General features: G+C 69.9%; 55 protein-coding genes and 12 pseudogenes. 35 read left to right on the top strand and 32 right to left on the bottom strand.

Features of this window, described 5'->3' with window-relative positions:
• Positions 1-792: RNA-guided endonuclease InsQ/TnpB family protein (locus ACWDAS_RS34600; RefSeq protein ID WP_450398765.1), on the top strand; the 792-nt coding region annotated here is incomplete at its 5' end.
• 194 nt (positions 793-986) lie between these two features.
• A pseudogene (locus ACWDAS_RS34595) lies at positions 987-1,358 on the top strand (transposase domain-containing protein); the annotation flags it as partial.
• A gap of 297 nt (positions 1,359-1,655) precedes the next feature.
• Here the strand turns inward: ACWDAS_RS34595 and ACWDAS_RS34590 are convergent.
• From ACWDAS_RS34590 to ACWDAS_RS34575, 4 genes and pseudogenes are all read right to left on the bottom strand, one after another.
• Positions 1,656-2,066: pseudogene (locus ACWDAS_RS34590) on the bottom strand (CoA-binding protein); the annotation flags it as partial.
• A 670-nt stretch (positions 2,067-2,736) separates the two neighbouring features.
• Complete coding sequence (locus ACWDAS_RS34585) at positions 2,737-3,450, bottom strand: deoxynucleoside kinase (protein WP_450398764.1); 714 nt, start codon at positions 3,448-3,450, stop codon at positions 2,737-2,739.
• Between the two features lie 556 nt (positions 3,451-4,006).
• Positions 4,007-4,399: a type II toxin-antitoxin system death-on-curing family toxin gene (locus ACWDAS_RS34580; protein ID WP_450398762.1), complete on the bottom strand. Its 393-nt coding sequence runs from the start codon at positions 4,397-4,399 to the stop codon at positions 4,007-4,009.
• Complete coding sequence (locus ACWDAS_RS34575) at positions 4,396-4,707, bottom strand: hypothetical protein (RefSeq protein WP_450398760.1); 312 nt, start codon at positions 4,705-4,707, stop codon at positions 4,396-4,398. The genes ACWDAS_RS34580 and ACWDAS_RS34575 overlap by 4 nt, the downstream gene beginning before the upstream one ends.
• 230 nt (positions 4,708-4,937) lie before the next feature.
• On the opposite strand from ACWDAS_RS34575, the gene ACWDAS_RS34570 reads away from it, so the two are divergent.
• Positions 4,938-5,471, top strand: a complete 534-nt coding sequence (locus ACWDAS_RS34570) for a GNAT family N-acetyltransferase (RefSeq protein ID WP_450398758.1) — start codon at positions 4,938-4,940, stop codon at positions 5,469-5,471.
• Between the two features lie 241 nt (positions 5,472-5,712).
• Here ACWDAS_RS34570 and ACWDAS_RS34565 read toward each other — a convergent pair whose 3' ends face one another.
• Entirely contained in the window at positions 5,713-6,744 is a 1,032-nt protein-coding gene (locus ACWDAS_RS34565) for a serine protein kinase RIO (RefSeq protein WP_450398756.1), read from the bottom strand.
• A gap of 584 nt (positions 6,745-7,328) precedes the next feature.
• Between ACWDAS_RS34565 and ACWDAS_RS34560 the strand changes: the two genes are divergently transcribed.
• Positions 7,329-8,798, top strand: coding sequence for a DEAD/DEAH box helicase (locus ACWDAS_RS34560; protein WP_450398754.1), 1,470 nt, complete (start codon positions 7,329-7,331; stop codon positions 8,796-8,798).
• A gap of 180 nt (positions 8,799-8,978) precedes the next feature.
• On the opposite strand, the gene ACWDAS_RS34555 is transcribed toward ACWDAS_RS34560, so the two are convergent.
• Complete coding sequence (locus ACWDAS_RS34555) at positions 8,979-9,530, bottom strand: 2'-5' RNA ligase family protein (RefSeq protein WP_450398753.1); 552 nt, start codon at positions 9,528-9,530, stop codon at positions 8,979-8,981.
• Positions 9,531-10,366: 836 nt separating this feature from the next.
• On the opposite strand from ACWDAS_RS34555, the gene ACWDAS_RS34550 reads away from it, so the two are divergent.
• Genes ACWDAS_RS34550 through ACWDAS_RS34535 form a run of 4 tightly spaced genes read left to right on the top strand, consistent with a single transcriptional unit; the run spans position 10,367 to position 16,897 of the window.
• Positions 10,367-11,584: a glycosyltransferase gene (locus ACWDAS_RS34550; RefSeq protein WP_450398771.1), complete on the top strand. Its 1,218-nt coding sequence runs from the start codon at positions 10,367-10,369 to the stop codon at positions 11,582-11,584.
• On the top strand, positions 11,581-13,236 hold the full coding sequence (locus tag ACWDAS_RS34545) for an ArnT family glycosyltransferase (RefSeq protein ID WP_450398752.1): 1,656 nt from the start codon (positions 11,581-11,583) through the stop codon (positions 13,234-13,236). The genes ACWDAS_RS34550 and ACWDAS_RS34545 overlap by 4 nt, the downstream gene beginning before the upstream one ends.
• Positions 13,237-13,238: 2 nt before the next feature.
• Positions 13,239-14,438: a glycosyltransferase gene (locus tag ACWDAS_RS34540; protein ID WP_450398751.1), complete on the top strand. Its 1,200-nt coding sequence runs from the start codon at positions 13,239-13,241 to the stop codon at positions 14,436-14,438.
• Entirely contained in the window at positions 14,438-16,897 is a 2,460-nt protein-coding gene (locus ACWDAS_RS34535; RefSeq protein WP_450398749.1) for a galactose oxidase-like domain-containing protein, read from the top strand. Before ACWDAS_RS34540 ends, ACWDAS_RS34535 begins: the two co-directional genes overlap by 1 nt.
• A 709-nt stretch (positions 16,898-17,606) precedes the next feature.
• Here the strand turns inward: ACWDAS_RS34535 and ACWDAS_RS34530 are convergent.
• Complete coding sequence (locus ACWDAS_RS34530) at positions 17,607-18,200, bottom strand: TetR/AcrR family transcriptional regulator (protein WP_450398747.1); 594 nt, start codon at positions 18,198-18,200, stop codon at positions 17,607-17,609.
• 110 nt (positions 18,201-18,310) lie between these two features.
• On the opposite strand from ACWDAS_RS34530, the pseudogene ACWDAS_RS34525 reads away from it, so the two are divergent.
• Positions 18,311-19,322 (top strand): annotated as a pseudogene (locus tag ACWDAS_RS34525) (NADP-dependent oxidoreductase).
• Between the two features lie 82 nt (positions 19,323-19,404).
• Here the strand turns inward: ACWDAS_RS34525 and ACWDAS_RS34520 are convergent.
• Positions 19,405-19,585, bottom strand: a pseudogene (locus ACWDAS_RS34520) (IS982 family transposase); the annotation flags it as partial.
• 8 nt (positions 19,586-19,593) lie between these two features.
• A complete protein-coding gene (locus ACWDAS_RS34515) occupies positions 19,594-20,460 on the bottom strand; it encodes a helix-turn-helix transcriptional regulator (RefSeq protein WP_450398745.1) in 867 nt (288 codons plus the stop codon).
• Positions 20,461-21,224: 764 nt separating this feature from the next.
• On the opposite strand from ACWDAS_RS34515, the gene ACWDAS_RS34510 reads away from it, so the two are divergent.
• From ACWDAS_RS34510 to ACWDAS_RS34500, 3 genes and pseudogenes are all read left to right on the top strand, one after another.
• Complete coding sequence (locus ACWDAS_RS34510; protein ID WP_450398743.1) at positions 21,225-21,695, top strand: VOC family protein; 471 nt, start codon at positions 21,225-21,227, stop codon at positions 21,693-21,695.
• A gap of 353 nt (positions 21,696-22,048) precedes the next feature.
• A complete protein-coding gene (locus tag ACWDAS_RS34505; protein WP_450398741.1) occupies positions 22,049-23,521 on the top strand; it encodes a dihydrolipoyl dehydrogenase family protein in 1,473 nt (490 codons plus the stop codon).
• Positions 23,522-23,887: 366 nt separating this feature from the next.
• Positions 23,888-24,879 (top strand): annotated as a pseudogene (locus tag ACWDAS_RS34500) (PP2C family protein-serine/threonine phosphatase); the annotation flags it as partial.
• A 279-nt stretch (positions 24,880-25,158) separates the two neighbouring features.
• Here the strand turns inward: ACWDAS_RS34500 and ACWDAS_RS34495 are convergent.
• The 10 genes and pseudogenes from ACWDAS_RS34495 to ACWDAS_RS34450 form a co-directional block, all read right to left on the bottom strand.
• Positions 25,159-26,061, bottom strand: a complete 903-nt coding sequence (locus ACWDAS_RS34495) for an ABC transporter substrate-binding protein (RefSeq protein WP_450398739.1) — start codon at positions 26,059-26,061, stop codon at positions 25,159-25,161.
• 137 nt (positions 26,062-26,198) lie between these two features.
• The gene (locus tag ACWDAS_RS34490) at positions 26,199-26,927 is read right to left on the bottom strand and encodes an SDR family NAD(P)-dependent oxidoreductase (RefSeq protein ID WP_450398770.1); all 729 of its coding nucleotides are present in this window, start codon (positions 26,925-26,927) and stop codon (positions 26,199-26,201) included.
• A 254-nt stretch (positions 26,928-27,181) separates the two neighbouring features.
• Positions 27,182-27,529 (bottom strand): annotated as a pseudogene (locus tag ACWDAS_RS34485) (alpha-hydroxy-acid oxidizing protein); the annotation flags it as partial.
• Between the two features lie 46 nt (positions 27,530-27,575).
• The gene (locus ACWDAS_RS34480) at positions 27,576-27,896 is read right to left on the bottom strand and encodes a DUF7507 domain-containing protein (protein ID WP_450398737.1); all 321 of its coding nucleotides are present in this window, start codon (positions 27,894-27,896) and stop codon (positions 27,576-27,578) included.
• Positions 27,893-28,270 (bottom strand): FG-GAP repeat domain-containing protein, encoded by a 378-nt coding sequence (locus ACWDAS_RS34475; RefSeq protein ID WP_450398735.1) that lies wholly within the window; start codon positions 28,268-28,270, stop codon positions 27,893-27,895. Before ACWDAS_RS34475 ends, ACWDAS_RS34480 begins: the two co-directional genes overlap by 4 nt.
• A gap of 484 nt (positions 28,271-28,754) precedes the next feature.
• Positions 28,755-30,584: a choline/carnitine O-acyltransferase gene (locus tag ACWDAS_RS34470; RefSeq protein WP_450398733.1), complete on the bottom strand. Its 1,830-nt coding sequence runs from the start codon at positions 30,582-30,584 to the stop codon at positions 28,755-28,757.
• The gene (locus ACWDAS_RS34465) at positions 30,581-31,489 is read right to left on the bottom strand and encodes a class I SAM-dependent methyltransferase (RefSeq protein WP_450398732.1); all 909 of its coding nucleotides are present in this window, start codon (positions 31,487-31,489) and stop codon (positions 30,581-30,583) included. Before ACWDAS_RS34465 ends, ACWDAS_RS34470 begins: the two co-directional genes overlap by 4 nt.
• A gap of 68 nt (positions 31,490-31,557) precedes the next feature.
• The gene (locus tag ACWDAS_RS34460; RefSeq protein WP_450398730.1) at positions 31,558-32,241 is read right to left on the bottom strand and encodes a HalD/BesD family halogenase; all 684 of its coding nucleotides are present in this window, start codon (positions 32,239-32,241) and stop codon (positions 31,558-31,560) included.
• Between the two features lie 484 nt (positions 32,242-32,725).
• Entirely contained in the window at positions 32,726-33,391 is a 666-nt protein-coding gene (locus ACWDAS_RS34455) for a GntR family transcriptional regulator (protein WP_450398728.1), read from the bottom strand.
• Positions 33,392-33,759: 368 nt separating this feature from the next.
• Complete coding sequence (locus ACWDAS_RS34450) at positions 33,760-34,365, bottom strand: PadR family transcriptional regulator (protein ID WP_450398726.1); 606 nt, start codon at positions 34,363-34,365, stop codon at positions 33,760-33,762.
• 64 nt (positions 34,366-34,429) lie between these two features.
• Here ACWDAS_RS34450 and ACWDAS_RS34445 point away from each other — a divergent pair, with 64 nt between their 5' ends.
• Positions 34,430-35,644 (top strand): FAD-dependent oxidoreductase, encoded by a 1,215-nt coding sequence (locus ACWDAS_RS34445; RefSeq protein ID WP_450398725.1) that lies wholly within the window; start codon positions 34,430-34,432, stop codon positions 35,642-35,644.
• A gap of 111 nt (positions 35,645-35,755) precedes the next feature.
• Here ACWDAS_RS34445 and ACWDAS_RS34440 read toward each other — a convergent pair whose 3' ends face one another.
• The gene (locus ACWDAS_RS34440; protein WP_450398723.1) at positions 35,756-36,745 is read right to left on the bottom strand and encodes a class I SAM-dependent methyltransferase; all 990 of its coding nucleotides are present in this window, start codon (positions 36,743-36,745) and stop codon (positions 35,756-35,758) included.
• Positions 36,746-37,503: 758 nt separating this feature from the next.
• Here ACWDAS_RS34440 and ACWDAS_RS34435 point away from each other — a divergent pair.
• From ACWDAS_RS34435 to ACWDAS_RS34400, 8 genes are all read left to right on the top strand, one after another.
• Positions 37,504-37,686: a hypothetical protein gene (locus ACWDAS_RS34435; RefSeq protein WP_450398721.1), complete on the top strand. Its 183-nt coding sequence runs from the start codon at positions 37,504-37,506 to the stop codon at positions 37,684-37,686.
• The gene (locus ACWDAS_RS34430; RefSeq protein ID WP_450398719.1) at positions 37,677-38,873 is read left to right on the top strand and encodes a glycosyltransferase; all 1,197 of its coding nucleotides are present in this window, start codon (positions 37,677-37,679) and stop codon (positions 38,871-38,873) included. The genes ACWDAS_RS34435 and ACWDAS_RS34430 overlap by 10 nt, the downstream gene beginning before the upstream one ends.
• Positions 38,870-40,303, top strand: a complete 1,434-nt coding sequence (locus ACWDAS_RS34425; protein WP_450398718.1) for a sugar transferase — start codon at positions 38,870-38,872, stop codon at positions 40,301-40,303. Before ACWDAS_RS34430 ends, ACWDAS_RS34425 begins: the two co-directional genes overlap by 4 nt.
• A gap of 68 nt (positions 40,304-40,371) precedes the next feature.
• Positions 40,372-41,715 carry an O-antigen ligase family protein gene (locus ACWDAS_RS34420; RefSeq protein ID WP_450398717.1) on the top strand — a complete coding sequence of 448 codons (1,344 nt, stop codon included), beginning with the start codon at positions 40,372-40,374 and terminating at the stop codon, positions 41,713-41,715.
• Positions 41,712-43,379: a murein biosynthesis integral membrane protein MurJ gene (murJ, locus tag ACWDAS_RS34415; RefSeq protein ID WP_450398716.1), complete on the top strand. Its 1,668-nt coding sequence runs from the start codon at positions 41,712-41,714 to the stop codon at positions 43,377-43,379. Before ACWDAS_RS34420 ends, murJ begins: the two co-directional genes overlap by 4 nt.
• Entirely contained in the window at positions 43,369-44,133 is a 765-nt protein-coding gene (locus ACWDAS_RS34410; protein ID WP_450398715.1) for a polysaccharide deacetylase family protein, read from the top strand. Before murJ ends, ACWDAS_RS34410 begins: the two co-directional genes overlap by 11 nt.
• Entirely contained in the window at positions 44,130-45,302 is a 1,173-nt protein-coding gene (locus tag ACWDAS_RS34405; protein ID WP_450398713.1) for a glycosyltransferase, read from the top strand. The genes ACWDAS_RS34410 and ACWDAS_RS34405 overlap by 4 nt, the downstream gene beginning before the upstream one ends.
• Entirely contained in the window at positions 45,299-46,000 is a 702-nt protein-coding gene (locus tag ACWDAS_RS34400) for a lipopolysaccharide biosynthesis protein (protein ID WP_450398712.1), read from the top strand. Before ACWDAS_RS34405 ends, ACWDAS_RS34400 begins: the two co-directional genes overlap by 4 nt.
• Positions 46,001-46,041: 41 nt before the next feature.
• Here the strand turns inward: ACWDAS_RS34400 and ACWDAS_RS34395 are convergent.
• Positions 46,042-47,040 (bottom strand): annotated as a pseudogene (locus ACWDAS_RS34395) (glycoside hydrolase family 26 protein); the annotation flags it as partial.
• Positions 47,041-47,191: 151 nt separating this feature from the next.
• Here ACWDAS_RS34395 and ACWDAS_RS34390 point away from each other — a divergent pair.
• The gene (locus tag ACWDAS_RS34390) at positions 47,192-48,514 is read left to right on the top strand and encodes a carboxylate--amine ligase (RefSeq protein ID WP_450398710.1); all 1,323 of its coding nucleotides are present in this window, start codon (positions 47,192-47,194) and stop codon (positions 48,512-48,514) included.
• 23 nt (positions 48,515-48,537) lie between these two features.
• Positions 48,538-49,845 (top strand): NAD(P)-binding domain-containing protein, encoded by a 1,308-nt coding sequence (locus ACWDAS_RS34385; protein WP_450398708.1) that lies wholly within the window; start codon positions 48,538-48,540, stop codon positions 49,843-49,845.
• Between the two features lie 497 nt (positions 49,846-50,342).
• On the opposite strand, the gene ACWDAS_RS34380 is transcribed toward ACWDAS_RS34385, so the two are convergent.
• The gene (locus ACWDAS_RS34380; RefSeq protein WP_450398707.1) at positions 50,343-50,639 is read right to left on the bottom strand and encodes an Imm1 family immunity protein; all 297 of its coding nucleotides are present in this window, start codon (positions 50,637-50,639) and stop codon (positions 50,343-50,345) included.
• Between the two features lie 88 nt (positions 50,640-50,727).
• On the opposite strand from ACWDAS_RS34380, the pseudogene ACWDAS_RS34375 reads away from it, so the two are divergent.
• Positions 50,728-51,124 (top strand): annotated as a pseudogene (locus tag ACWDAS_RS34375) (DDE-type integrase/transposase/recombinase); the annotation flags it as partial.
• A gap of 130 nt (positions 51,125-51,254) precedes the next feature.
• A complete protein-coding gene (locus tag ACWDAS_RS34370; protein ID WP_450398706.1) occupies positions 51,255-51,818 on the top strand; it encodes a dihydrofolate reductase family protein in 564 nt (187 codons plus the stop codon).
• A 50-nt stretch (positions 51,819-51,868) separates the two neighbouring features.
• Here the strand turns inward: ACWDAS_RS34370 and ACWDAS_RS34365 are convergent, their stop codons facing one another.
• Complete coding sequence (locus ACWDAS_RS34365; RefSeq protein WP_450398705.1) at positions 51,869-52,219, bottom strand: helix-turn-helix domain-containing protein; 351 nt, start codon at positions 52,217-52,219, stop codon at positions 51,869-51,871.
• 1,502 nt (positions 52,220-53,721) lie between these two features.
• Between ACWDAS_RS34365 and ACWDAS_RS34360 the strand changes: the two genes are divergently transcribed.
• The 3 genes and pseudogenes from ACWDAS_RS34360 (at position 53,722) to ACWDAS_RS34350 (ending at position 54,275) form a co-directional block, all read left to right on the top strand.
• Positions 53,722-53,868 carry a helix-turn-helix domain-containing protein gene (locus ACWDAS_RS34360; protein WP_450398703.1) on the top strand — a complete coding sequence of 49 codons (147 nt, stop codon included), beginning with the start codon at positions 53,722-53,724 and terminating at the stop codon, positions 53,866-53,868.
• A pseudogene (locus ACWDAS_RS34355) lies at positions 53,868-54,065 on the top strand (site-specific integrase); the annotation flags it as partial. The gene ACWDAS_RS34360 and the pseudogene ACWDAS_RS34355, both read left to right, overlap by 1 nt.
• Complete coding sequence (locus tag ACWDAS_RS34350; RefSeq protein WP_450398768.1) at positions 54,039-54,275, top strand: tyrosine-type recombinase/integrase; 237 nt, start codon at positions 54,039-54,041, stop codon at positions 54,273-54,275. The pseudogene ACWDAS_RS34355 and the gene ACWDAS_RS34350, both read left to right, overlap by 27 nt.
• A 131-nt stretch (positions 54,276-54,406) precedes the next feature.
• Here ACWDAS_RS34350 and ACWDAS_RS34345 read toward each other — a convergent pair whose 3' ends face one another.
• From ACWDAS_RS34345 to ACWDAS_RS34325, 5 genes and pseudogenes are all read right to left on the bottom strand, one after another.
• Entirely contained in the window at positions 54,407-55,072 is a 666-nt protein-coding gene (locus ACWDAS_RS34345) for a hypothetical protein (RefSeq protein WP_450398702.1), read from the bottom strand.
• Positions 55,073-55,150: 78 nt separating this feature from the next.
• A pseudogene (locus ACWDAS_RS34340) lies at positions 55,151-55,351 on the bottom strand (helix-turn-helix domain-containing protein); the annotation flags it as partial.
• 57 nt (positions 55,352-55,408) lie between these two features.
• The gene (locus ACWDAS_RS34335) at positions 55,409-56,392 is read right to left on the bottom strand and encodes a DUF6881 domain-containing protein (protein ID WP_450398700.1); all 984 of its coding nucleotides are present in this window, start codon (positions 56,390-56,392) and stop codon (positions 55,409-55,411) included.
• A 17-nt stretch (positions 56,393-56,409) separates the two neighbouring features.
• The gene (locus tag ACWDAS_RS34330; protein WP_450398699.1) at positions 56,410-56,889 is read right to left on the bottom strand and encodes a hypothetical protein; all 480 of its coding nucleotides are present in this window, start codon (positions 56,887-56,889) and stop codon (positions 56,410-56,412) included.
• 649 nt (positions 56,890-57,538) lie between these two features.
• Entirely contained in the window at positions 57,539-57,973 is a 435-nt protein-coding gene (locus ACWDAS_RS34325; RefSeq protein WP_450398697.1) for a winged helix-turn-helix domain-containing protein, read from the bottom strand.
• A 318-nt stretch (positions 57,974-58,291) separates the two neighbouring features.
• Between ACWDAS_RS34325 and ACWDAS_RS34320 the strand changes: the two genes are divergently transcribed.
• Both ACWDAS_RS34320 and ACWDAS_RS34315 read left to right on the top strand, forming a co-directional pair.
• On the top strand, positions 58,292-59,830 hold the full coding sequence (locus ACWDAS_RS34320) for a replication initiator (protein WP_450398695.1): 1,539 nt from the start codon (positions 58,292-58,294) through the stop codon (positions 59,828-59,830).
• A 1-nt stretch (position 59,831) separates the two neighbouring features.
• Positions 59,832-60,371: pseudogene (locus tag ACWDAS_RS34315) on the top strand (site-specific integrase); the annotation flags it as partial.
• 860 nt (positions 60,372-61,231) lie between these two features.
• Here ACWDAS_RS34315 and ACWDAS_RS34310 read toward each other — a convergent pair.
• From ACWDAS_RS34310 to ACWDAS_RS34300, 3 genes are all read right to left on the bottom strand, one after another.
• Entirely contained in the window at positions 61,232-71,899 is a 10,668-nt protein-coding gene (locus ACWDAS_RS34310; protein ID WP_450398694.1) for a LamG-like jellyroll fold domain-containing protein, read from the bottom strand.
• Between the two features lie 333 nt (positions 71,900-72,232).
• Positions 72,233-72,784 carry a BMP family ABC transporter substrate-binding protein gene (locus ACWDAS_RS34305; RefSeq protein ID WP_450398692.1) on the bottom strand — a complete coding sequence of 184 codons (552 nt, stop codon included), beginning with the start codon at positions 72,782-72,784 and terminating at the stop codon, positions 72,233-72,235.
• A gap of 444 nt (positions 72,785-73,228) precedes the next feature.
• The gene (locus ACWDAS_RS34300; protein ID WP_450398767.1) at positions 73,229-74,917 is read right to left on the bottom strand and encodes an FAD-dependent monooxygenase; all 1,689 of its coding nucleotides are present in this window, start codon (positions 74,915-74,917) and stop codon (positions 73,229-73,231) included.
• Positions 74,918-75,157: 240 nt separating this feature from the next.
• Between ACWDAS_RS34300 and ACWDAS_RS34295 the strand changes: the two genes are divergently transcribed.
• The 5 genes from ACWDAS_RS34295 to ACWDAS_RS34275 all read left to right on the top strand — a co-directional run bounded on the left by ACWDAS_RS34295 (position 75,158) and on the right by ACWDAS_RS34275 (position 80,404).
• Positions 75,158-76,729 carry a carboxylesterase/lipase family protein gene (locus ACWDAS_RS34295; RefSeq protein WP_450398690.1) on the top strand — a complete coding sequence of 524 codons (1,572 nt, stop codon included), beginning with the start codon at positions 75,158-75,160 and terminating at the stop codon, positions 76,727-76,729.
• 348 nt (positions 76,730-77,077) lie between these two features.
• Positions 77,078-78,115 (top strand): hypothetical protein, encoded by a 1,038-nt coding sequence (locus tag ACWDAS_RS34290; protein WP_450398688.1) that lies wholly within the window; start codon positions 77,078-77,080, stop codon positions 78,113-78,115.
• Positions 78,116-78,170: 55 nt separating this feature from the next.
• Entirely contained in the window at positions 78,171-78,917 is a 747-nt protein-coding gene (locus ACWDAS_RS34285) for a S8 family peptidase (RefSeq protein WP_450398686.1), read from the top strand.
• Between the two features lie 92 nt (positions 78,918-79,009).
• On the top strand, positions 79,010-79,546 hold the full coding sequence (locus ACWDAS_RS34280; RefSeq protein WP_450398684.1) for a hypothetical protein: 537 nt from the start codon (positions 79,010-79,012) through the stop codon (positions 79,544-79,546).
• 192 nt (positions 79,547-79,738) lie between these two features.
• Positions 79,739-80,404: a hypothetical protein gene (locus ACWDAS_RS34275; protein ID WP_450398683.1), complete on the top strand. Its 666-nt coding sequence runs from the start codon at positions 79,739-79,741 to the stop codon at positions 80,402-80,404.
• A gap of 359 nt (positions 80,405-80,763) precedes the next feature.
• Here the strand turns inward: ACWDAS_RS34275 and ACWDAS_RS34270 are convergent.
• A pseudogene (locus ACWDAS_RS34270) lies at positions 80,764-80,909 on the bottom strand (MarR family transcriptional regulator); the annotation flags it as partial.

Raw genomic sequence — 80,909 nt, 5'->3', positions numbered from 1 at the left:
GAGGGCAGCTCGGTGCCGCAGCAGCAGACCATCCGGGACTTCGCGAAGTCCCGCGCCAAAGCCGTGAAGGACATCACGGCACGCCTGCCCATGAGACAGCGGGCCGGGATGCCCCGCATCAAGCGCAAGCGCGAGGCCGCACCGACGCTGAACTACACCACCCGCGGTTTCAGGCTCAAGGACAGGCGCCTGCACCTGGCCGGCGGCATCGTGCTGACGGTGGTGTGGTCCCGCGACCTGCCGTCCGCGCCGTCGTCGGTACGCCTGTACCGGGACAGCCTCGACCACTGGTACGCCTCGTTCGTCGTCGCGGTCGAGGTGCAGCCGCTGCCCGCCACCGGCGCAGTGATCGGTATCGACTGGGGCGTGCGTGAGACCGCGACCACGACCAGCGACGTCCACGACCTGCCCCACGCTCAGCACGGCAGGAGCGCCGCGGCGAAGCTGGCCCGCTACCAGAAGATGATGGCCCGCCGGCGTACCGCGAGGAACACGCCCGACACCGGCGGGTACCGCAAGGCCCGCCGGGCCGCCGCGAAGGTGTCCAAGAAGATCGCCCGCCGGCGGCAGGACACCGCCCGCAAGTGGGCCAAGCGCGTCGTGCGGGATCACGATGCGATCGCGGTCGAGGACTTCCGGCCGAAGTTTGGTGGTGTGCGCGGGATGCACCAGGCGGACATCCCGCCCGTGCTTGCGGCCCATCTCGATCAGGGCCGTCTTCGTGGCGCCGATCGCGGCGTCCGCCGCCTTGCGCGCCATGGCGGTCCGGGCCAGGATCCCCAGCCCACGTGAGCCAGGAATCCCCGCCCTTTAGGGCAAGGCCGTGATGGAGTGCGCGTCGTGCGGAGCGAGAACCAAGCACGCACTGCCTCTTTCGGAACGTACCTACACCTGCACCGCGTGCGAAGTTACGGCTTCGGTCCTGGTCGCGGGGTGAGTGGTTCGCTGCGTTGATGGCCTGACGCGGAAGCGGAGCCCCGGTAGAACTGGCAGTCGACCAAGACAAGCCGTTCACACAACCGGAGGCTCCGCTGTCGGGCCAGTGTGTCATCAGCCGCGAGATCGCGGTAGCTGAAGGTCTCTTCGCCCCGGGCCATCTGGGCGAGCTCACGCAGATCGTGCCGTTCGAGATGGTCGATGCGGTGCTCGCCGAGTGCGGGGCCGTCCAGCAGCGGCTGCGCAAACTGCCCGCCCGGGTGGTGGTCTACCAGCTACTGACCGCCGTACTGTTCGCCGAGTGCGGTCATGTGGCCGTGTGGTCCAAGCTCACCGGCGCTCTTAAGTCCCTGCCGCTGCCGCACATCACCGCCACCGGGTTGTGGCAAGCCCGCGCGAGACTCGGCGTGCGTCCGCTGCAAGCCCTGTTCGATCTGCTGCGTGGACCTGCGACCGCGATCCGCACCACCGGGGCCCGCTGGGCCGGCCTGCTGGTGGTCGCCATCGACGGCACTCACCTCGACGTGCCCGACGACCCCGCCATACGGGCCCGGCTGGGCAAAGGCACCAACCAATACGCCACCTCCGGCTACCCGCAGATCCTGCTGGTGGCCCTGGTCGCCTGCGGCACCCGGGCCGTCATCGACGCCACCTTCGGGCCACGCACCAGCGGCGAGACCACCCACGGCCGACGCCTGACCCGTTCCCTGCACACCCAGCCCCAGCCGGGGTATCTCCCGTCCTGGGGAGCGGTCCATCACCATCAACAGGCCCGCATCGCGTGTCCTTGCGTAGGCGGCCTCGTCAATGACGTCCAGCTGGAACCAGACCGCCTTCGCGCCGATCGCCACGGCCTGGTCGGCGATACCCCCGGCGAGGGCGGAGTTGACGAACACGTCCACCACATCCACCGCAAAAGGGATCTCCGTCAAGGACGCGTAGCCCGGCTCGCCGTGCACCGTCTCGCCCTTCGGGTGGACGGGTACCACCCTCTTGCCCAGGCGCTGCAGCTTTCCCGCCACGCGGTAAGCAGCCCGCTCGGGGTTGTCGGACAGGCCCACAACGGCCCAAGTGTCGCCGGCAGCGGTGAGTATCTGCCGTATCGTCGCGTCGTCGCCGTACGTCGTCATGCCCGGCACCGCCGTGCGCGGGTGAGCTCCGCGCCACGTGCCGCCAAGCTCACGATCACCGGGAGGGCCAGGTCCTTGGGCTTCATCTGCGGCATGGAACGACCCTAACCGCCCTGGAATACTGTATGCAACGGTCTTGCCTGGTTCATTCGCCTGGCGAATGGCTGCTGCCCGAACGCCGATTCACGGACGGATCTGGGTGAAGAGCGCCCCACATCCCCCGTGCCGGGACGCTGCCTTCGGCGTGCGGCTGCCGCCCGTCCCGGCAGGCTCTCCGGTTCCCGCGCGGCAACACGCCACCCGGCACGCCACCGGCACCACGCCCCCTCCATGCCGGAGGGGGCGCCGCCACATCCACCACACCACACCGCCGGCCGGCACGAGCATCCCCACCGCGACTCACACCCGACCCTGGATCTGCAACTTCAAGCTGCACCAGGCTCAACGGGGTCGCCCCTCCCTCGAACGGAGCTCGCAGCCCTTCGGACTGCACTGCGTAAAGGTCACCGACGTGAGTCTCTGGGCAGCCGACGGGACGAGTCCGGAAGGGTGGGGTCGCGCGGCGGATTGACGTAGCCCCCGCTCGGAACAAGGCCACGGATCCACCCCTGCTCACAGGGGTGGATCCGTGGCCTTGCGGGACGTCGCGCGAAGGGAGGGTGTCCGCCGCTCAAGCGGAGACCGCCGAGGGCGTCTCGCATTCGGCGGTCTCGCCGGTGGCATTCGCCCGGCGCCCCACCGCCGCCAGGGCTTCCTTGACCTCGCGCGCCACGCGGGCCGCGTCCTCGGGGTTGTTCACCACATCTGTGTGATTCATGTCGACGACGAGGACCTCGCTGGCCGAATAGTGCTTGTGCACCCAGTCGTCGTAGCCGGACCACAGCGTCCGGTAGTACTCGACGAGGCTCTCGTCCTGTTCGAAATCTCGGCCCCGCAACCCGATGCGGTGCAGCACCGTCTCGAAGTCCGCCTTGAGGTAGACCATGAGATCGGGTGCCTTGCGGTACGGCAGGCCGTCGATCTCGCGCATCATCTCGTCGAGAAGCCCCTCGTACACCCGCATCTCGAGGGAGCTGATCCGGCCCAGCTCGTGGTTGACCTTGGCGAAGTACCAGTCCTCGTAGATGGACCGGTCGAGGACGTTGTCGCCCTGCTTGTACGCCTTCTTGATCGAGGCGAACCGCGTCTGCAGGAAGTGGAGCTGAAGCAGGAAGGGGTACCGCTTGGCCTGGATCTCCTCGGGGCTCGCCGTGTAGAAGAGCGGAAGGATCGGATTGTCTTCCACGCTCTCGTAGAAGACTTCGCTGCCCAGTTCCTTGGCGAGCAGTTCGGCCACACTCGTCTTGCCGATTCCGATCATGCCTCCGACGCAGATCACTGACATACCTCACATCTCCGTGGCGGGTCTTCTATTCACGGGCGGGTGGGCAGGGCGCCGCAGACCGCCTGGCCGCGCGTCGGCGGTCACGCGATTCCCGGGGACCCAGGCCCTGACACCGGCCGCTCTCCTCGACCGGCCGACCTGGCCGTTCCGCAGTCGCCACACAGCAACGAGCCGCAGCCCCCGCGGCCGCCCTGAACTTTAACCGATCGTTTCAGAATGACGTACGGGAGTCGTCGCAGGCAGATGATGCCGCGGGCGAGTTCCAGCAGGCCCTGGTTGAGGTCAGCGCGGCGTTCGTCACGGTCCGGGGGCGCTTGGACTTGTGGAGCCGGGCCAAGGCTCGCTCGACGACCAGCGGATCTCGCCCGGGCCGGATCCAGGCGCGACGCCGCGTCGCGCGATGAGGGGTTCGATGCCGCGCCCTACGCCCCTCCGCCGACTCCCGACCGAGCTGCAGGAAGCCGGCGGAGGGGCCTCGGGGACGGAGCGGAAGGGCTCGCGCAATCGCTCCCGGTACTGCGAGGTCGAGGGTGCTCCCGCACTCCGGCGAGTTCCTTCAGGCGGTACCCCATTGACGAAGTTGCAGGGCGATCTCCTTGACGGACTTCTCGCCGGAGATGGCGTCGCGGACCAGGACAGCGGCGTCCTTCGGCGGGTAGGTCAGGGTGTGGCCGTTCACGCGGAGGAATGCGACTGCGGCGAGCCATCCGAACTGGCCGTTGGAGTGCTCGAGGGCCGGGAGCCTCACCAGGGTGTGGAGCAGCGCGGCAGCCTTGAGCCAGATCGACCCGTAGACATCCTGGCCCATGGCCTCCGCGCGGTGGCGGGCGACCGCGGCGGGAAGTACTCCCAGGTCGTCGGCCTGCGGATCGCCGAGAATGTGCTCGGCGACCTGCAGCAGCATCGGCACCTCCGCGTAGATCACCCCGTCGGGGCGGGGTGCGCTCACGCGGCGGTCCCGTGCGCCTGGTCGCCGTCGAGCTCGGCCAGGCGGCGGCCGGCCTCCGCCTCTGCGGAGCGGCGCTCCTCGTTCGGACGTCCGTCCTCGGGCAGGATCTCGGCGAACGCGTCCTTGACGTGGACGTGCGCCTCCACCGCGGCCCGCAGGAATTCGTTCGGGACGGCGTTGGCGAAGCTGAGCGCGGCCCGGCGGATGTACTCGCGGGTGGACAGGCCCGCGGCCGTGGCCGCGCGGCGCACCTGGTCCAGTTCGTCATCGTCCGCGAACGGGACGTTCATACCCTTGGAAGTCGGCATGTACTGACGGTACCGCCAGTACAACCAGGGCGCGAGTGCTTCAGTGCTTCCGGGCCCGATCCGCACCGTGGCAGCAGAGGCGGCGAGACGATCAGCACCCCAGCCCACCTGCGGATCCGGCCCCGCCCGAGCGGGGAGAAGACCTCCGCGTAGCGTCCTGCAGCGCCGGCGGACGGCGTCGGCCGCCACCCCGATCACCGTTGCGGCGTCGCCTTCGACAGGATGAACCCATGACCGAGATCCAGACCCCCCGCCTGCTCCTGCGCCGCTGGCAGGACGACGACCTGGTCCCCATGGCCGAGATCAACGGCGACCCGCAGGTGATGCGCTGGGTCGGTGACGGCTCCGTACGCGACCTGGAACACACCGCGGAGGCGATCGAGCGGTGGGAGGAGGAGTGGGACGAGGAGGGCTTCGGCCTGTTCGCCGTCGAGTTGCTGGCCTCGGGTGAACTGGCCGGTTTCACCGGCCTGTCCCTGCCGGAGTTCCTGCCGGAGGTGATGCCAGAGGTGTCCGTGTGCTGGCGGCTGGGCCGACAGTTCTGGGGTCAGGGCTACGCCTCGGAGGCCGCCCACGCCGCGATGGAGTTCGCGCTCCAGGACCGCGGCCTGGAACGCCTGATCGGCATCGCCCGGATCGGCGACGACGCCTCGGAGAACGTCATGCGCAAACTCGGCATGGCGCCGCAACGCGAGACCACACACCCGGAGTACGGTTTCCCGCTGCGCGTCCACGCCATCGACCTCACCGAATTCCACGCCTGAGCCCGGCCGACCGTCCCCGCCGACAGGCCGCGGTCGGCCACCGACCTCTACCGGCAAGACGCCGTCGACCGGCCTGCGGAGACACCTGGACCCCGACTGCCACACACCGGCCGGCCTGCAGGCCGTACCGTGCAAGGCGCGCAGCCCCCGCCGGCGCGGGCCCGGGAGTGGCTCCCGGGCCCGCGCCGCGCGTCGGCGTGCGTGTACAGCGACTGGGGACGCGCCGATACACAGACGACGTTCAGTCCAGCCGCGCGTCGAAGGCCAACGCCCGCGCCAGCTCCTCGACACGTCGCTCGGCGAGGCCCCTGGAGACGAACCAGGCACCCACGTTGCGGACATCGCGCTCCAGGAAGGACAGACCCCGCGGGTTCGCGACGACGTCGACGATCTGAGGCACATCGATGACGACCAGGCGGCCCGCGTGGACGAGGATGTTGTAGGCCGACAGGTCGCCGTGCGCGTAGCCGTCACGCGCGAGCAGCGACAAGCTGCGGCCCAGCTGCTCCCACAGGTCCTCCAGATCGGCCTCTTCCGAGCGGAGCTGGGCGAGACGTGGCGCGGCCGTCCCCGACCGGTCGCCGATGAACTCCATCAGGATCTCGGTCCCGAGGATCTGCACGGGGTACGGCACGGCCACCCCCGCCGACCACAGCCGCGACAACGCCGCGAACTCGGCGCCGGCCCACTGGCCGGCGATGGCCTCCTTGCCGAAGGCCGTGCGCTTGGCCATGGCCCGGCTGATCCGGGACTCCTTGTGGGCACGCCCCTCCAGGTATCCGGAGTCGCGGTGGAACATGCGGTGCTGTCCGTCGCGGTAGCGTTTGGCGGCCATCAGAGTGCGGCGGTCGGTTCCGGGCACCGCCCGTTCGATCAGGAAGACGTCGGCCTCTTTGCCGGTCTTGACGATCCCGAGTTCGAAGTCGACGGCGGCCAGGTCCGTCACCACCCATGCGGGGCGCGGCTCGGGGCCCTTCTCGGTCGGGGTCGACCGATCCCAGGTGGACCAGCGGTCACCCTCGGCAGGGCCGTCGGTCGACTGGCCGGGCGTTGGTTCCTCAAGGGTGTCCTCGTCGTCCTCGGCACCGGTATCGAGGACGGTGGAACGGGCGTCCGGGGTGCTGCGGGCATCCCCGGCCACCGAGGGCCGGCGTGCCGCGTACTCGGGGAAGGCCTCCTCGAAGGCCTCGTCACCGTCGCGGTGACTGCGTCGTCTGGTGCCCTTGGGGCGGATGCGGGTGAAGGACTCGCCGTCGGCAAAGCGCTCACGCATGGTGATGATCTCCAGTGGAAGGACCCACCGGACGGAGCGTCAGCGAACGCGCGTCATCAGCCGGTGGGCAGGTAGCGGGAAAAGGCGTCTGGCGCGCACACACGAGCGCGCCGCGTCACGGCGGCGTCCACGAAGACGCACCTCCTCTCCCACTACGCCGGGCCGTTATTCACGCCCGGCACTCCAGATCGGCACGATCTTAGCCAGCCCCGCAGCCCGCGCAACCGGTTTTCTCAGGCCCCCGCAGGCACGGCTTGACGAGCACCGGAGGGGGCGACACCCCGTTGCGCGGGCGCCACCGGGTCCTGGGTACGCCGTCGTCCCGGCCGGTCCAAAAGGGCGCCGCCCCGTGCGGGACCGCGGACCCGCCGGGGGAGTCGGACCGGGCGGGTAAACTCGTGGGGAAGTGCGATCCGCACGTCGGTACCCGGCGCCGGCGCGCACGACGCAGCTCGACCCCACGCCGTACGGACGGGACCACCCGCTGTCGGTCACCGTCTTGTCTTCGGCTCGTTCTGGCGACTCCCCGGCCGCGCATCCACCGGGAATTCCCTCGATGCGTGCCCGTCGAGGAAGGTTCGCCCATGAACCGTTCGCCCCGGAACGACCAGCGCTCCGGCCAGTCCGGCCGTTCCCGCCCGCAGATTCCCGGCCGCTCCGGCGGCAAGGGACGCCTCACGGCCCCGCAGGGCGAGTTCGCGGCACCCGTGACGGTGACCCCGGCCCTCCCGCCGATGACGGCCTTCACGGAGCTCCGGCTCCCGCCGGCCCTGCTGCAGACCCTGACCGACCTCGGCGTGGACGAACCGTTCCCCATCCAGGCCGCCACACTGCCTGACGCGCTGGCCGGCCGGGACGTGCTCGGCCGGGGACGCACCGGCTCGGGCAAGACCCTGGCCTTCGGCCTGCCGCTGCTGGCCCGCACGGCCGGACAGCGTGCCGAGCCCAAGCGGCCCCGGGCACTGGTCCTGGTGCCCACCCGTGAACTGGCGCAGCAGGTCACGGAAGCACTCACCCCCTACGCCCGGGCGCTGGACCTCAGGCTCGCCACCGTGGTCGGCGGCCTCTCGATCGGCCGGCAGGTCGGAGCGATCCGGGCGGGGGCCGAGGTCGTCGTCGCCACGCCCGGACGTCTGAGCGACCTCGTCGCGCGCCGTGACTGCCGCCTGGACCACGTGCGGATCACGGTCCTGGACGAGGCGGACCAGATGGCCGACATGGGCTTCATGCCCCAGGTCACCGAACTGCTGGACCAGGTACGGGCCGGCGGCCAGCGGATGCTGTTCTCGGCCACCCTCGACAACAACATCGACCTCCTGGTCCGTCGCTACCTGACCGATCCGGTGGTCCACTCGGTCGACCCCTCGGCCGCGACCGTCGTCGCCATGGAACACCACGTGCTGTACGTCCACGCCGCCGACAAGTACGCCACCGCCACCGAGATCGCCGCCCGTGACGGCCGGGTGATCATGTTCCTGGACACCAAGCACGCGGTCGACCAGTTCACCAGGCACCTCGAGGGTTCCGGGGTTCCGGCGGCGGGCCTGCACAGCGGGAAGTCCCAGCCGCAGCGCAGCCGGGCCCTCGCACGGTTCAAGACCGGCGAGGTGACGACCCTGGTCGCCACCGACGTCGCCGCCCGCGGAATCCACATCGACGACCTGGATCTCGTGGTCAACGTCGATCCGCCCGGTGACTCCAAGGACTACCTCCACCGCGGCGGGCGGACCGCGCGGGCCGGCCGGTCCGGCAGGGTGGTGACCCTCGTGACCACCCACCAGCGCCGCGACATGGCCAGGCTCATGTCCGACGCGGGCATCCGGCCCACCATCACCCAGGTCCGTTCCGGCGAGGCGGCGCTGAGCCGGATCACCGGGGCCCAGGCCCCGTCCGGCATTCCCGTCGCCGGTGCACCGGCCGCGAACGCCCCGGCACGCGGTGGTGCCCCGTTCCGCGGCCTGGGCACGCGTCCCGGCCGGGAGTCGCGCAAGACGGCCGAGGCCCGCCAGATGGCCGCGGCCCGCGAGGCCGCCCGCATCCGCCGGGGCAACTGATCCCAGGCACGCTGCGCCGGCCCACCCGTCGGCTGGCGCCGGACATTCCGTGGATGCCCGTGCTGCAGGGCTGGACGCTCGCCGACTACTGGTACTGCTACGCGCGGTACGAGGCGGCCGGTGTCGGCCTCGCCGCGGCGCCGTCGGAGCCAAGGCGGCCACGGGGAGCTGACCAAGTCCTCAGCGCCGACCGAGCAGGGGGAACTCGGCGCGTCGATGCCAGCGGTCACCGTCGCTGACGAAGAGGCTGACCGACGAAACGCTGGCAGTGACAGGCAGCCGTCCAGCCAGTGCCGCTTCCACTTCGTCGAAGACTTCACGCTGCTGGCCATGGGCGACGGTCAGGTGCGGAATGATCTCGGTGAACTGTCCTCCGTAGGGCGGCGCTTCGGGCCAGCGTGCCGAGACTGCCTCGGTCAGTGCGCGAAACGGCTGTTCGGGGGTCGGCGCGAGATAGAGCACGTCAGGGAAACGCCGGCACCTGTCGAACCGGATGGTGAACGGGCTGCGCCCGCCGATCAACATCGCCAGCTCGTCGATCACTGATACGTCGATGTGACCGATGTCCAGGAACGGAAAGAGCACGGTCACGTGTGCGGGGACCCCTGCCGATGCGGAGGAATCGAAACGTCGCCGCCAGTGCCCGACCATGGGCTCGGCCTCTTCCAGCGCGGCCAGCAAAGCTGTCTCGCCTGCTCGGTACTGTCCTGAAGTGCCGTCCGATGGCTCCACTGCACCCCCCTTTGCCGGTATCCGCTCGGTCGTTCCAACGAGCGGGAACTCCGACAGTTCTGCCCGGCGCACAGCAACCGGCAGGAGTGTAAACGGCCTCCCCATGCCCCCAACTGCCCTCGCACGCCATGGGCGGTTGTCCGGCGGGAACTTGGCGGGAGGCCGGCGGGCCGGGCTGACTCGTACGAGTGAGCCCGGGTCCCCGTCCACCGATGGCCGCGCCGCGCCCATGCGCCACTCACCTGCTGGTTTCTCCGTTCCGTGAAAGTGACGCGGAAACCCCTTGCAGGAGTGACTTGCACGGCGATGCGCACAGCAACTAGCGTCCAATGTCGCCGGACACATCGTCCAACAATACTGGACAGGATTGCGTAAACTCCGAATACGCCGCACGTCTTCCTGTGCCCGTCACGAAGAGGAATCACCATGCTCGTCCGAGAACTCGACAGCGAGTCCACGGGGCTGTTTCCAGCCTCGAGGCTCTGGGCAACGGTCGGAGGAACCCGCCAGACCTGCCCCGGGCCGTCGCGGAGGACGTCTTCGCGACGAGACCACGAGCACGCGAGCTGTCCGGTTTAAGGGCGAGGCCGCATCCGGTTGCCGTACGAGGGCGGTTGCAGGGCGCGGGCCACACGGATCCGCTCGTCGTCGCAGGTGACGCCGTGCAAGGCAACCGCCGGCTGCTGACGCGGCAGCCCGCGCCGACCGGACGGATGGTCGCTTCCTTTCGTTCTCTCCACGGGGATCCGTTCACAGCTGTGGCGCTCCACAGCCCATCTGAGGGGCCTTTCTTGCTTTCCGCGCTCATCACCGCCACGTCGCTGGCGCTCTTCTGGATGGCTGCTTTCACCCTGTGGTGGCAGATGCATGCCTGGCGCACACCGGAGACACTGGCCGCCACCCGCTTCGCCCGCCCCGAGGGGGAGGCCGGACTGTCGTTTTCGCTGCTGGTGCCGGCCCGGCACGAACAGGCGGTCCTGGAGCACACGGTCAACGGACTGCTGCGGTCCGCCCACGGCGACTACGAGATCATCGTCATCGTCGGCCACGACGACCCGGGCACCACCGAGGTCGCGCAGCGTGTCGCGGCCTCCGCCCCGGACCGCGTGCGGGTCGTGGTCGACACCAGCGAGACCAAGAACAAGCCCAAGGCCCTCAACACCGCGCTGCCGCACTGCGCCGGCGCCGTCGTCGGGGTCTTCGACGCGGAGGACCAGGTCCACCCGGCGCTGCTCGCCCACGTCGACCACGCCTTCCGCACCACCGGCGCCGACGTGGTCCAGGGCGGGGTGCAGCTGATCAACTTCCACTCCAGCTGGTACAGCCTGCGCAACTGCCTGGAGTACTTCTTCTGGTTCCGCAGCCGACTCCACCTGCACGCCCTCAAGGGCTTCATCCCGCTCGGGGGCAACACCGTCTTCGTCCGCACCGAGGTGCTGCGCGAGGCGGGCGGCTGGGACGAGAACTGCCTCGCGGAGGACTGCGACCTCGGCGTCCGGCTGTCCAGCAGGGGCAAGCGGGTGGTCGTGGCGTACGACTCCGAGATGGTCACCCGCGAGGAGACACCGGGCACCCTGGTGAGCCTGCTGAAGCAGCGCACCCGATGGAACCAGGGCTTCCTGCAGGTCTACCGCAAGAGGGACTGGAAGCAACTGCCCACGATGGGCCAGCGGATGCTCGCCCGCTACACCCTCATGACGCCGTTCTTCCAGGCGTTCACCGGTGTGATCATCCCGGTCAATGTCGCGGTGGCGCTGTTCCTCGACGTCCCGGTAGGCATCGCGGTGTTCACCTTCCTGCCCGCTCTGACCGCCATCGTCACCTTCGTCTTCGAGATCGTCGGCCTGCACGACTTCGGCCGCCAGTACGCGCTGCGCGTACGCCTCGTCCACTACCTCAAGCTCATCGCGGGCGGACCGTTCTACCAGCTCCTCCTGGCCGGGGCCGCGACGCGCGCCGTGTGGCGGGAGCAACGCGGCCGCACCGACTGGGAACTGACCCGCCACGTCGGCGCCCACCTCACCGAAGCGACCGGGAAGGATGTACTGCGGTGACCGTCACCCGGCCACGGGCCACTGTGCCCACCGCGACTTTGCCCGCCGGGGCTGTACCCGCGCCGCGCAGCGGCGCCCACCCCGTCGCGAAAAGCCCTGCTCCTCGATTCCGCTTCCGCACCTCTCGCCCGGATCTCCTGCTGTGCGGCGCCCTGTTGACGGTGATCCTGACCGTCCAGGGCTGGAACATCACCCGCTTCCCCACGTTCAGCGACGACGAGGGCACCTATCTCGCCCAGGCCTGGGCCGTGCAGCAGGGGTCGGGCCTGGCCCACTACACCTACTGGTACGACCATCCGCCGGTGGGCTGGATCCAGTTGGCCCTGGTCACCTGGCCGGTCTCGCTGCTCGACCCGGGCGTCATGACGGTGGCGACGATGCGGTACGCGATGCTGCTGGTCAGCGGGGCCAGTGCGGTCCTGCTCTTCGTGCTGGCCCGGCGGCTGGGGCTGCCGCGCTGGGCGGCGGGGCTCGGCACGGCCCTGTTCGGGCTGTCGCCGCTGGCGGTCGTGCTCCAGCGGGAGATCTTCCTCGACAACATCGCGGTGCTGTGGATGCTGCTGGCGTTCTGCCTGGCCGCGTCCCCGAGTCGGCATCTGTGGCACCACTTCGGGGCCGGGCTCGCCGCCGGCGTCGCCGTGCTCAGCAAGGAGACCATGCTGGTGGTGCTGCCCGCGCTGCTGGTGACGATGTGGCGGCACAGCCACCGCGACACCCGCAAGTTCGCGGTGACCGGCGCGGTGGCCGCCTGCGGGCTGACGGGGCTCGGCTATCCCCTGTACGCGCTGCTCAACAGTGAGCTGTTCCCGGGCGGCGGTCACGTCTCGCTGGTCGAGGGCATCACGTACCAGATGAGCCGCGACGGCTCGGGCTTCATCCTCACCAAGGGCACCGACGCGCACGCCGTCTTCGAGTCGTGGCTCTACTACGACCGCGTGCTGCCGCTGGCCGGACTCGCCGGCGCCGTGCTGCTGCTGGTCACCCTGCGCTGGTCGGTGACGGCCAGAGCGCTGGCCGGTCCCGCGCTCGCCGTGGCGACCCTTGCTCTGGTCATCACGCGTCCGTCGGGCTATCTGCCCGCCATGTACGTCATCCAGGCGCTGCCCTTCCTCGCGCTGATCACCGCCGGAGCGGCCGCGAGCGTCACCCACGCGGTGCTGCGCAAGCGCCGCAGGGCCGACGAGCCCACCGGGCTGAGGGCGACCCGCCGAGGGCTCACCGTGGTCCTCGCCGTGGCCGCCGCCGTCCTGGTCGTTCCGCACTGGTACAACGGCGACCGCACCGCGCTCACCGACGACGCCAACGCGCCCTACCGCGCGGCCGCGGCCTGGATGCGCGACGGCGTGCCCGACCCGGGCCGTACCCGGGCCCTGGTCGACGACGCCCTGTGGCTCGACCTCGTGCACGCCGGATACCGACCCGGCGACGGCGCCATCTGGTTCTACAAGGCCGACCTCGACCCGGCCGTCGCCAAGACGCTGCCGAACGGCTGGCGCGACATCGACTACGTGGTCGCCTCCCCCACCGTGCGCCGGGACGCCGTCGACCTGCCGACCGTCGAGGCGGCACTGCGGCACTCGACCCCTGTAGCGGTCTTCGGCCGGGGCGAGGACCGCATCGAGATCCGTCGTATCTCCGGAGGAACCAGGTGACCGTGTTCAGCACCGGAACCGAACAGCTCGACGACCCCGATCTGCACGTCGGAGCGCCCGCTGTGCCCGGCACCGTCACCGTGGTCATCCCCACCTTCAACGAGTCCGGCAACATCCGCGAACTCCTGGCGCGGCTCGCCGGGTCACTGCCCGGGCGGCTGAGCGCCTGCGAAGTCGTCCTCGTCGACGACAGCACCGACGACACCCCCGCCGTCGCCGAGGCGGCGGCCCGCGACTGCCCCTTCCCCGTCACCGTCATCCACCGCGACACCCCGGCCGGCGGTCTCGGCGGGGCCGTCGTCGAAGGTCTGAAGGCGGCCCGTTCGGAGTGGGTCGTGGTGATGGACGGCGACCTGCAGCATCCGCCGTCCCTCGTCCCGGAACTCGTCGAGGCCGGCACCCGCAAGGGCGCCGACCTCGTCGTGGCCAGCCGCTACACCGGCGGGGGCAGCCGCGCCGGTCTGGCCGGCGCGTACCGCGTCGCGGTCTCGCGCGGCGCGACCTGGCTCACCAAGGGCCTGTTCCCGCGGGCCCTGCGCGGCATCAGCGACCCGATGAGCGGCTTCTTCGCCGTCCGCCGCGACACGGTGCGCGAGCAGCGGAACAACGGCGCGCTGCGCCCGCTCGGCTACAAGATCCTGCTGGAGCTGGCGGTGCGCTGCCGCCCGCGCACGGTGACCGAGGTGCCGTTCGTCTTCCAGGACCGGTACGCGGGCGAGTCCAAGTCGACCGCAAGGGAGGGGATGCGCTTCCTCGCCCACCTGCTGGGGCTGCGCACCGCCTCCCCCGTCGCCCGGGCGGTGCTCTTCGGCCTGATCGGGCTCACCGGTTTCGTGCCCAACCTGGCCGCGCTCGCCGCGTTGACCGCCATGGGCATGCACTATGTGCCGGCCGAGATCGTGGCCAACCAGTCCGGCGTGGTCTGGAACTTCCTGCTGATCGAGGTGCTCATCTTCCGCGACCGGCGCGGGCACCGCCACTGGGTGGACCGCATGGGCCGCTTCGCGCTGCTCGCCAACGCCGACCTGCTGCTGCGCATCCCGCTGATGGCGCTGTTCGTCGCGCACCTGGGTATGGACGTGCTCGCGGCGACGGCGGTCGCGCTGGTGGTCACCTTCTTCCTGCGCTTCGCGGGCACCGAGGTACTGGTCTACCTGCCGCGCCGCGCTCGCCGCGGCCGCGCGGCGGCCGGGGAGTCCTGATGCCGACAACCGCCCGCGGCCCCTTCGCGGTCGCCACCGCCTTCGTCCTCGCCGCCGTGGCGGCGCCCTTCGTCCTGCTGTCGGCGCCGCCGCAGGCCCAGGCGGGCACCAACCTCGTCGTCAACCCCGGCTTCGAGCAGGCCGGCACCGGCGACATGCCGGCCTGCTGGGAGAAGTCCGGCTGGGGCGACAACGACTTCACTTTCTCCGCCACCGCCGACGCGCACTCCGGGAGCACGGCGGTGACGGTCGCCCTGACCCGCCGTGCCGACGGCGACCGCAAGGCGATGATGACCGAGACCGCCGACTGCGCCCCTCATGTGACGGAAGGTCAGCAGTACGACCTGTCCGTCTGGTACAGGTCGACGACGGTCGACACCGCCGTCACGCTCTTCCGGCACGACACCGCCAACGGCTGGCAGTACTGGACCGACCTGACGAACCCGCCGCTCAGCGCCGCGTGGTCGCGGGCCGAGGTGCGCACCCCGCCCGTCCCGGCGGGCACCGACCAGCTCACCTGGGGTGTGTCGGTCTACGGCGTCGGCAGCGTCACCACCGATGACTACGCCACCGAACTCGTCGCCGGTACGGCCCCCGAGCCGGTGTGCACGGGCACCGCCGCGCAGTGCGAGGACGGCCAGTGGGACGTCCTGCCCGCGCAGAACCCGGTGCGCTCCATGCACTCCGTCGTGCTCAAGAACGGCAAGGTGCTGCTCATCGCCGGCTCCGGGAACAGCACCGACAATTTCGCGGCCGGCTCCTTCACCTCCGCCGTCTACGACCCGGAGAACGGCACCTACAAGGTGATCCCCACCCCCGACGACATGTTCTGCTCCGGGCACGTGCAGCTGTCCGACGGCCGGGTCCTGGTCATGAGCGGCAACAAGGCCTACCCGGCCGCCGACGGCTCGCACGGCTACGAGGGGTACAAGGCCTCCTACGTCTTCGACCCGGACACCGAGACCTACACCCGGACCAACGACCTCAACGACGGCCACTGGTACCCCTCGGCCACCGAACTGGGCAACGGCGACGTCCTGTCCTTCGGCGGCCTGCGCGAGGACTCCACCGGTTCGGTCACCGCCGAGCGGTGGTCGGCCGCGCAGGACAAGTGGCTCCCGCTGTGGCAGGTCAACCAGACCTGGTCGTACTGGGGCCTGTACCCGTCGATGATCCTCATGCAGGACGGCCGGCTCTTCTACTCCGGCAGCCACGTCTTCGGCAACGGCACCCCCGGCACCGGCTCCGCGATCTACGACTACGACGCCAACACCGTCACCCCGGTCGGCGGGCTCCAGAACAAGGACGAGCGCGACCAGTCCGCGAGCGTGCTGCTGCCCCCCGCCCAGGACCAGCGGGTGCTGACCCTCGGCGGCGGCAACATCGAGACCAACCCCGACGCCAACCGGCTCACCGACCTCATCGACCTCAAGCAGCCGAACCCGGTCCACACCCCCGGCCCGCCGCTGCCCCAGGGCACCGTCGACCTGCCCACCGGCACGGTCGCCCAGACCGGCGCCCAGGGAAAGATGTACGTCTCCGCGGTGCTGCTGCCCGACGGCAGGGTCCTGGAGACCGGCGGCGGGCTGCACAACCGGGCCGACCCCGTCCACGAGTCCTCGGTCTTCGACCCGCAGACCGACACCTTCGACCCGGTCGCACCCGACCCCGAGGCCCGCGGCTACCACTCCTCGGCCTTCCTGCTGCCCGACGGCCGCGTGATGGCCACCGGCGACAACCCGGGCAACGGCACCTGGAACCACAACGTGTCGATCTACACCCCGGCGTACCTCTTCAAGGGCCCCCGCCCACGGATCACCTCGGTCGCCGACGGCCACTGGACGTACGGCAGCACGCAGCGGATCACCGTCGACCGCGCGATCACCAAGGCCGAGCTGATCCGTCCCGCCGCGGTCACCCACTCCTCCGACCCCAACCAGCGCTTCGTCGACCTGCCGCTGACCGTCGACGGCGGCACGGTCGACCTCAACGTCACCAGCAACCCGAACCTGGCTCCGCCCGGGTGGTACATGCTCTTCGCGGTAGACGTGAACGGCGTGCCTTCGGTGGCGAAGTGGGTCCATCTGGACGCCGCGGCGACGGGGTCCGGGTCCGCGGCACGCTCCGCGACCGGCGTCGCCGAACAGCCCTCCCCGCACATCCACGACTTCGCCGGGGACCTCGCGAGCGAGCCCCTGAAGCCCGGCAGAAAGCGGGCCTCGGCACCGGTCGGGGTGAGCGTCTCGGGCTGCGACCGCGGCTACGGCACCGCGGACGTCTGCGCCCCCGTCGCGTTCCCGAAGGCCGTCGCCCGCACCTCCGCCGCCCGCTGCGGCTGGCTGGACGCGCAGGGCTACCGACTCCCCCTCAAGGTCAACGACAAAAGGGACCCGCTGCGGCTCGATCCGAACAGGAACGGCATGGCCTGCGACCGCGGTGACCTCACCACACCCAGGTGACCTTGCGGGTACGTGTCCGGCTGTTCGCGACAGCCGCCGCATCGGCGGCCACGGGATCGAGGGCGGAGCGGCGGAGTTCGAAGCAGACGGATTCGCCGGCGGCCGCCGCGGGCCTCGGGCAGATCGCAGCCGGTCTGCTGCTCTGCGCAGGAGCGCTCACCCCCTGGCGGCCACCATCGCAGGCGGAGTCATGACGGTCGCGATCACGGTGAAGTGGCGCAAGGGGCTGTGGGTGCAGAACAACGGCTACGAGTACCCGCTCGTGCTGCTGATTCTGCCGGCCGCGCTGACGCTGACCGGATCCGGCCGCTGGTCAGTCGACCACGCCATCGGGCTGCTGCCCTGGGCCCCATGGTGGACCGCCGCGGCCGCAGGCCTCGGCGTCTCCAGCGGACTGACGACTCGCGCCCTCCTCCACCGGCCGACCCGGCGCGACACCCGCCGGTCGCTCGGGTCCCCACTCCCCCAGCAAGTCGCACTCCTGCGGCCCGCACACGAGACGGCATGCGTGGCCTCAACTGCCCTTTTTCCAGGAGCTTTCATGGCGCCTGCCTCTGTGAAAGGGACCTGGAACGTGGAGGGCGAGGGCCTCGCACCCCAAGGGTGCGGCCCGCTCGATGCCGGTGACCTCGACCGCCCTGGCGAACTCGGCGTCGATCCGCTCTTGCCGAGCACCGGCCGAGTTCGCCGTTCCGCGTGCGCGACGATTTCAGCCATGAGCGCGAGGGCGGTGTTCACCCTCGGCATCGCCGCTCGCTGCGCCGGTCAGGATCGCGCTTGCGACAACGTCGAAGAGGTGATCTGCACGTGGCGCGAGCGAGCGTTGATCGCCGAGCCACGCGAGCGCCGCCACCAGCGCGAACAGATCGGCGCCGTCAATGTCGGTCCGCGCCATGCCCTCGTCCTGGGCACGGGTGAGGAGCCGTGCACCGGCCGCGCGCAGAGTGACGCACGAAACGTGGAGTGCGGACTCGGTGTCCTCGATGGCGGCTGCCATCAGCACGACCACGCCCCGGTACTCGGTTGTCCACCTGACGCAGTCGCGCAGCCACGAGACGAGGGCATCGCCGGGCGAGCCGGACGTTTCGAGGACGCCCGCCTTGGCGGTCAGCTCGTCGAAGCTCGTGCGGAGCAGGGCATCGAGCAGCGCCTCGCGCGTCGGGAAGTGACGCAGCAGCGTCGCCAGTCCGACATCGGCCCTGCGCGCGATGTCGCGCAGTGACACGTCGACGCCTTGCTCGGTGATGGCGGTGCCCGCCACTGCGAGCAGGTGGTCGCGGTTCTTCCTGGCGTCGGCGCGCACCTGTCCCCTTGACTATCCGGATCAGTGGTCCATATATTCGGATCAGTGGTCCACTTATGTGGATCGCTGATCCGAATAAGCCTATCCCGCAGCGCGGGCAGGAGAAAACCATGCCGACACACACGATGAGGGCGGTCCGGCTCCACGAGCACGGCGGCCCCGAAGTTCTGCGTTACGACGAGGTGCCGATTCCCGAGCCGGAGCCGGGCGAGGTGCTCGTTCGCGTGCACGCGGTCGGCGTCAACCCCCCCCGACTGGTACCTGCGCGACGGGATGTCCAACCTGCCTCCGGAGGTGCGGCCGAAGTTCAGCCTGCCCGTGATTCCGGGGACGGACCTGTCAGGCGTCGTCGAGGCCGTCGCCGCGGATGTGGACGGCCTCTCCGTCGGGGATGAGGTCTTCGGTCTCCTTCGCTTCCCCAGTTTCGACGGCAGCACTTATGCCGAGTACGTGGCCGCGCCCGCGTCGGACCTCGCGCTCAAGCCCGCCGGCATCGATCACGTGCACGCCGCCGGGGCCCCTATGGCCGGGCTCACCGCGTGGCAGTTCCTGATCGAGCTCGGACACGATCACCCGTCGCCCTTCCAGGCGGCGCAGCATCGTCCGGTGCCACTCGACGCCAACGTGACGGTGCTCATCAACGGCGCCGCGGGCGGTGTGGGGCACTTCGCGCTGCAGCTGGCGAAATGGAAGGGTGCACGTGTCATCGCGGTGGCGTCGGGCGCGCATGAATTGTTCCTGCGCGAGCTCGGCGCCGACGAGTTCATCGACTACACGAAGAGCCGTCCCGAGGAACTCGTGCACGACGTCGACCTCGTTCTCGACGCAGTCGGCGGCCCCGACAGCAGGCGCTTCCTGCGCACGCTCAAGCGCGGCGGCTCCCAGTTCCCTGTGTTCTTCGGTGAATTCGACGAAGAGGAGACCGAGAAGCTGGGCGTCACAGTCACGGGCACCCAGGTCCGCTCGAACGGCGCGCAGCTCGCCGAACTGGGTCGCCTGCTCGACGCGGGCACGGTCCGCGTCGCGATCGACAGCACGTTTGCGCTCGCGGATGCCCGGGCCGCGCACGAACGCGCCGCCCGAAGGCACATCCAGGGCAAGATCGTGCTCACGGTCGCTTAGGAACGAGCCGTACCACCGACGCGTCCGGCGCTCGTCCGCGGGGCACCGATGGCCATCGAGACGCCGATGTGGAGAGTCTGGCCACCGGTGCGGAGTCCACGACCCACACGTCGTCGCTCCACAGCGCCCTATCGGCTGCGAGCACCCCGATCGCTGTCCGGTCAGCTCGGCGGCTCGGCGCAGCCGCTTGTTGTAGCCGGGCCGCAGGGGCAGGTACGAAACAGGTGCCGCAGCCGGGCGTGGCGGTGCCGCACCCAGCGGGCTCGATCATCTAGGTGTCCAGGTTGCCGATCCGGCCGGCGAGAGTGCGCAAGGCTGCAAAAGACCGTGAGCCGGGTTCAGCTGTGCTCACGAACAACCACTGGCCCGGGTCGCCTGGAAATATAAGGGTCTCATAGTTCAGGGTGATTTCGCCGAGCAAGGGGTGCCGGTAGTGTCTGGTGCCGTGGGAAAACTCCTCCACGTCGTGCGCGGCCCACCATCGGCGAAATTCTGCGTCCGCCGCCGACAGTTGATCGATCAGCTCGGCCAGTTGCGGATCGTTCGGATGCCGACCCGCATGCAAGTGCAAACCCGTGACAAGCATGCGGGCGGCCATGTCCCAGTCGACAAATAGTTCACGTGCCGCAGGGTCGAGAAACATGAATCGCGCCAAATTGCGCTCGCGAGCCGGCATGGCCTCGAAATCGACGAATATCGCGCGCGCCATCGCATTGAGGGCGAGGACGTCCATGCGGCCGTCCAGGATCATGGCAGGGGTATCCCGAAGCGCCTCAAGCAGTGCGTACGCACCCGGGCGCACTCGCCTCGGACGGGCAGGCCGGCTCACCCTGGCCGCGGAGTGCGGCCTGGCCAGGTTGAACAGATGCGCACGCTCGGCATCATCCAGCCGCAGAGCGCGGGCTACGGCCTCCAGCACTGCTTCGGAGGCATTGGCCACCCGTCCGCGCTCCAGGCGGATGTAGTAGTCCGCGCTCAATCCGGCGCAGAGGGCGACCTCCTCGCGGCGAAGTCCTGGAACACGGCGGCTCGCCCCCGGTGTGACCCCGGCCTGCTCGGGAGCGACCCGGGCGCGCCGCGAGCGCAGAAAATCGCTCAGCTCCTTGTTGTCACCCGAAGCGGACGATGCCTTGGCCATATATTGAGGCTAGCCCTCGGCGCGCCACCACGGCAAGACACGCAGTGGAATGGTACGGCCACTTAAGCTGGTCCCCGTCAGCGAGAAGGGAGCTGGAGCAGCCGCCCGGAAAAGCAGAATGGAGTCGCGCTGTTTTCTGCCGTACAAGCGACTGAAGTCGGCGGGCGGGCGTTCTTCGGTAATCCTGGCGGGTGAAGGACGGCGGATTCGCATCGCCTCCATGAATTTCCGTGAAAGTGGACCGTCGAGGAAGTTACTGGGGCAGCTGGCCATGTGCCCGGCACGGGATCGCCTTCCGCGTCTGTCCGGGCTGAGACGCCGCGCTCCCGGGGTACCCGCAAATGTGCGAGCCGAGGCTGGGTTACCGCCCACGGCCGCACACACGCTCCGGCAGTCGCTGCCGCGAGCCGCCCGCACCGGCCGCCGCCGTCCGGCCCGCCGGCGGCGGCGGCCAGGTCCCCGGTCCCGGGCGCCCACGACGTACTGCGGGCGGAGCCGGCGGGGGGGTCGAATGACTTGCAGTCCTCCAGGCGCCGTCCCGGGGGCCGCGTCGGCAACCTCTTCGCCCGCCTCCGTGCCGGCGAGGTCGAACTGCGTTCCCCGAAGCACCCACCACTCATTGCTCAGCGATGGGGCTGGGGGGGGCCTGCCAGTACCTGGACCAGTGGGCCACGGCCGAAGCAGGCCTGCTGGACCGCTCCCCCACGGCCTCCCGGCTGGTTCTCTGGCATTGCACGCCGACGTCAAGAAGCAAGGACATCCGCATGGATCTGAAGCTCGAAATGATCGTGCTCCCCGTCTCCGACACCGACCGGGCCAAGGCCTTCTACGAGAAGGCCGGATTCCGCCTGGACGTCGACTACACGGCGCGTGAGGACTTCCGGGTCGTGCACTTCACGCCGCCCGGCTCCGAGTGCTCGATCATCTTCGGCGAGGGGATGACGCCCGTCGCACCCGGCTCGTTCCAGGGCCTGTACCTCATCGTCTCCGACATCGAGGAGGCCCGCGCGGAGCTCGTCGGCCGCGGCATCGAGGTCAGCGAGATCTTCCACGACGCAGGCGGCCTATTCCACGGCCACGGGGGCGGAGACGTCACCCACCGCGGCCCCGGCCAGGAGCGGCTGGCCGGCCTGCACCCCGAGCGCGCCTCCTACGGCTCCTTCCTCACCTTCAGCGACCCGGACGGCAACGGCTGGGTGCTCCAGGAGGTCTCGAAGCGCCTCCCCGGCCGCTGACAATCCCACAAGCCACCGTCCACGGGCTGCAACGGGCCGTGTCCGGCCCGGATGGCAGCCAGTCCGGCCCAGCGGTGCTCGCGGTCCTGACCGAAGGCCGGCACCGGACCGCCGGGCGAGCGCAAGGGGGGTCTCCGCTGTCCAGCTGCCGCAGGGCCGCGCCGGCCAGCGGGCACCGCGGGCACCCCGCAGGCACCGACAGACGGCTCTGCCGCCGGGGCCGTCCCATCCCGTGACCGGCCCCTCGACCCCGTGCGGTGCGGCGGCCCCGGCGCCGTCCGCGCCGGTGAACGGCAGACGCGGCCGGCAATGGGCCGCGGCCGCCGCAGTGTCCGGCCCGACTCACGGAAGCAATGAGGAACGAAACAGTGAGGAACACAGCAGTGACGAACGAGACAACCCGCACCTACGACGTGATCGTCATCGGCGGGGGGCCGGTCGGCGAGAACGTGGCCGAACGCGCCCGCGCCGCAGGGCTCAGCACCGTGATCATCGAGCGCGAACTGCTGGGCGGTGAGTGCTCGTTCTGGGCCTGCGACCCCAGCAAGGCGCTGCTGCGGCCGGTGGTGGCACGTGCCGACGCGAGCCGCGTACCCGGACTCGACCCGGCGGTGGCCGGCCCATTGGACGTCGAGGCGGTCCTCGCTCACCGCGACAAGATGTCCTCGTACTGGAAGGACGAGGACCAGGTCGACTGGCTGAACTCGGTCTCCGTCGACCTGATACGCGGCCACGGCCGCCTCACCGGCCCCAAGCAGGTGGCCGTGCAGACCCCTGAGGGCGACACCATCGCCCTGACCGCCCGGCACGCCGTCGCCGTCTCCACCGGCACCCGCGCCGCACTGCCCCCCATCCCCGGGCTCGACACCGTCGGTCCCTGGACCAGCCGCGAGGCCACCAGCGCCGACAAGGTGCCCGGTCGCCTCGCCGTCGTCGGAGGCGGTGTGGTCGCCGTCGAGATGGCCACCGCCTGGCAGGCCCTCGGCTCCCAGGTCACCATGCTCGTCCTCGAGAACGGGCTCCTGGAGCGGATGGAGCCGTTCGCCGGCGGACTGGTCGCCGACGGACTGCGCGAAGCAGGCGTCGACATCCGCTTCAACACCACCGTCACCTCCCTGGCCCGCGCGGGCGGCGAAGACGGCGAGGTGCGGATCACGCTCTCCGACGGCGGGCAGCTGGCCGCGGACGAGATCCTGCTGGCGACCGGCCGCGCCCCGCAGACCCGCGACGTCGGCCTGGAGACCGTCGGTCTCACCCCCGGCGACTGGCTGACCGTCGACGACACCTTCCGTGTCACCGGCGTCGACGGCGGCTGGCTCTACGCCGTCGGCGACGTCAATCGCCGCGCCCTGATGACCCATCAGGGCAAGTACCAGGCCCGCATGGCCGGCACCGTCATCGGCGCCCGCGCCAAGGGAGAGCCCGTCGACGACGCCCCCTGGGGCGCGCATGTCGGCACCGCAGACCACTCGGCCGTACCCCAGGTCGTCTTCACCACCCCCGAGGTCGCCTCCGTCGGTCTGACCAGCCGCGAGGCCGAGCAGAGCGGGCGCCGCATCGAGGTCGTCGACTACGACCTCGCCCACGTCGCCGGCGCCCACCAGTACGGCGAGGACTACCGCGGCCGGGCCCGCATGCTCGTCGACACCGACCGCAACACCGTCGTGGGCGTCACCTTCGCCGGCCCCGGCGTCGGGGAACTGGTGCACTCGGCCACCATCGCGGTCGCCGGCGAGGTGCCCCTCGACCGGCTCTGGCACGCCGTCCCCGCCTTCCCCACCCTCGGCGAGGTCTGGCTGCGGCTGCTGGAGACCTACCGCGGCTGAGCATGCTCCATCCGCCGAACGAGGCTCCGGCATGGCCCGGGGGCGGGCGCTGCGGGGCTTCGCTGCCCCTCAGCGCCCGCGCCCGGGCCTGAAAGCACTCGCACGTGGGGCTGTCGACGGCACCGGCCAGGATGCCCGGCCGACGGCAACCGCGCCTCTCAGGCGCCACTTCCTGTACCTCCGCTGGTCACACCCGGTGACCGCACGTCCTCGTCCGGCGCTGTGCGTCGTCGGTCGTCTCAGGAGACTATGGAAGCACCAGAACGGCACGGAAAACATTCCAGCGCTGCAGCTCCAGGGCCTGCGCTGGGCGCGCGTCGGCCTGGCAGGTGGAAGGAGCACCTGGGATGAGTGGAGCGGGATCCCTCCGACCGACTGCCCACCCAATGCGTACGGACCGGTCAGCCGATCACGGTGGCTCGTGTGGACGAGTGGGATCTGGCGCGCATCGCCCGTGACGCCGCGGCCGCCGCCGTCCTGGCCAGTGTCGGCATCGCGCGATACCGCTGGCCGCCCAGGTCCGGGCACTCGGCGTCCTGGGGCTGATGCGCGGCCGCAATCAACTGCCCTTCAACGCGGACGACGTCACCCTGGCCGGTGAGCTCGCCGGCCGAACTGCAGTGTCCCTCGACAACGCGCGCCTGTACCAAAGCGTCCGCAACACTGCGGTGACGCTCCAGCGCAGCCTGCTGCCCCGGCCGACGCCGCCCGAGAGTCTGGAGGTCGCCACCCGGTACCAACCCGCCGTAACCTCCACCGAGGTCGGTGGCGACTGGTTCGATGTCATCCCCCTCGCGGAGGACAAGACCGCGCTCGTGGTGGGCGACGTGATGGGCAGCGGCATCGATGCGGCCGCCACGATGGGCCGCCTGCGCACCGCCACCGCGAACCTGGCCGACCTCGACCTCCCGCCCGCCCAGGTGCTGCAACGCCTCGACAAGATCACCGCCGGTTTGGATCCCTACATCGCCACCTGCATCTACGCCGAATACGACCCGCACAGCGACCTGTGCCGCATCGCCGCAGCCGGACACCTGCCCCCCGTACTGACACCTGCAGGCAGGCCGCCCGAGCTGCTCGACCTACCCTCTGGTGCGCCACTCGGGGTCGGCGGCGTCCCCTTCGAAACGACCACCGTGCCCTTGCGCCGCGGCGATCAACCGGTCCTCTACACCGACGGCTTGGTCGAAACACGCCGCGATGCCATCGACGAACGACTCGGCCTCCTCCTGCGCGTACTCGACGGCCACGACCTCTCCCTGGAAGAGACCTGCGACCGGCTCCTGGAAGCACTGCGCGATCCGGACGACCACGACGACGTGTCCGTACTCATCGCCCGGCCCAGACCCCGGCCCTGACTCACCGCCGACGGCTGCCGGGGTACAGGACTCCTTGACTCCTTGCGGTGATGGACGGCGGCCGCGGCAAGGAGGACATCCCGGTGGACCGGGCTGCCGAAGTACGTGGCGTACAGGATCGCCGCCAGGTGTGGAGCGAGCCCGGGGTGCCGGGACAAAGCCGCCCGCGCCATGCGCTCGGCGTACTCGTCAGGGGCGCGGGCTCGGGTGGGGCTGATCGGGGTGGGGTCTCCGAGGAGAACAGCACCACGTGCGGGCGGTCTTGAGGTACGGCGTGCGTCACGGCGCCGTCGCCGCCGACTCCTGGGATGTGCTGGTCGCGGTGCGGTAGAAGTCGGCTGCGGCGACGGTGGCGGGGACGCCGAGTTCGGCGGCGACCGCGGTGATCGCGGCGGCGCCGGCGGCCAGGTCGGCATGGCCGCCGGTGGTGAAGAACGGTGCGATGAACTTCTCGTAGTGCGCTCGGGCTTCCTCCTCGGTCTGTCCGCCGAGGAAGGTCCGCATGTGCCGTACCGTGGTGTCGGGGTCTTCGCGGATGACCTGCAGGGCGTGCCGGTGGGCTCGTACGACGGCCTGGACCGCGGGGTCGTCCGGGTGGATGTGGGTGGGGTCGACGGCCACGCCGACGGTGGGGATCCGGAAGTGTTCGCCGACCCAGGCCAGCACCTGCCAGCCGTTCTCGGCGGCTACCGCCTCCGGCGCCATGGTGCTGCCGACCAGGGCGGCATCGAGTGTGCCCTCGCGCAGCCCGCGCAGATCCATGCCGTAGTCGCCGGGCATGCGGACGACGGTGTGGAGGTCACGGTCCGGGTCGAGGCCGGCCTTGCGCAGCACGATCCTGGCGAAGCACCCGGGTGCGGTGCGGGGGGCGTGCACAGCCAGCCGCCGGCCGGCCAGATCGGCCAGTGAGGTCAGGCCGGGGCGGGCGAGGAACCAGAAGAGCGGGCGGTCGGTGTTGACGTGGAGTGCCACCCAAGGGGTGCCGTCGGTCAGCCGTGACAGCAGTGCCCGGCCGAGGCCGATGGTGGCGCAGCGGCGCAGCCGCTCCTCGTCCCAGGTGCAGCCGTCGCGCAGTGAGACGTGGACGCCCTCGTCGGCGTAGTAGTCCTGCTGGTCGGCGATGTAGGCGGCCAGCTCCTCGTGCAGGCCGCGTCCGACGTAGGCAAGGTCGATGGTGTGCATGGACGCCCTTCGTTGATCGTGTCACCGCCGCTCGCCGCGCGTTTCGCGGGCGTCGCGGTCGTGGTGCTGAGGGGCCGGTGTGCCGGGTGCGTGCCGGACCGGGACGGTCCCCGTGCGCGGGGGTCAGCAGTGGTACGTCAGTACATGGACATCCCGCCGTTGACCGGAGCCGTGGTACCGGTCATGAAGGCGTTGTCCTCGCCGGCGTAGAAGGCGACCGCCTGGGCGACGTCCACCGGGCGCGCGAGCCGGCCCAGGGGTGTGGCGGCCACCTGCCGCTGCTTGAGCGCATCGTCCAGCACATTGGCCGTCATGCGGGTGTCTTCCACGGGACCGGGAGCGACGACGTTGACGGTGATGCCGTGCGGGCCCAGTTCCTGTGCGAGGTACCGGGCGAACTGTTCCAGTGCGGCCTTGGACGTGCCCAGTGCGATCATGCCTTCCCGGGGCCGGCGGCTGAGGCCGGTACCGAGATAGACGATGCGTCCCCACCCCTGTCCGGTCATGGTGGGCAGGACGGCCTTCGTGACCGCGAACGCCGCACGCATCTCGGCGTCGATTTTGCCGCCGAGTTCCTCCCACGTCATGTCCTGGAACGACTTGACCGCATAAGGGATCAGCGCGTTGTGCACGAGCACGTCGATGCCGCCCCATGCCGCCCGGACCTGCTCGACCATGCTGTCGACGGCCGCTGCCTCGCGCACGTCGGCCTGCACGGCCATGGCCTGGCCGCCTGCGGCCTCGATGCCGGCCACCACATCCTCGGCCGCCTTGCCGCTGCTGAGGTAGTTGACCACCAGACGCATCCCTCGCGCGGCCAGAAGTCGCGCGGTGGCCGCCCCGATTCCGCTGCTGGCCCCCGTCACCAATGCCACCCTGCCGGTTGCCCCAGTCATGGCCCGCTTCCTCCTCTTCTGCCGGGCGGTTCCGCGCGGGCGTGTGGAGGCATCTCGCGCGGGACGGCATGTCCAGGATGCGCGCCGATTCGGGGCGCCGCGCGGTGTACGTCCCTCCATGTGGATCAGCCGCTGACGGTCTTTCCGTAACAGGCGTGGCAGCCGGGCGGCAGACATCCGCTGAGGGGGCGGCCCGCGGTGTCAGGTGACACGCCGCAGGCAGTGGGGGTGAGGTCGGCGAGGGTGGGGTAGCCGTCGACGGCCGTGATCAAGTCGGCTTCGGCGAGCAGGGCCCGCAGGACGTGGACGATGCCGGCTTCGCCGCCGTAGGCGAGGCCGTAGGCATAGGGGCGGCCAACGCCGACGGCAGTGGCGCGCAGGGCGACGGCCTTGATGATGTCGGCTCCCGTACGGACACCGGAGTCGAACAGGGCGGGCGTCCGGGCGGCGGCGTCGACCACGGCGGGCAGGGCTTCGAGGGCGGGCAGGCCGCCGTTGGCCCGGCGTCCGCCGTGGTTGGAGCAGTGGATGCCATCCACGCCGGCGTCCTTGGCGCGACGGACGGAGGGCGGCCCGGGCCAGTGGCGCACGGGCCGCCCTCAGCGGCGTCCTCGGTGCTCAAAGGAGCATGCGGTGGCTCCGGGAGGTGCCACGGGCGGCGCCGACGACGACGTCCCACCAGCGGTGGTCCCAAGGGGGCCCCTCGGGACGGCCGTTTTGGCAGCCTCCGTGGTCACGGTCCTCGCACGGGGTGCAGGCCACGACGGTGAGCCGGTTGCTGGTGGCGGTGACGGTGGGGCCGCCGGGGCCGCCGGCGATGGCGGTGGCGGTCGCGACGTCGGTGATCCTTCCCGCGGCGACGTCGGCCGCGGTCGAGGTGTAAGCGGCGGTGCAGGCGAATGACGCACCCGGTGCCAGGGTCCCGGCCGGGCACGTCACCGTCGGAGTCCCGGGGCCGTCGTCGGTGACGCTGAGACCGCCGCCACCGGCGCCGTGCCGCGGCCGGCCGCGTAGTCCCTGTGGCCGGAGAATGTGCCGCCGCCGTTGTTCAGCACTACCGGGACCTCGCCCTCGTCGGCGCCGGCCGTCACGATGTCGGCCTTCCTGTCACCGTTGAAGTCGCCCACCGCCAACGCCACCGTTGGCCGGTGGGCCGCGATGGGGCGGGCGACGTGCGAGGCGGAGCCGACGCCCACGGCGACCTGCGCCGGGCCTGCGGCGCCAAGGGCCAGCGGCAGCGCGGCCGCGGCGACCGGCAGGGCGAGCCACGGGCGTCGTGTCCCTTCGGGGCGGTTCCGGCCGTATCTCGTCACGAACTGGGGCGGTATTATGATCGTCTCCGTGGCGGCGGTGATGGGCGCCCATGACAGGTCCGGATGTGGTCGCTGACGACCTCGTGGCTCATGGGGGGGTTCACCCCGGGCAGGCAGCCCTGCGGGCCGGATCCGCGGGCGCTCGCCCCGTCGTGTGACGCGCGATCGGTCCGCCTTGCGGCTCAAGGGCGTACTGCTCGAAGCGCATGCGGAGATCAGCGGATAACCGCAGATGGAAGTGGGTTTCCGTTGATCCGGAACTCAGTACAAGCGCAGCCGCGACCCGGGGCAAACTGATGGCCGCCAGTCGTGGATGTCCCGTGTGCGCGAGGGCCGAAACGGTCTGGGTGCGTTCAGCTCCGGTCTGCCCAGCGCGCAGGATGCGGGGCGAACCCCGCATCCAGCCCGGAGAAGCCGGCCCTGGTGCACGCACGCGTGCTGCCCGGTCCGCCACCCGCTGCGGGTGGCGGACCCAGGGCGGGGTTCAGGTCCCGGCCCGCTCGGAGGCCAGCAGGTCGCACAGTTCGGCCACCGCCTCGCGGAGCCTGTCGGCGAAGGCGCGCATCTGGTCGGCCACCGGCAGCGGTGTGCTCAGGTAGAGGTGGAACCGCTCGGGCAGCAGGACATAGGCCACGCCGATGCAACGGCTGCTGGTCGACCCGAAGCCGAAGTACTGGATGCCGGCGGACGGGGCGGAGCTGGTGCTCAGGTAGTCGTCCCGCATCGTCAGCCAGCCCGGGGTCCGGTACAACGCGGGCTGCTCGGGCACTGCCAGTTCCGTCCCGCGCCGCCGCTGGATCAGTTCCAGTTCCCACAGGTGCTGCTCGGGCGCCTGCCCGGCCTGACACTCTTTCGCGCGTTCCACATGTCTGCCTGCGGCGGCCCGGAACGCGGCGCGCCGGGTCGCCGCGTCCGCCGCCGGGTCGTCCATCACGGTCACGAAGGCGCGCATCTCGGGGGTGACGACGCGCATCGCCTCGGTCCGCCCGTGGCGGTACTGGCGGGTGGCGATCGATTCATACGTGGCGCCCAGCAGCCCCTTGGCGCGCCAGTGGGCGAGCTGGTAGGCGACCTGGACGAACGCGTCCGGCGACACGCCCAGCGCCTTGGCCGTGCCGCTGCCGAAGCCGCTGAAGGAGACGGTGGCGGTGGCGGTGTTCTCGCCGTACGCGGCGAACGCTTCGGCGGCAGAGCGCACCTGGGCCCGCAGGGCGTCGTCCAGCTCGAACACGATCGGCTCCAGCGCCGGTTGCCCCTGGGCGCGGGCTCCTGACTGCCGGGAGTGCTCCTCGGCCGGGGTGCCGAGCAGGGCATCGGTGAAACTGAGAATGGTGGTCCCGTCCAGCTCGCAGTGTTCGACGTTGATCCCTGCGCGTCCGTCGGCGAACACGATCAGGGACACGGCCTTGTCGAACCAGCGGTTGCCTCGGTCTCCGTAGAGCAGCTCGTCGCAGGCGTCCTGGATGTCCGCAGGCGCGAAATCCTCCAGGCAGACGCAGAACAGGGCAGTCTCGACGTCGTCCAGCGCCTCCGCGTTGCGCGGGTGGCGGGCGAGCAGGGACTCGCGGGCGGCCGCCCATTCGGCGCGGGCCATGGTGGTGAGGTGGCCCACCGAGGTGTCCGGGCCGGCCGGCTCGGAGCCGGCCTTCATCACGGCGCGCAGGCCGGCCTCGAGGTCGTCCAGGCTGTGCGGGACGCCGCCGGGGCCGAGTACGTCCAGCCGGAACATGCTGCCCCGGTGGAAGACGACGATGTGCCGGGCCCTGGACGGACCGGGCGACTGCTCGCTGTAGGGGGCGCGGACGGTGTCCTGCTGCGCGCCGGGGATCCGGGTGGTGGAGAACAGGAACTTGTTCTGCACCATCGACTGGGGCCGGCCGCGCAGAGTCACCGGCGCGATGAGCTCCTGGTCGAGCTGGCGCTTGTAGTTGAGGGCGCCGGCGATGAGTCCGGCCGCCCGCTCCACCTGCGCCTGGCCGGTGTCCTGGAACAGGAAGAAGAAGTTGGCGTTGAGCGCGATCCGGTCCCTTCGGCCCAGGTATCGGTACGGCCAGAACGTGTCGAGCCAGCTGTGGACGCCGTCTGTGGCGTCGTACTCCTCCAGCGCGGCGTGCAGCACCCGGCCTGGACTGTCAGGCCGCAGAAAGGCGGCCACCTCCGCCTGGGTGGCTGCCAGTTCCTCGGCGGTCAGCAGCGGCGCGCACCACGCGAGGAACCTCTCGCAACTCGCCTCCAGCGTCGGCAGCGGCACGCGCGGCAGGCCGTCCTCCTGGGCGAAGGTCGCACCGACCGCGCTTTCCTGACTGGTGTTCAATTCGGCTCTTTTCTCGAGTCGTGCGGACCTGTGGTGTCCTCGCAGGAGGCGAGCCCTCCGGCCCAAGGCTCCGATGTGCCGTCGCCCGGCCGGGAGAGGTAGAGCTGCGCGTGGAGCCAGCCTTCCGTCTCCAGACCCCGAGCATCCACCCCGGCGGCCGACATCGTCTCGAGTACGAGGGCCTGTTCCTCCGGGGAGGCGAACCGTCGCTGTCTGAAGACCTCGTCGACCCGGATCGTTTGGTACCCCAGTTCGGCCAGGGCGCGTTCGACGGGATCGAACGGGAACATCCGGAGCACGAAGTGCGCCATCCAGGGCCTGCGGCCCTCCTGCGCCCGGACCACGTGGGTGAGCGTCCGCTCGGTGACGTATCCCAGGCACCCCGTCGAGATCACCAGGTCCGTCCCGGCGAGCTGGGCGCGCTGCCGGGGCGTGGGGGCGTGCTCCTCCAGGTCGGCGTGCACCCCGGCGTCGAGGAACCCGGCATCGAGCGCGTAGGACAGCGCGCTGCCGGAGGTGTCCAGGCCGACGAAGCGGATGTCCTGCGCGGGCCGCCGGGACCGGGCCAGCTCCCGGTCCCGGGCCAGGAGTTCCGTGCGCGTGCCGGCATCGGCAGCCGTCGCGGCACCGCCATCCGGGCCGCAGTAGCGCGCGTACAGCTCGTCCATGGTCGCGTCGTACTTCAGCAGGGCGGCGTTGATCCCGTAACTGCAGCCTATGTCCAGTACCTGGGGCACCGCGACGTGCCGGGACTCCCGGTACTCCTTGATGAGCTTGGCGAAGTAGGGCTTGGCATGCTGCGGCACGCAGTAGCCGAGAGGGCGGAGCACGCGGAAATAGCTGCGCGGATCGGGCTGGGTGTAGATGTGGTCAAGGGAGACCTTTCCGGTCGTGTCGAAACGCACGGGGCTCTATTCCTCCGTGGATCGCAGAGTGAGGGAAACGGCCGGCGACCGCGGGACCTCGCCGCCAGTCAGTCGAGCAGTCGGTCGCCCCGTACGGCCCGGCCCTCGGCCGCCAGGTGCTCGGGCAGCACCCGGCCGAAGAGCTGCCGGGTCCGGGCCACGCTCCCGATGACGCCGGGGCGCTCGCTGTAGGCGAAGATCGCGGAGTGGCGCGCGGCCTCGCCGCGCACCGGGCTCACGCGGTGCAGGGAGTAGCGGCCCTTGAACAGCTGCAGGTCGCCAGGTTGCAGGGCGAGCCGCCGGATCAACCTCTCGCCCCGGCCTTCCAGCACGTGCCGTACGTCGTCGAAGCACTCGTCCTGGGCGGACCTGATGTTGGGGCAGTACTCGAAGACGCCGCCGGCCTGCGCCTCCTGTGTGAGCATGCTCACGGTGAACTCGTTGGTGTCGAAGTGCCACGGGTGCTCCATGCCCGGCAGGACGACATTGAGGACCAGTCCGGAGAGCGGGTCGGCCAGCTCGTGCAGCCGAGGCAGTCCGAAGCAGCGGGCGACGAAGTCCTGGAACGCCGTGTCGCAGTAGAGCCGGCTGATGAGGGAGCTCGCCGGGACACGGTCCCGCGCGACGAAGGCGTTGCCCGCCGGAACGTCCTGCGGCCGGGGTGGTCCTGCGGCAGGTCCGAGTCCACCGCGATGTTGTAGACGTTGACCGTTTCGGCGTCGTAGTGCGCCATGGGGGCGATGGCCGAGCACTCCTGCCGCAGGACGTCGCGGAGCGACGGACGGATGAAGTCAGGCAGGACGGTGCAGCCGAGAACCGCCAGTTCGCGCCGGGCGTGGGAGACCACGGCCTGCCCTGCGGCGCTGTCGAGTTCTGTCAGCGGATACCGAGCGGTGTCGACCACTTGGTCAAGCGCGATGGCTTCCGAAGTGCTCATGCGACCCTCTCCACGTGCGGGCAGACCGTCCCGAGGAATCCTGGATCCCCCCTGGCTCGTCGGCAACTCCCCCGAGAGGTACCCGGGTTGAAGCTCTCATAATGGCCGCCACGTTGTCTGTAACACACGACACTGAGTGGCCGCCTCCCCGGCCTGAAGGCCCGGGCATCCTGGGAGAGATCAGGTGAGTAGCCCGCACGAGGCTGTCCTCACCTGTATCGAGCGCCGGACCCTGCGGGACGCGAGGCGGCGTCAACCGTGTGCGGCCGGGAAACCCTCCTGCCGTCAGCGTGGCGACGTCAACTGCGTGGCCTTGGCGGGAAGCGTGTCCTGGCGTTCTCGGTGTGGGCGCGCATGACCTGCTGGGCGCGTACGTCATCGCGGGCGGCGATGGCCGCGATCAGCTCGCGGTGCTCCACCCAGGCCTGGCGGGCGATGGGTGTGTAGTACCGGCGGACCCTGCGCTCGACATGGGCGGCCAGCTCCGCGAGCACCGCGTTCCCGGCCAATTCCATGACACAAGCGTGGAACGTGGCGTTCGCGATCACCACCGCGTCCACGTCGTCGTCGGCGACCGCGGCCTCGCCAGTCGCGCACAGCTCGTCCAGCCGCTCAAGTCCCTCGGCGGAGGAGCCGACCGCGGCCAGGCGCGCCGCCTCGGTCTCCAGCAGAGCGCGGACAACGAAGAGTTGGTCGGTCTCGTCGCCGGTCGGCTGGTGGACGAAGGCACCCCGGGCGGGGCGAAGGTCCACCCACCCTTCGGTGTTCAACCGCTGCAGCGCCTCGCGTACGGGCTGCCGGGAGACGCCGAGGTGGTCCGCGAGCTCGCTCTCCGCCAGGTGCCGGCCAGGGTGCAGTGCCCCTGAGCTGATCAGCTCCAGCAGAGCCTCGTACACGCGCTCGCGCAGCGGTTTGGGGCGCTCCAGCTTGAACATCGATCCCTGCGGCAGTCCGTTGAACAGCATCGTGGCCTCCCCTGAGCTCTCCTGTTTCATTGATCCATGGGCCTCACTCGGCGTGAGGGAGAGTATCGAACGGCGAGATCGGATCGTGGCCCTGGACCGTGCGCCCGGCGGACACGACACTCCCACACGGCGACGTCAACGTCTTCGCCCGGCGGCTTGTTCGGGGGTGCTGGGCGCGTTGCCGGCGGTCCAGCCGGCGAGGAACGCGGTGGAGTTCCCCGGCCTGACGATCAAGGGCCGGTCGGGGAGCGCCACTCGGGCAGCGACCACCTCACCGACACCAGTGCCGCCGTGCCCCGTGTCCCACGGGGCCTGCACCGGTAACGCACGGCCGCGACGGGTCCGGTGCTGCCCAGCCGCCTCGGCGATCACTCGTCATCGCCTGCGTGTGCGAGCAGTTCCTCGGGTGACCAGGCCAGGCGTCCCTCTGCGAAATCGGCCAGCACGCCCCGGACCCACGCCAGCTCGGCCGCCGTCATCGTGCGCAGGTACTCCAGCTCCAGCGTCGAGATCCGCGGCAGCCCGCTTTCCGCTTCCCGGGCGAGGTCCGCCTCGTGCTGGGTGAGGGCCGCTTCCAGGGCCTTGGCGCGGCGGCTGAGGGCATCCCTCAGCGCCTCCGGGGTCAGCATCATGAGCAGCGACAGCGCGGCGGGAAACTCGGGGAACTCCCGCTTGGGCGTGGAGAGCATCTCGTCCAGCCAGCGGTGTGCCGTCTCGCTGCCCGCGTCGGTGACCTCGTAGACCGTGCGCTCCGGGTACTGCGCGTCCCGGCCCGTCTCGCGGACGGCGATCAGTCCGGCAGCGAGCAGGCGGTCCATGGTCCGGTACAGGCCTGCCCGCTGACCGACGTTGACGACCTGGTCCTTGCCCCATTCCTTGAGCAATCGCTGGATGCCGTAGGGGTGCAGCGGCTTGTAGTGCAGCAGGGCCAGGACGGTCAGGGCGAGGGGGGAACTCCGGGGCGCAGTGCTCATGGCCCGATACTACTCACGGTCGAACTAGTTGACTAGAGACTAGTAACAGTGCAACTATTTCGCCATGACGAACTCGACTGGCACGACGAACGGCAAGGTTCGCTCCGCACTGGTCATCGGCGGCGGTATCGCCGGTCCCGTCACCGCGATGGCGCTGCAGCAGGCGGGCATCGAGGCGACGGTCTTCGAGGCGTACGACGGCCCGGCCGACGAGGTCGGCGGCGGCATGGGCCTGGCGCCGAACGGATTCCAGGCGTTCGACGCGATCGGCGTGGGCGATGCGATCCGCGGGGTCAGCACCGCGATGAACGGCATCGTGCTGCGGAGCTGGAACGGCAAGAAGCTGGCCGAGTTCGGCACGCTGCCCGGTCTCGACCCGATGCGTTTCGTGATCCGCGCGGAGCTGTTTCGCACCTTGCGCCAGGCGGCCGAGGAGCGGGGCGTGACCACGCTCTACGGCAAGCGCATCGTCGACGCGCACGAGGACGCCGGCGGTGTCACCGCGCGCTTCGAGAACGGCAGCGCTGCGACCGCGGACGTGCTGATCGGCGCGGACGGGCTGCGCTCCACGGTACGCCGCCTGATCGACCCGACCGCTTCCGCGCCTCGGTTCGCGGGTACGGCGGGGTTCGGCGCGATGGTCGCCGACGCCGGCGTCGCGCCCACCGACGGCATGATGCACATGGCCTTCGGCAAGCGGTGCTTCTTTGCCTGGCAGGTTTTCGCCGACGGCACGGGCATGTGGTTCATCAACCTGCCGGTGGGGCAGCCGCTCTCGGTCAACGAGCAGCGCGAGCGCGGCGGCGCCTACTGGCTGGAACACCTGGCGAAGGTCTGCGAGGGCGACGCCACCCCGGCCGAGCCGATGCTGGCGGCCACCGACCCGAAGACGATGCTCTTCGCCGGCAGCACCGAGAACATGCCGCGGTCGGTGCGCTGGAGCCGCGGCCGGATGGTCCTCACCGGGGACGCGGCCCATGCGCCCTCCTCCAGCTCCGGCCAGGGCGCCTCGCTCGCCGCGGAGAGCTCCGTCGAGCTCGCCCGGTGCCTGCGCGACCTGCCCCTGCCTCAGGCGCTCGCCCGCTACGAGGAACTGCGCCGGCCCCGGGTGGAGCGGATCATCAAGGAGACCGCCCGTACCAACGCCCGCAAGGCCGCGGGCCCGGTCGCACGGGTGATCCGCGACGCGCTGCTGCCGACGATGTTCAAGCTCATGAAGCCCGAGAAGAACGCCTGGCAGTTCCAGTACCCGATCGACTTCGACTCCCCCGTGGCGTGAGGGCTGCCCGCGCGGCGACGCCGCCCGTGGACCGCGCGTCCTCGACTGGGCCGCCACATCGCGCGCGGGGGCCGGCGGCGCGGAACTGCTGTGCGGTCGGACTCGGCCGCGCTATCGGAGCGTTGACCGCTCGGCGGGTACCGAATGCGTTCCGTCCTTGAGCCGTGCGATCACCATCAGCTTGTTGCCGCGGCCGATTCGTCGCGACATTCCCTCGAGTACGGGCCAGACGTGAGCCAGGACCCTGCTCTGCACGGACGTCTTGGAGTACTCGCTGAAGATTCTCTGCATCTTGGCCCGCGGAGACGTGTCGCGGCGCAGCGAGATCATCTCGCAGCCGGCGCGGCCGAGGATCTCGCGCATCCCGGCCTCGGTGAAGTAAATCTTGTGTTCCCAGTAGTACATGTGCCCCGTGAGATCCACCCGCCCGCCGGTGATCGCTTCCAGTCCCAGCAGCAACGGACGAACGGGGAAGGCTGCATCCGGGGTTTCCATCAGCAGGAGCCCGCCCGGCCGCAACTTCGTCAGCGCCTGCGCAACGACCGGCAGAGGGTCATATAGGTGCTCGATGACATCCCAAAGAGTCACCGCGTCAATGGAGTCGTCCGGAACCAATTCGAGAAGGTCGTCACTGTGGCAGACATTCAGTCCGCGTGACCGGGCCGCGGCGACCGCGTCACGGTCCACGTCCACCCCGTAGGCGGACAGGCCGAGTTCCTCCGCGTAGGAGACGAAGTTCCCGATGCCGCAGCCGATGTCCAGTACGGAGTCAATGCGGTCCAGCTTCGCGGCGTGGTCGAGAGTGGCGGCGTAGCGCTGCTGGTACCCCTGGCGGACCGCGTCGTCCGCGTACATGTCGAACTTGTAGGCCTCCCAGTATTCGCTGACCGCGGTTGTGCCGGTGCCGCAACTCAGCCGGGGGTCCGGGCGGAAGTACTCCGTGCGGCAGCGCACACAGCGAATGAGGCGGTAGCGGGCGTCCACGACCAAGTGCAGGGGGCGGCCGTTCCCCAGGCAGGCGGGGCAATGCGTGTCCGGCATTTCGGCGGTCAGGCTTTCAACAGCCTCGTTCTCGGTGGACTCTGCCGAGGTGGCGCTCATTCCTGCCGTCCTTCCGGTGGCCAGAAGTGCTCTCGCCGCCTATTAGTTGGATTTGCATCATGTCGTGCGCGCCGGGCATTGCCGCTCATGACTTCGGCCGCCTTTGAATGTATCCGACGCGGTCGCCTGTTCCGGGCAGTCCGTTGCCGTTATTGCCGGATGTCGCACAAGCCGAATCTCCGGGGCCGCCACTGTTCCGGCCGCCGGTTCGGGCGGGCGGGCGGAGTTTTCCTGCGGTGAAGGCCCGCCGCGACGGGTTCCGCCCGCAGGCGCGGAGAGGGCCGGCTCGGGCCGTTCGAGCGAATCCCGCTGCGGCCGGGCGTGGGCCGAAATTCCGGTCGTGCGCGTCCCATCTGCCGTTTCGCGGAACTCGTTCTCGTGTCGGTCGTGAGCGGCGTGGGCGAGTCGCCTTGCGGGGGATTGAACGCACACCCTACCGTCCAACGCTGTCAGACGGATCGTCCAGCGTCGATGGACGATGTCCGGGATTCAAGCAGCGCGCGAGTCGTCGCGGTTTTCTGCGCGCCGACTTCTGTGAGTCGAGGAGAAACGAACCGATCATCAGCCATGCCCCCGTGCCCCCCCGGGCGGCGAGGCGAGGACCCGCTGGGCGGATGCCGGCCCACCGGGACCATGCGGCGGCGTGCCGGCCGACCCGGCCCACGGCCCCAGGGCCCGGGCGCCCGTCACCGCGCCACCCCTCCCCAGTCGGATCTCCGGGCTCGGAGACCGCACATTGGCCTTTCGGAAGGATGGAAATGTCCAGGCCATATCCGCCCAGGCGGCACCGTGCATCGCTCGGTCCGCGGGCAGCGGGCGAGCACATGAAGGCGGTCGCCGTCGATCCGGTGCTCAGCGACCGGACGGTCCGCCACGAGCGGCGCACGCACCTGCCGCACCTCTCCGGCACGCTCTTCACCCGGACCGGGGCATGGCGTTGAGCGCGACCGCGGTGGACCACATGCGTCGGCGGCCCGGCACCGGCGGCCCGACGGTTCTGCACCTGACCCAGCCGGCCGACGGCGGGGTCGGCCGGGTCGTCGAGCAGTTGGTGTGCGCCCAGCTCCGGGCCGGCCTGCGGGTCGCGGTGGCCTGCCCGCCCGACGGGCCGCTCGCTCCGGCGGCGGCCCGGCACGGGGCCGGCGTCCACCCCTGGCACGCGGTTCGCAGCCCCTGGCCGCTGCTGGTCAGGGAGACCGCACAGGTCCGGGACGTGGTGGGGCGGGTCGGGCCGGACCTCGTGCATGCCCACAGCGCCAAGGCGGGCCTCGCCGGACGGCTTGCCGTGCGCGGCCGGATCCCCACCGTCTTCCAGCCGCACGCGTGGTCCTTCGAGGCGGTGGAGGGACCCGTCGGCGCCCTGGCCAGGTACTGGGAGCGGCACGCCGCACGCTGGTCGGACCGGGTGGTGTGTGTGAGCGACGCGGAGCGCCGCAGGGGCGAGAGGGCCGGGATCGCGGCCCGCTGGACCGTCGTGCGCAACGGGGTCGACCTCACCCACTACCGGCCCGGGCCGGCCGAGGAGGCGCGGGCGGCACTACCCGTCGTACGGGAACTGCCGGCCGGCATCCTCCTGGTTGTGTGCGCCGGACGGTTGTGCCGGCAGAAGGGCCAGGACGTGCTGCTGCGCGCCTGGTCCACTGTCGCCGCGCGATTCTCCGACGCCCGGCTCGTGCTCGTCGGCGACGGCCCCGACCACTCCGGGCTGCGGGCCGCAGCCGGACCCTCCGTGATCTTCGCCGGGCACGCGACGGACACCGCTCCCTGGTACCGCGCAGCCGACCTCGTCGTGCTGCCCTCACGCTGGGAGGGCATGGCACTGGCTCCCCTGGAGGCCATGGCCTGCGGACGGCCGGTCGTCGTCACCGACACCGACGGGGCCCGCGAGAGCCTGCCGCCGGGACACGACGTCTACTGCCTGGTCCCGAAGGAGGACCCTGAAGCGCTGACCGGGGCGCTCGTCCGGCTGCTCCGGGGAGAGCAGTTGCGCGAGACCTTGGGCCGACAGGCTCAGGAGCACGCTCGCGCGACCTACGACGTGCGGCGTACAGCCGAGGCCGTGACGCAGGTGTACCGCGAACTGCTCGGCCTGCCGCAAACCGAGTACGGGGAGCGCACCGGCCGATGACCGCGCACCCCAGCGACCCGACCCGGACCGTCGATCCTGTCCGGCAGTCCGCGCCCCTCCTGCCCCCGCCGCGCGGCGGTGTCCACGGCGCCAGCGCCGCACGGCCCGGCCGCAGCAAGGCCGCGCCCTCGCGCGGCCGGGTCTCGGCACCTTTGGTGGCGGTGGAGTTCGCCGCAGCCGCGGTCACCGCCACCGTCCCCGTCGATCTGCCGGCGTTCGCCCTCGTCCCCCTGGTGGGCTGCGCGGCGTTGCTCAACTACCAGGCCGGCTTGTACCGTCCGGGCCTGCGGCCGCGTGCCCTGGGCGAACTGCCCGCGCTGTGCGGTCGCGCCGCCCTCGCCTGGTGCGCGGCCGCCGCCGTCCTCGCCGCCGTACTGCCCGCGCACGCCCTGGGCTGGGCGGCGCTGCTCGTGGCCGTCGCCTGCCACACCGTGCTGGCCTGTACGGGGCGGGCCGCCGTGCACGGTGTACGGGCCAGGATGGCGATCAGACATCCGCGGTCCACGCTGATCGTCGGTACCGGGCAGCTCGCGGAGCGGGTCGCCGCGGTGCTGGGTGCGCGGGGCGAGTACGGGATGCGCCCCGTTGGGCTGGTGCGGGGGCGGCGCGAGGACGCGGCGGACGAGTGCCCGCTGCCGGTGCTCGGCACCCCGGAGGACGTCCACCGGGCCGTCATTCAGAACGCCGTTCGAGCCGTCGTCTTCACCGAGCCGCCGGATCCGTCGCAGGTGCGGCTCTTCGGTGAGTACGGGTGCGCGGTGTGGGCGCTGGACCCTCAGCCGGGGACGGGCATGGACGACCATCTGTGGGGTTACGCCTGCAGGCGCATCGACCCCGCACCCAGGCGGCTCGTGAACCGGGTCGCGAAGCGGGGTGTGGACGTACTCCTCTCCGCGTTCGCGCTGCTCGCCGTCAGCCCCGTACTGCTGCTGTGCGCCGCCGCCGTGCGGATCTGCGACGGTCCCGGCGTCCTCTTCCACCAGGAACGCCTCGGGTGTGGCGGACGCCCCTTCACCCTGCTGAAGTTCCGCTCGCTGCGGCCCGCCGACGCCGTCGAGTCCGCCACCCGGTGGAGCTGCGCCGGCGACGAGCTCATGAGCTGTGTCGGACGGTTCCTCCGGCGTACCTCGCTGGACGAACTGCCGCAGTTGTGGAACGTGCTCCGCGGCGACATGAGCCTGGTCGGACCGCGGCCCGAACGGCCCTACTTCGTCGCCCGGTTCAGCGCGCACGATCCGGGGTACGCCGCCCGGCACCGCATGCCTGTCGGGATCACCGGATTCGCGCAGGTCCACGGGTTGCGCGGGGACACCTCCATCGAGGACCGGGCCCGCTTCGACAACCACTACATCGACACGTGGTCGCTGTGGCAGGACCTGTGCATCATGCTGCGCACCGCGTGCTCGCTCTTCCGCCTCGGGGGGAGTTGACGTTGGCCGCCGTCCTCCCGGCCCCGCGGTCCGAGCCCCTCCGGGAGCTGGCACGCAGGACGCTGCCCATGGCACCCGTCCTGGCCGTCCTCGCGCTGCTGTCGGCGCCGCCCCTCGGCCCGGGTTATGCGAGCCTGGCCGACGTGGCGTCGGCGGCGCTGGTCGTGTGGTGCGCCACGCGACTGCTGCGGGAACGCGAGCGGCCGCTGACCGCCCGCGCCGCGCTCGTCCTCGGCGCGCCGGTGGCCGGACTGTCCGTCGCGGCGGTCACCTCGCTCGACGCGGGAGCGGGGCTGGTCGGCTTCGGCCGTTATCTGGAGGTCTTCGTGCTGGTCCCGGCCGCGTTGGTGCTCCTGCTGCGCGACGGGCGGGACTTCCGGGTGGTCGCCTGGGCGGTGGTGTCGCTGGCCGTGGCGCAGGGCGCGATCGGTGTGAGGCAGTACCAGACCGGCACCGGCGCCTCCTATGTCGGGCAGGACATCCGGGCCGTCGGCACCTTCGGACCTCAGGACGTCATGGGAATGGCGAACCTCGTCTCGAACGGGCTCGTCGTCGCCGTCGCTCTCGCCCTGGCCCCGCGCGCCTCACGCCGGCAGCGGTGCGCCGCGCTCGCCGCCGCCGCCGCGCTGGTGCCGCCTCTGGTGGTCTCCTTCAGCCGCGGCGCATGGATCGCCTCGGCGCTGGCCTGCGCGGTGGTGCTGCTGCTCGCCGGGATGCGGCGGGGCGTCGCGGTGCTGACCGCGCTCGCCGCCGCCGCGGTGGTGCTGATCGGCGGCTTCGGTGTCGGCTCGCAGGTCGTGGCGGAACGCGTCGGCAGCATCGGCCGGCTTGCCGCCGAGCCCGACCGTTCGGTCACCGACCGGTACACGCTGTGGGACGCTGCCCTCGGCATCTGGCGGGAACGCCCCGTCACCGGCGTCGGGTTGAAGGGCTTCCCCGCCCACCGTGACAGCCACGCCTCGCTCGCCCTCTCCTCCGCCAGCGACACCGCGGGCGCCGGCATGGGCTTCCGGCGCCAGGAACTGCTCTCCCCGCACAACATGTACCTGCTGGTCCTCAGCGAGCAGGGCCTGACCGGTCTGGTCGCGCTCGCCGGAAGCTGGGCCGCGGTGCTCGCGCTGGCCGTACGGAGGCTGGTGTCCGCACGACGACGCGGCCTCGACGCGGGCTGCGGGCCGGCCGCCGTAGGGCTCCTGGTCTGGCAGGCCGTCGACTTCTGCTACGCCGACATCGGCGGCCCGTCGACGGTGATGACGGCGATCACGCTGGGCCTGGCCGCCTGGTGGGCTCTGGCGGACACACGAACCGCCCCCGGCGCGGTGAACGGTGCCCCGCGGAGGTTCGCCGGGCTCCGCGCAGCCGATCCGCCCGCTCCGGCGTATGCGTGCGAGAGCGGGGTGGCAGGGCGATGACCACTGCCGACACGTTGCGCCTGCGCGTCACGGTGCGGACCGCGGCGGGCGGCGGGTTCCTGGCCAGAGCCGCCGCGGTGACCGCGTTGCTCACCGTGGCGGGGGCTCTGCTGGGACTGGTCCGGGACCAGACCATCGCGCACCTGTACGGGGCCGACGCGGTGACCGACGCGTTCCTCGTCGCGTGGACGGTGCCCGAGTTCGCGGCGACGCTGCTCGTCGAGGACGCCATGGCTCTCGTCCTCGTGCCCGCGTTCAGTCACGCTCTCGCGCGCCGGGCATGCCAACCCGGCGATGCCGTGAGGGACTTGCTCGGGGCGACCCTGCCCCGGCTGGCCGCGGGGCTCGCCGCCGTGGGCGGGCTGCTGCTCCTCGGAGCGCCGCTGCTGGTCCGCACGCTCGCGCCGGGGCTCGCCGAGCAGGGCCTCGCCGTGGACTGCACCCGGTTGATGGCGACCACCGTGTTCACCTTCGGGATCGTCGGCTACTTCAGCGCCGCGCTGCGCGCCCACCACCGGTTCTGGCCGCCCGCCGCGATCTACGTGGCGTACAACGCCGGGATCATCGGCACGATGATGCTCCTGCACGTCCGGTGGGGCGTACGGGCCGCCGCGGCCGGGGTCGCGTTCGGCGGGCTCGCCATGGTTCTCGTCCAGTTGCCCTCGTTCGTGAGGCACCTGCCGGTCCGCGAGGCGTTCCGGCGGGGACGGGCGGGCGGGCCCGTGCGGTCCGCCGCCGTGGTGCCGAACGCCGGACTGCTCGCGCCCGTCGTGTTCTTCACCCTGGCACGCCAGTCGCAGATCCTGGTCGAGCGCTTCTTCGGGTCCGGACTGCCGTCGGGCGCGATCTCCCACCTCACCTACGCGCAGAAGGTCGCGCAGATGCCGATGGTGCTGTCGCTGATGGTCTGCACCGTCACCTTCCCGGTGGTCGCGCGGGCGCTTGCCGGCGGCGACCACGAGCAGGCACGGCACCGCGTCGAACGCGACCTCACGCTCGCCACCGCGATCGTGCTGGTCGGGACCTGCGCCGTCGTCGCCTGCGCGCCGGGGATCGTCGAGATCCTGTTCCAGCGGGGTGCCTTCGGCGCCGGGGACACGGCGGCGACAGCCTCCGTGATGCGGGTGTACGCGCTCGGGCTGCTCGGGCACACCCTCGTCAGCGCGCTCGGCCGGGCCTTCTTCTGTGCGGCCCGGCCCACCTGGTACCCGGCCGGCGCCATGTGCCTCGGGCTCGTCGTCACCGGTGCCGGCAGCGCGCTCACGGTGCCCTTCTGCGGCGTCCGCGGCATCGCCGCCGCCGACGCCGCCGGGATCACCGTGACGGCCGTGGTGCTGCTGTGCGGGCTGCGCGCGCAGCAGCGCCGCGGCCGTCACGGTGTCCCGCGACGCGGCCGTCACGCCGCCGCGCGAGCCGGGCAGCCCATGCCCATCGGGGTGCGTCGCGTCGCCGGAGGACTGGCCAGACTCGTCGGGGCCGCCGCGACCGCGACCGCAGCCGGATGGGCAGTGACCGTCATAGTCCCGGGCGGGGCCGTTGTGACCACCCTGGCCGGCTGCCTCGCCGTCACCCTCGTCTTCCCCGCCGCGGCCGTCACCGTGCGCGCACCGGAAGTGCCGCGTCTGCTCCAGCTCGCCGAACGAAGGCTCCGCCATGAACTCTGATGTGCTGTCCGCTCCGCCCCACCGCACCGCCCGCACCACCGAAGCACCCGCACCCTGGGTGCTCATGTACCACTCCGTCGGCGACTGCACCGACGACCCGTACCGCATCACCGTCTCGCCGGACCGGCTCGGCCGGCAGCTCGCCTGGCTCCGCGCGCGCGGGCTGACCGGGGTGAGCGTGGCGCGGCTGCTCGCCGCCCGGCGCGAGGGACGGGCCGCGGGGCTGGTCGGTCTGACCTTCGACGACGGCTACGCCGACTTCCTCGACGCCGCCGTGCCGCTGCTGCGCCGGTACGCGTTCACAGCCACGGTATTCGTCCTGCCCGGCAGACTCGGCGGCCAGAACGACTGGGACCCGCTGGGCCCGCGCAAGCCGCTGCTGACGCCGGACGGCCTCCGCGCGGCCGCCGGGGCGGGCATGGAGATCGGCTCACACGGACTGCTGCACACCAGCCTCGCCGTGGCCGACGACGAGGAACTGCGCCGCGAGACCGCCGACAGCCGCAAGGTCATCGAGGCCGTCACAGGGGCGGCTCCCGACGGCTTCTGCTACCCGTACGGCCATGCCGACGCCCGTGCGGTCCAGGCGGTGCGGGCCGCCGGATACCGCTATGCCTGCGCCATCGCTCCCGGGCGTCTCGCCGGGCCGCACGCCCTGCCGCGCACCTACATCGGCGAGCAGGACACCGGGCCCCGCCTGCGCGCCAAACTCGTCCGCCAGCTGTGGCGGACCGTCAGGACGGCCGCCCGATGAAAGTGCTGCACATCATCACCGGCCTCGGCGTCGGCGGCGCCGAGCAGCAACTGCGCTTGCTGCTGCGCCACCTGGCGGTTCACGGCGTGGGCTCGGAGGTGATCGCGCTGACCAATCCCGGGCCCGTCGCGGACGGGATCCGGGACGACGGCACCCGGGTGACGTGCCTGGGCATGAACGGGAACCGGGACCTCGGGGCGCTGCCGAAGCTCGTCGCGCTGATCCGGCGCGAGCGGTACGACGTGGTGCACACTCACTTGTACCGCGCATGTGTGTACGGGCGGATCGCGGCCCGGCTTGCCGGTGTGCGGGCCGTCGTGGCCACCGAGCACTCCCTGGGCGACACGCACATCGAGGGGCGTCGCCTGACCCTCGGGGCCCGCGCCCTGTACCTGGGCACCGAACGACTCGGCGCGACCACCGTCGCCGTGTCACCGACGGTCGCCGACCGTCTCCGGCGCTGGGGTGTGCCGTCGCCCCGCGTGGAAGTCGTACCCAACGGCATCGACGCCGCGGCCTTCCGCTACTCGCCCGAGACGCGGCACGTGGTGCGGGCACGACTCGGGCTGCCCGAGGGCGCGTTCACCGTCGGGGGCGTCGGCCGACTCGTCGGCGGCAAGCGGTTCGACGAGTTGGTGCGGGCCGTCGCGCAGCTGCCCGAGGCGCGGTTGCTGCTGGTGGGTGGTGGTCCGGAGCGCGCCGCGCTGGAGGCGCTGGCCGCCCGCTCAGGGGTGCGGGACCGGGTGCTGCTGCTCGGGGAGCGCGCTCACGAGGTGACCCCGCCCAGTGGCGACGACCACGGCCGCCGCCCCGACCTGCCCGCTCTGCTGTCCGCCATGGACGTACTCGTCTCGCCCTGCCCGGAGGAGACGTTCGGCCTCGCCGTCATCGAAGGCCTGGCGGCCGGGCTCCCCGTGCTGCATGTGGCCTGTCCCGCCGTCGACGACCTGTTCGCGGACGCGGCTCCGGGCGCGCGGCGGATCCCCGGCGGGGCCGACCACATCGCCGGCGCGCTGCGGCGGCTGCATGCCGAGGGACCGCGGCGGCTGACCGTGCCGCCCGCCGTGCACCACTACGACATCGCCCGCAGTGCAGAGCGGCTCACCGCGGTCTACGAACACGTCGCCGCTCGCCCGATCCGACGTACGCGAGAAGTGAGCTCCGCATGACCGCTCTTGAGACCGAGCAGCAACCCAAGGGGAACGTCGGTGCCCGTGCCGACGGCCGTCGGCGGAAGTCCGGCGCCGCCCGCTTCGGGTTTTGGTGGCTGCTGCCCTGCGGCGTGGTCCTCGGCGCGGTCGCCGGCGCCGCCTACGGCCTGCTGCACACCCCCCGGTACGCGGCCACGAGCTATGTCGTCGTGGTGCCCACGAAGAAGTCGGATCCGGCCACCGCGCTCGGCTACGCCCAGGCCTACGGGCGGGTCGCCGTCCAGACCGCCGTGCTCGAGGGCGCGCAGGCCCGCGCCGGGGTGCCGGCGGACGTGCTGCGCGGCGCCGTGCAGGCCGCCACGTCCCCCGACGCCCCGATGATCGCCGTGACCGGGACCGCCACCGGGCCCCGTGGCGCCGCGGACCTCGCCAACGCGGTCGCGCGTGCGCTGGTCGCGAGCGGGCACCGGAAGGCGAGCGGTACCGGCGTCGACGTCAGGCAGTTCGTCGAGGCCGTACCGCCCACGTCGCCTGTGTCGGCATCGCCGGGCCTGGCCACCCTCGTCGGTGGCAGCGCGGGCGGTCTGCTCGGTGGGCTCGCCTTGCTGGTAGGGCCGCAGCGCGGGCCCCGTGGCGCCGTCCCGCACAATGCCCGTGCGGCCGTGCCGTCGCCGGCCGCGGCCCGGAGCGGGCAGCCTTCCTGGGTGGCCGGATGACGTCGCGCGGGAAGCAGGGGCGCGGACCGGGTCTAGTCGACGGGGTCGCCCGGTGTGCTCGGGTCATTCGCGCCGGACAGCATGGACCGGTACACCTTGGACGACTTCGGGTTCTGTCCGCACTGCCACACGCCGTGGGGACAATAGTCGGTGATCGTGTTGTACACCGGATGGTGCTCGTCGATCCAGGCCAGCATCCGGCGCATGTATTCGGGGTTGTCACCGTTGCGGAAAAGCCCCCATTCCGGGTACGAGATGGGCTTCCCGTGAGTCTCGGCGAATTCGACGTGGTAGCGCAGCCCGTACGGCGCTTCGACCTGCTCGTCAAACGTGTTCCCGGGAGGCTGGTCGTATGTGTCCATTCCGATGATGTCGACCGCGTCGTCTCCCGGGTAGCACTTCACCCATGGCACCGCGTCCGTTCCCCGGTTCGGCGCGAAATCGAAGCGGAACCTCTGCCCCGGCACGTCGCGCATGCCGTCCACGATGCGTCGCCAGTACGTTTTCCATGCCTCGGGGTCCGGACCGCAGCGGTGCGTGTACGTCGAGCCGTTCATCTCCCAGCCCAGCACGATCACGGTGTCCGGGACGCCGAGCTTCACCAGCCGCTCGGCCAGCGCGCGGAAGTGCCGGTCGAACGCGCCCTTCGCGCCCTGGGCCAGCAGCCCGCGCACCTCCTGGTCCGAGAGGTGGGCCTCGTTCCGCTCCATCATCGGCACGTTCAGGACGAACAGCCGGTCGGAGCGCTCCCGGCGCCACTGCGCCCAGGACTCCAGGAAGGACGGCCTGCCCTCGATGTTCGACCAGCGGTCGCCGGGCAGATAGGTGTGACCGACCTTCACCTCCGCGCCGCCCAGCCACTTCTGGAATTCGGACATGCGACGTACTCCGTCGGATCCGTAGTTCAGATAGGCGCCCATCGCGGGATGCGGCCCGGGAGCGTCGGAGGATGGCTCGAGCAATGTCGCCCCGGAAGCGAAGAAACAGGCGGCGACCACTCCGATACCGCCCACGGCCAGTCGTCGGGACGGACGGGACATGTGGACTCCTTAGCCGACGTGGATGCGAGGCAGCCAGCTGATGCTGCGGCACGTCAAAATACCTCTGCCCAGCCGATCGGAATTCTTCTCGTGGTCCGTTCATGCGGAATTTCCCCCCATCAGACCATCGGCTGAAGGAGCGAACCAGAAAATGCCCGCCTTCGACACCAGTGTGCCGGTGCTGCTGCTCCGGCTGGACCCGAATCCCTTCCACCACGGCACTCTTGGTGCCGTCAGATCGCTTGCGCGTGCCGGTATCGAGGTCCACGCCGTGGTCGAGTCACTGCACAGTCCGGTCGCCTTCTCCCGTCACCTGCACCGCGCCCATCGCGCGCCCGGGGATGCGAGCCTGCCCTCCGCACTGCTGGCGCTGCGTCAGATCGCCGACGAGATCGGACGGCCCGCGGTCCTCGTCGCCATGGACGACCTCGGCGCCATCGTCGCGGCCCGGCTGGCCGAGCCGCTGGCCGGCCGCTATCTGCTGCCCGGCCAGCCGCCCGGGCTGCCCGAACGTGTCGCGGACAAGGCGGAGCTGGCGAGGATCTGTGAGCGCCTGGGGATTCCGCATCCGGTCACCGTGGTCCCGGAGAGCGCCCGCCATGCCGTCACCGCCGCCCGGGATCTGGGACTTCCCGTGGTCGCCAAGTGGAGCCGCCCCTGGCTGCTGCCCCGGACACCGGGGCTGCGCAGCACGCTGCTCCTGCGGTCGCCGCACGAGGCGGGAGAGCTCTACGGCCACTTCCAGCGGGCCGGCAGCAGGCTGCTGCTCCAGAGCTACCTGCCCGAAAGCCCCGCGGGTGACTGGTTCTTCCACGGCTACGTCACGGGCCAGGGTACCTGTCTCGCCGGCGGGTCGGGCCGCAAGGACCGTGCCTGGCCGGTCGGCGCCGGCCTCACGGCCCTGGGCCGCTGGCTGTCCAACCCCGAGGTGGAGCGGACCGCCCGCCGTCTGGTCACCGCCCTTGGATACCGGGGCATCTTCGACCTGGACTTCCGGCGCGACCCGCTGACGGGCAGGTACCACCTGCTGGACTTCAACCCCCGCCCCGGCGCCCAGTTCCGGCTGTTCACGGACGCCCAGGGCCTGGACGTCGTTCGCGCCCTGCATCTGGACCTGACGGGCCGTCCGGTGCCGCCGTACGTCCCCGTGCCCGGCCGCGTCTTCGTCGTCGAACACTATTGGCTGCTGTCGTTGCTGACGTCCCTGCCGGCGGAGCGCCGTCGGCGGTGCGGAGGCGACGGCGGAGCGCCCGGCGCCGAGGCGGCCTGGTTCGCCGCCGACGACCCACTGCCCTTTCTCGCCGTGTCCGCCGCCTGGCTCCGCCACGGTGTCGTGAAAGGCCTCCGCCTGCCGGTCCGGGGCGCACAGCCCGGGCCCCCGCATCCCAGACGGCCGCCGCACCCCGTACCACCCCCGTCCGGGGCGCCCCGGGGCAGCACCGGGGACGACGACAACGCCTCGCTCAGCCTGTGACCGCAGAGAAAAGAGAATCCGTCATGTACGACCTCGTAGTCGTGGGCGCCGGCCCCTATGGACTGTCCATCGCCTCGCACGCCGCGGCCGCCGGGCTGCGGCTGTGCGTCCTGGGCAGGCCGATGGCCTCCTGGCGCGATCACATGCCGCGCGGCATGTTCCTCAAGTCGGAGCCGTGGGCATCGAACCTGTCCGATCCGACAGGCAGTTACGCTCTGGAGGCGTACTGCGGGCAACACGGACTGCAGTCCCGCCACGGCAAGCCGCTGCCCATCGACACGTTCACGGAGTACGGCCTGTGGTTCGCGGAGCACGCCGTACCCTTCGTCCGGGACCTCACCGTCACCTCCGTGCAACCCCACCGCGGTGGATTCCTGGTGACGACGGAGGAAGGCGAGACGGTCGAGTCCCGCACAGTGGCGCTCGCCATCGGCGTCATGCCCTTCGTCCACTACCCGGCGGAGCTCCTCCGCCTATCCCCCGAGCTGTACTCGCACAGCAGCTCGCACCGCGACCTCGCCCCGTTCGCCGGGAAGGACGTCACCGTCCTCGGCGGCGGACAGGCCGCCTTGGAGACGGCCGCCCTGCTGGCCGAGCACGGCGCCCACACCCGGGTGGTCGCCCGCGCGCGCGGGCTGAACTGGAACACCGTGCCGCTGCCGCTGGAGCGCGGCCGCTGGCAGTCCGTGCGCCACCCGCTGAGCGGACTCGGTTCCGGCTGGACCACCTGGGCGTGGGCCGAACTGCCCTGGTTCTTCCGCCTACTGCCCGCGGCGACGCGCGGGCGTATCGCGGGCACCGCCCTGGGGCCCGCGGGGGCCTGGTGGCTGCGGGAACGCTTCGAGTCCCGGGTGCCGGTCCTGCTCGGGCACCGGCTGCGCCGGGCGTCCGCCGCGGGCGGCCTGGCGCGTTTGGATTTCACCACCCCCGATGCGGAACGGTCCTCGTCGACCCTGATGACCGACCACGTCGTCGCGGCCACCGGCTTCCGCCCCGACCTTCGCCGACTGGGTCTGCTGGACCAGGACGTACAGCTGCGCCTGCGCACCGTCGGCCGGGCGGGCGCGACCCCCGAACTCAACGCGGGCTTCGAGTCCTCACTGCCCGGTCTCTTCTTCGCCGGACTGATGACGGCCCCCGCGTACGGTCCGGCGATGCGCTTCGTGCACGGGGCGACCTTCACGGCCGACCGCCTGCTCCTCGGGGTGCAGCGGCGTCTGCGGACCGGCCGGGCGTCCTACGCCATTCCACGCCCGGCCCGCGGCGAGTCGGCGCCCGCCGCGGACGTCAGCCAGGCGGCCTGGGCGCGGCACTCGGGTACTCGGCGCTGACCGGGTACATCGACGGACTGCGGCAAGCGGGACGGTGACCCTGTTGCTGGTCGCCCTGAAGGTGACGTTGCCGGGAGTCATGGCGGTGGCGATGTCGGTGGTCCTTCCCGTGGCGACGTCGGTCGCGGCCGTCGTGTACGTGGCGGTGCACGTTACGGCCACTGTGGGTACCAGCCTGGTGACCGGCAGTTCACGGTCGGAGTGCCGGGGCCGTCGTCGGTGACGCCGAGACCGTTGAGCTGCACCTGGCCGGTGTTGGTCACCTGACGACCCGCCCCGTGACGCAGCCGTCCGCCGACCCACGCCAGAGAGGTCGCCGATGGTGAGGTCGTGGCTGATGGTGTTGGCATGGAAGAGGTGGAGGGCGGCGACCGCGGCAACCCATCATCCCCAGGGCAACAACCAGGGGGTCCCACCATGGGTGGCGGAACCCCCTAAGGCTGCGCCGAAGTCAGCTGTTGCGAGTACCGACCAAGGGTAGTGCTTTCATTGGAAAATTAGAATTCTTCCTCTTGCCATTCGATGCACGTTGGAATCCGGCCACCGCCGCCGAGAAATTCCTTCACCGCCCGACGAACAAGCTCGATGGGAACTTCCGAGCCCGCCATAAACTCCCGCACATGCCCGAGGAGCATATATTCACCTATTCCACGATCCATCGAGCCTTTCGATACGAAATTTTCGTCGTCCGCGAGGGTCAGTGCACCCGCCTGGGCGACCCTGTCGACCCCGACCGCCAACTCGTGATCTCGATATCCCGATGGCAGCGTGGGGCGATCAAGCGAATAGACCACGGCGCAATTACGATCATGTCGCCCATTCAGCAAGAGCCGGGGACTCCACCGGGGGCTGGCACCGAATCCGTGCCCCGCGCGTTCAGGCGGCACCTACGGCGGCCCAGGGTCACCGCCGAGCCCCGCGAGAGCAGCGGTGAGGCGGTCAACCGCAAGCGCGTCGCCAGGATCATGCGGGTCTGCGGGATCGAGGGTTCCGGTTGCGTCGCCGGTACCGCACCACCGTCCCCGAACCGGCAGCCGCCAAGGCCACCCCGGATTTGATCGGCCGTGACTTCACCTCCCAGGTCCCGAACATGGAGTACGTCGGCGACATCACCTTCCTGCCCATCGAGGGCGGGAAGTTCTGCTGGCTGGGCACCGTCATCGACCTCGCCTCTCGACGCTTGGCCGGCTGGGCGATCGCCGACCACATGCGCGCGGACCTTGTCACCGACGCCTTGCCGGCGGCGGTCCGCACCCGCGGCAGCCTCGCCGGATCGATCATCGATCGCCTTCGAGAACGCCCTCCACCACACACCAACTACGCTCACACCAGCCGCATAACCCGTGTCCAGGATTCGGGGTTCAAGGCCCGTCTAGACTTCCGAGACCGACTGACGGAAGGCCGGCGCTATGCGGAGACTGCTCTACGGCATGAACCTGTCCCTGGACGGCTATGTCGCCGCACCCGGCGACGACCTCAGCTGGAGCGGGCCGAGCGACGAGCTGTTCCAGTGGTGGCTCGACCAGGAGCGGGCGATCAGCCTGTTGCTGTATGGGCGCAAGCTGTGGGAGACCATGAGCGCCTACTGGCCGACCGGCGACCAGCAGCCGGGCGCCACCCCAGCGCAGATCGAGTTCGCGCGGAACTGGCGGGACACGCCGAAGGTGGTGTTCTCCTCGACGGTCGACAAGGTCGACTGGAACACTCGCCTGGTCACCGGCGACGCGGTCGCGGAGATCACTCGGCTCAAGGCCGAGGACGGTGGGCCGATGAGGGTCGGTGGCGCAGCGCTCGCCGGGGCGGCGATGCGGGCCGGGCTGGTCGACGAGTACGCGATCGTCACCCATCCGGTCCTGGTGGGTAGCGGCACACCGTTCTTCACCGCGCTGGACAGCTGGGCGAACCTGAACCTGGTGGAGACACGGACGTTTCCCGGCGGCGTGGTCCTGACCAGGTACGAGACGAGGCGCTGAACGCGCTGGTCGAGCGGTGGGACATCGACGACGACCAGCGACGGATCGGGTCACGTCCACAGACCGTCGGCGAGCAGTTCGCGGTCGAACAACAGCCGCTGCGGGTATCGGAGCGGGTGCGGACGCTGCTGCGGGTCGCGCTGTACGCGGTCGCCCGTGACAGCGCAGTGCCGGAGCTGGCCTGAGTCGCAGCCGAGGGGTGTTCCCTCGCGCGCCTGCTCGGCCTCGGACAGGACCTGATGATCACCCGCACGCCGGCCCCGCGGACGGGACAGCAGCGCGTCCCGGCCACTCGCCTGCCACCTCGCCCACCACTTGTCCACGGCCCTGACCGACACCCTGAACAGGGCGGCAACCTCCGACCGGCCCCGGCCCTCCACCAGCGCGGATATCGGCAGCAAACGCACAGCCTCCTGCGCGTCCGGTGACCAGGTCCGCGCATCCCCCACCAGATCACTCACACACCGTCAACGCGCGCGAACACAAAGCGTTTCGGATCAATATGGCAGACAGACATCCCTCTGTCGCCTTGATTTTACGCATGCGGGCCGCGGTTTGATTCTCCAGATGGCGGCACGAAAGGACCCCGCCGGAAGAAGGTCCGACGGGATCCCTTTATCGCTACTTCAGGTCCCCCCAATCGATCTCCGGGTCTTCCGCAAAATCAATTATGGGAGGCCTGTCATAGCGTTGGCCGTTCATTTCACCGGGAACCCAATTGATGCACTCCGGGCGCTCACCTGTGGGCGCTGATGGGGACCTGGGCAATGTTACGCAGCCGTTCCACGGTTGCGTTGGTGATGCAGCTCTCGAAGGAGAAGTCGGCGAGGCTGTCGCGTGTGGCAGCGGCGGGGTTACTGAAGACCAGGCTCCAATGTTCGCACTGCAGGCGCGCCTTCGGCAGTACCTCTACGGCTGCGGAGAACCACACCGTCCCGGGCCCGTGGAACCCGGCGCAGCCGCAGCGTCACGCGACGACCCCGCCCGCGAACACGCAGGACAGACAGGGCGGACCACCAAGCCGATCAGCGACCGAATCCCGCTGACGAACCGAGGTCAAATTCGGGAGTCAACTCAATCCGCGTGTACCTGACTCACGTACAGAGAAATTCTGATGGGCGTGTCGTCGGGGTCAAGATGCATAAGCCCCAAGGTCACGTGAACGTTGACGACCTTCCAACATTCCGCGCATAGAAAAGGAAAGTCATCCTGGTCAAGCATTGGCGCCTCCGACTCGACCGAGCAATCCCGACGGAGTCGGGAAGCAATCCGGTCCGCCAGCTCCCGACAGTCTTGGATCTTTCCTTCATAGTCGTCGGCTACAGCCCCGGCACAGTCAGGCGAATCCCAATCGACCGGCCATTCCTTCAGCGTGACTCCGAGGGCCACACGATCCTGGTCATATGTGATGCCCAGGCGCAAGTCTCCCCGTCCCAAGCGCTTCGGGTACGGAAGCGACACCGAGCCAACGGGCTCCCAGCCCGTTTGGACAAGCCCAGATGATGCTTGCTCCGCGTCCCACGGACGCTCGAACCGTACAGCCAGACCTACCACCTGAACTACGCTCTCCAGATCGATATCGAGCATCATTTCATCCCCACTCCCGACACGTGAAAGACCTGCAGAGTCCCGCTTTCCATCTCCTCCGGGAACCACTCCCTGAAGACCGCCCGAAAAAATGCGGCACCCAGAGCTTTGTTTAGATCCAAGAGTCGCCGCGCTTGGTTGACAGTGGTGCTCTCATTAAAGACCGTGTCAGGATTGGAAGGATTATAGAGACTCCGGTCCCAGGCATTGGGAAGGTCCTCCCTCCCAGTCCATTTCGCCTCGATGATGAAGCCGGCCCTGGAAGGAGCCGCAGCATGACCACCGCCACCCCCAGCTGCTGACTGTGCCGGAAGTCATGGCACGACTCAAACTCGGCCGCTCCACCGTCTACGACCTCATCCGCTCCCGCCGCCTGCCCTCCCTCACGATCGGCCGCTCCCGCCGCATCCCGGCCTCCGCCCTCGACACGTACATCCGCCGTCACCTGGAGGAAGCCGCCTGATGCCCGCACCGCGCAAGAAAACTCGCGCCAGCGGCGAAGGCACCATCTACCAGCGCAAGGACGGCCGCTGGAAAGCCGCCGGATACGTACTGACCACCAACGGCACACGGAAGCGCGTCCGCGTGTACGGTTCGACTCGTCGAGAGGCTGCCGACAAGCTCACGGAGAAGATGGCCGCCAGCAACAGCGGCCACCCGGACACCTGCGCGACGCTGCTCCTGGAACAGGGCGTCCAACTCGTCACCATCAACGAACTGCTCGGCCACGCCAATATCGGCATCACCGCTCAGGTCTACGCCCACGTCCGCCTGCACCTCCAACACGACGCCATCAACCAACTCACGGACGTCCTCCGAGATGGCGACGACCCCGAAGACCCGCCGATGTCCACAGTCCCGCCCAACTGACCACACCACGCAGAGGCGCGGGGGCCCCCACGAACCATGGGGGGGGGTTCTGGGTGTCCGCTGCCGTTGCCGTCAGCGTTGCCGTCAAACGCTGCTGTGGCCCCGATCACTGCCTACATCGTCCCGAGGTGCTAAACCGTCGGAACCTTCGCGAGTTTATGAAAGGAGATCTGCTGCTCAACGACATCCGACAGTGCAGAGGGATCGGTAATTCGTTCTTCCAAGCCGGTGAGCCAGATGTCGCTTCCCTTCCAGTCCAGTGGTAGCCGGGACTTGGGCCACAAGTCCACCATCTGGCGCGCCAATCGAAGCCCGAGCTCGACCAGCGACGGTTCTCCTGCCGCGGCAGCAACGAGTACCCCGTCTTCGATTTCCCGCACCGCGGGCGGGAGGCCTCTCTCTTGCTGCAGGCCCACGTGTTCGTATAGCGCCTCGACGATACTTGAAATGGTCGGTGGCTCCTCCAACGACAACCTGCTCTGCGCGACAAGCCACCGAACAGCTGATTGATATTCGCCGGAGTGGCGTGCAAACGAAACGCTCTCTTGGATTCCGGAGGGAGTGACCATTCGCTGACCAAGCGTCAACGCGATGACCGGAAATTCTCGAACCAGTGCATGAATATGCGCAGTGGGAAAGTATCCGTCCCCTGTCGTTGTACGGTCCAGCGTCACACCCTGAACGACTGGACCGATACGTCGCAGCAATCGCAAGGGTCGCCATTCCGAAAACAAAGGGAGGGCCGCACCCCAATCAGAGGTGACACGCTTGGCGGTTGCCGTGTCAGACTTACTCACGGATTCACCTTAATTGTCACATTAACGCCCGGAACGTTGAGCGCGTTCTTATCAGCCTGCGCCTTACCGATTCCCCACCCGCCCGGGCTGTTTTACCTCGGTCCAGGTCGCCTCCTTCCATGCGGTGACGGCCTGATCGTCGCGTTCGGCGACCCGTCGTGCGGGGACCTGTGGGCTGAAGCCGAGCCGGTGCATCAGCCGTGTCGCACCCGAGACGCTGTAGGAGACGTGGAACTTCCGGCCGATCAGGCTGGCCACCCTCGCGGCGGTCCACACCTCCGCAACAAAGCAAAGAGCCCTGCTGGAAACAAATCCGACAGGGCTCTTATTTGCTATCTAGAGATCACTACCCGATGAAGCCGTGAGCCCTTGCTTCCAACGTTGCTCGCAGAATTCTGCAGGAACCTCTTCGATACGCAGATCCTTATTTTTTTCAAGCTCCGGCCACGACGGAACGGGCTCCGAGCTGAGTTCAACCCCGCCCCGCTTCCGGTGCTCCCGGTCAACACAGACGAGTCGGCCGTCCATGTACTGAGCCACTTTGCGCAACTCATACCCGTCCACCCCGACCTCTGTGACGAACTCAAACGGTTGATCGTCACTTTCCGCCAGAAGATCATTGGCGATCAAGTACCACGGCCTGGACTCCGCACCATGCCTCCGCCGGAGTCGAGCAGCCAGCGTCTGCTGACGTTGAAACGTGCGACGGCGTACGCAGTTCGCTGCCGCCGACGACTCACAAACGGGCCAGGTGCAGTGCAGACCACAAGGCCCGGAAGGGCGCCATCCAAGCACTGTCGCCACCTTCGACAGCTCAGCCGTCATCGCAGAGCTGGCCAAAGCCAGCTGATCAGCGCGTTGAATGACCGCCATCGGGTCGCGTTCCCTCGAAGCCAGAGCACGCTCATCCTCCCGCTGAGCACTGCGCTCACGCTCCGCGAAGTCAGCGATGACCGGAGGCGTCAGCACCTGCATCTGATCATTCGGCAGACGGGTCAGTGCGCTCCACACCACGACCGCCTGCTCCGAGACCCTCGCATTCGCCGAATATGTGTGCGCCTGCCCGGCTCCAACTGCGACCAAGGCGAGACCGGCGACGCTCTGCTCAAAGAAAGCCGGACGGTCGAAATCTTGCAACGTACCGACTGCCTCACAGAATTCGTCGAGACTGATCAGAACGCTGTCCGTGATCTCTCCGGAGCCCAGGCAGCCGCGAATAACATCGTCGACCGACTGTCGCACCGGCGACTCGAGAACGTCCAGCAGTGGCAAAAAGCGCATCAGACACAAGGCGTCGCCGATCACAATATTTTCTCGCATCTCACCAGCTCACACAATCATCTGGAGTAGCGCTTCCGGTTGACCGCTGCTCGAAACTCGGAATAACCCTCTTCTGCAAAGATCTTGCCGATTGCATCAAGCATCTCCATCCCCCTGAAGAGAAGCGCCCCGTAGCAATTTCGTGTTGTACAGAACCTTCCGCTGGAAGTGATTCCCATCATCTCGTAATCACCACCCGCGTCATTCAGGCTTTCAAGATGACTACATATGCTCTCCTCGGCATGTCCGACGTCCGGAACGATGGTGTGACCGGAAAGTGCATCCGCCACCTCGTCCGACATCGGTGATTGCGATCTCAACGCCGCCCAGTCCTCAATTTTCTGCGTTTTGTTATTCCACACCTTGGCGAGCGCGAGCGTAGATCGCTTGTCCGCCACCTTCTCAAACGTCCTATACGTCTTGTTGTACATCCGCGCCATGTCGCCGTGATCAATAGCGCAATTGTGGACGAGGACCGGCGTGTCACCTGCCTCCACATAGTACGTGTGCTATGCGACCCCTCTCTACCTGCGTTTTCGCAGGTCAAGCGGTATTCAGTGGTCCGCTGAGGCGCGGGTTCGGCCGGGGCTGTTCGTGGTTGTTGCCGTCACTACTGCCGTCAAGGGTCTAGACCAATCAGGCAGGCCCGGTAACCTCCGCGGTTCGGCAGGCGGCCGCCGAGGCGACCCTCGACAGGCGTGCGGCCAGCTGGTGCGTCGATCAGTCTCGCAGCGCGGGGCCCAGGGCGGGAGGGGTCGGCCTGCGACGGGCGGCCGGGAGCTTCGCTCCCGCCGGAGGCAGCGCCGGCCACCGCCCTCGGTGAGTCCGGAGACGGACGTGAAGGGTCGGCCCCCTGGTCGACCCTTGCCTGCGATCCGGCCGTAGGACGGTCGTCGGTGACAACTTGCTCCGTCACGAGCCCAGTTACGGTCAGCCCGGCGACCAGGCCGATTGCCGCTCCGGCAGCCCCGGATCACCCCCGACTGCCTGGGCGGCTCGCCACCTTGCGGCGTAGCTGGCTTCCCGATTGAACGGCGGGCTTGTCGGCAACGGCGGCCGGCTCCGGCGGGCGGGGCCCGCCTTGAACCTCGTAGAGAAAATCTGAACGCAGGCCCCGGGCCGCCCCGGGCCGCCCGGCGCGGCAGGTCAGCGGCCCCGCTCGCCGCCACCCGTCTCCAGCGCCTCGACACGGGCGCGAAGGTCGACCAGCTGCTCGACGGCCTCAGCCAGTGCCCGTTCGAGCGTTTCGACGCGAGCTGCCGTCCCGCCGACGGGGGCCGTCGCCTCCGAGCCGTCGAAGTCATCAGCGTCGTCGGCTACGTGATCGTGGTGGGCGACGAAAGCGCCCTTGCCGGGACGGGAGACCGCCCACCCGTCCTGCTTCAGCAGGGTCATGGCCTTCTGCACGGTCAGGCTCGACGCCCCGAACTCCCGCATCAGCACGGCCTGCGTCGGCAGCGCGTCCCCCGGCCGCAGCCCACCGGAGCGGATCCGCTCACGCAGGGTCTCGGCGATCACCTCGAACGTCAGCTGCACCCCGCTGCCCGCCGGCCTGCGCCCACGCCGCCCCACGACCGTCACCGCAGTTCACCCCGTCCTTCGCGCCCTCTACCACCGGAATCCGGCCCGTCCAAACCCGCAAACCGGCCCCACACTACCCGCGCCGATCATCACCAGAAACAGATCAGGAGGGATGCACTTGAATGCGCCCGTGAAGCGGTGCTACCGTCACGCACCGCCGGTGATCAACACCGTGCCCGCCGCTCGGACCAGCTGGCCCTGGCCCCCGCGCCCGCCCTGCGGCGCCTCCCTTCCCCTGTGAGCCGGTAAACCCGGCTGCCACGACGCCGTCTTCGTCGTCCCCGCTCTCTCCCTTCTCCCGCCGAAGGTCTCTCCCGCATGCCCGCACAGCTCCAACTCCCATCCCCCGCTGCCACTTTCATCCCGACCACCTGGGCGTTCACCGCGCCAGCCGGCACCACCACCCCGACCCACAACACCACCGACGCATCCGCCAGTCAGCGATCGGCGCTGGAGCGCCGCGCCCGGCTCACCGCCAAGCTGGCCAAGCTCGCCGCCACCGGCCAACTCGCACCCCTCGCACGGCAGATAGCCGGACTCGGCGGCTGCGCGCACCCGATCCGTCTTACCGGCCACCGCACCCGTCTGGACAGTGCGACCGGCGAGATTCTCGACCACTTCGACTCCGGCAGGCTCCCGGCGGGCGAACTGCTGGTTCGCTGCGGCAACCGCCGCGCCACCCGCTGCCCCGCCTGCTCCACCGTCTACCGCTACGACACCTACCAGCTCATCACCGCAGGCCTTCGCGGCGGCAAGACCGTCCCCACCAGCGTCGCCGCACACCCCCGCGTGTTCGCCACCCTCACCGCACCCGGCTTCGGCCCCGTCCACAACCAGCCCGACACCGGCCGCTGCCACTGCGGCCACACCCACCCCGACGACGACCGGCTGCTGGGCACCCCGCTCGACCCCGACCGCTACGACTACGCGGGCGCGGTGCTGTGGAACGCGCACGCCCCCGCCCTGTGGGCCCGCTTCACCACCCACCTGCGCCGCGAGATCGCCAAGGCCGCGGGGCTGACGCAGCGGGCCCTGCGCGATCACGCCACGCTCTCCTACGCGAAGGTCGCCGAGTACCAGAAACGGGGCCAGGTCCACTTCCACGCCGTCATCCGCCTCGACGGACCCACCGGCCCCACCAGCACCCCGCCCGCCTGGGCCACGACCCAACTCCTCGACCACGCCGTCCGCACCGCCGCCACACGCACCCGCGTCCACCACGAGGGCGAACCACCGAAGCAACCACAGCCCGCCAAGGACACCCACTCGTCCCAGCCCCAAGGGTCAGACCAGGCAGGGCGGTTGGTGTTCCGGTTCGGGCGGCAGATCGACGTCCGCGCAATCCGCGGCACCGACTTCACCGGCGACGGCCCCGTCACCGAGCGGCACGTCGCCGCCTACATCGCCAAGTACGCCACCAAAGGCGCCGAGACCACCACCGGCACCCTCGACCGCCGCCTCCACTTCCTCGCCGAACTCTCCGCCTACGACATCACCGACCACGCCCGCCACATGATCCACACAGCCTGGCACCTCGCCACCAAACGCCGACACGACCACCTCCGCCTGCGCCAGTGGGCCCACATGCTCGGCTTCCGAGGCCACTTCTCCACCCGCACCCGCCACTACTCCACCACCCTCGCCCACCTCCGAGCCCAACGCACCACCTGGCGAACCAGCCACCCCGACATCCAGACCCCCGCCCCTGCGTCGGCTCAGACGCAGGCCGGTCAGACGGGCGGCAATCCGGTCGGTGACCGCGCCGGACACTCCACCGATCTGGCTGCCGGTCACCGCAACATCGGCGGTCAGCACGTGGACTCGGACACCACGCTGGTCATCTCCCACTGGCAGTAGGGACAGCGGCACGGCCAGCATCCGACGCACCCTCCAACGCACCACCGGCCGGGGCCTGGCCACCCTGCCGACCAAGACCATCAGCTCGGAGCGGCGCATCGCCCTGCCGGCCTCCTGTGTCACATCGCTCCGCGCACACCGCGAGCGGCAGGCCAGGGAGCGAGACCGGGCGGGCTCGGTGCGGCAGGGCAGCGGGCACGTCTTCACGCGGCCGGACGGGCACCCGATCGAGCCCGCTACGCTCACCCGGCACTTCAACGCCCTGCTCCGCGAAGCTCGCCTGCGGCCGATTCGGTTTCACGACCTCCGCCACTCGACCGCGACGCTGCTCTTGGAGCAGGGCGTCGAACTCGTCGTCATCAAGGAGCTACTGGGACACGCCCACATCGGCGTGACCGCCACGGTCTACGCCCACGTCCGACTCCGCCTCCAGCGCCAGGCCATCGACCTTCTCGGACACGCCCCCGGCAGCATCCCCGAGACCACGACAGAGCCCGACAACGGCGACGACCCACCGCTTCGTGCAGCACCCGTCCGCTGACGTTGCCGTCAACTACTGCCGTCAGACACCGCAGAGGCCCCGTCGATCTACCGATCGACGGGGCCTCGCGCGTGGCCGTCTATACGGCTGGTTAGCCGTTCGTGAACACTGCCAAATTTCAGCGAAGCGCCTATACCACGTCCACCCAGATTCTCTTTAGGAAGCCCCACGGTCCTCCGGATAGAATCTACAGTGAAAGCCCTGCTCAGCGCCCACCCTATTCCATCGACCAGCGAATAAACGGAGTAGGCCTAGATGCCGTTGCCAAGAGCTGAAAGCTAGAGGCTGTCGCACCCGTCTCTTCGCTTCAGTTCAGATCATCGGGTCCTGTAGCCAAACCGGGCCAATATCATTAAAAGAGGGGGGTATCATCATCTACCGCAGATGCATTAATCGCTCGGCCCCCCACCCGCTTCTCGACCGGCCAGCGATCATCGATAACGAGTGCAGCAGATTTGCATTCGCTGCACGCATTAAACCACCCCATGATCCAGGGGTATGGTGAGGGGGTCATATCTTCGAGATGAATCCCACAGAGTGTCGATCCAAAGAATCCGTAGGCATGTGAGACGTCCTCTGGCAATCCATCGGAACGCGCGACTTCCCATCGCGTATCCGGCGAGAGATACACAGGCTTCACCTCCCGGCCATCACTCCAAGTGCTGTTCAATGCAAAGCACCAGGAACAGACCGATCGCCGCTCGGAGACGCGTTCATAATTCGATACCGACAGCGGCCGCGTCCGGCTTCCGCAAATCTCGCACAGCAAAGCTGTCACCTCCATCCCCAATATTCGAGCGAAGCTACGTCCACGATCTACGCACATCGCCCCACGCCTGTGAACTCTTACCAGGCGAGGCTCAGGTCCCATCCCAGAAATTTCGGTTAATTGCAGTTCGCCACTCAGTATAGTCCGGCAGATCCTCGGCGCCTCTACCAATCGTGGTTTGAATCATCCCAGGCACGCCCCTGATCGTAGCGAAACAGCTGGGACATATTCGAGTGCTAGACGCGATCCCGAGAAGTGTGTGCTCATCACCCAGGGCGCCAACAATTGTGGCTTCCGCATCGCCATCGCCGAATTTGTAAATTGCGCCATTCAGGTTCTTTGCGACCGAAGCCGGGAGGTCCGCCATGTGTGTAGCCACCCACTCTTCCGTCTGCCGAGTTGCACTATTCCAGACTCTCGCAACCGAAACGGTGGCCTTACCTTGACCGAGTCCGCCATATAGCGACCTAGCCCGGTCGTGGAGCCCTTGGATATCACCCTTAGAAACAGTGGGGCAATTGGTGTTGTGGACCAAGATCGGGACGCCGCCCGCCACCACATAGTACGTGTGGAGGCCGTCGATGGTGAGGTCGTAGGTGGTGCGGGTGGCGGTGTACGAGCGGACGTTGAGGATCTCGGTGGTGCTGCCGCTCGCGTTCTGGAGCTTGTGATGGGCCTTGAGGCCGGCGGCCTGGGTCCAGGCGTTGGTGGTGGCGTCGTAGAACTGGTGGTGCTTGGTCGTGTGGATGACCTTGGGGCCCGACTTGGTGGCGACGGTGATGTCGGTGAAGTCGCGGTCCGTCTTGGTGACGATCACCCGGTCGACCCGGTGGACCTCGTTCTTCGTCTCGGCGGGTGCGGCGTTCTTGACCAGGTCGCCGACCTTGATGGCGCTGATCGGCTTCGAGGCGCCGCTGGCGAGCAGGACTCGTGTGGCGGCAGTGAAGCTGTGTGGGACCGTCGTGCAGCCCGCCCCGGGGCGGCCCTGAGTTCCTCCCGGCTTGTCCTTCGCCGAACCGCGGCCTGCCACCGGTGGTTCGTCCTCGACGGGCGGCTTGGCTCCGGCCGACCGGGTGGCGCTGCCGGCCGTCGCCGCCTCGTCCCCGACGGTCGCCTCCACCGCGGCAGCGCTTCCGCCTGCGCCTGCGGCGATCCCCGCACCGATGACAGCTGATCCGCCCTCGGTGATGGCGGCGCCGATGACCCCGGCGATCGCGCCTTCGGTGCCCATCATCGCGGCGCCCTCGAGCATGGCTCCGCCGATGGCCCCGATGCAGGCGCCCGCGGTCAGGACCACGCAGGCGGCCGCACCGACCACCGCCAGACCCACGAGCGTTCCGACGATCGCCGTCTTGTGCTTCTTGACGAAGTTGCCCGCGGCTCTCTTGGCCCGCTTGAGCTGGTGGCCCAGGGCTTTACCGGCGCTCTTCGCGGCCTTGACCGCGGCGTGCCATTTCTTCTTGGCCGCCTTCAACTTCTTGTGCACATAGTGACGGGCACGGTGGTACTGGTGCGCGACGTAGTGGTACAGCCGCGGGTGCGAGTCGCGGATGTAGCGGACGGCCTTGCGCGCGTAGTGCTTCGCCGCGCCGACGACCCCGTGCTTCTTGACCTGGTGGGCGACCTTCTTGGCCGCGTGGTAGGTGCTCTTGGCCAGGTCCCAGCCGCGGTTCAGAGCGGCGTACGACCAGCTGTTGCTCCACGACGAGGACACCGCCTTGGTGGTGGAGTGCCAGGCGTGGGAGACCGCGTGGGTGAAGCTGGACCAGCCCCAGTGCCCGGTGGGATCGGTCGTGGTGAGGGGATTGTCGTCGGCGTAGGCGAAGCGGTCGGCGTTGACCGAGTCGGGGACGGGGTTGAGGCCGACGGTGTCACGAGAGGTGAACTGGCCGGTGTCGGGGTTGTACCAGCGGGCGGCCATGTCGACCTGGTCGGTGTCGGGGTCGGTCCATTCGGACTGGTACCCCAGGTGGCCCAGCATGCCCGAGCCGGCGACGATCTTGCCGAACGGGTCGTAGGTCGTCGATCCGGTCAGCGCGGATCCGCTGTCGGTGAACTGGCCGACCAGGTCGTCGTGCAGGTCGGTCATGGCCAGCACCTTGACGCCGGAGGCGTTGATGCCGAACAGCCCGCCGCCGGGGTCGCGGCTGTACGTCGTTCCCCCGTCGGAGGCCAGGTCGTTGCCGGTTCCTGTGTACACGAAGGACTGCTGGCTCAGTCCCCCGTTGGCGGTGAGTACGCGGTCCAGGCCGTCGTAGGTGTAGGCCACGGTCCCGGAGTTGACGACCCGGTTGAAGGCGTCCGCGACGGTGAGGCTGGTTTCGCTCTGCTCGTCGGTGGTGGAGCGCAGCGTTCCGCGGGCGGTGTAGGCGTAGCTGTTGTGCCCGTCGGAGGTCAGTTCGTTGCGGGCGTCGTAGGTGTAGGTGTCGCCGGCCGCCTGGGTACGGTTGCCTGAGGCGTCGTATCCGTAGGTGACGGTCGAGGCGCCGTTGTTCCACGACTTGAGGCGGTCGGCCCAGTCGTAGGTGTAGGTGCTGGTGCCGGCCCCCGCGACCCCGGTGGTGGTCTTGGAGGTCTCGTTGTCGTTCTGGTCGTAGTCGTAGGCGATCGACGCCTCGGTCGCGCCCGAGGGGCTGGAGAGGATGTCGGAGGTCAGCCGGTGCGCCCAGTCGTAGCCGAGCGCCCGGTGGGCCTTGCCGGTGCCGTAGGAGATGTCACTCGGCAGCGACATGAGGTTGTAGCTGATGGTCGCCGTCGACCCGGTCGCGGCGTCATTGACCGTCTTCAGCCGGCCCGCGGTGTCGTACCCGTAGTTCGAGGTGCCCGCCGCGTCGGTGCGCGCCGTCATCCGTCCGTCCCCGTCGTATGCGAAGGACGAGGCACCGGAGGGGCCGGCGGTGCTGAGCAGGTCGCCGCGGTCGTCGTAGCTGAACGTGTCGTCCGTGCCGGGCGCCGCCGACGACGTGATGTGTCCGGCGGCGTCGTAGCCGAAGGTGTGGTCGAGCGTCGCGGCTTCCGCGCCGGTTCCGCTCTGCCGGGTCAGCTGACCGACCTCGTCGTAGGTGTTGCTGACGGTCACACCGCCGGGTGACAGCTGCTGCGCCACTCGGCCGTCCGCGTCGTAGCCGGTGGTGAAGGTGCGGTCCGCGAGCGCCGGGTATGCGGGTGTTGAGGGCTCGATCAGCGACTCCGGCAGGTTCCACCGGTTGTAGGTGGTCAGGAAGTCGTGCCCCGCCACCGGGTTGCCGGTCGCGTCGACTCCGCGGCCGTCGGTGAAGCGGGTGCGGTTGCCGGCCGCGTCGTAGCCGAAGGAAGTGGTGATCGACTCGGACGCCGAGACCGGCTGGACCTCCTTGGTCACCATGCCGGTGGCGTCCAGCGTGAAGCGGGTGGTGTGGCGGTTTCCGTCCGTCGAGCTGATCATGTTGCCCGCCGGGTCGAACTCCGCGGAGGTGGTGCGCCGCACCATCCCCGTCGTGTCCGCCTCCGCGGTGCCGACCGGATTGCCGAACACGTCGTAGGTGGTGGAGGTCGAGGTGCCGTCCGGGTTGGTGACCTTGTTCTGCCGGCCCGCCAGGTCGTACCCGTACGTGGTGGGATTGTTCGCCCCGTCGGTGACCGTGGTCTGTTCCCCGGCGGCGTTGTATCCGAAGGACGTCGTCACTCCCGACGGGGAGACCGAGGAGGTCAGCCAGCCGTGCGGCGCGTCGTAGTGGTTGACCGTGGTGTAGGCGGCCTGCGAGGGCTTGCGCTCCACCTGCGTCGTGGTCTGCTCGCGGCCCAGATAGTCGTACGTGGCCTGCGTGGTCGCGCCCGTCGGGTCGGTCTCCGACAGCAGGTCGCCGTCGGTGTCGTACACCGAATGGGTGGTGCGGCCGCCCGGCAGGGTGGTGTCCACCTGGTCGCCGAGCTGGTCGTAGGTGTAGGTGGTGCGGTTCTGAAGCGCGTCGGTCTCGGCCGTGATCTGGCCGATGCTGTTGTACTCCGTCGACGTGGCAGGCGTGATCGGCGTGGCGGAACCGGGCGGGGTGTAGGAGGGCAGGGTCTGCGAGACCTGCTGGCCGAGCGGGTCGTAGCCGGTCGTGCTGACGTTCCCGTTCGGATCCTTGCTCTCGGCCGCCTCGCCGAAGGTGTTGTAGCCGGTGGAGGAGACCGGGTGCTGCGCCGAGACCGTCGTGGTCCCGGTCGCGGGATCCGCCGTCTCCACGTTCACGGTCGGCGCGACGACCTGCGACAGGTTGCCGGCCTCGTCGTAGGAGTAGGAGGTGACGTTGCCCTTCTCGTCCGAGGACCACGTCGCGAGCCCGCGCTGGTCAAGGTGCTGACGGGTGGTGCGGACGGTGGAACCGCTCGCCGGGAGCGTCCCGCCGTACAGGCTCGACACCTGCGAGGCGGTGAGGGCCTCGGAGTACACCTGCGCATCGGAGATCGATCCGTTGGCGTACTCGCTCCACGTGCCGCTGGACAGCTTGCGGGCGATGTCGAGGGTGCCGTCGGAGTTCCAGGGGGTCGTGAACGCCTTGGAGGAGGACAGGGCGCCGTTGACGTAGAGGTTGAACTGGCCCGCGGCGGCGTCGAAGACGCCGACGAGGTGGGTCCACTGGCCGACGACGGGGGTGCCGCCGTACGCCGCGGTCCAGGCGGCGGTGTCGGTGTCCGCGTTGTGGCCGCCGAAGGCCCAGTTCCCGGCTCCGGAGGAGTAGTAGAGCTGGAAGGCGCTGGTGTGGTCGCCGTTCTGGGAGACGAAGGTGGAGTTGGCCGCCGTGGAGGCGAGCTTGACCCACGCGGAGACGGTGAAGCCGACGGCGGTGTCCACCGCGGGACCGCTGGTCTCGGCGTAGGCGTTGGACGTGCCGTTGAACACGGCACTGCCGCCGTGGTCGGTGGACCACGTCACCGCGCTGCCGGTGGTCGCGGTGTTGGCGCCGCCGGACGAGTCGGCCGCGCTGGTGCCGGAGGTCTCGTTCAGCTTCCAGCGGCCGACGGGAGCGGTGGTGCCGTCGTGGGCCGTGCTGGAGGTGGAGTTGCCCAGGGCGTCGTAGGTGTAGGTCGTCGTCTCGGGGGTGCCGGTCGTGCCGCTGCGGGTGCTGGTGACGACGTGGTCGTCCGGGTCGTACGACACCGTGCTGGTCCGGGCCAGGCCCGCGGGGTCGAGGGTGGTGACGGTGGTCCGGTCGGCGGCGTCCACGGTGTAGGCGGTGGTGGTCGCACCGTTGTTGGACACCTGCTGGATCAGGTTCCCGGCCGCGTCGTAGGTGTTGGCCTGCTGCACGAAGGACTGGGGGTGCTGCGGGTCGGTCACCGCGTCGGTGCGGGTGACCGTGGCGACCTGACCGTCGTCGGTGTAGGTGTAGGAGGTCGTCCAGCCCATGGAGTCCGTCACCGAGGCGAGGCGGCCGGCCGGGTCGTAGGCCCGCGAGTCCAGGGTCAGGGTCCTGGCCGGCGACGGGTTGTCCGGGTCACCGGTGAAGTTCGGCTGAGTGGTGGTCAGCTGCCGTCCGAGGACGTCGAAGGTGTAGTCCGTCTCGTTGCCGACCGCGTCGACCTCGGAGACCACGTTGCCGTACACGTTGTAGCCGTATGTGGTGGTCTGCCGGGTCTTGACCGTGCCGTCGGCGTTGAAGGCCGCGACCTCGTCCTGCGTGTGCACGCGGTTGGCCGAGTCGTACGTCCACTCCGTGCGCCGCTTGCCGTCCCCACCGGTCAGGTCGCTGATCGTCTCGGCGGTCACATTGCCGTCGACGTCGCGGTCGGTGACCGTCTGCGCGGTGTGCACCGCGCCGGTGACGCGGTTGGTCACCGCGGGGTCGGTCTCCGTGGTGACCTGGTCGTCCTTGTCGTACGCGTACGACGTCACCAGGCCGGCCGGGTAGCTGTCGCTGATCTCCTTCTTCGACGTCAGCCGGCCGATGTTGTCGTACCCGTATCCGACCGACGCGCCGTTGGCATCGGTCTGCTGCGTCAGGTCGCCCTTGCTGTTGTAGGTGTACGACGTCACGGCGCCGCCGGGCGTCGTCGTCGACGCCAGCAGGTACGGGGGCGCGTTCCCGCCGCCGTCGGCCGGGGTGGTCGCGGTGGTGTACGTCGTGGACGAGGTACGGCCGGCCGGGAAGCCCGGCACCGGCGGCGTGGTCTCACCGGTCTGGTTGCCGTACTGGTCGTACGAGTAGGTCGTCAGATACCGGGTGTCCGTCGGACCCGAGGACCGCCCGTCCCTGCTGGTCAGCACCAGGTCGTTGCGCGGGTCCGGTGCCGGGTTCGCGGTGGTGTCGTCCGGATAGTAGGTGTAGTACTCCGTGGCGCAGGCGTTGGCCGCCTGGTTCTGGCAGGTCGTCTTCGACACCACGTTGCCCCGCACGTCGTGCCCGGTCGTCGTGGTGTTCCCGTTGGGGTCCGTCACCGTGTAGAGGAATCCGGAGGTGTCGTACCCGTAGGTGGTCCGTCCGCCCAGCGGGTCGGTCTGCGACAGGACCCGGCCGCCGTTGTCCACGTCGTAGCCATACGTGACGTACTTCGTCGACCCGTCCTGGGTCGGCACCTGCACCTTCACCGTGCGCACCGGCGCCACGCCCGAGGACGACTTGAACGCCGTCCACTCCTGCGACACCTGGGCCGTGGTCAGCCCCTGGTCGAAGAAGGCTACCTCGGCGATGGAGCCGTTGAAGTAGCTGATGTCCGACGGACTCTGGTACCAGCCCTTGGCGAAGCCGGCGCCGATATAGACGTGGGCGTTGTTCTGGTCGTTGGGGATGCCCGAGAAGGTGGCCTGCTGCACGCCGTCCACGTACATGGTCTGCGTGGACCCGGCGACGCTCAGCACCGCGTGGTGCCAGGCGTTGTTGTTCACCGTGCCGGTGGAGCTGAACGCCGTACCGCCGGAGCCGGAGACGCTCCAGAAGTGCCCGTGCAGCTTTCCGTCCGCACCGACGTACAGCACCGGATTCCACGAGCCCGTGGCCTGGGTCGCACCCGCGATCGGGTTCTGCTGGTCGCCGATCAGCACCCCGGAGACGGCGGTCTTGAACCACAGCGAGACGCTGCGGTCCTTCGTCGCGTGCAGCAGCGACGCGGGCACCTCGGCGAAGCTGGAGGTGCCGTTGAACGAGGCCGCCTTCACATCGGAGGAGCCGAACGGGCCGGCTGTGCCCAGCGTGACGTTGTTGTAGGAGCCGTAGCCGGTGTGGACCTCGTTCACCGCCTGCGCGGCGGCGGTCTCGGCCAGCCGCCAGTACCCGGAGGGGCCCGCGCCCAGTACCGCCGACCGGTACACCTGCGAGGAGCCGGTCACCGTCGGCGGGACGAGCTTCCACACGCCGCCGTTGTTGTCGGTCTCCTGGGAGATGGTGTCGTCGACCGGGTTGTAGACCACCGCGTTCTGGGTCTTGCCCGAAGGCAGGGTGATGGTCTGCAGCAGCTTCGCGCTCTGCTTCGCTGCCGTGTACTGGGAGCTGACAGCCGCGGCGTTCAGCGGCTGGTTGACGATGGAGGCCTCGGCGATCAGGCCGTTGAAGTGCCCGAGCTGATCGGCGGGCATGTCCGGCCAGCCCTGGGTGTCCAAGCCCGCGCCGAAGGAGACGTACGGCTGGTTCCAGCTCCACAGGTCGCCGGGCAGCGTGCCGACCGCCGCGCCGTCCAGGTACATCGACTGGGTGTTGCCGGCGCTGGTGAGTACCACCTGGTGCCAGGCGTTGTTGTTGACCGTGCCCGAGGACTGGATCGGGGCGCTGCAGGCGCCCATCCGGGCGAAGCAGCCGTGTAGCTTGCCGTTGGTGCCGATGTAGATCGCGGGGGTGTTGTACTTGGTGTGCGCGACCGGGTCGGAGTCGGTCAGCGGCTTGTCGCCGTAGTAGAACAGCACTCCGCCGGCCTGGCTGGTCTTGAACCACAGGGACACCGACGAGTACGTCCGCGTCGCTCCTGGCGTCGACGGGATGGAGACGTAGGAGGTGGTGCCGTTGAACGAGGCCGCCTTCGAGCCCGTGATCGGGCCCGCGGATCCCAACGACACGTTGTGGTAGGTGCCGTTCAGCTTGCCCTGGTTGTCGTCCACCGCGTCGGCGGCCGCCGTGCCCGAGGCCTCGCCCATCCGCCAGTACGCGAACGGATCCGCGTCGAGGACCAGCGTCCGGTAGTGCGAGCCGGTGGCATAGCCGTACGTCGTGCAGTGCGACCAGTCCGCCGGCGGGCACACCTGGGTCAGCGCGTCCCCGCTGTAGTCGTACTTCCACGTCTCGGCCGAGGGCCAGTCCCCGGCCGTCGTCGGGTCGGTGGCCACCGTCTGCACGTGCGGCACCGTCGTACCCGCCGGGGTGAACCAGCTCAGCGTGAGGGACCGGCCCGACACCTGCGAGGTGATCTTCGACAGCAGATGCGTGGTGCCGTCGTATGTGAAGTTCTCCGCCCGGCCCGCGTAGTCGGTGATCGAGGAGATCGCGTAGGCGCCCGAACGGCCCGGGATCGGCTGCTGGAAGACGTAAGCCGTGACGTCCTTGTCCACCAGTTTGTACCCGGCGGGGGACGTCGTCACGGTCAGCTGCGCCCAGCGCCCGGGCGGCGGGGTGAAGGAGCCGTCGGCGTTCTTGCCGAACCCGACCTGCGAGCCGTCGGGGTAGGTGACGTTGACCGATGTGACCGCGCCGGAGGCGTCCTTGACCTCGGCGGCCTCCATGTCGGCCACCGTCGACCAGCCGGCTCCGAAGGCGCCGTCGGCCCGCGGGTCCAGGCTGTTGTAGTTGCGCTCGATCGACAGGGACGGCCCGACCGTCTGCACGTCCGCGTCCGTGTCGGAGGTGGTGTAGTTCCCGACGCCCGGGTCGAAGTCGTGGCCGTCGGTGTTCTGGGACAGGCCCGAGGTCACCGCCGGCTGCGGCGTCACCGTCGCGAGCGCGCTCTGCTCCCACGGCGAGTACGCCACCCCGTCGTAGGCCCGCACCTGCCACAGGTAGCTGCCGGACCAGACCAGCTTCCCCGTCGGCACCTTCCAGTCGCCGCCGGCGATCAGCCCCGAGTCGGAGATCACCGTGCCGGTGGCCGAGTCCAGGACCTGGAACTGGTACTTGAGGGGATCGCCCGGGTAGTCGTCCGCGTCCGAACCGTAGGCGACGAGCTCCGGCCGCAGCGTGGTGGCGTTGTAGTTGTCCGGCGGGTAGGACGCGTCCACCTGCGGCACGGTGTTGGCCGCCAGGGTCAGGTCCAGGTACGGCTTGCGGGCGCTCTCGGTGGACTCGAACTGCTTCCAGTGCACCGTGTCGGTGGTCGTCGAGTACAGTGCGATGCCGTGGTTGCTTCCCGTGCCCGTGGAGATCGCGTTGAACCAGGTGCGGTCCAGGGGCATCGTCATCCACACGCCCTTGGTGCGGTCGCCACCGGTGTTCGTGCAGGCGGCCCCCGGGTCGGCCGTCAGCTGTCCGAGCAGGACGGGGTCCCAGTCCGGTCCGGGGTAGGAGGTGACGGCGGACGCGGACCACGAGCCGGTGACCGGCGAGGCGTAGAACGGCTGCGGGGTGCACGACGCCGCCCACACGTCGAACAGGTGAAGACTCGCCGCCGACACGTTCTGGTCCTGCACCATCGCGGTCAGGCCGGTCAGGTGCAGGAACGAGTTGGCGCTGTGCACGCCCGCGTCGTAGGAGCCGACCTTGAAGACGTCCTCGGTGGAGTGGTCACCGGTGTTCTGGGTCTCGGCGTAGGTGTCGTCGCTGATGGTCAGCGTCGGGTCCACCACGATCGGCCAGGTCCGCGCGGGGTCCTTGATCCACGAGGTGTCCGCGGTCACCTTCAGCGCCCAGCGGCCGCCCGACTTCGCCAGCGCGTACCGCACCGCCCGCGACGTGGCGTGCTCCCCCGACACCGGGTTCACGCTCGCGTCCTCCATGAACGCGTGCGGGATCCGCTGCACCACATGACCGGAGGCATCGGTGAACTCCACCGCGCCGTCCTCGGCCAGGGCCGGAGTCAGACCCTTGGTGCGCAGCGTGAACGACCACGAGGCCGGCGCGTCCGAGGAGGACAGCACCAGCTTCTCCTTCACGCCACCCGACTGAGGCACCAGCACGAGATCGGTGCTCGGCAGTACGCCCGCGTACCGGACGGCGCCGTCCTCGTCCGCGCGGCCCGGCACGTTCGCCACGCCGTCCAGGGAGTAGGACACCGCGTGGCCGGCGTCCGTGCCGACCGACGCCAGTTCGGGGTCGTCGGCGGTGGCGGCCAGCTCCACGCCCAGGTCGTTTGCCTTCTCCCGCCACCGGCCGCCCGCCGCCTTCACGGGCGTGGGGTCGATGGCGGTCCAGGTCCCTCCCGGGCGGCGGAAGTTGCTGCGGCCGAAGTACACGCGCCGGGTCTTCGTGCCGTCCGCGTTCTCGAAGACGTCCGAGGTCTCCGACGACTCATCCGCCACCCGTCGGCTGGTGGCGGCCTTGAAGCCGTCCCGGCCCTTGACCACCGCGGGACCCGTGGTGAACGTGTCCGTGTCGCGCAGGTGCCGCCGGTAGCCGGGCAGTTCGCCCTTGCCCCGGCCGGGCTTGCGGCCGCGTCCGCCCGCGCTGCGGGTGTCGGCCGAAGTCGCTTTGTGCGACAGCCCGTCCGCGAGCCCGCCCTTCTGCTTGGGAAGGTGCAGCGGCGAGGAATGCAGCCAGTCCAGCAGGTGCGCCATGTCCGGCATGCTCAGCGCCGGCAGCGTCACCCCCTGTGCCATGGCCTCCTCGGCGGTCGGCATCAGCGTCAGCACAACGCCGAGCACCAGCCCCACCGCGCGCACCACCCCGCGACGCGAGAGCACACGCAGCGGCCGGCCCGAACCCCGAGCCCGACGTGAAGACATGCGGAAACCCCCCGCGAACACGCTGTTGACATGACCGGAGCAGATCTTGCTGCCTCGCCAACAGCCGTGACCAGGAACCGCAGCGAACCTTTATTTGATCTTTAAGGACGCACTACTCGCGTGCGGGCGGCGGAATCTGACGTTATGTCAGCGGGTGACACGGCGTCCTGGCGTGCCTTCTCGCAGCCCGATAGCCGATGGCGGCAACGCGCCGGAGCACCCGGCCCGGCGTGCGGGGCACGGACTGCTCCGCCCCACGCACAAGGGCGCCGCTCACGTCCGCGATGCGGAACGGGCCAATTCGGTCAAGGTCCGGCTCACAGCTTCCCGTACCTGCTCGGCCCCACCCGCGGGCACCAGCGCAACCCCCGTGCCGGCCGGGCCGTCGCCGACCACCACGAAACGCACCGCCGCACGGGGCTTGCGGGCGACCGCGCGAACCGCCTTCACCTCGGCGCCTCCCACCCCCACAACCACCGAACACTGCTGCTCCACCAGCGAGTTCACATAGGGAACCGCGTTCCCCTCGGTATCGGGACCCATCACCTGAAGGAAGCTCACCCGGACCCGGGTACGAGCAGAGGCGTCCTGCATCCCCGCCCACACCGGTGCCGCCTGGGATCCCGGCACCACCCCGCGACCATCGGTCAGCAGGCACGCGTCGACATCCCGGTACGCCCGGGCCGTCGGCATCTCCTCCCTCTCACCGGACGGCCACCACCAGACCACCGCCCCCACAAGCAGCGCGGCGCCCACCCCCGCGCACACGGCCATCCAGGGCCGAAACCGCGTCCTGACCAACCCGGGTATCCCCAGCACCACCACACGCCCTTCCTGCCACGCACAGGGCCGGATCTCGTCCCCGCAAGCAACGGAGCATAGGCAACAACCCCACTCGCCCGAACACCACGCAGTGCGAAGCCGCAGGAACCACCGCCCTCAACGTGTGCACCTACGAGGGCGACACCCCGCTCTCCTGCGACACCTCGCCGTGGGACGGCAACCCCTACTACTGATCCCGCCGGCGGGAGGGACGCGTGCCGCCCCTCCCGCCGCCGCGATAGCAAACCCCGCCAGCCCCCGCCCCATCGCAAAGACCGAAGGCACTCACCCGCACGGGCGGCGTGCCGCAGAACCGCAGGACCGGCCCCTCCCACCGCGGCGTGCGGCTGACGCTGCCGGCCCGCCACGGGGGGAGCCGCCGAAGGCGCGCATCGGATGTGGCGGCTCCCCAGGCGGGGCGAAGACCCTCGCCACAATGCCCCGAGGTCACCGCCGGAGGGCGGCGACCGCGTCTGCCGCGGCCGCCGTCAGCGCTGTGCCGTCGCGCGTCTGCGAGGCCCAGGCGACATGGCCGTCCGGACGGATCAGCGCGGCGCGGAGCCCGTCCCACTCCGGGCGGCCGCCACCGGTTTCCTCCGCGACCACCGTCAACAGGCGGGGCGCGGGCGCGGTTTCCGTGAGGAAGGACGCGGCCTCCGCATCGGCCTTCGAGGCCATGAGCAGGAGGTACCGATCGGGGGCGAGAACCGAGAAAAGCCCCCGGCCGTCGGCAAGCCGGATGTCCGGCGCCCTGTGGCCGACCAGCGGATGGGCGTCGCCACGAGTCGGCGCATAGACGACCGCGAGCCCGGACACTTCCTTGGCCAACGACGAGGAGAACGAGGGCACATCGGCTACGGCGCGGTTCAGGACCGCTCGCAAGGCCAGCAGCTCCGGTGTGAAGTCGGTCATCAGCGCCGTCTGCGCGCGGACGAGTTCGACCAGTGCGACACCGGCGGCATGCCGCTCGTCGTGGTAGCTGTCCAGCAGGCCATCCGGCGCCCAGCCCCGGACGGTGGCCGCGAGCTTCCACCCCAGGTTCCAGGCATCCTGCAGGCCGACGTTCAAGCCCATGCCGCCGGCGGGGAAGATACGGTGGGCCGCGTCCCCGGCCAGCAGAACGCGTCCGCACCGGTACCGCTCCGCGAGCCGGTTGGCCGAGCCCGTCCTCGACACCCAGATGGGATCTCGCAGTCCGAAGTCCGACCCCGCTATGGCCGCCAGCCGGACACGCAGTTCCTCGGTCCCGGCACGCTCCGTCCAGTCCCCCTCGTCGGCGGCGCCGGCATTGACCCCACCGACACGGTGCACACCGTTGCCCATGGACACGATGAGCGCCTGACCCGCGACGCTGTTGCGCTGAAAGTACGGAACCCCCGGGGGATCATCGAGAGTGACATCGGCGACCCACGCGTACGCGGTGGACTCGGTCCCCGGGAAGGCAATGCCTACGGCTTTGCGGACCTCGCTGGCGGCGCCGTCACACCCGGCCAGGTAGTCGGCCTCCAGCATGTACGTCCCGGACGCGGTCTCCACCCGTGCCACCACGCCATCGTCGTCCTGGGTCAGGCCGGCGAAGCCGTGCCCGCGCCTGATGTCCACGCCCAGGCCCAGGGCGTACTGCTCGAGCAGTTCTTCGACCCTCGGCTGACCCAGCACCAGGATGTGCGGGAAGGGAGTGTCCAGCGTGCTGAAGTCGAGGCGGCGGTCGAGCAGACCGAAGTGCGAGTTCGGGATCTTCGCGCCCTCGTCGAGGAAGAGGTCGTCAACCCCGCGCGACGCCCATATCTCCATGGTGCGCGGATGAATGGTGAACCCCTTGGAGTGGGGAAACCGCTCCTCACGTCTTTCGAGAACCGTCACACCGACGCCCGCCAGGCGCAGCTCCGCCGCCAGCCACAGGCCGGTCGGACCCGCACCGACAACAACGACCTCTCCCATGCGTTCCTCCGCCAACGAGTCTTTCCCCGGGGCGCGGCCCGTTGACCCGAGCCCCGAAGTGGCCTGCCGGCCCGGACAGTAACAGAGACATGTACGTCGACCGGTCCTGACGATGGCAGCAACAAGGCTGCTGCAGTGGGCCGTTGGAGGCGGGCCGACGCTCCTGCTGCGCGACCACCGACGGTCTCGCGACATCGCCCAGCGCATCCCCGGCAACGCCGTCATGCACGTCTTCGGCTCCTCCGAGCGCCCAGAGGTCCGCCCCGGTGCGCCCCGCCTCGATGCCCGCAAACCGCTGCCACCGGTAATTCGCTGGCGCATCACGCGCGGGAAGGGGGAGGATCTGGCTGCCAAGGGCCGTGCAAAGGCCGTCCAGAGTGCACGAGCGTTACCCGTCACCCGGTCCACGCTCGCCGATCCACAGAGCGAGCCGCTATGCCCGTCTCCGGTTCCAGTCCGTCCGATACCCCCGCCGGGTACCCGTCATCGCTGCAGCCCCAGCCCGAAGTCCGCGTGGCGGCCGGTGCGCTGGGCGGTGGCCGGGAGGGGGGTGTGGCGGTCTTCCGGGGCATCCCGTTCGCCGAGCCGCCCCGCGGCGCACTCCGCTTCGCCGCGCCGCAACCGCCGCGCGGCTGGGACGGCGTACGGCCGGCCCTGTCGTACGGCCCGCCGCCCCCTCAGGCCGGCGTGTTCGGCGTGGGCGCCCTCGCACCGGACACGGCGGGCGAGGAGAGCTGGCTGACGGTCAACGTCTGGACACCCGAGCCGGACCCCGGCGCGGCGCTGCCGGTGATGGTGTGGATCCAGGGCGGCGGCTACACGATCGGCATGTCCAGCCTGCCCGAGTACGACGGCGCCCGCCTCGCACGCGACGGTGACGTCGTTGTGGTCACCTTCAACTACCGCGTCGGTATCGAGGGCTTCGCACAGATCCAGGGAGCGCCACCCAACCGGGGCCTGCTCGACCAGGTCGCCGCCCTGGAATGGGTCCGCGCCAACATCGGGGCCTTCGGCGGCGACCCGGACAACGTCACCATCTTCGGTGAATCGGCCGGCGGCGGATCCGTCGCCGCCCTGCTGGCCATGGACCGCGCCGCCGGGCTCTTCCGCCGGGCGGTGGCGCAGAGCGTGCCGGGCACATTCTTCTCGGCGGAACTCGCCGCCGACATCTGCGCAGCCTTCGCCGCCGAGCTGGGCCTGCGCCCCACCGCCACCGACCTGTCCACAGTGGCCCCGTCCCAGCTGCCCGCCGCCGGTGACGCCGTCGCCGCAAAGGCGGCCCAGTACACGGAGCGCTGGGGACCGGCCGCGCACCGCGGAATTCTGCTCGCGCCCGTCGTCGACGGCGACGTCCTCCCGGTCACCCCCTGGCAGGCCCTGGAAGGCGGCGCCGGACGGGGCGCCGACCTGCTCGTCGGTCACACCCGCCACGAGCAGCGACTGTTCACCGCCCTCGAAGGGCTCCTCGGCCAGGTGACCCACGAGCAGGCAGAAGCCGCACTCAGGGTCTTCGCGCCCACCCCGGACGGCCCGCGCCGCTACCGTGACGCGTTCCCGGCCGCCGGACCGGACGAGCTGTACGAACTCGTCCACTCCGACTGGCTTTTCCGCATGCCCAGCCTCCACCTCGCCCAGGCCCAGGCCACCGGCGGCGGCCGCGCCCACCTCTACGAACTGACCTGGCCCGCCCCGGGCATGGACGGTGCCCTCGGCGCCTGCCACGGCCTCGACGTGCCGCTCGTCTTCGGCAACCTGAACAGCGGACAACCCGCCCTGCTGATCGGCCAAACCTCCGCTCCGCAGGCCGAAGCGCTCTCCGCGCACATCCGCACCGCCTGGACGGCATTCGCCACCCACGGCGACCCCGGCTGGCCCCCGTACGACGCGGAACAACACCTCGTACAACTCTTCGACACCCAACCCGCCGTCACCGCCTACCCGGAAGAGGTCTCCCGCCTCCTATGGCAGGAGCACGCGTTCTCCGCCCTGCCACTGACCGGCCGCTAGTGCCCGGCCCGCCCAGTCCGTCCGGCTCATCAGCCACGACACTCCCCCGGCAACCAGAACCACACCGGCGCCGGCGCCGGCCTCGCCACGTCAGCTGCTGCAGGACCCACATCACCTGCCGCGCGTGGAGCTGGTCACCGTCACGTCGCGGCCCGGCAGGACCATGGCCCGCGCGCCCTGCCCGAGCAGGCGGCGATCCCCCTCACCGGGCTGGCGACCTCGCTGCACTGCCGACACCATCCCCCAGCTGCCCGCCGAATCGGCGCGGCGACTCGGCATCGCATCCCACCAGCTGCACGGTGGTGGAACCATGAGCGTCTTGCATTCGCCATCAGGGGGCATTGGGCCGTGAAGGTCGGACTGGCACGTGCCATGGCAGGCCAGTGGGTCGCCGAGTACGCCCGATCCCATGCCGGCTATCGGGGCGCATACTTCAGCGGCTCGACCGTCGGGCTGCCGAACGACGCCGAACTGCCTGCCTCCTCCGACGTCGACATCTGCGTCGTCACCGCCGCGGACAGCCCACCGGCCAAGCCGGGAAAACTCCGCCACCAAGGTGCCCTGCTGGAAATCAGTTACGTGCCCTGGGGCGAGCTCGCCTCCGCCGACGAGGTCCTCGCCTCCTACCACCTGGCCGGCTGCTTCCGCACCGACACAGTCATCGATGACCCCACCGGCCGTCTGCACGAACTGCACGCACACATCTCACCGCGGTTCGCCGATCTTCCCTGGGTCCGCCGCCGGTGCCAGGGGGCCCGCCATCGGGTCGAAGCCCGCCTCGCGGCGATCGACACCTCGGCACCGTTCCACGAGCAGGTGACCGCCTGGCTGTTCCCCACCGGTGTGACCTGCCACGTGCTTCTTGCCGCGGCCCTGCGCAACCCCACCGTCCGCCTGCGCTACCCGGCCGCACGCAAGGTCCTCGCCGACTACGGCCACCTCAACCTGTACCCCGATCTCCTCCGCCTCCTCGGCTGTTCACACCTGTCCGCGCGACGCGTCCAGCACCATCTGCACGAACTCGCCGCGACATTCGACGCCACCGCCCGGGTGGCGAAGACCCCGTTCCCCTTCAGCAGCGACATCACCCCCGCCGCACGGCCGATCGCCATCGACGGGAGCCAGACCCTCATCCGTGCAGGCGACCACCGTGAGGCGGTCTTCTGGATCACCGCGACCTTCGCCCGCTGCCACACCATCCTGGCCACCGACGCTCCCCACCTGCACGCCTCCCTCGTCCCGGCGTTCCAGGCAGCCGTCGGCGACCTCGGCATCAGCTCCAGCCACGACCTTCTGCACCGGGCCGAAGAAGTCACCCGGTTCCTGCCCCGGCTCTGGCAGACCACCGAGGACATCCTGATCAGCAACCCCGAGATCACCCACTAGCGAAACAGGGACATCGCCCGTCCAGGGAGCGCTGTCCGTTCTCGCCCACCCGGACGTGTCCGGAAGCATCGTCGGGCAGGCCGACTTCACCGGCAGTCCCACGGGCACCAAGGACGGTCACGGACACGGCACCCACGTGGCGTCCACGGTCCTCGGCAGCGGCGCCGCGTCCAAGGGGCTGCGCAAGGGCGTCGCCCCCGACGCCAAGCTGCTGGTCGGCAAGGTCTGCGACAGCAACGGGCAGTGCCCCGACGACGGGATCATCGCGGCCATGGACTGGGCCGCCCACTCCGGGGCCAAGGTCGTCAACCTGAGCCTCGGCGGTGACGCCACCGACGGGACCGACCCTATGAGCCAGGCGCTCAACGAGCTGAGCCGCACCACCGGGACCCTCTTCGTGGTCGCGGCGGGCAACAAGGGCCCCCGCAGCGAAACGGTGAGCAGCCCGGGCTCCGCCGACGAGGCGCTCACCGTGGCGGCGGTCGACAAGCAGGACCAGATGGCCGGTTTCTCCTCCCGTGGACCGGGCGTCGACATCGTCGCGGCACGCGCCGACGGCACGAGCATGGGCACGCCGGTGGACCAGTACTACACCACGGCCAGCGGGACCTCGATGGCCACACCCCATGTGGTCGGCGCCGCGGCCATCGTCGCCCAGCAGCAACGGGAGCTGACGGGTCGGCAGATCAAGGCGCTGCTGATGGACACCGCCACCGACCTGGGGCACGACATGTACGCCCAGGGAACCGGCCGAGTGGACCTCGCGACCGCAACCCGCGGATCGTCCCGAAGGGGAACCTGAACTTCGGCCGCCTGGCCTACCCGCACTCGCCGCTTACGAAGAAGATCACGTACACCAACCGCGGCGACGAGGCGACCACGTTGCATCTCTCGATGCCGGTCTCCTTCGCCGACGGCCGGCCTGCCGCGGCGGGCCTGTTCACCCTCAGCACGGACAAGGTGGTCGTCCCCGCGGGCGGGTCCGCCGAGGTGTCGGTGACGCTCGACGGCAGCGTGCTCGGCACCGAGGGGGCCTACGGCGGCTACAACGGGCTGCTGAGCGCCCGGGACGACTCGGGCGCGATACGGCTGAGCTTGGGGATTCACGGCTTCGTCGACGCCCCGGAGCTGAGCCCGTGCATGGGTGACGTGGTCGGCAGCAACCAGGCGGCCTGCCGCCCGGAGCCGCTGATCTTCCTGCGCTACGACTTCGATCTGGCCCTGGACAACACCGTCAAGGCCGGGGAGACCCACGAGATCACCGTCGTCGGCTACGCCGTGGCCCGCTTGCGAGGCGTCCTCACGACGTCCCCCCGCTCCCCCAAGCAAGTCGCACTCCTGCAGCCCGCGCGCCAGACGACGAGCAGGGCCTCAACTTCCCCTATTTCCAAGCACTTTCATGGCGTCAGCCTCCGTGAAAGAAACCTGTGAAGCAGAGGGCGAAAGCTCGCACCCCAAGGGTGCGGTCCATACTGCTCGATGGCTTCCGTACCGGTCCGCGGGGGCACAACAAGACTGCCCTGAGGGGCTCGATATGGGTGTTCGCAGACGACAAGCCCGCACATTGACTCGCGGGTAGGTACTATCCGGCAGCAACACCCGATACTCGAGGAAGCGGCTGTCGTGTCCAACAACACCATTCAGGACCGGTATGCGACGCGTCTCGCAGAGGACCTGGACAACAACGCCAACGAGCAGGAAAAGGTCCGCGTGCAGTTGGCGGAACTTCGGAGCCAGCTGGCTCAGCTCGAACAGGAACGGGCGTGGCTGACCCAACTGCAAGGAACGGTGGCCGGTGCGCCGATCGCGGCTGCGCCGGAGCAACCGGCAGGTGAAACGTCCGCTGCCGAACATGTCGGCAAGCCGCAGGTGGCGCCGTCGGTCCAGCCAGTGCCCCGTCCGCGCGGGCGGAAGACGCCGACCGGTGAGCCGGCGGCCCGCAAGGCTGAGAAGAAGAAGACCGCCCCCAAGGCGGGCAGGAAGCCGAAACCCGGCGGCTCACAATCGAGCACGGAGCCGACACTGCGCAGCCTGGTCGTCGACATACTGGCCGCGAGCAGCGAACCGCGCATGGTCAGCGAATTCGTCGATGCCCTGGCGAAGCAGCACCCCCATCGCGCCACACCGAGCGCTCCCGTGGTGCGCAACGCCTTGGAGTCGCTGGTCGCCAAGGGCCTCGCCGAACGTGCCCGCCAGCAAGGCAGCGTCTTCTACACCCCCGTCACGCCCCCGGTCGCCGACGCCGGCGACGTGTCCGAGGAAGCAGAGCCGGTCCCGGCTGGGACCTGACCTCGAAGCGCCTGTGGCAGCAGGTGGCACACCTCCTGCCACAGGCAAGCTCCGCGCCGATCCCTCCCCGCGCTGTCGCATGACATCAGGTGCCCACGAACACTCGCGGGGACCTGGCCTGCCACGGAAGGGCTGTCCGAACGCCATCCGCGCCTGCCCCAGCCGTGCGGCCATCACCAGGCCAACGGCTGAGAGAATCTCAAACACGGACTGGGCCCGGACCACCGCGAAAGCCGTTCCTGGCCGTCGAGGTCGGGGTGACCGCGCGCCCGTCGAGGACGGCCGCCGTGGTGGAACCCTGCGGTCCCCCGGGGACCCGGCCGGCCTCGTCTCACGGCTGTGACGACCGTGACGGCTGCCTATCCGTGGTCCGGACTTGGTTGGGCGGTCTGTTCGGAGGTTGTTCCGGATGTGGTGTGGAGGACTTCGCGGGCCTGTTCGGCGGCGCGGGTGATGCTTTCGCTGATGAAGTCGAGGAAGCGGGCGATGTTCTCCAGGCGGGCGG

The organism is Streptomyces sp. NPDC001070 (assembly GCF_053598835.1).
This window is presented reverse-complemented; position numbering and strand designations above follow the sequence as displayed.

Coding starts and splice junctions, on each gene's coding strand:
- ACWDAS_RS34585 (WP_450398764.1), bottom strand. CDS start 3,450: ATGTCAGTGATCTGCGTCGGAGGCATGATCGGAATCGGCAAGACGAGT.
- ACWDAS_RS34575 (WP_450398760.1), bottom strand. CDS start 4,707: ATGCCGACTTCCAAGGGTATGAACGTCCCGTTCGCGGACGATGACGAA.
- ACWDAS_RS34570 (WP_450398758.1), top strand. CDS start 4,938: ATGACCGAGATCCAGACCCCCCGCCTGCTCCTGCGCCGCTGGCAGGAC.
- ACWDAS_RS34565 (WP_450398756.1), bottom strand. CDS start 6,744: ATGCGTGAGCGCTTTGCCGACGGCGAGTCCTTCACCCGCATCCGCCCC.
- ACWDAS_RS34560 (WP_450398754.1), top strand. CDS start 7,329: ATGAACCGTTCGCCCCGGAACGACCAGCGCTCCGGCCAGTCCGGCCGT.
- ACWDAS_RS34550 (WP_450398771.1), top strand. CDS start 10,367: ATGGCTGCTTTCACCCTGTGGTGGCAGATGCATGCCTGGCGCACACCG.
- ACWDAS_RS34535 (WP_450398749.1), top strand. CDS start 14,438: ATGCCGACAACCGCCCGCGGCCCCTTCGCGGTCGCCACCGCCTTCGTC.
- ACWDAS_RS34515 (WP_450398745.1), bottom strand. CDS start 20,460: ATGGCCAAGGCATCGTCCGCTTCGGGTGACAACAAGGAGCTGAGCGAT.
- ACWDAS_RS34510 (WP_450398743.1), top strand. CDS start 21,225: ATGGATCTGAAGCTCGAAATGATCGTGCTCCCCGTCTCCGACACCGAC.
- ACWDAS_RS34505 (WP_450398741.1), top strand. CDS start 22,049: ATGAGGAACGAAACAGTGAGGAACACAGCAGTGACGAACGAGACAACC.
- ACWDAS_RS34495 (WP_450398739.1), bottom strand. CDS start 26,061: ATGCACACCATCGACCTTGCCTACGTCGGACGCGGCCTGCACGAGGAG.
- ACWDAS_RS34455 (WP_450398728.1), bottom strand. CDS start 33,391: ATGCTGTTCAACGGACTGCCGCAGGGATCGATGTTCAAGCTGGAGCGC.
- ACWDAS_RS34450 (WP_450398726.1), bottom strand. CDS start 34,365: ATGAGCACTGCGCCCCGGAGTTCCCCCCTCGCCCTGACCGTCCTGGCC.
- ACWDAS_RS34445 (WP_450398725.1), top strand. CDS start 34,430: ATGACGAACTCGACTGGCACGACGAACGGCAAGGTTCGCTCCGCACTG.
- ACWDAS_RS34440 (WP_450398723.1), bottom strand. CDS start 36,745: ATGAGCGCCACCTCGGCAGAGTCCACCGAGAACGAGGCTGTTGAAAGC.
- ACWDAS_RS34435 (WP_450398721.1), top strand. CDS start 37,504: ATGTCCAGGCCATATCCGCCCAGGCGGCACCGTGCATCGCTCGGTCCG.
- ACWDAS_RS34430 (WP_450398719.1), top strand. CDS start 37,677: ATGGCGTTGAGCGCGACCGCGGTGGACCACATGCGTCGGCGGCCCGGC.
- ACWDAS_RS34425 (WP_450398718.1), top strand. CDS start 38,870: ATGACCGCGCACCCCAGCGACCCGACCCGGACCGTCGATCCTGTCCGG.
- ACWDAS_RS34420 (WP_450398717.1), top strand. CDS start 40,372: ATGGCACCCGTCCTGGCCGTCCTCGCGCTGCTGTCGGCGCCGCCCCTC.
- murJ (WP_450398716.1), top strand. CDS start 41,712: ATGACCACTGCCGACACGTTGCGCCTGCGCGTCACGGTGCGGACCGCG.
- ACWDAS_RS34410 (WP_450398715.1), top strand. CDS start 43,369: ATGAACTCTGATGTGCTGTCCGCTCCGCCCCACCGCACCGCCCGCACC.
- ACWDAS_RS34405 (WP_450398713.1), top strand. CDS start 44,130: ATGAAAGTGCTGCACATCATCACCGGCCTCGGCGTCGGCGGCGCCGAG.
- ACWDAS_RS34400 (WP_450398712.1), top strand. CDS start 45,299: ATGACCGCTCTTGAGACCGAGCAGCAACCCAAGGGGAACGTCGGTGCC.
- ACWDAS_RS34390 (WP_450398710.1), top strand. CDS start 47,192: ATGCCCGCCTTCGACACCAGTGTGCCGGTGCTGCTGCTCCGGCTGGAC.
- ACWDAS_RS34385 (WP_450398708.1), top strand. CDS start 48,538: ATGTACGACCTCGTAGTCGTGGGCGCCGGCCCCTATGGACTGTCCATC.
- ACWDAS_RS34370 (WP_450398706.1), top strand. CDS start 51,255: ATGCGGAGACTGCTCTACGGCATGAACCTGTCCCTGGACGGCTATGTC.
- ACWDAS_RS34360 (WP_450398703.1), top strand. CDS start 53,722: ATGGCACGACTCAAACTCGGCCGCTCCACCGTCTACGACCTCATCCGC.
- ACWDAS_RS34350 (WP_450398768.1), top strand. CDS start 54,039: ATGGCCGCCAGCAACAGCGGCCACCCGGACACCTGCGCGACGCTGCTC.
- ACWDAS_RS34335 (WP_450398700.1), bottom strand. CDS start 56,392: ATGCGAGAAAATATTGTGATCGGCGACGCCTTGTGTCTGATGCGCTTT.
- ACWDAS_RS34320 (WP_450398695.1), top strand. CDS start 58,292: ATGCCCGCACAGCTCCAACTCCCATCCCCCGCTGCCACTTTCATCCCG.
- ACWDAS_RS34300 (WP_450398767.1), bottom strand. CDS start 74,917: ATGTCGCGAGACCGTCGGTGGTCGCGCAGCAGGAGCGTCGGCCCGCCT.
- ACWDAS_RS34295 (WP_450398690.1), top strand. CDS start 75,158: ATGCCCGTCTCCGGTTCCAGTCCGTCCGATACCCCCGCCGGGTACCCG.
- ACWDAS_RS34280 (WP_450398684.1), top strand. CDS start 79,010: ATGCCGGTCTCCTTCGCCGACGGCCGGCCTGCCGCGGCGGGCCTGTTC.